Raw genomic sequence first — 115343 nt, 5'->3', positions numbered from 1 at the left:
TATCAGGATAGACCGCATCGATTACACTGGTGCTGACGCTAAAACAGGCTCTCTTTCCTATTCATTCGATATAAACGATGAGGCAAATAATGCTGCTACTCTTTTTGGCCGCATTTGCGTTTGGACTGCCGGTGCCGATCAGGGAATATATTCTCCTGTATTTCATCTGAAATAATTTATATTGTAGCCGGAAAGGTATTCAAATGCCTTTCCGGCTCCTCTTTTATTATGTATGAACCGGGAAGCCGCAAGATTTCGTGCTTTTTCCCTCCGGAGCTTTTTTACTCCCTGTAAATTTGAGCCCTAAAGCCTTATCACTTTATCGGCTACATATTCAAAATCTTTCAGGTGCGTAGCCATCAGAATGGAAATATTGGGATGTCGGTGTCTGATATTCCGGAAAATGGCAATCGCGTTCTCGGAGCTTATACCGGCCGTGGGTTCATCTACGACCAACAGTTGCGGTTTTTTGAGCAAAGCCTGTGCCAGCAGCAATTTTTTTCGTTGTCCGCCGCTCAATATCTCGCCGTTTTCACCCAGCCAGCTAGCCAGTCCATCGGGAAGCGACAAACGCCAACTTTCCAGATCGACGGTTTCCAATACCTGTTCAATCGCTTCATCGGGGTAACCCTCAAAATTTTCACGCAGTGTTCCGGTAAGTAAATAAGCTTTCTGGGTAACATAAATGCATTCGGGAACAGGCAGGCGCGGCAATTCCGTATCATCGTTCCACGTTAGTGAGCCGCTCAGGCGATATTCGGGGTGAAAAAGACTGTTGAGGAGTGTGGTTTTTCCTTTCCCTGTTTCACCGAAGATCGCAATCCATTCACCTTTTCTTATCTCTAACGACACTTCGCTGGTACGCACGGATGTTTCAGGTATTTTTGCACTGAAATTCTTTAAGTTCAGACTTTCCATGCCGGAATGAATTTCCACCGTTTCCACAGGCTGTTCTCCTTGTTTGATAATTGTGTCCACATCTTTGATCTGGCGTGCAACCGCACTTTTTTCAGATTTTCCCGAAAAAAGCATTTCTGCCAATTCGGCCTGCGCCATGATACCGAAGAAAATTCCGATAGCTACCGGTGCATCTATATCGTAATTGTGTGAATCCCAGAGTAAGGATGCGGCAATGTAACTAAATCCCAGTCCGGCAATCAGTTGCAGCCAGAACGAATTGATTTGCAGTTTCTCTTCCAACTGTTCGAGTTGTAACAATCTATGTTCGTATTGTGCGATAGCCTTCCCTTCCATCCCGTATTTCGAGATTTCTATCCGGCCCCTGAAGCTCTCAATGAGAGCCTGATTGTTACCCTCGCGATGCACTTTCAGTTCCCCGTAAAGTTTTCTGTTTTTCCTGAAAATTAATTGAGGGACAATAAATAGAAGAATAGCGGATGAAACCAGAAATTCTATGGCTATGGTATGTGAGAATACGGCAAGGAAGAAAAAGTAGATGCTGAGTGAGAGTATGAGCGCGGTAAACGGCAGTATCCACAGAAGAATATGGTTCAGTATCTGGTCTATACCGTGTGTGCTGTTTTCGAGCAGCGCCGAATTGTTGTTGACCTGTTTCCTGAAATAGGGAAATTTGGCTACCGACTGGAATATTTTCAATTGCAGGCTTTGCTGGGCGTCTAGTGTGGTTTTGTGGTTTTCTAACCGCTCGAAATACCTCATAGCCGTCCGGAACAGTGCCGATAAACGGATAATAGCTGACGGAACCAGATATGAGAATGTAGTGTTTGCAGTAATGAATACTACGCTACAAATAGCCAGAAACCATCCGGAGATAGCAGGAAGGGCTATGAATGCCACCGTCCAGAGGAGCAACAGGAAAAAGCCCCGCAACCATTTTCCCGCTAAGGGCTGTAATATATATTTTACTATAAATTTATTCATAATTCATTTGTTCTCCCCAGTTTAAATTCACGATTGTATCAGCGACAGCATCGAACATTTTCTCATGTGATGCTACAATGAGCAGCTGATTTTCTGACAACTTTACAATTTGCGAAAGAATAACTTCTGCCGTATCGGCGTCCAGATTTGCCGTAGGCTCATCCAGAATGGCTATTGGCTTAGGATGCAGCATCATGCGTGCAAGCGTAACCAACTGTTTTTCCCCGCCTGATAGCTGTTTACCGTTGTGGCTTAACGCGGTTTGCCAACCATCTTCTTTCTTGGCAAGAATTTTGTCTAAAAATTCAGGATAACGGTTATTTCCACCCGCTTCCTTATCGAGGAAAACATTGTATTGCAACGTTCCGTCGAAGATGAAAGGAAACTGATTCATATACGACGAGTTCACTTTCAACCATTGTTTCGACCATGCATTGTCTTTCCCGTTTACCGAAACTGTACCGTCTTGTGCAGGCAGGCTTCCGGCACATATTTTCAGTAGTGTAGATTTCCCCGAACCCGAAATACCTTTCACCAGTACCAGCCCTTTCGCAGGTAATTTCAGATGGATGTTATGCAGAACTTTTACCGGAGAATCGGGATAAGCAAAGTTCAGGTCATTGATCTCAAAAGAGCCAAACTCTTCCTTCACATCAGCCGGAGGCATATCTGTATCTTCGTTCAGTAGGGGTATCAGCAATTTTGCCGATGCCAGAGCTTTGTTCCGGTCGTGATAGGCGCTCACGAATTTTCGCAGGTAAAAGAAGAAATATGGCGAAATAGTGAGCAAAAATAATGCGGTACGAAAATCGTAACCTTTTCCGTAATTGGGTCCTGTCATAATACCAAGTAGGCTCATCCCCAAATAGATAGCAATGATAGCGATACAGATTGTAACAAAAAACTCCAGTACTGCCGATGACAGAATGGCTACGCGCATCACATTGGTAGTCGCTTTGTTCAACTCCTTGCTTTTCCCTGACAGGAAACGGTATTGCGGTTTGAAGTTGTCTAAATTGACAATTTCGGCGATAGTCTGGAGACGGTTGTAAAAAACTGCTGAATATTTCAGGAAAAGATTGATGTGTTTTTTATGAAGAGCTTCCGCACCCACGCCGATAACGATCATTTGCAGTGGGATGACCACTAATGAAACCAAAAGCACGATACCAACCCACTTTTCCATCCAGAAACTGACTGCCAGAAGCATCCCGCTCACCAGAAGCGACGCCATCGCGTAAGGGATGAAAAAAGCGTAAAAGGGTTTTAGGTCTTCGCTTATCCGGGTAACGAATAAGGTACTCGATACGGAGTCGGATTGATTATTGTTAAGCAATATCGGATAAAGTTTTTTCCTGACCCTGGAAACGATGATATTTCCGGCCTTATAATTAAACAACGATGCGAAATGGGCAAAAATATATCTGCCTGTGAGAAATACCAGCGCCAACAGCAGGGTGTTAGGCCGAAGCTGTCCGTCGTTCAGCCACAAAGCGGCGAATTCCGACAGGTACCAGCAAAAAACAACAAAACATCCCGCGCTTAAAACCGTAAATAACGAAGCTGAAATATATGCCCCTTTCGCCTCGGCTATTTTTTTACCCAGCCAGCGGGAGGCATTTTCCTGATTTGAGATCATTGATTGTCTATGATTTTGATTTCCATTACATGAAAATGTGTGGATATTAAATGAACTAAGTGGTTTTACTCTATTGATAACAAAGATAATTATTTATTTAAAATAATCATTGCCGTAACAGGGGAAACGCGTCAGAAATTGGCTGTTATAATTATTAGTTAAATTAACTTTTATTAATTTCTTAATGTTAAAAACTGACATATCTGACACTTTTTTTTCTGTCTTTATCTCGCGATTTTTGTATTTGTTAACTATATATAATTAAAAGGTAACTTTTCAGTTATCAGTAAACAGTTATCAGTTAACAATGCCTTTCTCGTAACTACCCGAAAGGCGAAGTAACTTGTAACTATTAAAAGGTAACAAAGGTAACACGGAAAACAATTAAGAATTAAGAATGAAAAATTAAGAACCAACGGTCAGCGGAGCTAATTCTTTTCCTTGCAGATTCTTATATCCTCTTTGTCATGTTGAACGAAGTGAAACATCTCCTAAATCGAAGGAGATCCTTCGTTTCACTCAGGATGACAGCAGAAAATAACGCCCGCTTCGCTCTGCCGAACGTTGTTTCTGAATGCAATGAAGAATCCCGACCCTCCAAAAACGAGATGTTTGCCTCGCCTTCGCTTCGGCGATTTGCAATTCACTCCGTTCAACATGACAACCAACGGTCACAGGAGCGTAGTGTATGTAAACAGAAAGCAAAAATTACTTTTGACACACTCTCTCCCAAAAGGTAACAAAGGTAACAGATATATCAGTTAACAGTAAACAGCCATCAGTAAACAGTATCGTGGTCTGTCATGCTGAGGGAAACGAAGCATCCCGTCAGAGAGTAGTTAACAACCTTTCTCTCGTATCTTTCTCCAAAAAGGTAACAAAGGTAACAGTATTTACAGTCATCAGTCAACAACTCGTAAGATGTAGAACTTTGCGCCTTTGCGTCTTTGCGTGAAACAAAACAAAACGCCAGCCAACTTGTAACTCGTAACTGCCCGAAGGGTGAAGTAACTCGTAACTGCTTTAATCAATATTTCAAAGAACTAATATCTACATATATAGATAAACTTTTTCAAAAATATTTAATTTCGCGTGTTTGCCTTATTGATGCAAATATGTAATCAATTTAGCAATCGTGTAAATGCCCTTGTACTAAAAGGCAATGCGGGTATATAAGGCATAGAAGAGGCCGGGATACTCCAGTGAAGGAGATGGCAGACGGTGTCTCAGATCCGGGAGTTAAATACAGGGCTTTACAAAGCAATAAATCCCTAAGCCGAAAGACTTGGGGATCTATAAATTCAGGTTTAATTGTTAACCGGATCTGTTAGAGCTTCTTTAATCCGCTCAACTGTTTTTTATCTGTTACAGGAACAATACTTATCGCGTAACCTCCTCCCGGCGCGGAGTATTGTTTCAGCCGGGATTTATTTGTAATGATAGCTCTTCTTATCTCATAAGCCTGGGGATTGGTTTTGTAATGGGCGTCCTTTGCATCAGAATAAATAGTTGCGACATACTGTTTTCCTTCATCGAGAAAATCAAAAACGATGTTAGAAGAAAATCCATTTTCCCCTGCCACGTTTCCTACAAACCAATTGCCTGTTCCTTTGGCTTTACGGGCGACTGTTACATACTCTCCCGGTTCTGCTTCGAGGTACCTGCTGTCGTCCCAGTCCAGTGCCACATCCTTTATGAACCGGAAGGCGTCGGTAAAACGTCCGTAGTGTTCCGGAAAGTCGGCCGCCATCTGCAAGGGGCTATACATCGTTACATACAGTGCCAGCTGATTGGCCAGAGTACTGTTTACATGTGACTTATTGTTTGGATTGATTTTTTCGATGTCCATTTCGAAGATCCCCGGTGTATAATCCATAGGGCCGCCGATAAGGCGGGTAAAGGGAAGTACTGTCACATGGCTAGGCTTGCTGCCGCCAAAAGCCTGATATTCTGTACCCCGGGCCGACTCGTTGCCTATCAGGTTAGGCCATGTACGGGAAAGTCCTGTAGGCCGGGTCGCTTCATGTGCGTTTACCATGATTTTATGTTCTGCGGCTTTCTCTATAGCATATTGGTAATGATTGTTTAACCATTGGCTGTAGTGATACTCTCCTCGTGGGATTATATTACCTACATAGCCGGACTTCACCGATGTGTACCCGTTTTCGTTCATAAATTTATATGCAGCATCCAGATGGCGTTCATAGTTACGGATTGAAGCTGAAGTTTCATGATGCATCATCATCTTCACGCCCTTGCTTTTGGCATAATCACGTATTCCTTTCAGGTCGAAATCGGGGTAGGGGGTAAGAAAGTCGAAAACATAGTCTTTAGAATTTCCGAACCAGTCTTCCCAGCCTACATTCCAGCCTTCGACCAATACGGCGTCGAACCCATTTTCAGCCGCAAAATCAATATATTTCTTTACATTTTCGGTAGTTGCGCCATGTTTTCCGTGAGGCTTTACCTTCGAATAATCAGTTATCCCCAGCTGTACACCCGGCAGATCGTAGGTATATGACCATTCACTTTTTCCGGTAATCATTTCCCACCATACACCTACGTACTTAACAGGCTTGATCCATGACGTGTCCTTTATTTTACAGGGCTCATTCAGATTGAGGGTGATATTGGAAGCCAAAATATCCCTTGCGTCGTCGCTTACTATGATTGTGCGCCAGGGGGTATTGCACGGAGCCTGCATATGGCCTTTTGTGCCGCCGGCATCCGGAGTTAACCACGATTCGAATACAAAATTCCTGTCATCCAGATTCAGGTGCATACAGGCATAATTTATTAGTGCCGCCTCATGCAGATTAATGTAGATACCGTCATCTGTTTTCATCTGTAATGCAGTCTGTACACCTGTAGGGGAAAAAGGAGTCTGTGACGCGTTAGGAGTAATAGCTCCCTTCATCAATCCCCTTATTTCCGACAGCCGGGATGTTGTAAAATCATATTCCTGCGTGTCGTAATCTCCGGGTATCCAGTACGCTGTGTGGTCTCCGGTCATGGCAAACTGGGTACGTTCTTCCTTGATGACAAAGTAAATCAGGTTCTTTTGTTGCGGAAATTCGTATCTGAAACCTAATCCTTCATTAAATAAACGGAAGCGTACTACCATCTGCCTGTCTGTCCCTTTTTGGTTGAGAGTGACCGCCAGCTCGTTATAATGGTTACGGATGTCTTTGGTTTCACCCCATACGGGCTGCCATGTTTCGTCAAAAGCAGCTGTTTCCGTGCCGGCTAACTCGAAATTATCGTATAATGATGTCTTCGGGTCTTTGTTTTCGGATTTTATATCCATTTCGGCTCCGAATTCTACTTTGGTAGTACTCCCTGTTAATTCAAGCCCTAATTTACTCGGTTTGATAACAGCTTTACCTTTGTAATCAAGTTGATAAGTAGGTATTCCCCCATCCTGTATGGAAAATCTCATAACCAAATTCCCGTCCGGAGACCTTAATTCCTGAGCAAAAGCTATTCCCGCTATTAAGCAAACGCCCAATAGTATAAGTGTTTTCTTCATATTTATCTTATTTGATTGATATATTTACGGATTTTCGTTTATCAGGTATCTTCACCCAGCATTCTTTTGTTACCTCATTCCAGGACCATTCCGGAGACGCGAAATCTTTTTCCAGTTTCTCCAGAATTATTTTTTCATCTACATTACTGGTAACATTACCATCCACAGAAACCGTACCGGGCTTTTTATCCAGATGGTACCTGAGAACAATATTCCTTTTTTCGGATTGTTTAAAGCCTTTGTCCTCAGGCTCGACAGTTGTCGAAAAACTATCGGCAAAAGTAGTACAGGCAAAATTTGTCTTTGAATAAACATCTTTCAGATAGTCGAGATTCTCACCTTCATCTTCGTATAGTTCAAATTTTGCGGTTTCGTCTTCATAATTTGGAAAAATATGGATAAATAAAGGATAATCCTTCTTCTCGTGTATGTATTGCATAACAGGCATCATCGGGATAACAGAGCCTTTTTTTACGAAGATCGGAATTGTATTTAGCGGCGCGCGGTATGCGACAGTCTGGCCACCCAGATAAACAGTCTTTTTATCATTAAAGTCTATCCATTCCCCGTCGGGCAGGTAAACCCGTTTTACCCGTTCTCCTTTTTTCAATACGGGAGCTACCAGCATTTCTTCTCCAAAAATGAACTGGTTATCAATTTTAACGGCTTCCGCATCGTTAGGATATTCCATAAACAGCCCCCTTGTTATCGGCAACCCTGTATCATGCGCCTTGCGGGAATAGGTGTACAAATATGGGAATAGCTGGTACTTCAGTTCTATTGCGGCTTTGCTGTTTTTCTCTACTACATCGCCGAACATCCAGGGTTCTACCGCGTTATCCCCTTCGTGGTGGGCACGGCTTAAAGGACAAAATACACCAAATTGCATCCAACGGGTATATAATTCACCCATGGCATTGTAGTCGGTAATATCTCCGCAATAGCCCGATATATCGGTTGTCCAGAAAGGGATGCCACCTAATCCGGCAGACACCCCTACTGCCACCTGATTTTCGAGCTGGGACCAGCCTTCCAGTACATCGTTGCCGTTCCCGCTATCGTTGGTCCAGCCGAATGTATAGCGTTGAAGGCCCGCATAGGCCGAGCGTGTCATCTGGAAAATGCGACGGTTCGGGTTACGTTTTTCGAATTGCTCTTTTACCATCTTATCCCATGTGAGGCCATATACATTATGTATTTCGCTGTGCATGCCGATGTGATGTTTCATATTCAGGCGGTCTGTATCTTCTTCGTTGCTCCATGCAGGTTCACCCATATCTGTCCAAAAGCCGCTGATGCCATCGTCTATCGGTTTTTGCTGATAAGTGCCCCACCAGTCGGCAACTCCGGGAATAGTGAAATCGACAACACCGCAGTTTCCTCCCCATGGCCAAGGCATATCATACGATTTGCCATTGCGGATATCTTTTACAAAGTAGCCCGATTTATCGGCCTCCTCCCATTGCTTCTTATTCGCCTGCGAAACGACAGGGTCTTGCGAGACAATCATCTTAAAGCCCTGTTCTTTTAATGTTTTCAGCATTCCTTTAGGATCGGTATAGTTTCCCCGACGCCATTCGAAATCCTGCAGATACTGTGTCCAGCCTATATCCTGATAAATAATATCGCAGGGTATCCTGCGCTTGCGGAATTCAGCGGCTACTTCCAGCGCCTGCGCTTCTTTTGTATAAAGACCGCGGGACTGGGCGAAGCCTAATGCCCATTTGGGCGGCATGATCGGTTTACCGGTCAGGTCAATGTATTGTTCCTGTATATCTTTGTAGTCTTTCCCGAAAATGAAATAATAGATGAACGCTCCGTCCGGGGCCTCGAATGAATAATATTCGTCTGATTCGGTACCAAACTTAAACTCGGTCTTATATGTATTGTCGAGGAATATACCATAATGATAACTGCTCATAAAGAAAGGGATACTCTTTGCCAGAGGGTCTTCCGTAACACTGTAGCAGGGCCGGTCACTGTTCCACATCTTGTAAGAGCGTCCGCGACGGTTCAACGGGCCTGTTTTTTCTCCCAAGCCAAAGAATTGTTCATCGTTACGCAATACTTTGAAGGCTTTTACGGCTTTTGCATCAGCCATATGCCCTTTGTCCTTAAAATCGCTGAAAACCAGCTTTTGCCATTTGTCGAATATCTGTAACTGCATCGGGTTCTTATTTACCCTGATACGGAGCTTCGATGTAAAGATCTCATAGCATGACGGTTCGTCATTCACATCTATTTTACCTATATCTTCAAGATTCTCATTTACTACGGCAAATGATTCGTTGTTCCGTATAAATTTCCCCGATTGGTCGAACCAGACTTTTACCACAGAACTGCTGTTTATTGTCAAAGACAGTTTTGAACCGTCTTTGCCATTGAAAATGACCTGATTCCCGTTTTTCGTATAGGAAATACATTCCCCGGCAACCAATGTTACCGAAGAAAGTACTAAACCTGTAATAAATAACCAAACCTTTCTTATCATAACCTTCTAACCTTTTCCTGATTAATATTCCAATACTATCATATCCCAATACTTGAGCGTAGGGATCGTTATTAAGACTTCGTTTCCGGATTGGGAAAATTCCAGATTACTGGCAACTCCGCCATTGATGTCCGGTGAAGCTAGCCATACTTTTGACACTGTTTTAGATGCCCCTATTTTTACCTGTATATCGGTGACTAAAGCCGGCTCTTTTTGAGTCCCGTTTGTATCACGCCATTCCATAGAGCTTGCATTGGTGAAATTAATCAGATGAATTACTTCTCTTTCCGCAAATTTTTTGCCTGATACGGCTACATTACCTTGCGATGCCGGCCAGCTCCCGAAGGAAATTTTTGCGTTGGCGGACTGGATATTGACGGATGAAAAATCACCTCCGTCACGCAACAGATTCTGATAACCGACAAGGAAATCGTAATAATGTGTAAGGGCTCTTTTTGTTTCCGACTTCATCTGCAGATTGGAATTGGGGAAATATTCGTTTGCCAGATAGTGTTCTCCCAGTTCCAGATGAGCCCCGCCAAATGAAAATATTACGGCATTGGCCAACAATATCCCCGGAGTATTGATATAGCCGGTATTGCCTGACCTGGCATAGTTCATATATGCGGCCAGAATTGTAGCCTTTGTATTTTCGCTATAATTGTTATTGTCCAGAATTACCTGTGATAGTTGTTCGAACGTTTTGGATTCATCCCATATTTCGGTATAAAGGAAATCAACATCGGATTTGGCGATGCCTTTCTGCTGTCCGTATTGGGAGACCGCGTTCATAACTAATCGTTTATCAGGATTAGCCTGTTTCATTGCCGATATGAACGGCATATACATCTCGTCAAGTTTTACAATATCTCCATTGTAATCATAAACGGTTCCTCTGTTTCCCAACTGGTCGATATGATAACCATCAAAGTCGAACACCTGGTAAATATCTTTATTCCTGCCCGCCATGTAATTCTGCCACTCCGTATTACCCGGATCTGTCAAGTAAATACTGCTGCGAAAAGGTGCATCGAGGTGATGATTGTCTTTTTCGGAATGATCCTGGTCTTTAAATATATACCATTCTTCTTTTACTCCGTCTGTTGCGGCATTACTTAAGGCCCCGAAAGCAAGATTATAGAACATGGCTTTCATCCCTTTATTATGAGCCGCCTCGATATATCCTTTAACGGTGGATAAATAGCATATTCGCCCGATGAGATCCGGCCAGGAAGCTGAAGGATTTTCAACAGTTCCGGCAAGGGGGCGCTGATGATCATGCATCCAGTCATAAAACTGGATGCCATTCATATGGTAACGGTTGAGCGTTTCTATATTATTTTGTATCTCACTTCCGGAAATTTTGCCGTATGAAGACAAAAATCCATAGCGGGGAAACTTCTTCCAGTCTGACGATACGTCCACAGCGATACTCTGGTATATCTTCTCCTTGCCGTCTATAACTTCATAAATGTCGACCATATATCCTTTGTAATCATCGGATGGGGGAGTCCAGCTCCACGAAGTAGACGATAAGGCATCTTCAGAAATCACTTTTCCCAGGTGCGAGTATCTGATTTTTACATTTCCCGGAGGCTTCTCCTTCAAAGTGAAAAGAATGGATTCGCCCGGTTTATAACAGGCTTTATCCGTATTCAGATCTGCTTTGAAATAAGTTTCACCATATATTACGGGATCATTATTTGTGTCATAATAGTCTTCACAACTATATAGAAAAACCGATAAATAAAATAGAACGAATGCATATGTTTTTTTCATGTCTTAACATCTTAAAGTAGTGAGGGTGTGTCAAAAGTAAAAATACACTATCAAAGTGTTACTCTCTTTGTCATTGGCTCCGCTTCACACTGCCGAACGTTGTTTCTGAATGAAATGAAGAATCCCGGCTCTCCGGAAACAAGATGTTTCACTCTGTTCAACATGACAAAAAGGAACCTAAAAATACTTTTGATACACCCCGACCATAAATTTTATTATTGTTTTTTGATTATAACAGTTTCTTTCAACTGGTTCAGTTCAATTGTATATGTTCCGCCCGCGGATATTCTCCACTTATAGTCTGCACCTGCTCCCGGATAGTTGTAAACTATGTTTTCTACCTCTCCGGTCGGATTCTTATCTGCTTCACCGGCAATGAACCACGCGCCGTTCCAGTCACTCTGTTTATCCAGTGTGAATTTTAATTCTCCGGTATTTAAAGTCCCTGTCCATGTAAATATATACGGATCGGATGAGACCGTCATAGGCGCGGCATTAGCTATATCCCAACCACTGGAAGTTGCGTCTCCTATCATATAAATCATGGCAAAAGGCGTAAAAGGTACAATATCTATTTTCATATCGCGGGTATCGAGCCTTATCTTATAAACACCGCCGGAAATATTCCATTTATAATCGGGATCGCCTGCCCATTTATCCACATCGAGTTTAGTCCCTGCCGACTGCTGGTCTGTTACAGGACGCAGGAATACGGCATCCCAGCTTCCGGCAACTGTCCCTATCTTAAAATCACCGCCGGCGGATAAATCATCATTGTAATGGAATACGAACGGATCGAGCGGGTCAACGGTCATCGGTTTGAATGACCAGCCGCTGGGATTACCGACAAACCACAGTTCGGTAAATTCAGGGCCTTCTCCCCTTGTAATGCTGACAGTCATTGATATCAGGTTTACTTTGATAGTATATGTACCACCTTCTGTAATTACAAATTTATCGTCCTGATCATTATCTGTCTCCCGAAGCACTAGTTTGGTCTCATTTTCACCCTTATTGTACGAAGGCAGGAATTCTCCCAAAGTAGTTATAAACTTGAGTTCCCCGGTAGAGAGTGCACCTGTCCAGGAGAAGGCTTTAGGTGTATTTGTAACGGGTTTCATCTCGGTGGCATCACCGGCATTCCATCCGTTCGGCGCCGCCCCGCCTATTATATACAATGTTTTGGTAATAGGCTTATGGGTTTTAATATTTATAGCCTGTACCGGCGAAATCTGGGATTCAATATTTTCTGAAGCTACTTTTGCTATAACACGATATTGGAATGTGGCTCCGGCAGATGGCGCCATGCCGAATTTTTCGATAAGCAGGTCATTCAGCTCTTCATTTTTATATGATTTTTCGTAAATATTACGGCCTATTTCCAGTGATATTCCATCTTCAAAATCACCGTCCTGCCTGTCCAGTTGGAAAACATAATCTATAGCCAGCCCCGTTCCATTGTTTGTGCCGGATGTCCATGCGAACTTTATGGCTTCTGAAGACGGATTCAAAGCATCCAGTTCTACTGACTCCTTTGACGCGCTGACAACCAATGGCTGGCCGCCTTTATTATATTCAGTATTATCCTCATCGGTACAAGACCAGGCGAGCAATAACATTGTTAATAGTCCTATTATTTTGAATGGTTTCATGATAATCAATGTTTTAAGAATTAATATCCCGGATTTTGTTTTAAGTTTGGATTTGTATCTATCTCTTTCTGAGGAATAGGAAACAACAAATGTTTTTGTGAGGCGTTTATTTTGCCTACAGAATGCAGGAAGTCGAGAGCATACCGTCCATTGTCCCACCGTATCATGTCGAACCAGCGATGCCCTTCAAATGCTAATTCGATGCGGCGTTCATGTCTGATCTTATCCCGCATCTCATCTTGTGTCAGTCCTTCTACATCACTACGGTTAGCCAGCCCTGCTCTCTTTCTTACCTGATAAAGCGGTTCTTCCGCGTCGGAAGTTTGCCCGAGTTCGTTCAGAGCCTCGGCTTTCATCAGTAGCACATCGGCATAGCGCAATACAATAACGCTTGCTGAATTTGTATTGTAATCGGCTGACACCGAAAGAGGCACTAAGAACTTACGGACATTATATCCTGTATTTGACATATTCGATTTATATGTATTTCCGTCGAAAGATAGACAGCCTTCGTAAAGGATCGTTTTATCTTTTCGCAAATCGCCGTCCTCATACTGGTCTGTAAATTCCTGAGTAGGCTGATTCCATCCGTAAGCGCCGCCTACCCATCCCGAGTTTCTGGGACCCATGTATGTACTCAGCCAGCAAGCCTGGTTTTCATCATCCCAGAAACCAGCTTTTGTCAGTCCGTAGTATTGTACTTCGAAGAGAGATTCGGCTGTATTTTTATTTTTAGCCTCGCCTCCGAAACATCCACTATAATCAGGATTCAGTGTATAACCGAGGCTTTCCACTAAATTACACATTTCCAGACTTTCCTTATATTTTCCTAATGTCAGATAAACCTTTGCCAGCATACCCGCCGCCGCGCCTTTAGATGCACGGCCTATGTCGCTTCCCGAATATTCCTCCCGTACAGGCAGGAGTTCGATCGCTTCTTTCAGGTCGGGGATGATTACTTCATTGTAGATGGTCATTTTGTCTGTCCGGGCAGGTTTGAGGTTATCGCCCGGCTTAGGTGTGCTGGTTGCCAATGGCACATCGCCAAACAATTGTACGAGGATGAAATAATAATGTGCCCTTAAGAATTTCGCTTCTCCGATACATCTGTTTCTCAATGTCTGGTCTATATCCAGGGAAGGGATATTCTCCAGTACCGTATTACAATACAGAATCCCGGGATTTGGACCGCGCCATATATCCAGAGCCGCGGCATTATCGGTAGTGGTTACAAAATTGGCCAGGTCGACAGTCTCGATCCCGTCAGTACCGCCTCCGGCTCCTACTTCACTATTGCCGGCAACAATATCCAGTGTCCATATACGCATATTATACAGTTTGGGACGCTGTAGAGGCTGATATGCCCCATTCACGAGGGCAATAGCGGATTCTTTATCGGTCAGAGCTTCCGCACTCGGGTCTTCATAAGGGTCCTTGTCTAAAAAATCTGAACAGGAAACCAGTAAGGACGCTAATATAATAAAGCCTGTATATATTATTTTTTTCATGATTTTTTCTTTTTTGATATTAGAATTTGACATTCACTCCGAAACTGATTGTACGTGTAAGCGGATATGTACTCAGGTCTACACCATTGGCTCCGACTTCGGGATCAAATCCTGAATATTTGGTGAAAGTGTAAAGATTCTGGCACGACATATATAAACGTACTGTTTGCAGATAAGCTTTCTTCGAAATAACTTGCGGCAGTGTGTATCCTAATGTCAGGTTTTTAATTCTTAAATAGGAACCGTCTTCCACAAAACGGTTTGAATGGCGGGCATTTTTATTCGGGTCGCTGTATACAGCCCGGGGAACCGAATTGCTTGTGCCTTCGCCTGTCCACCGGTCGAGGACTTTTGCTGTCTGATTCTGAGGTACGGCCATTCCTTCCTGCCAGATGCGGTTAGCATTGTAAATATCGTTTCCGGCAACCCCTTGCAGGAATATCTGCAAATCGAAATCCTTATAGGCAAAGCTATTGTTCATGGAAAACGACCATTCAGGAGTGGGATTACCTATATATGTGCGGTCGTTATCATTTATTACTCCGTTACTATCTAAGTCCATGAAGCGTATATCGCCCGGAGCTGTTCCTCCCGGAACCTGAATCGATGCGTTATTGACCTCATTCCAGTTCTGAAATAAGCCGTTGGTTACATAGCCGTAAAATGAATTGATCGGATTACCTTCTGCATTTACCAATACTTTCGTCATATTAATATCGTTGCCTGTAAACAAAGGAACACCATCATTCATGCTGATTACCTTATTTTTATTGAAAGAAACATTCAGGTCTGTGTTCCATTCCAGTTCTCCTCTGAGGTTTTGGGACGATACAGTCAGTTCCCATCCCACATTGCGGACATTTCCGGCATTTACGCTTGGCACATCGGGTGGCACATCGTTATAGCCTGTTGTAATAGGTACTGCCATCGGGACAAGCATATCGGTCGTGTTTTTAATATATCCATCGAGCGAAAGATTGACGCGTTGGTTGATTAACGAAAGGTCGATACCGGCATTCCATTGTTTTACGGTTTCCCATTTTACATCCGGATTAGGCATTACACGTGGATAAAGTGTAGAAACCGGAATGCCGTTGAATACATATTGTCCTGTTTTCAGCTTCGTAAAATAGGCATAATTATCTATCCCCCACTGATTCCCTGTAACACCGTATCCTGCCCTGAGTTTAACATCGCTTACCCATTTGTTTTTACTGTAAAAGGACTCTTCCGATATGCGCCATGCCGCTGCCACAGAAGGGAATGTACCCCAGCGATTGTCTTTTGAAAAACGGGATGAACCATCACGGCGGACTGTCAGTGTGAGTAAATATTTGTCTGCATAATTATAGTTTGCCCTGCCCATGAACGATAGTAATGACCAGTCGTTTTTGGTTCCGCCTACAGTCGGCTGATTCAATCCGTTGGATAACTGGTTATTTTTATCACTCAGAAAGCCCTGTATGCTTGCGCTCATTTTGTTATAGACATTGTTCTGGGCGCTTGAACCTATCATAACATTCAAATGATGTTTCTCGTTGAACGTGTCGATATAGGTAAGTGTATTGTCCCACAGATAAGTGAAACTCTTATTCGATTCTTCATACCGGTACGATTCGGGCTGAGGTATCGGTTTCCAGTCATATTTAGGGCTGAAGTTTCCCTGATCCCAGAACTTGAAATCAATACCGCCTAAAGTCTTGAATGTTACTTTGTTCAATATGTTTATTTCAGCGAAAATATTTCCAAGCAGATTATATCCTTTGGTACTCTGGCTATTGACTTTCGCGTTTCCTACCGGATTTTTGATGTCTCCATACCAATAGGCAGGATTGCCGGGGCCGGAGTATGTGCCGTCTTCATTGAAAACCGCCTGTGTAGGCTGGGCTGCCATCGCATCACGAATGCTGTAACTACCCTGTTTTTTATTATCGTGACTTAATGTTGCATTGTTTCCAAACTTAAGCCAGGGCTTAACTTTCGACTCGCCATTGAATTGGATTGTATAGCGTTTGTAGGATGTATCGGTCACAATACCTTCCTGATCCAGGATTCCCGCAGATACATAATAGTTGCTGTTGTCCGTACCTCCGGAATATGATACCGAATAGTTTTGGATCAGGCTTGTCCTGAATAATTCGTCGATCCAGTCTGTACCTTTTCCCAATGCTGTAGGATCGGCAAAGTCTGGCCTTTGCATCAGGCTTTCCGAGCCATTATAGTTTGCTATCATATCATTGTGGAATGATGCAAACCGGCTGGCATTCAGCATGTCGGGTATGCTTGTCGCATCCTGTATCCCCCAGTTGGCGCTAAAAGATACGATGCCATCTCCGGATTTTCCTTTTTTGGTGGTGATAAGGACTACTCCGTTTGCACCTCTCGATCCGTAGATAGCGGTTGCAGAAGCATCCTTCAATACGTCTACGGTTTGTACATCGTCCATATTGAGCGCATTTAGAGAAAGGTCGGTAGGTACTCCGTCGATTACCAATAATGGTTCACTGTTATTAATGGTACTGATTCCCCTTATACGGATAGATACATTACTACCCGGCGCACCGGAATTTATGATCTGCACACCGGAAGCTCTTCCTTGGAGAGCTTCTCCGATATTGGCGACAGGTTTGTCCTGCATCGTCTTTGAATCGATTGAGGAAACAGCCCCCGTCAGATCCTTTTTTCTCATTACCCCATATCCTACAACTACGACCTCATCCAGCATTTCTGCATTTTCTTTCAGAATGATTTGCAGGTCGGATTTGCCGGCAACCGGAATTTCCTGTGATAAAAAGCCTATATAGGATATTGTTAGAATGTCACTTTCATTTACATCTATAGAGAATTTACCGTCTATGTCCGTTATTGTTCCATTGGTAGTGCCTTTTACCGAAACAGATGCGCCGATGATACTTTCTCTTTTTTCATCAAAAACAGTTCCCGTAATATTTTTCCTGTTCTGTGCCGATAAATTAAGAGCGAAGATCAAAGAGAGCATAAACAGGGCTATCCTGTTGAAATAGGCCCATTTCCTTTTTTGATTTTTTTTCATGGTCTATACAATTAATGATATTAGTTTTTCTTATTTGATTTATGGTTAATATTATCTTTTAGGTAACAAAACTTAAAAGAGTATAACCTCTCAAATACAAAAATATGAGGAGTAAATGCTAGAAGAAAATTTGCATTGATAAAATATAGAAGACAAAAAGATACAATCAGTTGTATTATAGTTTATTAACTGATATTTGTGCCTGCGAAAATATAGATAGGGTATGCTTCAGTTCTTCTTAATAGCACCTATTTTCATGACCATAGATTCAAATCCTTCGCGGGGGACGGCGGCTTTATTCCGGACCCTGGTACGATAATTATAAATCGTATTCGCAGAATAATGGAGGAAGTTTGCTATTTTGGAACTGTCGGTTATGCCCAACCGTATCAATGCAAATATACGGAGTTCTACATTTAATAATTCATTCGGTTTTAGTGCAAATTGCTCGTCTTCTACTAATAGTGAATTAAATTCTTCAACAAAGTTGGGATACAGGTGCAAAAATATATTATCGAAATTTTCATAAAGTTCCTTTAATTCGTCATCTATCATTTGTCTCGACTTCAACATCTTGTATAATTCATCGAGTTTCTTTTCCACAGCCTTTTTATTAAGGGTATTCTGGTATTTCTCCAATTTGTTGATATAAGTCGAGCACAGGTCGAGAAAATGTCCTATATATACTTCTTTTATCTGATTGGCTTCCGAAAGTTGAGTATTAACTTCCGAGAGTTCCCTGTTGACAATATTGAGCTGGTTAACAGTAGATTGTAAGTCATTATTCAACTCGTTCAGTTTTACATTGGTCCTATATAGTTCTTTACGTATACGGGCAACTCTTTTCATTTGCCTGTATACATATATAACTGCTATTATCAGAAATATGGACAATACGCTGACAAGAATGAGGAATAATTGCAGTTCGGCCTTTTGCTTGTTTATATTTTCCCTGTATGCAGAGTCTATAATGGGGAATATCTGGGAAACTTCGTATGTTCTTAACCGTGCATTACAAAACATAGCGTCCTCCATCGATGATTTTATGCAGTCATAAGCTCTTTCCACTTCGCCTGTCTCATATAAAATGGAGGCGAGCGCCTGCATCGACGCATTTTCTTTGATTGCGTTTTTTATATCACATGTGGCGGATATGGCATAATAGTGTTTTTGTAAGCCGATATTTCCTTCTTTCTTGTAAACATTTGCAAGGGCATAAGCGAGTACCGCCTTTTCATGTGTGTCCGATTCTGTGTGGGCAAGGAGTTCCTGTAGTATTTGCCTGGCTTCATTCAGCTGGTAGTTATCATAAAGTTTTTCAGCATATACTATTTTGTAATGGTTCGATTTTTTATCCAGGACATTGAGCAGGGAATCCCTGTATAATTTACTTTTTTCCGCATATATGAGAGTGTAGGGGTTATTGTTTGAGTAATAGTTATATAACTGCTTGTAACAATCATAATATTTGATAAGTAGCCAATCCGGGAGATCTTTACTGTTTATCGATTCCAGAATATTTATGGCATCAATATACATTCCGGCAATGATATACAATGAAGTTAAATCCAGTCTGGATTCATATATCCACTCTGTATGTTTTAAATCTTCAGCGATTAAATTATTTTGTTTTACATAATAAATAGCTGAATCTGAGATATAGGTTTTGTATTCATTATATAAGTCGAGATTAATGCCGTATTTCTGATCTGCCGTTATATTGGGCACTTTGAGCATTTTTTTTATCTCGGATATCTTATTTTCTTTTTCAGACATGTATATGTCTTTCTGTTCTATTAACTTATGGATATTATGGAGAGTTGTATCCTGTGATATCTTTGAAGAAACATCATTAATGAATAATATCAATAAAATAAGGAAAAATATCTTCTTCATAAACTGCAACCTCTCTTTACAAAATTATAAATATTAGAAAGTTAGTAAAATTAGAATAAAAAGGAGAGATGGGATTATTTCTTCTGAATATTTTTGTTTTTTTACATCGAACCGGAGCCGTGCCTTATGGGAATATTATCAGATTACATTGTTTTCAGAACTATTGATATCACCGGATAGAAAATTAACCGGAATAGTTTGAGCCTGCTAGATTTTAAATAGTAATTTTGCCGCAAATTTCAAACTATGAATAATAAGGCCAAAGGATATATATTGGGGGCGATTGCCGCAGCCACTTACGGCATGAATCCCTTATTTGCCTTACCATTGTACCAGGCAGGAATGGACGCTGATTCTGTGCTGTTTTTCCGTTATCTTTTTGCCCTGCCTATATTAGGGTTTATGATAAAGGTCAGAGGACGTGATTTTAAATTGAAACCTAAAGAAATATTCCCGTTAGTTCTTGCCGGCCTGCTTGTTGCCCTTTCTTCCCTGACATTGTTTCAAAGTTATAATTATATGGATGCCGGGATAGCATCGACGTTATTGTTTGTCTATCCGGTTATTGTAGCACTGATCATGGTAATCGGATTTAAAGAGAAACTGACATTCAAAACCATATTATGTATCTTAATGGTATTGCTCGGTATAGGGTTGCTCTACAGAGGCGGCGATGGTTCCACTCTCAGTCTTACCGGAACTGTCTTAATGATGGTTTCGGCTCTTTCATACGCTGTTTATATTGTAGGTGTCAACAAATCAGTACTTAAAGGCACTGCTACCCTGAAACTGACTTTCTATGCATTGCTTTTTGGTCTATCGCTATTTCTGGTACGTGTGGATTTCGGGAAAAGCCTGTATATAGTGGATGATTGGTATTTATGGGGCAATTTGCTTGCATTGGCTGTCTTTACCACCACTATATCTTTTTTGTGTACAACAAGTGCCATTCAATACATCGGTTCCACACCTACGGCTATTCTGGGAGCGTTAGAGCCGGTAACAGCCGTGTTTTTCGGCGTAATTGTCTTCGGGGAGCTGTTGACACCAAGGCTTGCCTTGGGAATGCTGATAATTATCCTGGCTGTAACTTTCATTATCGCCAGAACCAATATAAAGACATATATGGTTCGTTTCAGAAAGATGTTCCCGAGTCTTCCAATAAGAAAACGGAAGGGTAATTATTAAAGATTGTTCCAGTAATCCTTTGACAATGAACGAAAAATAAGACGGCGGATTATCCGATGAAATTTCGATTAATCCGGCTTAAGTCTTTAAAAGAATGGGGATAATCATTTCCCATGGTCTTCTTGTATTCAACTACGAAAGCCTGATACTTAATACGGGCTTCTTCGTCCATTTTTAAACGTTGCAAAGCCTTGATCTGATAAGCTAAAGCCTGATCGTTCAGTGGGTCCATATTGAAAATGATCTCCGCGAAATTGATTGTGGTCTGATAGGCTTCAGTTTCAAAGCTTTTTTCCATTTCCAGTAATAGCCCGGGTTCCAGTTTGTGCTCTACACTTGTCTTGAATGAATCGAACAAAGATTGATCCGAAGATTTCAGAAATTTACCTCTGGCCAGTAATTTCACCAATTCCTGCTTGCTTCCTTCGGTGTCATTTGCCGAAATAATCTGCATACAGCGGGTGTAGTCACAATAGAATTCTTCTGATTGCTCTATTCTGAAACAGCCTTTATTATAAACCAGTTCAATGCCGTCAAGTTCGCTCAGGGCTTTTCGCAAATGATTAATGGTAACACCTCTGGAATTCTTTACCTTATCTTCGGGCTTATCAGGCCATAGCAAATTACTCAGGCGCTGTGATGTGATGCCGCCCTCCATACTGTATTGCAGAATAAGGCAGAACACTTGTTTCAGCCGCACTGAAAACATATAGGTTATATCCTTACCAGATCTGTCCAGTACGGTAAAGTCTCCGAAAAGATAAACCGAGTTAGGGCGGGCAGTTTCCAGTGCATTCTTGTTCAGCCTGTGTTTCATATTATGCACTTTTCTGGAAGATTTTCGCATAAAGAACAGGACCGTAACGGTTATAATAACCACACAGGAAATAATTATTATCAGTATTGCACTTTCTTCGGCGGAACGCTGATAGCTGACCAGGTCCTCGGCCGTTATGGGAGGAAATGCAAGGGAGTAAACCTTCAGGTCGGAAACAATATCATCATCAAATTCCTGAACAATGGCATACAGACTGTTGAGCTGTTTGTCATAATACAGATTGGCATTTGTGGTAATACGGTCCGAATGTATGGGAATAGAATTGCCCAGGATTTTATAACTCCCGTCTTTCAACGAAAACTGATAAAGCCGGAGATATGAGTCGGAAAAGTGTTCCGGATAACATAACGTATAAAAGCAGGAATCGTTGAGTATGACCATTCCCCTTACAGGAACTACATTGTCTTCATTCCACGGTATTTCCCAGCGTTTTATGATCTGTTTTGTTGTGAGGTTTATCTCATGCAGGTCATAAAAATATTTCCGTCCTACAACTTGTTCTCCGGATTCATTCCCCATACCTCCGAATATATATATGGAATTTGTTTTCTCCAGATATCCGAGTGATGAAAAATATCTTGGGAAAATGACGTCTCCTTTAAAGTCTCCGAGAATCTGCCATTCCTTAGAGTTAAAATCGAAAGAATAAAAATTCTGATTATAATGCATATTACCGAATCCCCCGAATATTGTGTACCGGGATGTGGAAGGATCAAAATAAGAACCATGATGATGTAACTGGGACAGAAGTTCATCTGTAGACTCGGTTTCCCAATTATCAAAGTCGGTCAGATCGATACTCGCCATAGTTACCTCCTCCGGTACTCTGTCATTATAAACCTCGTAGGCATATAGCCTGTGATTCTTTGTATTAATGAAATTAGTTCCTAAAGCTAGCTGTACAGGACATTTATTACTAAAAGCCCTCATTCCTGTTTTCCCTGATCTGACATTATAGATATAGACCGAATCCTGGTTAAAATAATATATTTCCTTCTTTTCAGGATTATAATTTGCCCCGGCTACAGTTTTAGATTTGAATGAGGCTAAAAATGTCCAGTGGTAGGAATCGTTGATCAGCCATCTTGGGTTGGAAACTTCTCCTAAAGCCTTGCCATTCGAATCATGAACGATATCGCCCTCACTCTCTTTCAGAGGAAAGGAATACTTTTCCTGATTTCCTACAGACAGATCCTTAATCCCAAACGAGGGCACATCGATAATATGATCGCTCTTACCAAAGATAATGACCGGAGAATACTTATCGGGAAGATTTGCATTTCCTGCTCCGAATGTATGATCGTGGATGGTGAGCTTTATAGAGTCGTTTTTCAGGTCGAATGATATTCTCATTTTGAACCAGTGAACATTGAGGAGTTCATCCATGTCTATTTCCGCTGTAAACAGATTGCTTTTACCTTCTTCATTGAAGCTGAAGGTATGGGTTTGTCCCTGTCCGTCGTAAAACAGATTATAGATTGTATTACTTTTCTCATTTTTGATCCGGATAATATATCCTATTGGTGTGTCAGGATAAAGTGACAGATTACACTCAATATTAAAATATTGGGAGAATTCGACAGATTTATTGCTAAAGACATTATAAGATGTACGCTTGTCTATAGGCATTTCTCCTCCGTTAAATTTCAACCCTTGTGAAAATGATTCAGACGAAACTAAAAATCCCCAAATGAGAAATATATAACACAGATATTTGCAAAAAGAAGTTTTTGCGACTGTTATTATTTTTATCATGGCTATGTAATAACTGAAATCAGAAAATGATTTTGGCCGTAAAGATATTAAAAATCCTTTAAATCAAAAAAATGCCAGAATAAACGCCCGAAAACTAACCGTTGTAATAAGAAGTTGATCTTTTTCATTTACAGTCAACAGTCAACAGTTAGCAGTAAACAGTATCGTGGTCTGTCATGCTGAAAGACATGAAACATCTCGTCAGCGAGTAGTAAACAACCTGTCTCTCGTATCTTTCTCTAAAAAGGTAACAAAAGTAACAGTTTTTGCATGTTACACTGAGAACCACTGAGAAGGCACTTAGTTTCACTGAGGCTTTTGTTAAAAGGTAACATCTTTCAGTAAACAGTTAGCAGTCAACAGTGGCTGACGCATTAGTACTTTATACTTACCACATAAAACTTAATACTTGTTAAAACTTGACAAAGTTGACAACTTTTCTGCTTTTTCATCTGTCTTCTTCCCAATCTTTAAATATTATTATAATCTTTCAAAGAGCTACAAGCTAACAGTTCCTACCTATAGATAAACTTTTTTCAAAAAGATTAAATTTTCCCTTAGTGCATGACAAGAAAATAAGAAATAAAACCGTGGTTTTACTTTAACTGCCTTTATTTCAAAGGCGGGGAACCTGGTCCGGTGGAGACGGCGTAGAGCAAAAAGCTGATTGGGCTTATCCGCTATTTGAAAATTTAGCCGGTTTTGAGGCGTAGTGAGACCCAGCCTTGAATTTTTATGGCTTTTGTCATATACTTCGTTTATCCTTAAAGAACGAGACCAGGTTTCAATAAATAGAGAATAAAATAGGCAGGTTAATGATTTTTTTACGGTTAATAACCCTCTTTTAACCCAAAATTTAACCCTTTAACTATATATTTGATATAGAATACTATGTAGCTGACTTTGGCTGATTATAAACTGAAAAATTAAAATACATTTTATCTGATACTTTACTTTTTAATCAACTCCTTTATATTAAGTGAATAACATGAAACTAGAGAAAATTTTGAGAGTTTTTATGTTCATTGTCTTGCAGGGCTCTATCATAAGTTCCTGTTTAGCAATGACAGCTGCATGTAGTGATAATACTGAAGCCGATAATGACGGAGGCGGCAATAATTCCGGAATTATCCGGTCAGACAACCTTGCGGAGCAAAATATACTCCGGTCGATGCAGCTGGTAGACAGTGCAGTGTCTTATCACTTTAAAGGGGAAGGCATGGCAATGTCGAGATATTATAATCCTTATACAAATTCGAATGTAAATAAGGATGGAGCTGATGAAAAAGGCAGTGTATGGATGTATACAAGCTCTATCGAGGCCGTGAATGCAATTTTGCATGGACTGAAAGCCCATAAGGAGAACGGCCGGGCAGAACTGTACGACAAGCATTTTAACCGTTATACAGCCTTGTTGGCTAAACTATATGATAATATAGCATATTACAGGGGCACGTTCCGTCTGACCTCATATACTCAAACGAAAGACTGGTCCGTATATGGAGTAGACAGGGGGAATGCTAAGGGAACGGCACAGGTGGAAGGTATCCATAATGTATATGACGATCAGCAGTGGTTAATGAGGGAACTGATCGAAGCTTATAGGCTGACGGGTAGCAATACTTACCTGACAGAAGCGGAATATCTGGCGGATTATGTGCTGGATGGATGGGACTGTGTTCTCGATACCAATGGAAAAGAGTACGGAGGTATTCCATGGGGGCCGGGCTATGTAACAAAGCATTCATGTAGCAATGGGCCTGCAGTAAGTCCGCTGGTATGGTTGCACGAACTGTATAAAGGTAAGAACGATGAGATTTCTTATAGATATATAGCAACCGATGGCAGCCGTAAAACCGCTACCTTAAAGAAAAGTGACTATTACCTGAAATTTGCGGGCGCTGTTTATGCATGGCAAAAGACCAACCTGTTACGCGGGGATGGAGTGTATTACGATATGATGGGCGGTTGTGACCCTGGTTGTAATGTAGCATATGAAACCGTAAATGGCGTGACATACCGCAAGCATACCAACCTGCGCGATCGTGTGGGAACTGCCTATTCATACAATTGCGGCTCCATGCTTTCCGGTGCAGCCGACTTGTATCGTGCAACAGGAGAAAATACATATGTGGAAGATGCTAAAAAATTATCGGATGCCAGCTTCAGGTATTTTGCTAAACTGGGAGTAAATAAGCCCGGGTATTATACATATGATATAATAGGCTTCAACAACTGGTTCAATGGAGTGCTGATGCGTGCATATGTCGATGTATATCCTTCATACAATAATGCGTCTGCATATATCGATAGTTTCCAGAAGAACCTGGATTACGGATACGAAAACTTCTTCTATAAAGGATTTCTTCCTCCTGATTTATTAGCAGGGTGGACTCGTGAAAATGGCAATAACAGGGTGGAAGGTATGTTTACCTTTGCTTTTGCTGCCGAATACGCTACCCTGGCACGATACGAATTGGAAAAAAATAACTAATTCAGAAAATATTGTAGTAATTTTATTGATTACTTACTTTTAAAAGTAAAGAATATTTCCTTTCCCCTCTTTTTTGAGGTTTGTATTGATTCGGAATAACAATTAAGAATAAATTTGGATATAGCTATGAAAAAAAGTGTATTGATCTTATTCCTTTTTGGGCTTACCCTTCTGCCGAAAGCCCAGATCAAAGACAATGTTAAGACTACATTCCAGACTTCACGGGAGTGGAGGCCTACAATAGATAACAGGGCTGATGCCGTTATGGTATATGGAGTAGGAGGAAACCCATCCGATAAATCAAAGAGAATACCTTTCGAAGAACGTGTGCGGTTATGGCGTGACAGGGGTTATACAGTCCACTTCATGACAGGGATAGCATGGGGTGAATATCAGGAATACTTTACCGGCCGGTGGGATGGGAAAATGCATCTGGACGAAGGACAGGTACAACAAAACGGGGATACGATATGGCACGGACATATGGTACCTTATATTGTTCCCACCGAAAATTATTTGAAATACATAAAAGAAAAACATGTGAAACGGGTCATTGATGCCGGTATTGACGCCATCTTTATGGAAGAACCGGAGTTCTGGGCTCGCGCGGGTTATAGTGAAGCCTTTAAGCGGGAATGGAAAAAATTCTATGGCTTTGACTGGAAGCCACAGCATGAGTCTCCCGAAAATACCTATTTGTCCAGTAAACTGAAATACCAATTATATTATAATGCCTTAAAAGAAGTATTTACATATGCTAAGGAATACGGTAAAAGCAAAGGGATGGATGTAAAGTGCTATGTACCTACACATTCGCTTGTCAATTATTCGCAATGGATGATCGTCAGTCCCGAAGCCAGTTTGGCCTCCCTGTCGTGTGTCGACGGCTATATAGCGCAGGTATGGACGGGGACGTCACGCGAACCAAACTATTATAATGGTAAGGCAAAAGAAAGGGTGTTTGAAACGGCTTTTCTCGAATACGGGTCAATGGAATCCATGACAGCCCCCACGGGACGTAAAATGTTTTTCCTGACCGACCCTATCGAAGACTGGCCAAGAGACTGGGCAGACTATAAAAAGAATTACCAGGCAACATTTACGGCACAATTGCTATATCCCAATATAGCTGATTATGAGATAATGCCTTGGCCCGAGCGTATTTATGAAGGTCTTTACAGGACAAGTCCGGATAGTGACCAGCGGGAAAGGATACCAAGACATTATTCTACCCAGATGCAGGTGATGGTAAACTCTTTGAATCATATGCCTTTGTCGGACAACAAGGTAACAGGATCAGCCGGGATAAGTGTATTGATGGCTAATTCACTGATGTTTCAACGATTTCCTACACATGTGGGGTATGAAGACCCGCAGCTGTCGAACTTCTACGGGCAGGCTTTACCTTTTCTGAAGCGGGGAGTACCTGTAAAAACGGTACATATTGAAAATTTAGACTATAAAGAAGCCCTGGCCGATACAAAGGTATTGCTTATGACTTATTCGAATATGAAACCTTTGTCGCCGGAAGCCCATACACATATCGCTCAATGGGTGAAAGCGGGTGGCGTATTGGTATATAGCGGACTCGACAGCGATCCGTTCCAGACTGTACTGGAATGGTGGAATACAGGGGGCAATAATTATGCAGCTCCTTCCGGCCATTTATTTGAACAGATGAACATAGCGGCATCGCCTAAAGAAGGGGAATACAGCTATGGGAAAGGCTCTGTATATATTATCAGGACAGATCCGAAAAATTTCGTACTGGAAAATGGTAACGATAAGCAACTGATTGATGTTGTGAGAAGAATGTATGAACAGAAGGCGAAAGCGGGCAAATTGCTTTTCAAAAATAATTTTTATCTTCAAAGAGGTGTTTATGACCTGGTTGCTGTTCTGGACGAAAGTACCGGTAACGAACCATATGTGATAAAAGGCACTCTTATCGACCTGTTCGATCCTAAACTGCCTGTATATAAATCGAAAATGATACAGTCCGGAGAGCAGGCATTCTACTTGAATATAGACAGGGTTCCGGATAAACAAAAACCGCAGGTACTTGCTGCTGCGTGCAGGGTTTATGAAGAAAAGGCTGATAAGAATTCTTATTCGTTTGTAGCAAAAAGTCCAGTTAATACGACAAATGTATCGCGGATTTTACTGCCCCGGAATCCGGTGAGCGTGCAGGTCGATGGTAAAGAAGAATTCGTTGCCGGCGCTTGGGATCAGCAGTCCAGAACTTATTTGCTGGAATTTGAGAATGATCCCGAAGGCGTATCTGTAAATATTAAATGGTGACTTAAATACAAAAAGGGAATTAAATAAAGCAAGCTGTTTTGTTCCCGGATTGCAGGGGATTTCCGATCCCCTGCCTTTTATTATTAGGGTTTGCCGCCCGGAGTTATCCACAAAGTCCAATGGACAGGAAGGTATAGCCTGTCAGATTAATATTGTTAGAACCATATGCCTGGATTTTATAGAAATATTGGAATAGAAAAAATAGGATTTACACAAAAAGTCCTATTTTTGCTTTATCATTATGACTACCTCAATAGATATATCCAATAGAGAATTCAAAAACGCTCTTGACCTGATTGAACGAAGTAATCAATCCGTTTTTCTCACAGGAAGAGCAGGCACAGGAAAATCCACTTTTCTGAGACATCTCTGCCAAACAACGAAGAAAAAATATGTTGTATTGGCTCCCACCGGTATTGCTGCGATAAACGCGGAAGGATCGACCTTACATTCGTTTTTTAAATTGCCATTTAGGCCGATGGCTCCCGATGATGGAGATCTGAGCCTTGTTGGTGGCCGTATCTTTGAGTTTTTTAAGTACCGGAAAGAACATCGGAAGATTATACAGGAAGTGGAGCTTATAGTCATTGATGAAATATCTATGGTCAGGGCTGATACGATAGACTGTATAGACAGGATTCTCCGGGTCTATTCAAATAATATGCGCATTCCCTTCGGCGGCAAGCAGCTTGTATTTGTAGGTGACGTATTCCAGCTTGAACCGGTGGTCACTTCCGATACAAGGGAGATAATCGGCAAGTTCTACCAGAATGCTTTTTTCTTTACCGCGAATGTTTTCCGCGAAATACACCTTATTCCCATAGAGTTTACAAAGATATATCGCCAGACGGATGAAAAGTTTATCTCAATACTGAATAACATAAGAAGCGGAAAATCGAGCAGCAATGACCTTATCCTTCTCAATGATCGGGTGAATCAGAGCTTCAGTCCAAGAGAGGAAGATATGTATATAACTCTGGCCACCAAGCGGGATAATGTCGATTATATCAATGAAAAGAAGATGGCTGAGCTCGATACCTTCGAATTTGTCAGCTATGGCATCAAAGAGGGGGACTTTCCGGAATCGTCGCTTCCCACGGCTCAGGAATTGGTATTAAAGGAGCGGGCACAGGTTATGTTTATCCGTAATGATATGCAATGGCCCCGCCGCTGGGTTAACGGTACTATCGGTATAGTATCGGGAATAGATGAGGAAGGGCATGTATATGTTCTCAAAGACGACGGCATAGAGGTGAAAGTGGAGTTGGAGACATGGCGGAATTACAGGTACAGATATAATGAGAAGGAGAAAAAGATTGAGGAAGAAATCATCGGTACATATACACAACTGCCCTTGAAAGCAGCATGGGCGATAACAATCCATAAAAGCCAGGGACTTACCTTCAATAATGTAATTGTAGACTTTAGCGGGGGCGTTTTTGCCGGAGGGCAGGCTTATGTGGCTTTAAGCCGGTGTACCTCGCTGGACGGGCTGATCCTTAAAAAGAGTATAAGTAAAGCAGACGTATTTGTCCGGTCCGAAATTGTTGAATTCAGCAAGCAGTTCAATAATCAGCAATTAATAAACAAGGCCCTTAAAGAATCGGATGCCAATTATCTATACAGGGAGGCGATAGAGCAATTCGATGAAGGAAATTTTGATGATTTCTTAAACCATTTCTTCAAGGCGATCCATGCCCGCTATGATATTGAAAAACCGTTGCAACAAAGATATATCCGAAAAAAGCTGAATATAATAAATACACTTAAAGAAAAAAATATAGCATTAAAGAACAGGCTGCATGAACAGACCGAAGTATTAAAGAATTTAGCGAAGGAATATTATCAGATGGGCAATGAGTGCATTGTATCATACAAGGACTATCGTGCTGCTCTGGCAAACTTTAATAAAGCTCTGGATTTAGACCCTGCCTATCTGGATGCCTGGATTAGAAAAGGAATTACTTATTACGATCAGGAGGATTATTATGAATCTATGAAGTGTTTTAACAGGGCTGTAGAATTAAGCCCTTTATCATTCAAAGCATTATATAACAGAGGTAAGAACAGGCTAAAAACAGATGAAGCGGAACTGGCATTAACCGATCTGATCCAAGCCTCCCACCAGAAACCCCGTCATGCTGCCTGCCATGAATATTTAGCCGAGGCTTATGCGGCTATCGGGAATATTGAATTGTCCGATAAACATTCCCAGATTGCACAACAACTGAGAGGGGCCAAAAATAAGGATGAATAATATATGCAGTGTGTTTAGTAATGAAACTTATATTTACTGATCTTTATTTTCATTTAAATGCTTGTTCACGAAATCCTTAGGCAACATGTTGTAGCTTTTTTGAAAGACTTTGGTAAAATAAGATGGAGAGTTGAACCCGATACTGTAGGCAACCTCATTTATTCTCATGTCGGTTTCTATCAGTAATTTACAGGCTTTTCTCAAACGATAATTACGCAGGTAGTCGCCCGGAGTTACACCGCTTATAGTTTTCAGTTTACGTTGCAAATTGGAACGGCTGATATTGAGTATTCCGGTCAATGATTCCACTGAAAAGTTTTCCTCCGATATATGTTTTTCTATTTCTTCATTTAGTTTATTGAGAAATACCTCGTCATTTTTATTGGAAACGAGGATCGAATAGGATGTTAATGGAGAACGGTTGAACGCCTCCAGCATTGATTTGCGGTTTTCAAGCAAGCTTAGAATTTGGGCTTTGAGAAAAGATGTAGAGAATGGCTTCTCAATGAATACATCAGCTCCGGATAGCAGTCCTTCTATTTTAACTGCATTTTCTGTTTTGGCAGACAGTAATATCAGAGGAATATGACTATAGCTAATATCTGACTTTAGCTTTTTGGTAAAAGAAATCCCATCTATACCGGGCATCATTATATCCGATATGATGATATCGTAATTCTTTTCTTCGAGTAGTAATAACGCTTTTGAGGCATCGGGTGCAGAATCGACTGTATAATCGTTCAGTAAGGTCTTTTTTATAAATGAGGCCATTTCAGCGTTGTCTTCAACAATCAGGATGGAGTATTGATAGCCGGTCTCCGGTTGAAGTGTACTTTCTGTCTGGAGAGATATCGGTTGGCCTGGTAAAACTGATGTTGTTTCATTAAATGATGGCTCTATATCTGAGAACTGGAAAATGAATAGTGTTCCACCACTTGCCCCGTCCGCTACATGAATTGTTCCCCCCAGAATATCAGTCAGGTTCTTTACTAATGATAGTCCCAGGCCGGTGCCTATATTACGGTCTTCTGTCTGAACCTGGAAAAACGGATCGAATATCAGCGATTTATGACTGTCGGATATTCCTCTTCCATTATCCTCGACTGTTATGGTATACGACTTATCATTGTTACAGGCTAAAGATAATATGATTTGGTTTTTTGTGTATTTCAAAGCATTTGTCAATAAGTTGCCAATTATCTTTGTCAGCGCATCAACATCGGAGTTTATCCTTATTTCCTTATCCTGAGGTAAATTTAATACAAAGTCTATTTGTTTTCGCTGGGCTGTCTTTTTGAAACGCTCATACAATTCGTAAACAAATTCTTTTAGATTAATGTCTTCCGGATTTATGACGTAGACAGTTGAATCCATTTTTCTGAAATCGAGCAGTTGATTGATAAGTACGGTTAACCGGTTGCAGTTTTTCTCAATGATCAGAAGGTTTTGCTTTGTCTCGCTATTATTTTCATTTATATTAATGACTTCCTCCAGAGGGGCTGTAATAAGACTCAACGGAGTCCTCACCTCATGCGCTATAGTAGTGAAGAAATCTATTTTCGATTTAAAGGCCAAAGTTTCCTGTTCTGTTTTGTATGCCTCCAGCTGTTGTATTCGTTTTTTTCTGTCTTTTGCCCAGTAATGGGACATGATAACATAGACCAATGATATTAATATAAGGAAGTATAAAGTCTTGGCCGGTAATGAGAGCCAAAACGGGGGTAATATTTCTATCTCTATTTTAGCTCCGGCATCGTTCCATAAACCATCGTTGTTTGTAGCTTTTATCCAGAAGCAATATTTTCCATAAGGCAGGTTGACGTACGTCACGCTCTTGTTGTTCCCGGTATAGTTCCAGTCAGAATCGGCACCTTCCAGTTTGTAGGCATATTGATTCTTTGTCTGGGTAACATAGCTTAGGCTGACATACGATATAGTAAACGACGACTTATTGTATGGCAATTTTATTTTCTGTCCCTTATTAAGTTTTATCTGTATTTCGTTTTCAGTTTCCGGGTCGGAATTTCCGAATAGACTTATACCTGTGATTTCTACCGGTGGGACTACTATATTTTTATTTGCGTTGAGGTCTTGCGGATAAAACGAGTTAAAACCGTTTATGCCTCCGAAATAAAATTTTCCGTTCTTTGACTTATAACTCGATTTATAATTAAACTGATTGCTTTGTAATCCATCTTCTTTATTATATAGAATCGAATTCTGAGGAGCAGATAAGTTAAAGCATGCCAGACCTTTATTACAACTGATCCATAAATTGCCGAAAGGGTCATCGAGTATACCGTAAACTACATTGTTGGGCAAACCATCCGATTCTGAAATATTTACGAAATTGTCTTTTTTTGAATCATAGATAAAAATACCTTTTCCTTCACTTGAGAAAAGAATTCGCCTCTGGCTGTCTATGTATATACTGGTTAATTTACTGTTTATGATGGGATTGTCTCCGCTTAATATGCGGTCATAATACACCCATTTGTCGGATTTAGCATCCAGTTTTATAACACCGGTTCCATATGTTGCCAACCATAAATTACCCGAATAGTCTTCTTTTATATCATAAATAAAACCGACAATCGATTCTATGGGTGTAAAACTATTGGTAGCCTTATTATATTTATTTAACCCTACCGGAGTACCGGCATAGATGTCACCATTACTGGTTTTATACAACGAGAAAACGCAATTGTCGTTCAGTGTGTTGTTGTTTCCGCTTTTACTGTTATAGTTAGTCAGAGATTTCGTTTTAGTATTATATACATCTATTCCCCTGGAAAATGTCCCGATCCATAAATTATCTCCATCCAGGAGCAAGGCATGTGTGTTGTGGTAAGATGTTGTTATTGGCTGACTGATGTTTTTTGTTGTGGAATTGAAGTAATTTATTCCTCCGTCTTCTGTTGCGATCCATAGATTTCCAAGCTGATCTTCACAGAACTGGCTGATCGCTTTCCCTGATAAGGTTCCGGCACGGCGATCCGGATAATAGGTTTCAATGTTTAATTGGGACGGATTCAGATAATTTACTCCGCCAAAATAAGTTCCTATCCATATTCCGTTCTCTTTATCTCTATAGATGGAATAGACATTCTGGTCGCTGAGGCTATGCTGTAGTTGCGGCATATCTATTCTTTGGGCTTTCTTCGTATCCAGATCGAATAGATATAATCCGTCATCCGAACCAATGTATAAAGATTTATCATCGTATTGAAAAATAGACCTGATATGTGTTACATACTGAAATATATCGTTCCTGTTAAGGTACGATATATGACTGTTCGATTGTTTGTCGTATAAGCAAAGACCGTTAGACCAGGTTCCCAGCCACAAATTGCCTTTATTATCCTCCATTATGGATAGGGTTTCGTGTGAGAAGTCCTCGGAGAACCCAAACATGGATTCTACGGGATCGAGTTTGTTTGTTTCTTTATTGTACCTGAGTAAGCCTAAGCGGGTTCCTACCCAAATATTTCCTGAGAGGTCGCCGTATATTGTCCAACTCGCGTTGTTGTCCAGGCTATTTTTTGATAGTTCTATTTTTGATAGTTTATTTTGTTTCGGATTATATTTAAATATGCCCTGACTCATAGATGCTATCCAGATGTTTCCGGTTTGATCCTGATAAAGAGCATTGACGGCAGAAGCCAGATAATCTTTTTTATTATTTGTTGTATTCTCTACCTTTCTGAATACTTCTTCCACAGGATCCATTATATATAATCCGGCATCAGTGCCGATATAAAGCTTCCGGTCTTTCCCTTCTATCAGGCTCCGTATAAAGTTGTTCCCTATCGAATTTGGTTTCTCCGCGCTACGGCGGAAAACACGGAAGTTACTTCCATCGTACCTGTTTAATCCGTCCTTTGTTCCGAACCACATAAACCCTTTCGAATCCTGTAGTATACAATAAACTGCATTTTCGGACAGTCCTTCGTCAACCTGTATTTTTTTGAAATGAAAATCCGATTCTTTTTGGGAGAACGAAAACAAATTAGTAAAAGCAGATAATAATAAGATGGTATATTTAATTAGGTTCATCTGTCGGCAAGCGTTTTTGATAAGTAAAATTACTTTATATATGAATCGGTTAAATCGGGTCGAAAGCATATTTATGATAAAAAGTAATCAATATATGATAATTTTCGGTCAAACATATCATGTTGACTAATTTTTACGCTTTTTATTTCAAAAAGTATCCTGGAGCATATTCTTCCTCTGCTATTTTTGTAAACGAGTTTTGCTTCTACCCGAATTCATTGTTACAAATATTAAAGAGCGTCTAAAAAATCTATTATCAAATGAAAATACTCAATATCCTGCTAACTGTATTATTCAGTTTTGTATTAGCATCCTGCCAGAATAACGGAAAAGTCAAGTTAGAGAAGACCGGTCCCATTGCCTTGGGAGACCCGTTTATAATGCTTCACGGGAATGTTTATTACGCATATGGCACAAATGCTAAAGATGGAATAGAAGTATATACTTCCGGGGACCTGACACATTGGGAGAAAGCGGATGCTTTGGCTCTGCATCAGAAAGATTCCTGGGGCGAACGCTGGTTTTGGGCACCTGAAGTATATTATATAAAAGAGAAAAATAAATTTTTCATGTACTATTCGGCAGACGAGCACATATGTGTGGCTGTCTCAGACTCACCTCTCGGCCCGTTTGTCCAGGATGAAAAACAGCCAATGATCGCAGATGAAAAATGTATAGATAATTCATTGTTTATTGACGATGACGGGAAGCCTTACTTGTATTTCGACCGCTTTAACGATGGATTGAATATATGGGTGGCAGAGTTGGAGGATGATCTTAAAACTATCAGGCACTCTACTTTAGCAAAATGTATCAATGTATCCCAGGCATGGGAAGAAGTCCATCCCCGGGTCAATGAAGGTGCTTTTGTTACCAAATATAATGGCGTGTATTATATGACCTATTCGGGAAACAGTTACGAAAGTCCTTTTTATGGTGTGGGTTATGCTACGGCGAACTCACCTATGGGACCTTGGACAAAATACGATAAAAACCCTATTTTGCAAAAGCCTGATAGACTTGTTGGCGTGGGGCATAGTGCCATGTTTAAAGACAAAAATGGACAGCTGAAGATCGTGTTTCATGCACACAACAATCAGGAGAAAATTCATCCGAGACATATGTATATTGCCAGTGTCCGGTTTACAAATGGAACGGTACCGGTTATGCAGATAGCCGATGATATCCTGAAACCGGTGGTCATGAGCGTTAAGTGATAAATTGGTCTATATTAAGAAATGTAAATAAACAGAAAATGATACTTTTTAATCAACAGGGTCGGTTTGACCGGAATTTCTCCTTTAATGCACAAGCTATCCCGTTTATTTGATTCATGATTCTTTTACTTTGAACCTCCATTATTAAAATACCAGCAAAAAACCTTATAATCCTAACGAATTAAGATATATAGCATATGCCCTATATAATACCCGGAGGAAGGTTTTCTGCGTTTGATAGCAATCAACCTAAATTAAAAAATGAAAAATCAATAATCAATAATTAACTACCAATATTTATGCCTATGGAAAGATAATGAAGAGACAGTAGATTCGAGGATTTATCCGGTTAGTCTTACTGATAATTTGAGGATTAATAAAAAATGATAAACCTATTATTCCTAACAACCCCCAATATTTATATCTATGAAATATATCAATTGTATATAATTAAACCATAAATCTGTATTGTATGATTTCAAAAATTAGATTTTGTATGCTGATTTTATACAGCATGTTTTTATGCATTCATATGAATGCACAGACAAGTAATAAAAATATTACAGGAACGGTGTTGGATACCCAACGGGAGCCTGTGATCGGAGCCACAGTCGCGGTAAAAGGCACTACTTTGGGAACTATGACGGATCTTGATGGCAAGTTTAAACTGAGTGTCCCGTCGAAAGGTACACTTGTTGTATCTTATATCGGTTATACTACCCAGGAAGTAACAATAACAGAAAATTCTCACTATGAAATAGTAATAAGTGAGGGAGCTCTTAATCTGGAAGAAGTCGTTGTGGTAGGATATGGTACCATGAGAAAAAAGGACCTGACAGGTTCTGTTATCCAGGTGCGTCCCGATGCCCTGGCAAATGAAAATCCGAAGACCGTTCAGGACATCTTGCGTGGTACGCCCGGTTTGCAGGTAGGTTACAGCGCAACTGCTAAAGGTGGTGGCAACATGGAAATACGCGGACAGCGTTCTGTCTATAGCGACGGCGCTCACAATAACCCTTTGCTCATTCTCGACGGAATGCAATTTTACGGGGAACTTTCCGAAATCAATCCTGATGATATAGCCCAGATCGACATTCTTAAAGATGCTTCGGCTGCAGCTGTTTATGGAGCCAAAGCGGCTGCTGGTGTTATTCTTATCACTACCAAAAAGGGAAAACAGGGTAAACCCGTTATAAACCTTACCACCAGCATCGGACTTACACAACAGAGCGACTATCGCGCAAGGTTCAGCCCGGAAGACTATTTGCAACACCGTCAGGATTGGTTCGAACAGAGAACTTATGGTGTGAATCCGGAAACCGGTGTTTATGAAGCATATCAGGCAAGAAAAACAGACGGTAGCCTACAATTTCCGACCGGATATTTTGCAAGGGTGGACGGTCTTGGCCGCTATGGCGTATCTCAGGATACATGGCGTGGTTATACAGTTAACGGAACTGGTGATTCTGATCTGAGTGTCTGGGCCAAGCGTTTGGAATTTAAAGGGAATGCTCTCGATAATCTTCTTGCGGGAAGGACTGTCGATTGGGCAGATAAGACCTACCGCACAGGATTCAACCAAGACTACAATGCCAGCATAAGCGGTGCCGGAGAAAATTTAAACTATTATTTTTCATTGGGTTACCTGAAAAATCAAGGGGCGGCAAAAAGTGATGAATATGAAGCTATACGCGCCAATATGAAACTGGATGCTAACGTCACCAAATGGCTTCAGATAGGCGCTAACGTAAACTTTCAGAACCGTTCGGACGGTGAAGTCGGTATAGACCTGGATTATCAGCTGCGCAACAGCCCTTATGCCGATTATGCGGATGAGAACGGCAACCCTGTACAATATCCTTTGGATGGAAGTTATGCTCAAAGGGGGTATAACTACGATTTCCAGAAGCAATACCTGGAACTGGAAAAGGGTTACACAACATTGAATACTATACTCAATGCCAAAATAACACTGCCATACAATGTTACTTACACTTTCAATGCTTCGCCACGCTACCAGTTTTTCTACGACCGTTATTTTATGTCGGCCGAATTGCCGGGTTCCGATCCCGCATCACGTGGAGTAAACCGTGAACAGGCAAAGCGTTTCGATTGGTCGCATAACAATACCATTGCATGGGATTACACTTTCAATAGAAAGCATCACACAATGCTAACGCTTGTGCAGGAAGCCGAGATACTGCAATCATGGAAGGATCGCATTGAAGCCCGCAATATCCAGCCATCAGATGCATTAGGTTTCCACAATACCAAAAATGGCACTAAAGAAAACAGTACGTTCGATTCTTATGATACATACCAAACGGCAGACGCATTGTTAGCCCGTTTATTTTATTCATACGACGACCGCTATATGGTTACCGGGACTATTCGCCGGGATGGATATTCCGGATTCGGGGCATCCAATAAATATGCGACTTTCCCTTCCGCAGGAACTGCATGGACGTTTACAAACGAAGAATTCTTCAAATGGGGCCATATAATGAATAACGGTAAATTGCGCGTATCTTACGGAAAGAATGGAAACAGAGGTTTGTCAGACCCTTATCAGGCTCTCTCCAACCTTTATGCAGGAGCCGGTAAAATGTATGGCTATATCGATTCGAAGGGGGAGTTGAACCTGTACCGTTACTTAATGGCGGAACGGATGGCAAATCCTAAGCTGCAATGGGAAAAAACCGCGTCTTGGAACTTTGGACTTGATTTTGGATTCCTCAACGACCGCATATCGGGTACTCTCGAATATTATAACATGAAAACCCATGATATGATTATGAGACAAAGTCTGCTGACCTTTACGGCATTTAATAATATTACTACCAACTTGGGGCAGGTGGATAACCGTGGAGTTGAAATTTCATTAAATACGCTGAATATCGATACCAAGGATTTTAAATGGACTACCAAATTCGGGTTTTCATACAACAAAAACGAGATAAAGCACTTGTACTACCAGTATGAAGACGTGCTGGACGCCAATGGCAATGTAACAGGCCGCAAAGAAATGGATGACCTGACAAACGGTTGGTTTATCGGAAAACCTGTCAGCCAGATATGGAACTATCGTGTTACCGGAATATGGCAGAAAGATGAAGTAGAAGAAGCTGCAAGACACGGACAGGTTCCGGGTGACCCTAAAGTGGAAAACAGCTACACCGCTGATGATATAGTAAATGCTGATGGCTCTGTTAAGCCAGTGTATAATGACAAGGACAGACAATTCCTGGGACAAACATCGCCTCCTATCCATTGGTCTGTGCGTAACGAGTTTACATTGTGGAGAGACCTTACTGTCTCGTTCAATATCTATTCTTATATGGGACATAAGAGTCTGGCAGGTTACTATCTTAATTTTGATGACGATGGAGGACGTATGACTTATGCTTTGCAGAATGTGCCTGCAAAAGAATACTGGGGTATAGACAACCCTTCGAATCAGTATGGACGGATCAATGCCCAGGGACCTAGTAAGATAGGAGGGCCTGCCAGTCCGGGTAAATTATACGATCGTTCGTTTATTCGTCTTGAGAATATTTCCGTAGGATATTCATTACCTAAAAAATGGGTTTCAAAATTCGATATGCAGAATGTTAAAGTTTATGCTTCTGTTCGCAACGTTGCCACATGGGCAAAAGACTGGGAATATGGTGACCCTGAAGTAGATCCGGCTTTCGATCCAGGTAATGGAAAATATGGAGGATTGGCTACACGTATTTATACGCTGGGATTAAATTTAACCTTTTAACCTCTAATAGTAACAGATATGAAAAAGATAATAAAAAAAATGAACTATATATGCCTCAGCTTGCTGATGGGAGGCGCAGTCTTATTTAGCGGATGTTCGGAGGATTTTCTGAGCCCCGAACCGTTATCCATTTATGAACCCGGAGCCACGTTCACTACCGAATCGGGCCTGATGGCGGCAATGGCCATATGTGACCGCCATCTCAGAGGATATTACTCGACCGACCATAACGAAATGCTTACCCTGGGAACGGAATATATATTCTCCGACCTGATGGTTGGCTCTGCCACCGACAAGAGTGGAATGCTTGACAATATAGCAAGTATGCTTACACCGACAAGCGATCAATCGACCCAGAACAACCTGGACAGGACAAACAGCATGTGGTATTTCTATGAGGAAACTTATAAAGGGGTTATGTACGCCAATACCATTATCCAATATGTGGATGGAGTTGAAGGAATGAATGAAGCCTCCAAAAACGCTTTCAAAGGCAGGGCATACTTCCATCGTGCATTCCGTTATTATGCTTTGGTTTTTCAATATGGAGATGTGCCGCTTACAGCCAAAGTGGTAGAAGTGCCTAAGCAAAACTACCGCAGGACCAAACGCGATGCCATTTTGCAAATGCTTGTCAAGGACTTGGAATTTGCCGTGCAATGGGTGCCTGACCAGAAAGATATGTCCGTGATAGGTATGATAAATAAAGGAGCCTGCCGCATGTTGCTGGCAAAATGTTATCTGGCATTGGGCGAGTATGCCAAAGCCAAAGACCAGACAGATATTCTGATCAACCAATCGGGCTATTCGCTAATGACTGAAAATTTCGGAACATTCAACGACGGCGGGGAACCTGCCACCTGGCCTATTACCCGTAATGTAATCTGGGATATGCACCGTGCCGAAAATAAACTTATTTCCGCGAACAAAGAGGTTATTATGGGGATGCCAAATCGTGGGGCAGAAGCTGAATCTTTTGTTAAAATGTTAACAATGCGTATCCTATATCCTTTTGTTTTTGACGGAAAGCTAGAGACAAAAGATAGCAAACAGGCATTGATGAACATAAGACGCAATAGCGCTGATTATAATTCCAAGTATGATTATATGCGTGCATTCGGACGAGGCATCGCTACATTCCGTCCTTCTTACTTCCAGACTCATACAGTATGGGAGGTAAACGGCAAAATGGACGCCACCGACTTGCGTCACAGTTCGGCCACCGGCAACTGGATACGGATGGAAGATTACCGCGTAAATAATAAAGCGTCCTCAGAGTTTGGAAAACCGGTTAAACTTTTTCATGATACTGTCATTGAGGGAAAACCTGTAAGAAAACTGCTGTGTAGCGATACTATCCGCCGCTGGTTCGATGTACCTCATTACAAATTCTATTTGGATGACCCTGTGAATGAAGCTAATATAAGTGGCTCTGACGGAAACAGGGGCGCTACAAATGGAGGTATAGCCGACTGGTATCTTTACCGTTTGGCGGAGGCGTATCTGATAAGGGCGGAGGCTAAGTTTTATCTGGGCGATGCCACAGCAAAGGATGATGTGAATGAAGTGAGAAAGAGAGCAAAATGTACCGAACTTTACTCTACCGTCACTATCGGGGACATTATGGATGAGCGTGCCCGCGAATTGTACTGGGAAGAATGGCGTAATGTAGAGTTGACCCGTGTGTCGCTATGCCTTGCCCGTAGCGGTAAACCTGACGAATGGGGAAATACTTATAATTTGAATACCTTCGACAAACAGAGCGGTACGGATGCTACTGGCGGAAGCTACTGGTATCAGCGTGTTACAAAGAAAGGTATGTATAATAAAGGCCCTATAAGCGTTAATGCAACCAAAGGTTCCATCAACTATATGATGGATAAAAAGAATATTTACTGGCCGATTCCTAATAAGGAGATCAGGGCGAACAACAAAGGTGACCTGGGGCAAAATTACGGCTATGATGGCTATAATCCTGATACTCCGGTATGGGATAACTGGGAAGATGCTGTAGCTGATGAATATAAAACAGAGTAAATTTTAGTCTTTATGTTTGAATACTATTGACCGGCAAAATTACAGTCCAGCCGGTCAATGGTATTCGTTAATTTAATAAAAAAAAAGAATTTTATGTGTAAAAAAATATTTGTGTTATTACTTGTTTTCTCTACTCAGTTCGTGTTTGCACAGACTGATATGCTGAAAGATTTTCCCAAAGGATATACACCCGAAGAAGTCGGAAAGCGTTTGGCATACCGTTTTGTAGATTCAAAGCATGCACTTCATGCGGGGAAATGGATTAGTTATCCGGAAACGTTTTATTGGAATGGGTCTCTTAAATTCGCAGCGATAACTAAAGACGAAAAGCTTCTGAAGCTTCTGCAAAATAAGTTTAATCTCTTAATGGAATCTGAAAAAGAACTGTTACCCATTAAGAATCATGTTGATTTAAATATGTTCGGAAGCCTGCCTTTGGAACTATATCAGATAACGAAAGAAAAGAAGTATAAGGATTTGGGTATGCCATATGCTGATACCCAGTGGCAGGTTCCCGCGAACGCGAAACCTGAGGAAAAGGCATGGGCAGAAAAAGGATACACATGGCAGACACGCCTGTGGATCGACGATATGTATATGATTACCATCGTGCAGACTCAGGCGTATAAAGTAACCGGAGACAAGAAATATATCGACAGGGCAGCAAAAGAAATGGTGATGTATCTGGATGAATTGCAGCGTCCGAACGGACTTTTCTACCATGCACCGGATGTTCCGTTTTTCTGGGGACGTGGCAATGGATGGATGGCTGCGGGTATGGCGGAATTGCTTCGTTATTTGCCCGAAGACAATGCAGACCGTCCACGTATTATGGAAGGCTACCGAACAATGATGAAAAGTTTGAAAAATTATCAAAGGCCAAGCGGTATGTGGAATCAATTGATAGACGAACCGGACTCATGGGCGGAAACATCAGGGTCGGCCATGTTTACTTATGCATTCATTATCGGTGTTAAGAATGGCTGGCTGGACGCCAATGAGTATGCTCCCGCTGCCCGCAAAGCTTGGATGGTTTTAACTCACTATATAGATGAGAAAGGCGGTGTAAGCGAGGTTTGTGTAGGGACAAATAAAAAGAACGACAAACAGTATTATTATGACCGTCCGCGCCGTACCGGAGATTATCATGGTCAGGCCCCCTATCTTTGGTGTGCTGTCGCTCTTTTAGAAAAGTAACTGATCTTGATTGTTGATCTCTTTCGTATCCGAACAGCGAAGGATTTATGATCGATCGTGGAAATTATAAGCGAATATAAAATATAATCAGGGGGCTGTCATTACCCGGTAAGCAAAACAACAGGAATTCATTATAATTCTGATATATATTATTAAATTCTATCTATTACTTAAAATATTAAATACATGAAAAAATTATTATTGCTGATATCAGTCTCTTTATTTACTATTAGCCTGCTGGCTCAGAATGAAAAACCCAATGTACTGACCGAAACAGAAATACGGGAAGGATGGAAATTGCTATGGGACGGAAAAACCACCGATGGCTGGAGAGGTGCTAAACTCGATGCTTTTCCTCAAAAAGGATGGAGCATAAAAGATGGTGTACTCCGGGTTCATAAGAGTGGCGGTGCTGAGGCTGCTAATGGAGGAGATATCGTTACCGTGAGAAAGTATAAGAATTTTATACTGAAAGTAGACTTCAAGATCACAAAAGGAGCAAACAGCGGTGTAAAGTATTTTGTTGACTCTGACCTGAATAAAGGTGAGGGGTCTGCTATTGGCTGTGAATTCCAGATATTGGATGATGAAAACCATCCGGATGCCAAGTTAGGTGTAAAAGGTAACAGGACACTGGGTTCTTTGTATGACCTTATACCATCGCAAAGAGGCGGTTCATTTAAGTTTGATATAAATGATTTTAATACGGCAACAGTAATTGTAAAAGGCAATAAAGTAGAACATTGGCTGAACGGAGTGAAGGTTGTAGAATATGAGCGTAATAACCAGATGTTTAACGCCCTTGTTGCTTATAGCAAATATAAAAACTGGCCGAATTTCGGAAATCTTACCGAAGGCAATATCTTATTGCAGGATCATGGCGATGAGGTATTCTTTAAGAATATAAAAATTAAAGAACTGGAATAAGAAGTTAAAAAGCGAGACGTATTCAATGTGAATCAGCAGTTAAGGACAAGTGTAGATTTTTCATATAATTTTATCTATATAATAAGCCAATAGCCTTTAGCTGTTAGCTGATAGTTCTTTGAAAGATTGATTAAAGCAGTTACAAGTTTGCCTCGCCTTCGCTTCGGCGAATGTTATTTCTGCGCCCTGCGGGCAGTTACAAGTTACAAGTAGACAAGATACGAGATACAAGATACGAGTTGTTAACTGCTGACTGTTTACTGTTAACTGATATATCTGTTACCTTTGTTACCTTTTAACAGTTAGGGGTTACAAGATACTCTATTTTGTTTCACGCAAAGACGCAAAGGCGCAAAGTTTTACATCTTACGAGTTGTTGACTGATGACTGTAAATACTGTTACCTTTGTTACCTTTTGGGAGAAAGATACGAGAGACAGGTTGTTAACTACTCTCTGACGGGATGCTTCGTTTCCCTCAGCATGACAGACCACGATACTGTTTACTGATGACTGTTTACTGTTAACTGATATATCTGTTACCTTTGTTACCTTTTTTAGTTGACAGTTGAAAGCGGGTGGTAATAAGGCTATGAAATAGTTGTTGTTGGCTAATAACTGCTAACTGTTGACCAATAAGTGCTAATCACTGGCTGATATATCTGTTACTTTTGTTACCTTTTAACAAGTCGTTAACTGTTAATTGTTTGCTGTTTACTGTTTTAACCGCTGATTCACGTTACAAATAAATTTTACTAAAATATGAAGAAGAAAGTATTATTGTTTATTACTGCTGTGGCATCTGTTCTTTGCGTAAATGCGAACTCCATAGACAAACAGCTGTCAAGTAATATTTCGATAAAGGTTCCCGGCAATAAATCAGTAACATATAAGCTGACGGCCGATAAGGATGGTAATTTGGAGTCAGAATCGGATTTGCCTTTGCAGATAAGCAGGAAACTAACATCAGATGGCGGTATTGTCCGTATCACAGTTAGTATTAAAGCAAAAGAAAAGGCTTATTACAATTTCAGTCAGGCCTATCTGCTGCCTGAAATGAAGCATAGCGATTGCCAGTTCTATATGCCGGGATTCTGGTATCACCGCAATATGCGTTCTCCTAAGGAAGCCCCGTCTTTCCATACGAGCGATAGCTGGCAGGTAAGAGAGGACCGGCTGAGCACTCCTCTTACAGGAATATATAATGAAAAATCAGGCGATTACTATACTATACTAAGGATCGATGAGTTTGCGGACGAGACTATTGCTCAACATGCTTCGGGTGAGGTCATCTTGTCTGGGAAAACATCAATTGGTTATACTGGTTTCCGGAATATTGACGAGAATTCGACTTTGGTATTTGGCTTTCCTTACCACGAAGCACCAAAGGCATATGTCCGCAAACTAACATTGATCCCACCTGTGCAGGCTTTCGAAAAACTCGAAAAAGGTGAGACACGCGATCTTGTATGGGAAGTCAGAAAGGGGAATGTAAAAGATTACTCTGCTTTTGTTTCTGATGTATGGACGTATTCATACGACAGATTTAAGCCTCAGACAGTTGAAACCGGGTATAATGCGGAGTCGGCAAAAAAGGTAATGACCAATTTCTTTACAGAAAGTTTCGTGGATAAGTATGATCTGAAATATTTTTCCGGTGTACATTTGCGTACCGATGATTGCAAGAGCACAGGCTCTGCCGAAGTTGGGTTTGTGGGACGTGTCCTGATTAATGCATTCAATGCATTGGAATATGGGGAACAAAATAATCGTCCCGATTTAGTACGGAAGGCCAATGCAGTACTTGATAGTTATTTGACAAACGGGTTTACTCCCAACGGCTTCTTCCGCGAATTTGTTGACTATTCTCATAATGCCGAGCCTAATGTTTACAGTATTCGCCGCCAGTCGGAAGGGGTGTTCTCCATCCTGAACTATCTTCAATACGAGAAGAAAAAGGGACGCTCGCACCCTGAGTGGGAGAGCAGGATTAAAAACATACTTGGAAATTTCCTTAAACTACAAGGGGCAGACGGAAGCTTCCCGCGTAAGTTTAATGATAATTTTAATATTACAGATGCTTCGGGAGGCAGTACACCATCCGCAACACTGCCGCTGACTATGGCTTATAGCTATTTTAAGGATAAAAACTATCTGGAGAGTGCACGAAAAACCGCGGTTTATCTCGAAAAAGAACTGATTTCCAAATCGGATTATTTTTCATCCACACTCGATGCTAATTGCGAGGACAAAGAAGCATCCCTTTACGCGTCTACGGCGATGTATTACCTTTCTTTTGTAACCAAGGGTAAAGAGCGTGAGCATTATATCGACCTGTGCAAAGAGTCGGCGTATTTCTGTCTTTCGTGGTATTATATGTGGGACGTACCGTTTGCCCAGGGACAAATGCTGGGTGATGTAGGCTTTAAGTCGAGAGGCTGGGGTAATGTATCGGTTGAAAATAATCATATCGATGTATTTATCTTCGAATTTGCCACTATACTCGATTGGCTGGCAGTGGAAAGGAAAGAGCCTCGATTCTCTGAATTTTCATCTGTAATAAAAAGCTCGATGCTCCAACTGATGCCTGTGGAAGGACATATGTTCGATATAGGTAAAGTCGGCTATTATCCCGAAGTTGTACAACACACTCATTGGGATTACGGGAAGAACGGCAAAGGTTTTTACAATGATATTTTTGCTCCCGGCTGGACTGTCGCTTCTCTTTGGCAGATGCTGAGTCCCGACAGGGTTTCGAATTATTTCGACAAGAAGTAATAGTATATGAAGGATATCAGGAGGTACTTATCTATTTGTTTATTTACCTCCTTTTCCGATACTATAATCGTAATGGAAGAAAGTCCCGTATTGTAGAACAAGGCTCATATGAGGAACTAATCTCTAAAAATGATTTATTACAGGCTATGGACAATACAGGAAAAAACATTAGGGCGGAAATTGTAGCTGGAAATATTTTTCCTCTGAAAAATCTGTTGTAATGGAGGGAACTTCAGTATTATCAACACTATAAAGTTCCCTCTATGATCATCTGTAAGAAAAGAGTATTATTTACTTTTTATAATTATTCAGGCCTGTTTGCAGAAATTCGACATATTTGTCTATACTTTCATCATAAGCATATGATTTGTTAAGAGGCTTTCCGTCATTATCGAGCAGTATATAAAATGGTTGAGCATTTGCGCCAAATTTTATCCGTTGTAGATAACTCCACTTGTCTCCAATAGATTTAAGTGTAATTTCTTTTCCGTTTTCGGTAATTGATATCGGTTGTCGCAATGGGCGTTTATCATCAACAAATAATGTAATAAGTATATAGTCATTATCGATGATCTTGCTTACTCTACTGTCGGTCCAAACCGCTAATTCCATTTTTCTGCAGTTTACACACCCATATCCGGTAAAATCAATCATGACAGGCTTCCCGTTCTTTTTTGCATACTCCATACCTATATCGAAGTCATCGAATTTTGCATGTACTTCTTTTGTATACAGATTGAAATCCTGAGTATTCATCGGCGGAGAGAAAGCACTGATCGCTTTTAACGGGGCTCCCCATAATCCGGGTATCATATATATTGCAAAAGCAATAGAAAACAAGCCGAGAAAGAAACGCGGGATACTGACTTTAGTACCGTCATCATCGTGGGGAAATTTGAGCTTGCCGAGCATATATATCCCTAACAGGCCGAATATAACGATCCATAGCGAGAGGAATGTTTCCCTGTCAAGGATTCCCCAACCATACGCAAGATCTGCAACGGATAGGAATTTAAGGGCGAATGCAAGTTCTATAAATCCTAAAAAGACTTTTACCACATTCATCCATCCACCGGACTTCGGTGCTGATTTAAGAAAGGACGGAAATAAAGCAAAGAATGTAAAGGGCAAAGCCAAAGCTACTGCAAATCCTAGCATCCCAATGGCCGGTGCCACAATACTCCCGGTCGTAGATACTTCTACTAACAGAAACCCTATAATAGGCCCGGTACAGGAAAATGAAACCAAAGCCAGAGTAAATGCCATAAGGAAAATACCTATAAGTCCTCCGGTTTTCTCAGCTTTGCTGTCTACTGCGGTACTCCAAGAGGAAGGCAGTGTGATTTCGAAAGCTCCGAAGAATGACGCAGCAAATATAACCAGCATAAGGAAAAACAATATATTGAATATTGCATTTGTCGATAGCGCATTAAGCGCACTGGCCCCAAATATCAGAGTTATGGCCAAGCCCAGAAGAACGTATATCACAATTATAGATACACCATAGGTTACAGCATCCCTGATACCTCTCTTCCTGTCCTTATTCTTTTTCAGGAAGAAACTCACGGTCATAGGTATTATCGGCCATACACAAGGAGTGAATAATGCAAGCAGCCCTCCTGAAAAGCCGGTAATAAATATATACATCCAGGGTATATCACCTTTTCCAAATGTTTCGCCAAAGTTATCCAACTCTTTGATGACAGGAGCCCAATAGTCTGAACCTACCTCCGATAGGCCGGATACACCGGAAACACCAGTCTGACTGTTCCCGGTTGCAACCTCAACATTCCCGTTTGTATAATTGAAAGAAACATCTGCCGGCGGCAAACAGCTTTCCTCATTGCATGCTGCATATTCGAGATACCCTTTTATTTGATATACGGGGGCCGTAATCTTTATTTTTTGAACAAATACTACGTTTTTCTCAAAATAACGAAGATTAATTTCGAAGACTTTATCGAATGCTTTAATTTCTGAGCCTCTGAATGTAAGTTTCCCATCTGTTTCAGCTCCTTTAATTTCTTCTATCGTAATGGATGAGGAAATTGGCCCTCCGGATGGTAATCCGGTAGAATAAACATGCCAGCCATCATCGATCGTTCCTGTGAAAATTATTTCCGCTTCTGAATCTGAAGTAATTTTCAGTTCGGCCGAAAATTTTACAGGTTCCTGAATCTGAGCTATGGAACCGATAGTAAAAAAAGAAAATAATAATGCAAAGAATATTCTTTTCATAGGCTACTTATCGTTTACTTAAACAACTCTGCAAGTTTTTGCTCTAACTCTTCACCTCTTATTTTTTCTGCGATAATGATGCCTTTGTCATCGATTAAAAACATTGCCGGGATGGCTTTCACATTAAGGGCATCACTAGCGCCTTTCGTATCCAGATAATTAGGCCATACCAGTTTTTCTTCCTTAAGGGCTTTTTCCCAGTCGGCTTCTTTTTTATCTATTGAAATGCTAACGATCTCAAATCCTTTCGATGAATATTTTTCATATAATTTCTTCAGGTTAGGTATTTCCTTGCGGCACGGAGCACACCATGACGCCCAAAAATCGACAAGAGTATATTTCTTACCTTTGCTTATTTCTCCCACAGTTGTTCCTTTATTGTCTTTGCCTACGAGGTTAAATGCAGGCAGCGCCTTTCCTACAAATCCTTCAGGAAATAATTCTGCTTTTAGGATTTTCCCATAATGGCTGTTTTTTGCTTCCTGAGAAAACTCTTCATACCAAGGATTTTGTTCTTCGGTAAAATAACTCATAACATCCAGCATCAGCATCGGACCCCACCATGAATCTTTATTATCCATGATAATACCCTTCATCGTTTTTTCTACAGTTTCAAAGAAGTTTTTTTCATCTGCAGCCAGTTTCTTTGCCGCATCAGTTTGGTTTAATGAGTCCAACAGAGCCTTATTTTTGGCTGCACGCGCCTGACCGATAGCTTCCGATATTTCCTTATTATTATCATGGTAAGCAGTGTATAAAGAGTCCAACATTTTTCTCGGAGATATTTTTTGCAGATAAAGGTCATGTGATTTGCTCCCTTTTACTATTATACCGTCGAAATTATAATTAATAATATCGCCCTGTTCATTCTTTTTTACATCTCCGGTTAATTTGATTTTCCCATTTTCAACCATAAGTTTTGCCAAGCCCCGGCTTTCAGCTATATGTATATAAAATATCCGGGGTTCATCGGTGGCTCCTGTAAATGTAAACTTCCCATCTGTAACGACAGACTCTGCAACAGGTTTTTCATCCTTATGGGTAGCTCCCGGAATTAATTCAACTTTAGCCCCATCCGGTGTGCCTTGAAGGTTTCCCTCAATGGTGTATGATGTAGCTGGTTTTTCAGTACAAGAAATCATTATTGTACTTGCTATTAAAAAAGCCGATAAATTCTTTAAAATTTTCATGACGATTATGTTTTTTATTATTATTTACTTACGTTTTGTATAATTGTACCATTCCCCGGATTCTTAATTGCTCCCATAGGGAAAGGCATTGTCCACATGTGAGATGCCGGTGACAGTGAAATTGTTTGTCCGTCTGCCATTTTGCTCAGTGTACGGGCATATTTACTCTCAGTATTATATCGGCGTGCATCGGCAAAAGGAATAATAGTCAATATTAATTCATTGTCTTTCGTACGACGGATATATTCTATAGCTTCCTCCTCTCTAGAAGCTGTAAGTGGCACATATTTTTCGGATAAAATACGTTTTTCCCGGACCCTGTTGAGCTCATTCATTGCTTCGCTGTACTTCCCGTTGCGGGCAAGGCATTCCGCCTTAATAAGATAAACTTCTGTAGTAGTGATGCCTCCTGCGTTGAAAAATCCACGGGTAGTACTTACGCAATATGTTTCTGTCCCTACAGTTCTGACTTTCCAGCGAGCAGCAGCTCTGGCATCCCCATCTTCAAATTTAGCTTTGCGTTCGACAGAAATAGGATTTTCTGTTGAAGAATAGGATGAAGCTCCATGCCTGAAATAATAATTTTCAATATAGTAATGCCCTGTTGGTGAAGCTGTCGTGGTGTATGAATCAGGAATTTCTATCTGTGTTTTATTTTCTGAATAATACGTTGTCCAATCATACAATTGGCTATTTTCGGCTAAAGCCAGATTTGCATATTCCAGGGCTTTCGTATAATTGCTCATCTGTAGATACACACGTGCATAAAATGCATAAGCCGCACCTAAGTTTGGATGTAAAGGGGTTGGTGATTCAGATTTCAGGAAAGGCAAGGCTTCCTGCATGTCATTTAGGATAAAATCGTATATTCCTTTTACGGTCAGTTGTTGATACGAAGCGCCGATATTAGCATTTGTTATAAGGGGTACTGCGTTTTTAGTGGCAGCATTATTTTCCTGATAAGTTTCAGCATAGAAATTTGCCAGATAAAAATAATTTATAGCACGTAGTACTTTTGCATAGGCAATCACTTCATTACGTTCAGCATCTGTGCTTTCTGTCGCAGTTGGTGCATGTCCTATAATCAGGTTACATGTAGAGATAGAGGCATAAGTGGCGTAATACATTGTTTCATCCGAATTATTCAGCTCTATGCGGTTTGCATTTTCATCCCACATATAATTTGCCTTGGTTAAAGGATAGTAATTCAAATTAGCAATTGTCTGATATCTGTCATTCAGTAGATTAATAGCATTGGATGCATCCAGCCTGTGGGCTCCATACTCATCTCTTAGCAAAGCCTCAAAATCGGAAAGGGTAGTAGGAATTCTTTCACCCTTCGGCAGAATATCGAGGTAATCGTTACATGCTGTAAATGACAAGGTAAGAACAAATACAAATAATAATTTTATGGGAAATATATTGGTTTTCATATATCAATTGTATTTAATTATTTAAAAGTTTAAATATAACCCCCATACATAGTTAGGGCTATTGTATCCGCCTAGCAGGTATTTGGCCTCATGGCTTTTAGTGAGAGTGAACAGGTTCTCTATATTGAACTGTAAACGTGCGTTTCGCAGGAATGCCTTCTTGCAAATATGTGCAGGAACGCTATATGACAGGGAAATATTACTCAATCTGAGATTGGCTGCATCAATTACATTTATATCCGCATTGGCATATATACTATACAGATCACTACTATAGAAAGGGCTTTCTGCAAAAATAATGCGAGGTATATTTGTATGAGCTTCATCTCCGGAGGTACGCCAACGGTTTACAATATCTTTGTTGGTTGCGGTAATATTGGTTATATAAGAATAAGCTGCGCTGGAATATGAAGTACCTAATGTTGGCAAGAAGGTATTACGCATTTTGTGTCCTGTTTCATATATCAACATAAACGATAAATCAAAATCCTTATAACGTATATTACTGCTAAACGAACCACTATGAACCGGTACTGTAGTACCTGCATATACAATCGCATCAAGACTGGTAGGCACAGAGGATACAACATCTCCCTTTTCATTATATACCTGAGGTAGCCCGTCGGCGCTGAGTCCGGCCCATTTATAGGCATATATAGCCTGGTATGGATTTCCTATGCGGGGATAAGCTGTCGGATAGTCTATCTGAAGATAGTAAACGGGTGCTTCAACATTCACATATGTTACTTTATTCTTATTGTATCCGTAAATTAAAGTAGAGTTTAAAGTAAAATCTTTAGTGCGGATAATATCTCCGGATAAGGTTATTTCCACACCTCTGTTTCTCATTTCACCATTATTGATCTGATACGTGGAATAGCCGAATCCTTCAGTTGGTACCCCCATTGTGCTCGAAAGCAGGTCTTTACCGTATTTATTATAATATTCTATAGTCCCGCTTAATCTGTTTTTAAACAAGGCGAAATCTATACCGAAATTTGTTGTGGTTGTTTTTTCCCATGATAATGAAGGATTGGGACGAGAAGATATAGATCCCTGAGTTCCTCCCACATTTGCATTTGTTGAGTAATAAGCAACCATATACGGGGCTTTGTCTTTCGCGATATTGCCACCAATCCCATAGGAAGTTCTCAGTTTAAGGCGGTCTATCCATCCAATGGTCATAAATGATTCTTTATCTATATTCCAGCCCAAGCCGGTAGACCAGATAGGCTTGTTTTGATATTTGGAGGCTGTTCCCCAAAGATTGGACCTGTCCCAACGCAAACTTCCTGTAAATAAATATTTATCATCGTAGGAATAAGCTGCATTTCCATAATAAGAAACAAATCTGTTTGTCACTTCACTCCTGGAAGCAATGTCTGAAGAATAGAATGTTCCTCCCCAGAAAGGACTTACTCCTTTAGCTAATGTTGCTGCATCGATAAGAGTATATGATAGAATATCAGGATCATAGTTAAATAATGTATTGTTGGATATTTCATATTTATTTTCGCGGATCTCATTTCCGATCAAAGCGGTTACCTGATGTTTCTGGCCGAAAATTTTATCAAAATTGAGTTGCTGGCGCAATGTGTATGCTTTAGAATAAAAATCAACCGTGTTATAAATATTACCATATGGAATGTTAAATACTGTTGTATTGTTTGTCCGCGAAGCCATATTATTCACCCTTGACCGTACAGCGTAAGAATCTTTGGTTGATAGTTTAGAATACTGGTCAGAACCATATTCATATTGGAACATGCTACTGAAATTGAGCCATTCTGCAAATGCTATGTTTAATCTGCCATAAGTCCTGTTTTGAAAACTGTTGGTTTTCGCTCTATTCAGACCCAGTTCGTTAAGCGGAGTTATATCCATATTATACAAACCATAATCGCTTATCAGCGCATAATTATCTTTAGTCAACCGTGACGAAGCTAATGACGTATAATTACTGCCATCTGTATTTTTTAGTACATCATAAGGCATATACTTGTATCCCGGAGATAAGGCATCATAAGATTGTTTATTTTGCTTCTGGTAGTAATTATAAGTTCCGATGTCTAGTTTCAGCCATTTGGTTACCTCAAGGTTATTTGTAATGTTAACACCTATTGACTGATCGTCGGTGTAACGGTCTGCCTGCTTGTTATCGCGATATGTAATGGAGGTCTTGAACATATTATTATCTGTTGTTTTTCCTACCGACAGATTATATTGCTGATAAAATGGATTTCGTTTAGCATATTTCTCTACATCATTATAATAGCTGTAACCTTGCGCAGAGAGAGTGTTTAATTTCTGTTCAAGCTCAGTTTCGGATATCTTTCCGGCATAATAATTAAGAATATATGTTATCCCCTGGGTCGGATATATATGGGAATCAAGCATACGCTGAGCATAAGCCGGGGCATCGGTACCTTGTAATGATTTATTGTTTGAAGCCCATTCCCTTTCTATATCGATAATGTCACCTGAATTGGTTAATCCGTCTTTATAATAAGAATATGGAGAAAAGGTGAACGTACTGGAGAAAGATACCTGCACTTTCCCTTTTGATGCTTTTTTTGTGATAATAACAACGACTCCATTTGCTGCTCTGGCTCCATAAATCGATGTTGCAGCGGCATCTTTCAATACTGTAATACTTTCTATATCTTCCATATTAAGTTCGGGAAGGCCTTCTGTTGCTTTGCCGGTATATGCATCATACCTGACATTTTCTATAGGGAAACCGTCTACCACATATAATGGTTGTGTTGTTCCATACATTGAAGTTGTACCCCTCAGTAATCCTCCGGTAAAACCGGCAACCTGCCCTTCAAGGAGTGTATTGAGGTCGCTCAGCCGTTGTTTGTCAAGTGTTCCTGATGTTACCTTAGAGAAAGATCCGGTAGCCCGTTCTTTCGATATAGTCTGATAACCGGTAACAACTACTTCATCCAGACCCGTTATCGATGATCGCATCTCGACATTCAGAACCCTCCTTCCTCCTATAATATAATTCCGGGGAATATATCCTAAATACGAGAATATAAGAGAATCTGATTCCGACCTGGCATTTATAGTATAATGTCCATCTGTATCCGTTGTTGCGCCACCTGTAATTTTTCCATCTTTTTTTACTGAGATGACCGCTCCTATTATCGGGAGTTGGTCTTCATCAGTAACAATTCCGGAAACTGTAAATTCAGATTTCGTGTTGTTTTGTGCATCAGCTTTATCTATATTAAATAAGATAAAGATCATAAAAATACTAAAAGCTACAATTTTCTTCATATTAGACCTTATTTCAAATAATACATGCGAGAAGGTAAAATAAAAGAAAACAATTGTTAAAACAACTGAAAATGATGCGTCAATATTGGCAATTGTTGTTTTTGTAAAACTTTTAGTGATAAAATGATATAATTATCGTTGATTAGAGAGCATTCGGTTATTGTCTTTTTCGTTCTTGCTTTTCCAGCTGATGTACTTTTTCCCTATATAGAGATGGGGTCATACCAACCGAAGACTGAAACGCCGTATAGAAAGTAGTCGTAGAATTAAACCCAATATCGGAAGAAAGAGCTTTAAGCGGAATATCATTATTGGGGTCGGACAAGACATGAACAGCATCCTCTATACGAAAGGTATTAATGAAGTGAGTAAATGACAAACCGGAATATTTGTTTATGACCTGCGATAAATAAGTTCTGTTTGTATTTAATAGTGCAGCCAGCTTTTCTTTTGTCAAATCATTCTGTTTGTATATATGTTCATTTCTCATAAGGTTGGTCAAATCTCCGTATAGCTTTACTTCTTTTTCCTCACTCATCGATGATACGGAATATTTTTCTGTACCGGTTTCCTTTCCTATCCTATTCCTGAATTCGTCTATTTGCTGCCTCAGGTTCGCTTCACGTTTTATGGCTTCCTTATTTCTTTTTACTATTTGAAGGTATAATTTGTTTTTTTTATAATAAGAAATGTAGGTTCCTCCTAGTATAAGAAAGATCAGGATAAAAGCGAAAAGGAGTAGCTGGAATCTTTTTTCCTTCTGTAGCAAACTCAACTTACTCTGTTTTATTTCATTTTCATGCTTTTCAGTATCATACTTTATTCTTAGTTCGCTTAAGGAACGTTCTTTCTCTGCATTGTATATGCTATCTGAAAAGGATTGGAAAATTTTATAATATTTCAATGCATTATTGTAATCGTGATCTAATTCATAAGATATGGATATATACTCATATAATTCCGGTACATGAATCGTATTTTTGTTCTTGATCGAAAGATCTAATCCAAGTTCGAGTAATGCAACAGATTCTTTATATTGTTTTTGTTTTATAAAAACTTTTGACAAGCTAAGGTATGTGTTGGCTACTGAAGATATTTGCGATTGGTCTTTAAATTTCAAAGCCTTGTTATAAGCTTCTATTGCAGACTTATTATCACCCGACTTGAATAATATATTTCCGTATAAGTTATATAAATTCGTTTTGTCGTGGAAATTATTTTTTTCAGTAATAAATTCAGCTTCTTTAATATACTTCAGTGCTTCGTCATAGTTTTCCAACAAGAAGAACATATAAGCCGAATTGGTAGACCCGCAATAAATAAGGTAGGCATCACCTTTTTCGTGTCCCAAAGTATAGCATTCCAACGCATATTTGAGGCCTTGCGTATCTTTTTTCAGATAGTATATTCCGGATATGTTGCATAGTAATATTGAATATAAACGTTCGTGAGAACTTCGTTTTGCGGCTTCGATGCCTTGAAAGAAATAATTAACAGACCTGTAATAATCCATTTCTATATTAGATGCATACAGCCCTAATCCGTTATATACAGATGCTAATGCAGAATCGTTGGATAATTTTGTAGCCAGTTCCAGAGACTTATCAATATAATACTTGGATTTCCGTTCTTCTCCATTCATCACCATAGCCTGACCCAGATATATATAGGAGTACATCTTAGCAGTTTCATCATTGGTTAGTTGAGCTACACTATCCAAAAGCAGTGCATAATGTATAGTTTGATTGTAATCGCCGCTGTTAATCAATAGTTCACTTATTTTCTTCAATGACCTTTTATCCGTTATGTCTTTCTCTAATTCTGTCTTTAGTTTTACAATAACTTTATTTACGGCCTCTCCCTGTTGTGAAAAGACATATAAGAAACCGCACAATAAAAATATTATGATTATAAAAACACGTTTCGAGACAAAAACATTACACATAGAGAGGGAAGAAGAGTTTAGTGTGATTGCAACCTAGAAAGAATACTGATATAATTATTTTGTGTAAATAAAGCTAAAAAAAAATATATCCACAAGTTAATACAGATTCAAAAATACAATAAATGTCAAAAAACGATAGTGTGAAGAGTGTTGTATGAGCTCTTAGTTTTTGCATTCTACAGAGTAGTTTTCTTGTTAAACTGTTTATTATAAGATTGTTGTGCTGTCTGATGCCAGATATCTATAACTCTATCGGCTATGAGGAAATCATTTCAGATGGTGTTGTTGAACCGGAATATGAATCTCTCTGAATTTATAACAATTAATGGTTATTTGTAATCAGATGCAGGCTTAAGATAGTTTGAATCTTTAAATATTTTCCTAAAACACAAAGGATCTCTTTTCCTGATTTCGGTATATTTAGTATATTCATATTATTTATGAGATTTGTAATTTTTCTAGTGATATCAACAGAATGTTTACTAATCTTCTCAAAATATAATTCTTATAATATAAAAAAATATGCTACTCTTACTCTCTGTTTTGTAAGATATACCTAATGCATGGTATAAAAATACCATCATCATGGTATTTTATATAATGATGGTGAAGCCTAATTTTGTTTCATGAAAATCAAATAACAAAAAGATTTTAAATTTCTAAAAAATAGCAAAATGAAAAGATTTATCAAACGACAGAAAGATAAAAGTTATGATTCCTCCGGAATACATGATTTTCTGACGATTACTTCTACTTCTATCTTTTTTACTCCCTCTACTATCTCCGGCATGCGAATGTCCATGTGTTGTTGCTTCTGAGCCTTTATTATAGCTTCCGCTATATCTTACCTCTTTTTTATTTTCAGAAATAAAATCTCCCTATATTCCCCCTGGGCAGGGTTCTATAATAATATTACCTGAATAAAGGTATATAATTCTATATAACAATATATAAAACAATAACATAGAAGAAATATGAAAACAATGAAGTTTCTCAAATCGATATTGGTTGTCCTTTTTATCTCCTCTCCGGTATTTGCTCAAAATGATATAAACGAAACCATATATATCAAAAGCTCGCGTTTTGCATCACCGCTGATTGAAAAATGGATAGATGAATACACAAAGGTGAATCCTCAGGCGCAGATCAAGCTGGCGGATAATAGTATAAAGGCTGAAAATATTGCCTTAAAAGTAGTGGTATCCAATAATAGCAAGAATGGGTTGCAGATTGGCGAACAAATCCTGTTTTTCGGACGATATGCCATCTTACCTGTTATAGGGAAGAACAATCCGTTACTCGCTGAGTTTTCTAAGAAAAAGTTAAATGATAAAAGGATTAAAGATTTATTCTTTGAAAAGGATATACTTAGCGAAGACACAAATCCGGCGAAACCGGATTATGATATAACTGTATATTCGGGAAATAACAACGAATCAGTAGCACATAGCTTTGCGTCATATTTCGGATATACTTCTTCAAGCCTGAAAGGTAAAAAGATTTCGGGCGATGATGCGTTTCTCATAAATGCCATACAGAAAGATAGAACGGGTGTCACATTCAATGCTTTGGGCAATATATTCGACATTAATACCCGTGCGTTGAAAGACAATATCACTATTCTTCCGTTGGATGTGAAAAAAGAATACCGCAACTATTTTACGGAATCGGTCAATATAGACAACATGATTGAGTTATTGGAGTCGGAGCCTATCGATTTGATCCCTGTAGATAACATTGGCTTTGCATACTCCCCCGGAAACAAAACGGTGAAAGAATTCCTTGTATGGGTTTTGACAGAAGGCAAAACATTCAACCATGATTATGGTATTCTGACCCCGGATGAGAAAGTACTTACATACCAGGTAAAAGAATTGGAAAAAGTATTATATACAATGAATCTGAAATAATCGTTTAATATATGAAAAAGTGCTTCCCTTTCCAATTGCAGCCGGATAAAGAAGCACTTAATATTCTAAAAAGGCATTAGAACATGACAAATATACAATTATATAAGGGTAAAAATTTACTCTTACAGGAGAAAAAATATCTCTATCTATCCCTGTTTTTCCTGCTTTTCTTTTCTTTCCCGGCAAAGGGGCAAACAGTAATTAGAGGAAAAGTATTGGATGAGCGCAGCGGAATTCCCGTATCGGGAGCTCTGGTAAAAGTGAAGTCGACCAATAATGCCGTTCAGGCAGATTATGATGGTAAATTCCAGTTGTCGGAGAATAAGCTGTTCCCGATTACACTTCTTGTTTCATTTCTGGGATTCAAAACGCAGGAAATAGATGTCTATGAATCCGGTGAAGAAATTACAATCTTGCTTTCGGAAAATCAGAATGTACTGGATGAAGTTGTAGTTGTCGGTTACGGGACAGCTAAAAAATCCAGCTACACCGGGGCTGTTGCCGTTATCGGTAATAAAGATATAGGAAAATTGCAGGTAACGAATATCAGCAAGGCTTTACAAGGAGCTATTCCCGGGCTTCAATCCGTATCGTCGGCCGGACAGCCCGGAAGCGATGCTGCCATCTTTTTGCGGGGAGTAGGATCTGTTAATGCATCCAGTACTCCTTTGTATGTAGTGGATGGGGCACCATTTGCAGGTAGCATAAGTGCCATTAATGCAAATGATATACAGTCGATATCTGTACTGAAAGATGCTACGGCGAGTGCGTTATATGGTTCCCGTGGGGCAAATGGTGTTATTATCATTAGTACCAAACAAGGTGCATCTAACCAGAAGCCGACGGTTGCATTCTCATCCTCTATCGGATTTACCTCAAGGGCGATTAAAGATTACAAAACGCTTACAACTAAAGAATACTATGAACTGCAATGGGAGGCTATTCGCAATAACCAGTTGGATCAGGGCAAGTCGGCGGAAAACGCTGCTTTGTATGCATCGGCCGAACTGGTAGGATCACTAAAGATAAATCCATTCGGTTCACAATATCCGCAGCCGGTAGGCACTGATGGAAAAATCTTGGCCGGAGCAGAGCCATTATGGAATGACAGTTGGGCTGACGCCTTGTCCCGTACCGGTATACGCCAACAATATGATTTGAGTGTGAACGGCGGGAGCGATAATTCAAAATACTTCGTTTCGGGAGGCTATCTGAATGAAAAAGGTTTTATAATAGGTTCCGATTTCGAACGGTTCAACACCCGTGCGAATGTAACTTCTACAGTAAACAAATGGTTGGAGACCGGCTTCGGAATCTCTGCTTCTACCAGTAAACAGAGCGCTCCACCGCAAACAGACAGCAGTCAGGGTAACTTTGCCAATTTCCAACGTTTAGTAGCGGATATATACCCGATCTATGAACGGAATGCAGATGGGTCGTATGTCCTTGATACGAATGGTGACAAAATCTATGACTATGGTAATTACCGTCCGAGCTCGGCAGCGACAGGAAACAATCTTTTAGGCAGTTCCAAATATAATAAATATGACAACAAACAAGATATAGTTTCAGTCAGGGCAAATGCAACTATTACATTTCTGGAAGGTTTGAAGTGGAAGAATAGCGTCAATGCTGATTACAATGCACGTACCAGTCATTCATACACCAATCCTGCCTATGGCTCCGGTATCAGTAACGGGGGTTCTGTAAGCAAAGGTTCCAGCAGGGCTGTCGGCTATACGGTGAATAGTTTTCTGGATTATACTTTCAATGTCAAAGACAGGCACTTTATAAATATACTTGCGGGTCCCGAAGTATATGTTTATAATGTATCCTCTTTGTCGGGAAGTCGTAGTAACTTCGGTTTTCTCGATAAGGAAGAACCGGCAGCAGCTTCATTATTGAACAGTTTTACCGGAGCAGCGGATAACTATAAATTAGCGAGTTATTTAGGTAAAATAGATTATGATTATCTGCATCGTTACTATTTATCGGCCAGCTTTCGTCGCGATGGTTCATCCCGGTTCAGCAAAGATTCGCGCTGGGGTAACTTCTGGTCGGTCGGTGCTTCGTGGAATGCAAAATCAGAAGATTTTCTGGCTCCTGTAAAATGGATAGACAATCTGACCGTCCGTACAAGTTATGGAGCGCAAGGGAATGATAATCTCGGTACTTATTACGCCTATCAGGATTTATACTCTATTTACAATAGTTTAGGACAAGCGGGATTGATCAGTTCGAGACTTCCAACCCCGGATTTGAAATGGGAAACAAACCTTAACCTCAATTTCGGTATTGATTTTGCAGCGTTTGATAACAGGCTGGTGGCATCGGTAGATATATATGAACGCAAATCAAAGGATCTTTTATTTAGCCGGCCGCTTGCTCCATCGCAGGGATTCGGGCAAATAGATGCAAATATAGGAGCATTACGAAACAGAGGGATCGAAGGGCAAATACAGGTTGTACCTGTACGAAACAAAGATCTCAGATGGGATGTGAGCCTTAATTTCGGACATTATAAGAATAAAATAACAGAACTTCCTCAAAAAGAGATTATCGCCGGTGCTATCGGGCAGCTTGGATCTACAAAGAAAATGATTGTCGGAGGCTCTGTCTATGATTTCTTTATCCGCGAATGGGCAGGTATAAATCCCGAAAATGGCGATGCTTTATGGTACAAGAATGAATATGTAACGGATGCGAACGGGAATAAGGTGATATCGGGACGCACTACCACGAATGTGTATGCAGATGCCGATCAATATTTTCAGGGAAGTTCATTACCAGATGTATATGGAGGTATAACAAATACATTTACGTACAAACAATTTGAGCTGTCTTTCCTGCTGTCGTACAGCATTGGAGGGAAAGTCCTCGATCTCGACGAAGTGATGATTGCCCATACAGGCAACAATCAGGGCCGGACATGGACACAAGAAGCTTTGACCAGATGGACGCCTGAGAACCGCAATACCAATTACCCCCGTCTTACGACTACAACTACAAACTGGAACTCGATTTCCTCACGCTTCTTATATGATGCTACATATGCGCGTCTGAAAAATCTGAATCTTACTTATAATCTTCCTGCATCCGTATTGTCACATGCAAAGCTGAAACAGGTGAAACTGAGAGCTAATGCTGAGAATCTTCTGACATTTTTCGGGCATGGAGGAATGGACCCGGAACAGGCCGTAGATGGTGTTACATTTTACCGTTATCCTGCTCAAAAGTCGTTATCGTTCGGAATAGACATAATATTTTAACGCATACAATAATAACCAATAAATAAAAGGACGATTATGAAATCAAAATTGATTATATATATATTGTTTGTTTCATCGGTACTATTTGTTTCCTGCAGCGACAGTTTTTTTGAAACCTCGCCATCGGGCGACCTGACCGGAAGTGAAACATATTCCACGACATCTAATATAAATGCAGTAGTCAACGGGACTTTGCGTTATCTGATGGAGAATGCCACATCGCAGGATAATCCGGGGTATGGCGCAATATTACTCACACAGGAGGTAATGGGTGAAGATGCTATAGCCCGTGACGGAGTTTACGGATACAGGGATTCTTATCCTTATCGTGATCCGTATGATAATACGACACGCCGCGCTCTTTTCTTCTGGACATTGCAATATAAAATAATTGATAATGCAAACAATATCATTGCAAAAGTAGATGCAGCACAAGGTACGGATGAAGAAAAGAAGTATTTGAAGGGACAAGCTTATGCGCTGCGTGCTTTCGTTTACCTGAACCTCGTCCGTCAGTATCAGTTCACATACTTGAAGGATAAGAACGCTAAAGCAGTCCCTATATATACAGAGCCGACCGTGCCAAGTTCCGTTCCTAATCCGAAAGCTACGGTAGAGCAAGTTTATGAACGTGTGATTTCCGATCTCACAGAAGCGGAAAAATTACTCACCGGATTCAGGCGTTCTGTAAAAAACCGTCCCGATATTAATGTAGTAAAAGGTCTTTTTGCAAGAACCTATCTCACTACAGGGCAATGGGAGCTGGCTGCAAAATATGCGGCTGAAGCCCGGAGCGGCTATCCGGTAATGGAAGCGAGCCAATATACACAGGGCTTCAATGATGTAAGTAATGTGGAATGGATATGGGGACATCCTCAAACAGCTGATCAGAATTTGGGAGGAGCCTCGTATTTCGCGTATCTCGATGTGACGCCGGCTACCGGTTACCGGAGTATTATGCCTGATCCGAATTTCAGGAAATTATTCAGCCTCCAGGATGTACGATTCTCATTGTTTGAACTTGTTACAAAAGAGACCGACCCGATGTACCGCTGGTATAAATACAAGAAATTTATCAATAAATCAGATCAGTCCGGTCATATTCCGTTAATGCGTTCATCAGAAATGGTACTTATAGAAGCTGAAGGAAAAGCCCGTAACCATGATCTTACGGGAGCTGCAACGGCATTGAGCGAATTACGCGTGAAAAGGAACCTGGAAGAGATTTCCGCATCGGATTATACGGAGAGTCAATTGATAGACGAAATTCTGGTCGAACGTCGCCGCGAACTTTGGGGAGAAGGATTTCGTCTACCCGATATTCTACGCTTGCAGATAGCCCCCGATAGAAGAGAATCAACAGAAACATATGCTCTGCCGGGAGGGAACGTAATAGCTATAAAGGGCCATTATGTATGGACATTTCCTGATAAAACGGCATTAGTTCCGAATAGTCCGTACTATCTGTTTCCTGTTCCGGTAAATGAAATTAATAATAATCCCAACTTAAATAACTGAAAATGAAGAAGTATATCCTATTAATATTAATATCTCTGGTCACATTCTCCTGTGGAACCGGAGAGCCTGAGGGACTATCCTTAAACGGTAGTGTAGAAGGGGTTTCGGAGGGAAAAGTATATTTGCAGAAGTTTGAAAATAAAATGTATCGCGTAATAGATTCTGCTGATGTTGTAGACGGACAATTCAGTTTTTCGAAAAATGTGCAATTGCCGGAAATATATGGATTGACATTAGATACGGCCAAAGGCTCATTGCTTCTGTTCCTTGACAAAGATCCTGTTGTTGTAAAACTGGATTCATCATCCTATTACCGTAATAGCGTAGTCACAGGTTCCGCGCTGCAGGACTTGTTTGTAGCTTATAAAAAAGAGAGAGGGGTTAAGATAGATGAATTTATTAAAGCGAATCCTAAATCGCTGGTTTCGGCATATGCTCTGTATCGGGATTTTTCGTACAGATTATCTCCCGATGAGATCAAGACGAATATCCAGTTGCTTGATTCCTCATTGTGGAAAACTCCTTATGTGCAGGTACTCGAAGAGTTGACGAAAACACTGGAGTCAGTTTCTGTCGGAAAACAGGCTCCGGACTTTACAGCTAAAGATACTGACGGAAATCCGGTAAAGCTGTCCGATCGTCTGGGAAAAGGATATCTTCTCATCGATTTCTGGGCATCCTGGTGTGGCCCTTGCCGGAGAGAAAATCCAAATGTTGTGAAAGTGTATAATGAGTATAAAGGAAAAGGCTTTGATGTTTTTGCGGTCTCACTGGATAAAAGTAAAGAAGCCTGGGTGGCAGCTATAAAAAAAGATAACCTGACATGGACGCATGTTTCAGACCTTCTGTATTGGGATAGTGAGCCTGCTAAATTATACGGGGTAAGGGCGATTCCATCCAATCTGCTTGTAGATAAGGATGGGGTGATAGTCGCTAAAAATATAAGAGGTGAAGAATTAGGAAAGACATTAAATGATTTGCTGAACTAATCAGTATAAAGGAACACTATGAAGACCATCATTATCAGTTTTTTTCTTTATTTATTGGCGGTAACAGGTATTAAAGCGGAAAAAATCACATATTTTTTCGATCCGTCCGTTCAGTTCGACAGCAAAATACCTTCTCCCGAAGAATTTCTCGGATATGAAATAGGCAGCCGTATTACGGAACATTATAAGATAAATGCTTATTTTGAGAAACTCGCTTCCCTTTCCGACCGTGTTTCGCTGGTGGAGATAGGCCGGACATACGAAAACCGTAAACTATATGTGCTGATTGTTTCTTCTCCTGAGAATATCCGGAATATAGACAAGTACAAAGAGACACGTCAGCAAGCCCGAAAAGGGGAGAAGCCGGATACTCCGTTAATTGTTTTTCTGGGAAGTACCGTTCATGGGAATGAGACTTCGGGTTCGGAGGCTGCTCTATTGTCTGCATATTACTATGTGGCCGCTCAAAACGATTTTGTAAAAGAACAGCTCGAAAATGGAATTTACTTTATTGATCCGGTGCGCAATCCTGACGGACAGGAACGTTTTGTATCATGGGTAAATTCGAATACAAGTATAACCGATTATAATACATCGCAGTATGACAGGGAACACACTGAAGGATGGCCGCGCGGAAGAGGGAACCACTATTGGTTCGACCTGAACCGCGACTGGGTTAATATTGTCCATCCCGAAAGCAAAGCCCGGGTTGCACATTATCAGGATTGGTTACCGCATGTACAGGCCGATCATCATGAGATGGGTACAAATAGCACATTCTTTTTCGAACCCACCGATCCGGACGGAAATGAGAGCCGCTTTGTTCCGCAAACCACTTATAAGTTGAACCGTTTATTTGCTGATTATTACTCAAAGGCTTTGGATAAAATCGGTTCGTTTTACTATACGAAAGAGTCTTACGATAATAAGAATCCAACCTTTGGGTCTACATACCCTGATTATAACGGGGCTGTGGGTATTTTATTCGAACAAGGTTCTTCGAGAGGCATACATCAGGAGTCTGAGAATGGGATCGTTACATTTGCTTTTACTGTACGCAACCAACTGGTGTCGAGTATTGCTACAGTTGATGCCGCTAATGCTAACAAAAACAGCTTATTCGACCTGCAGAAAGAATTTTTCGATGTGTCGCGTACAGGAAAAGACAGTTCCAAGTCATTTATAGTAGGAGATGGTTATGATATTTCGCGCCTGCATAAGTTTGTTCAGCTGTTACTTGACCACCGCCTCGAAGTATATGAAAATCAGGAGGACATAACGGTGGATAAGGTAAAATACGAAAAAGGGAAATCATACATTGTTCCACTCGGGCAACCCAACAGTGCGTTGGTCAATATTATATTTGATGAAACCAAAGATTATACCGATCCGTCCAAACTGGGTTACGGCGCGGGATTTTCGGTTGCTTACTCATCCGGACTGTCGCATGCTTCCATAACAAAAGCTGTTCGCGGAGCCAGGGTTGAGAAACTGGAGAGATCTGCAAATACATCATTCTCTACATCACAGTATGCTTACATTGTAGATTACAGGGATTCGCATAGCCAGCATCTGCTTTTCCAATTATTAGCAAAAAACATTCTTGTAAAGACGTCATTCAGCCCTTTTTCTGTACAAACCGGGAACGGACCTAAAGACTTCTCTTATGGAAGCCTGCTTATTCCTGTCAGCAACCAGACTATAAGCCCGGATGAATTATATGCCACATTACAGAAATTGGCGGTCGCCTCAGATGTGGAGATAATACCCGTCTCTACAGGCTATAGTGTAAAAGGGGTGGATTTGGGTAGCAGCGCTTTCCGCACAGTGGAACGGCCGAAGGTGCTGGTTGTCACCGGGGGCAGTATATCTTCTACCGAGGCCGGAGAAGTCTGGCATCTCTTCGACCAGAAACTGAATTATCAGTTAATCCGTGCTGATTACAACGTATTTCCCAGAATTCCATTGAACAGCTTTAACCGGATTGTGTTGGCAGGAGGTGATTATTCATTTCTCGGGAAACAGGGAATTCAGGATTTGCAAAACTGGGTGCGCAACGGAGGAACATTGATTACAATCAACTCTGCTTCGAGATGGGCTGTAAATAGTGGAATAAGTGCAGCACAATTACAGAAATTGAAGACCGATTCTCTCCAGCAAAAACAATCAGAACAACAATTTTCACAGGAAAGAGACAGAATTCCGACATCGGTATTCGAAACAAAGATAAACCTGAAGCATCCTTTAGCGTTTGGGTTAACGAATGTGTCTTTACCTGTTACTCGTGAGAGTAGCCTCTTTCTGGCTCCGTCGAAGAATCCGTCAGCTACGGTATCAGTTTATTCAGATACCCCGCTCCTGAATGGATATATCTCCGCTTCACAGTTAAGCAATCTGAAAGGATCGGCTTCGATAATAGCAGAAAGACAAGGCTCCGGAAATATTGTATTATTCGCTGAAGACCCGCTTTTCAGAGGTATTTGGGATGCCACTACCCGCACCTTTGTTAACGCTGTTGTTTTCGGAAATAATATAAATGCATACAATAGCTTCAGATAAAACAGATCAGACCTGTATTGATATAAAACGAAAGAAATAAAATGAAAAAAGTATTGTTGGTAATAGCACTGACAACATTAGCTGTCACTGTATCTGCCCAGAAAATTAAAAAGAATACCCCATTAAACAATGTGTCCGTTAACTATCTGGACAAGTCTTTCTCTGTGTATGATAAACTACAGAAAACGATATGGCGTAATCCTGAACTGGGTTTTCTCGAAACGGAAAGTTCAGCTTTGCTACAAAACCATCTCAAAGAGAATGAATTTACAGTTCAGGCCGGAGTTGCCGGCATGCCTACCGCATTTGTCGCCACTTACGGATCAGGGTATCCTGTGATAGCTGTACTGGCCGAATTCGATGCTTTGCCCGGGTTATCGCAGGATACAGTCCCTTATCGTAAACCTTTGGTTGAAGGAGGGAGCGGCCACGGTTGCGGTCACAATACATTCGGAGTAGGAGCAGTCGCAGGGGCTGTCGCTATAAAACAATGGCTTGATTCAGAAAAACACACAGGTACAATCAAAGTATTCGGTACACCTGCCGAAGAAGGAGGAGGCGGTAAAGTTTACATGGTACGGGACGGATTGTTTAATGACGTAGATGTCGTCCTTGACTGGCATCCTTCTACCGGGAATGGTGTTACAACCGATACGGGAACAGCCATACAAATGATAGACTACAGCTTCTTTGGAGTAGCCGCTCATGCCGCGGCAAGTCCTGATAAGGGCCGGTCTGCCTTAGACGGCGTAGAAGCACTCAATTATATGGTCAATCTTTTGCGCGAACATGTGCCGATGTCATCCCGGATACATTACGTTATAGCCGATGGAGGCGAAGCCCCGAATGTAGTACCCGATTATGCCAGAGTGTCCTATTACATACGGAGTCCGAAAAGGGAGATTCTCAAAGACCTTGTGGAATGGATAGGGCAGGCAGCCGAAGGTGCAGCCTTAGGGACACAGACAAAAGTTAAGTCTGAAATTGTATCCGGTTTTTATGAGCGTCTGAATAACCGCAAACTGTCGGAACTGGTACAGCGTAAACTCGAGATAGTGGGTGGCGTGCATTATGACGCACGTGAAAAGGCCTTTGCCGAGGAAATAGTAAAGGGACTGAATAAAGATATCAGCATACTGAAAGATGCAGAATCGGTGAAGCCTCTGGAAGACGAAAAACCTTCGCTGGGAGGTGGCTCGTCGGATGTGGGTGATGTTAGCTGGGTAGTTCCTACCGTAAGTTTCAATACGGCGACCTTTGTACCGGGAAGTGCGGGGCATAGCTGGCAAAATGTAGCGGCGGGAGGTTCTACAATAGGAACAAAATCGCTGATAAATACAGCTAAAGTGTTCAGCCTTTCGGCTATAGAATTATACACAAATCCCGGATTGGTAAAGGAGATAAGAGCCGAATTCGATACCCGCAGGGGAAATGGCTTCAGGTACGCACCGTTATTGGGAGACCGGAAGCCGGCACTCGATTACAGAGTGAAGAAATGATGTAATCTCTGATGTTTTAAAAGAATAAATGAGAGTTCCGGTATGCCCATAATATAACCAGCGACGGAACTCTTACGCCTGCCTTATCAACTTACACCGATAAAAAGAATCTTAGTCCGGATTTACCGGAATAAGCACCTCTATATGAGAATGAGGTTATTCAAGTATTAACTAATATAAAAAGACTCTATGAAAAATTTTATTACCATTAAGGCCTTCTCCATACCCGGAGGGGAACATGAGGAACAAAGGAATTTGTCCCGGTTTTATTCTCTACATGTATTATCATCCATCGATCAATGCCCGGCTTCTTGTTTTCACATGCGAATGTGTTGTTAACCTATATTTAACTATTCCGAAAATAAACCCATCGGTTTATTTCCCCTGATTGATATCCGCATATATTCCGGGGTAGTCCGAACTGTACTATAAAGGTTCTGAACTCCTGAACTAATAAATGCGCAAGATATTATCCTTCAATTAAGCAATCTATAAACAAACACTTCTTGTAGCCTTCTATACCTGGCTACAATGGATATTCATTAAAAAATTATGGCAAAAACAATTAGCTCTTTTAGCGATAAGAGAGACAGGTATCGTGTAAATAAGTATTATTACATTATCATATTCTTTCTATTGCTGTCAGGTAGTATGATAGGGCAAACAGTAATAAAAGGTACAGTTGTAGACGAAAAAAACGGGGAGCCTCTGGTGGGAGCCTCTGTCGCATTGGTTTCTACCACACAGGGTAGTCTCACTGATATAGACGGGTCCTTTTCTCTCCCTGTTTCGGGTCAGCTGCCTGTTACCATCAGGGTGGCTCTTGTGGGTTTCAAATCGCAGGAACTGGATGTATATGAAAATAACGGGCCGATCATTATTCCCTTAACGGAAGATTTAAATTATCTGAACGAAGTAATCGTGGTTGGATATGGTACCCAGAAGCGTAAAGAACTTACCGGGGCCATTTCTTCGGTTTCAAAAGATGCGTTATCGCAATTATCTACTTCATTCGATGGATTACTGGGTGGGGCTGTTTCCGGCTTGAATGTATCCCAAAGCTCCGGTCAGCCGGGAACTACTTCCAACATTCGCATACGCGGAGGAAACTCTATAAACGGAGGGAATGAGCCTTTGTATGTGATAGACGGGGTTATAATATATAACGACAATTCGTCGGCCAATATCGGGATAAGCCGTGCTGCCGGGGCATTGAATCCGTTAGCTGCATTGAATCCCGGTGATATTGAATCCATAGAGGTGCTGAAAGATGTGTCCGCTTCGGCCATCTATGGTTCGCGTGGAGCAAACGGAGTAATTATTATTACTACCAAAAGTGGGAAAAAAGGGAAGACGAATATTGAATATCAATATTCTATCGGCTGGCAGCAAGCCCGTAAAAAGCTCGATCTGATGAACGCTCGGGAATGGGGCGAACTTTATCTGGAAATCGCATCTGCCGAAAATATCAGTGAAACCGGTCTTACCGCTGATAAAGTAGCACAATTGGGTGAAGGTACAAACTGGCAGGATGCAGCCCTGCGCACAGCGACAACCCAGAATCATCAGCTTTCGATAAGCGGCGGAGATGATAAGACAAGGTTTCTCTTATCTGGTAATTACAGCGATCAGGATGGTATCTTGCTGAACACGGGCTTTAAGCGTTATAGCGGACGGTTCAACTTTGAAAGGGATTTATTCTCGAATCTGACTGTAGGTTTGAATGTTACAGCCAGTAAAATGGATCAAAGCGGATTGAGCAGCTATAACGGACTGTATGTGAACGGTGTTTCAAACTCGCTCGATTATGTATTGAGGATACCGCAGGTAGTTTCTATATATAATCAGGATGGAAGCTATAATTACAATAACCTTTTCGAAAAAGGGGATTTACGATTTGGCGACCGTACCGTAAATGCAATATCGGATCTGGTTAATACTACATCGCAGACAAAAAATAATACTGTCATCGGAAACTTTTTCGCTAAATATACTATCATCCCCTCGTTGGTGGCTAAGGTCAGCGCAGGAACCAATCTGAGTAATACGACCCTCAATTTTTTCGCGCCTTCCAGCGCTGCGGCAGGTTTTCTGGCTAAAGGGTATGGAAGTATCGGAAACAAGCGGTTTGATTCGTGGCAATATGAATATACGCTCAATTACACAAAGAAGCTGAATAAAGACCATTATGTGGATATATTGGCCGGTTATACGACCCAGACCACCGATATAGAATACGCGATAGCATCGGCCAGTAATTTCGCTAACGAACAATTGTCTTACCATAACCTGCAGGGAGGCGCCACTCTCTTATCTCCAAGTTCTGGCGGTTCGGAATCTATCCTCAATTCGGTACTGGGAAGGGTCAACTATTCTTTCCTCGGCAGGTACAATCTTACCGGAACATTCAGGGCGGATGGTTCTTCCCGGTTTGCAAAAAATCATAAATGGGGTTATTTTCCGTCCATCGGTTTGTCATGGAACGTCAGCGAAGAACCTTTCCTGAAAAATAATAAGGTCATCAATGATCTTAAACTGAGGGGAAGTTTCGGGGTTGTCGGCAATCAGGAGATAGGCGACTACCGATATGAAGCGACATACTCTACAAAGGTATATTCTTTCAATAATCAGCTCGTTACGGCTTACGGCAGGGCTAATGCTGAAAACCCCGACCTGAAATGGGAAGAAACATCGCAATATAATCTGGGTTTTGATCTGAATCTGCTTAACCGCAGATTAGGCATTATAGCCGATATTTATTATAAAAAGACAAGCGACCTGCTGCTGGATGTGCCTGTGGAAATAACAACAGGATTCAGTACCATGCTTATGAATGTGGGCAATGTTACGAATAAAGGGGTGGAACTTGCATTGACAGGCAGCATTATAGATCAGAAAGACCTGCAATGGAATCTGTCTGCCAATATTGCTAAAAATGTGAATGAAGTCACCAATATCGGTAATCTGGATTATTTCCTGTCCGGCAATACGATCATAAAGAAAGGGGAATCTTTAGGCTCTTTCTATGGTGTTGTCTTCGATGGAATAGTACAAACCGGAACAGATATTTCGAAAGTGCCTGCGCCGAGCTGGAAAACGAGTGTTGAGCCCGGTGATGTAAAATATGTCGATCAAAACAACGACGGCAAAGTTACTCAGGATGAGGACAGAGTTGTCTTAGGTTCTATTCAACCTGATTTCACTTACGGATTTTCGACCACACTGAGATATAAATCATTGAGCTTATTTGCAGCTTTTCAGGGTAGTAAAGGTAATCAGCTATACAATCAACTCCGGCAGGAGCTGGAATCACCATCCACCAGCTACAATGTATTAGCTACACTCCGTGACAGGTGGACGCCGCAGAATCCGTCCAACACAATTGCTAAAGCCTCTGTCACATCGGCCACATGGCTCGATAGCCGCTATATCGAAGATGCCTCTTTCTTACGTCTGAAAAATATAACTCTGAGTTATGTCCTTCCTGTGAAAATAACAAAGGCTCCTCAGACAAAATTCAGAATTTTTGCAACGGGGCAAAACTTATTGACCTTTACCAAATATAAAGGATACGACCCTGAAGTTTCCAGCGGTATAGATTCCGGAGCATACCCCACAGCGAAGACAATATCTTTTGGCGTGAATATATCTTATTAAACAGCTTACTATAAAATAATTAAATCAGAAAGAGATGAAGAAGTTATTATATACCTTAATATTATCGGTGACAATTCTTTCATGCAGCGATAGTCTTGATGTGACGCCCATAGGCAAACTGATGGGCGGAAACTTTCCCGTAACGGATGAGGACGCCATAGCCCTTACCAACGGGATTTATACGCCGAATGTCGGCATAAGCACTTCGCTGGCGTACATGATAGATCTGACCACCGAAACTACTGTTTCGGGGGAGAATCCGAACAGTGGCGGAGGATTATTAGGCTTGATACAGTGGGAGCCGACCAATAGTTATGTGACATCGGTGTGGACTGCTTTTTATGTAGGCATTACAAGCGCAAACGATGCCATAGATAAATTGTCGGAATCCAAAACCGTTTCAGAATCCATTAAGAAACGCTCTATCGGCGAAGCCAGGTTCCTGCGGGCATATTACTATTATTATGCAGTACAGTTTTGGGGAGAAGTGCCGCTTGTCTTACATAATGTTGATGGAAAAAATACGACCCGCGCGTCGATAGATGAGGTGTATGCACAGATTGAAGACGACCTGAAAAGTGCTGCGGATAATCTGCCGGACGTAAGCAGTTATGCAGACAGCGATAAAGGCAGGGCGAGCAAAGGCGCCGCTTATGCATTATTATCAAAAGTATATCTGGTATGGGCACAAACATCTGAAAGCGGGGGCGACACAGCCCGCAAAGATAGATTCCGGAAATCTGTAGACGCAGCCAATAGTGTAACAGGATACAAACTGGAAGAAGATTTTCTGGACAACTGGAATGTAAATAATAAGAACGGGAAAGAAAGTATTTTTTCAACTCAGCATGCTTCCGGTACTGCTACCGACGGTAGCGGAGGAAACCATTTGGCCCATTGTGCTTTTTCGAGTGGTTTCAGTAATTCTACTCCTCACGTACTTATTTCGGATAATAAATATTATGACGCTTTTGACGATCGTGACCAGAGAAAAAGCGGAACATACGCCAAAGAATTGTATAATCCTGCTACAAATTCAGTCTTTACATTCACCCGTCCCCGCTATCGTAAATATATCGACGCCAGCGACCCGTTGGGATCGGCCAGTAACCGCAATATCAACAGGTCTATCATACGCTATGCCGATATTTTGCTGGTAAAAGCCGAAGCAATCAATGAACTGAATAACGGACCGACAACAGATGCTTATGACGCAATAAACCAGGTGCGGAGAAGAGCTTTCGAACATTTCCCTCTAAATCAGACATCTCCGGACGATTTGCCGGCAGGGCTTGATTACAACGGCTTCAGAAAAGCGGTTCAGCAGGAAAGGATGTTTGAACTTACCTATGAGCAAAGCCATTGGCTCGATCTGGTAAGATGGAGAATTTACGTCAGGACCTTAAAGGAATCGGGATTAGACGAGAGTTACAAGAAAAGTTCCGTAAGCCTCAAAAACTACCGTTTTCCTATACCTCAATCCCAACGGAATATAAATCCTGAAGGTTTATGGCAGAACTGGGGATACGACGGTTATAACGAATCGAAGACCGGTGCAAATCCTTATGCCGGATTCGAATAAATAAATTATATAATAGAAACCCATTAAAAAGAGCAATATGAAAATCTATTCACAGGATACAAAAAAACGGATAAGTATATTGGCTATTATTATACTTTCCGTATTTGGAACAACATCAGTTGATGCACAGACCGATAATGCTAATACAGGCCCCAGTTCTGTATTTGTAAAAGATGCGGTTAAAAAGACATTTGAACAGAATGCCAGTCCATTGCGTAACTATCTTTTCAGCAGGCGGGAAGCACTCATTAAATTGCAAAGCCTGCCAAGTGAGGAATTACAGGCTGTGACATTAGAAGCCCGTACCACGGCAGAGCAGAGGTCGGGCTTACGGAGAATGCGTATCCGCGGCTTCCAGATCATAAGCGATAGCGGGACAGACTTTGCGGGTTACAATGTAGGGCCGGGTTCACCTGAATCGCAGGTTGCGATCATAGCCAGTGACTTGGCAGATAGCTACCTTAACCAGGCAGCTCTGAGAAATATACCTGTCGATTCATTAAGAATCGAAATTATAAATCGCCCGGATGCCGCTCCTACAAATAAAGTAAATTATCCCCGTAACTTCCTCTATACTGCATATATAAAATCATCGGCGGATGATAAGCAACTGGAAGAATTACGGAAGGGCGCGGAAGCAAATTCTCCGATATTCAATTTTATCCTAAAGCCGCAGGTAGTGACCGGAGAAATTGATTATACCCGGACTCCCGATAAGCTGGTGATACCGGAAGGAGGGCAGCCCGGACTCCGTGAATATCTGAAATATAAGCGTGCTGCGTACTTACATCTTCAGGAAGAAGGTAAGAAACGGGAAGAAGAGAGAAAGAAGAATCCATCGCTGGCGAATAAAGAGAACCGTAATAGTCTGGTGGTTACAGTAAACAATAATGGTGTCCGTCAGCTTCAGATCCGCCAGTTCCGTATATTGCACGACAATCCTGCATATCTGGGAGGAAGCGATCTCGGACCTACCTCTCAGGAACATCAGTTAGGCGTGTTGACAAGCTGCCTTACTCATATTTTCCTGATTCAGGCTGCTGCCCGCCAGATTCCGCTCGATTCGCTGGAAGTGAATGTAAAAGCCACCTCCGATATTCGTGCCGGGCGCAGTGGTTTTGAGAATGTCCCCGGCTATCCGTATGGGATTCATTATACTGTGCATGTGAAATCTCCGGCAACATACGAACAAATAAAAGTGTTGCGGGATGCCGTAGAAGCAGTTTGTCCGATATACAATTTATTGAAGGATGAACAAACAATAGAAGGCCGTATAGTTAAAATAGGTAATTAGGTAAATCCAGATTGTGGATTTGTTGGAAGTGCTTCTTGCAGGCACTTCCAATTTTTATAATTAATTCGAAAAATATGAAGAGAATTTATACCATTGTATTGCTGACTGTCTTTCTTTTTCCTATTTATGCAGGTTACGGATATTCGGCCTATGGCAAAGAACCGGTCGGCATCGACTTTTTTACGAAAGTTAGGAGCATCTCTAATCTGAAAGAAAATAAAGGAGATATATTCTTTATCCTTCGTCAGCCGGATTTAGAGGGAGACACATACCGGAGTGACTTATATCAGCTGGTGGATGGAAGGGAGTTAAGATTGACATCTTCAGAAAATGTCTCCGATTACTTTTTTCTTGATGATACTATTATTTTCAAAAGTATACGCGATGAAAAGGACAAAGAAAGACTAAAGAAAGGAGAGCGGCTTACAATATTTCAGAAATTGACCAAAGGTTATCAGGAAGCAACAGAATGGCTGCGGTTGCCTTATGCTGTAAAAGATATCCGGCTAATAGACGGAAACCGTTTCTTTTTTACAGCTTCTTATCGGTTGGTTCCGAAAGAAGAATCCCGGACGGAGGTGCTGAAAGACATAAAAGAAAACGGAAGGTATCGTATCTTCGATGAATTACCCTTTTGGTCGAATGGTCAGGGTGATATCAGTGGAACCCGTACCCACCTTTATTATTATGATAAAGGAAAAATCACCGACCTTTCAGATTCTCTGGAAACGGTTTCCGACATAGAACTTAGTCCCGATAAGAAGCATCTGGTTTATATCCGTAAAACATACCGGAGGAAGGCTTCACAAGATAACAGTCTGGTATCATTGAATACCGGAACATTGGAGAAAAAAGAATGGAATTTGTTCAATAAAGCCGTTTACTCCCAAATCCAGTTTGCGGACAATAATGAATTTGTTGTTCTGGTCAATCGCAGCTTAGAACGCAATAAACAGGAGAATCCTGAATTTTATCGTCTGAATTTGTCATCAGGGAATATTAAAGGAATATATGACGGCGATTTGTATGCGATAGGCAATAGTATCGGCTCTGATATCAAGTCGGGGGGCCGTAGCAAAATTACATTTGATAAAGATGGGTTTAATTTTGTTTCAACTGTGATAGATCAGGCTCCACTTATCCACATAAATAACAAAGACACCTCTATATCCGTTCGTTCGCCGGAAAATATCTCTATAAACGATTATGTGCCATATAAGGATGGCTTTCTGGTTGTAGCCATGGCAGAGCAACAGGGTGAAGAAGTGTATTTTCTCAACAGTAAAGGAGAGATTTCCCTTTTTACTTCCATTAATACGGCCCTGTTTGAGAATCATAATGTTGTGAAACCTATAGAAATAAAATTCAGAAATGAAGATGGACGGGAACTAAACGGCTATATTCTGCCTCCGGCCAATTATAAGAAGAACGAAAAATATCCGGCTATACTAAATATACATGGAGGCCCGAAAGCAACTTATGGGACAGTATTCTTTCACGAGATGCAGTATTGGGCAAATCAGGGTTATGCCGTTCTATATACCAATCCCACAGGCAGTAATGGGAGGGGAAACGCATTTACTGATCTGCGTGGTAAATTCGGCTCTGTAGATTATAACGATCTCATGGCTTTTGTGGATGCAGCGATAGAACAGGTTCCGTTTATTGACAGAGAACGTTTGGGGGTTACCGGGGGATCTTACGGCGGATATATGACCAACTGGATAATCGGACATACCAATAGATTTAAAGCGGCGGCTTCGCAACGGAGCATCTCTTCATGGATTTCCTTCAGCAACACGAGTGATATCGGACATACTTTTACCGAATCATACATCGGTCATAATCTATGGACAAACAGTGAGCTACTATGGGAACAGTCTCCCCTGAAATATGCAAATAAGGTAAATACACCAACGTTGTTCCTCCATAGCGATCAGGACTACAGATGCTGGTTGGTTGAAGGTGTGCAGATGTATTATGCCCTTCAATATTTTGAAGTCCCGAGCCGCCTGATAATATTCAACAATGAAAACCATGAATTATCCCGGTCAGGGAAACCTACAAACCGGATCAAACGCCTGGACGAAATTACCCGGTGGTTTCAGAAATATTTATAGACAGAGATTTTTGTTCTCATTTGGAAAATACCACTAACATGGTATTTTTCTTTTTTTATAAAGGATATAACTTCGCTGGTATTAAAGTCATCCGGAAAATATAGTACGGAGTAACATAAAAGAGAAGAATATGTCTAAAGAATCTGATTTTTTACTGAATGCGGGAGAGCAAACCAAAGCAATTCATGGAGGGGAATTTCCCGATCCTGTGACTAAAGCTTCTTCCCCGAATCTAATAATGTCCACAACTTTTATTACAGATGCCGACGCCGGATTTTCCGTTGAAGGTCTTGACGAAAATGATTCATGGCTTTATTCCCGTTGGGGTAATCCTACCGTTCATCAACTGGAGGAAAAACTGGCTATTTGCGAGGGAGCCGAAACGGCTGTTGCCTTTGCAAGCGGGATGGGTGCTATCGTCGCATTACTTTTCCATTTACTGAAGGCCGGAGACCATGCGATTGTAAGTGATGTAGCCTATGCAGCCCTTGCTGAATTGACGAATGAAATGATTCCCGGGTTAGACATTGAAATCACAAAAGTGAATACCTCCGACCTGAAGTCTCTGAAAGAGGCTGTCAAATCAAATACCCGCCTGATATATATAGAGACTCCCTGCAATCCCCTGCTACGCCTTACAGATATCGCCGCCGTGGCGGAAATTGCACGGGAAGCGGGTGCGAAGTTGGCTGTAGATTCAACATTCGCAACACCTGCTGCTACGAAACCTTTGGCGCTGGGAGCCGATTTTGTGATCCATTCACTTACCAAGTATTTAGGCGGACATGGTGATGCTTTGGGCGGAGTCATTCTGGGTAGTAAAGAAAATCTGGTTCCTTTACGGAAAAAGACAGCCATCCGTTTTGGCGGAGTATTGAGCCCGTTTAACGCATGGCTGATATTAAGAGGCTTAGCTACATTTCCTCTTCGTATGCGGGTTCATCAGGAGAATGCTCTCAAAATTGCAGCATATCTGGAAAAACATCCGAAAGTTAAGCGTGTATTTTATCCGGGTTTGCCATCACATCCTCAGTATGAACTGGCAAAGAGGCAAATGAAAAATTTCTCGGGAATTATTACTTTCCAGATAGATAACGGAAGGTCACAGGCCCGCAAATTTGTGGAGAGACTACAAATAATTCATTATGCAGTCTCGCTCGGTCATCATCGTTCTTTGATCTTTTATCTGGATAGCAATGAATTATTAAAAACTTCGTTTAAATTCTCAACTCCTCAGCAACTGGAATCATGGAATGATTTTGCAGGAGACGGACTTTTTAGATTATCTGTAGGTCTGGAAGATGCCGGGGACTTAATTAGCGATCTGAAAAGGGCGCTTGCCTGAAAAATGTTATCAAGGCGAATCAGATATTAAAAACTTTATCTATGTATATAGCTGATTAGCTGTCAGCTGATAGTTCTTTGAAAGATTGGAATGGCCCCTCCAACCTCCCCAAAGGGAGGCTACACAGAGGGTAAAAAGTAATAGCTAGAAAAAGTGTAACCTTTGTTACCTTAAAAGTTGTCTGAAAAAATTTCAAAAAAATTAAAATGCCGTAATTAAAATTAATAAACATATATACAAATAGTTATATACACATATGCCGAACTAGCATAACTCTATTTTTTTAATCATATCTTCGTTTTCTTGTTACTTTTGTTACCTATCTGTTACTTGAAAATTGAAATAATTGTTACTATATCTATTTTATGTAAAATATGCTGTTACTTTTAATTATTCTATTACTATATATCAAATAATTAAATATATATAAATCAAAAGGTAAAATAGTATTTATTTCCCTTTAATAGACCATGCGTTATTATCATATTTTCTAAAGGTTTCTGGACAAACCTGTACAAAGTAGACAGTGGAAACATTCGGTGGGTACCACAGGTGCGGGAGTATGGAACGTTTGATTTTTTATATAAGAAAGGCTCCTGAAACGGAGCCTTCTTTGTGTTACGGATTGTGAAACCTGATAGATGGGAGGACGGGAGTATGTCAGTCTTTGACGCAACGCACCGAACAATTGTGCGGAAGCATAGGTTATCACAACAGCAACAGCCCTGCCGCACCTGTCTGCACGGTGGATGCGCCGTTGGCAGTGTAGAGTTGCCTGCCGCTGACAGCATAAACAGTGTTACCACTGACACTCCCAATTTGCCGACCATCCATAGCATAGATATTATTGCCACACACAGTGCCAACCTGCCGACCGCTCATCTCATAGACATTGCTACCGCTGACGTAACCGACCTGACTGCCGCTCGTGGTGTAAAAGTTATTACCGCTGATATAGCCGGCTTGACCGCCGTTCATAAAATAAACTGTAATCATTATGATTGATAGTTTTTTATTATTTCTTCCTTTTTCTTCTCGTATTCGGAGCGTAGAGCGGATTTTTTATTTTCAAATTCTTGCAATTTTGGCTTGTTTTTTGAATCCAAAATAGCACAAATGATAACAGCAATGATAAAACCAATGATAAGACCGACTACGCCACCAAGTATCGCGTAACCTACACCTCCCTTAACTATTAGAGCAAGTATAATACCGAGAACTCCACCGGCACATAAAACCCGCCAAGAAGAATCGTCTTCTTCCTTTTTTAATTCTGCTTTTAATTCTGCTATGTCATTGTCAAGCGATTTAAGTTTTGTGTTTAATTCCTTGTCAAGTTCATCTATTATTCTCACTTCTTCTGCACGCCTTTTGCATTTTTCAGCAAGTGTAGCGCAATCTTTATACCCGCTTATAGCACTGAATTTATTTGCCAAAACGAAGTATGTTGAACTATATTTTGCAGACTGCATTTCTTTAACCAACAAATTATAATGCACTTCTTTTGCACGCTCTTTACATTTTTCGGCAAGCGCGGCACAATCTTTATACCCGCTTATGTCGCTGAATTTATTTGCCAAAGCGGTGTATTCCTCTTCGGATTTTGCAGACCAGTTCATTTGTTTGCATAACGAATTATAATACGCTTCAACTTTCTTTTCTGCTGATAGAGAGGGAGTATTACCAAGTTTTTCTTTCAACGAATCGTGTTCTTTTACAAGATTATCGTGTTCTTTTACAAGGTCATCACGGTGGTGTTGCATCTTGTGGATTTCAGGCAATAATTTCTTCATTGCCATATCAGCCATTTCGTATTGCAAAGTTCCATAAGCGGCACCTTTCCTTATCCGAGAATAATTATCATAACTCTCCTGCCAGTCCTTTATTTTTTTTACAAGGTCGTCAATTTCGGACTCTGATTCTTTGATTTCAGAATCTAATGATTCCAACTCTTTACACATATCGTTGTATCCCGCAACGAGTTTGTCCATAAGTTGATTTTCTGACATATTTTTTCTCCTTTCTTTTTATTTATTTACACGTTGTTTACATTTGTCGGCAAGCGTGGCGCAATCTTTGTGCTCGCTTATGTCGCTGAATTTATTTGCCAAAGCGGAGTATTCTTCCGCAGATTTTGCAGCGTTTAGTCTTTCAACTAACCATTCATAATACGCTTCCGCTTTCTTTTCTATCGGTTGAGTGAGAAGATTCTCCAGTAAATCACATTCTCCGTTAAGCACATTATAACGGGAAACATTTTGCTCGTGCTGACTGCGCAAAGTATTCAACTCTTCTACGGAACTTGCCAAATTTTGCTCTGAAAGGTTTCCATAGAAAGAAGCCATATCCTCTTCATCACTGCCATCTTCCGCATTCAATATCTCATTATCGTAAGAAGTAACAACATCCTGCAAATGATTAACGTTTGAGGACTGTGAGTTAAATTCTGCAACTAACTTTTGGTCTTTTGTTGCAAGTTCATTGATTTGTGATTCTAATCCGCTGATTTTCTTTTTATACATATCAATAAACCCCAAAAAGAGCTGCGCATTAGTGCTTAAGGGCAAATCTTCCTGCGGAATATCAAAATTCTCGTCGGAGGCACGTATTATTGTCGGTTTTCCATTATTCATATCCGAACCTGTCCTAATCCACCATTGTCGCTGTGCGCCTTGGGTTATAATGCCCTCGCCTGTCCATCCGGTTTTTGCGCCAATTTGAGCGGCAAAAGCATCACTCTCTATATTAACGGAATAACCGCGCGACTCTCCGTTGCGCCACTCGCCCTCCGTTTCAGACCATCCTTCCAACACCTTTTTCCCCCACCCGTCGGGCTTCATATCAAGGCACTCGCCTTCATAATATGAGCCTTCGGGCATCTTACAGCTACTGTACTCTATTCTGCATTTTCCCCTGCCATAGATAGTACCTTCACACAAACCTACGCCGGGTTGATACACTTTGCCTTCGTCGCCAGACGAGCCGTTTTCAAACACGCTTTCGATATACATACCGTCAGCCCACGAGCGTTTGCACCATCCGTGCGGACGACCGTTAAGGAATGTTCCCTCGAAGGTTTCGCCGTCGTCGAATTTTACAACGCCTTTGCCGACCGGCTTGCCATCAATGATTTCACCTTCGTACTTCCCGCCGTTAGGCAGGGTGAGTTTGCCGTTTGTTATGTTTGAGTTCATAAATTTTCCTACTTTCTTTTGTTCGTATGATTAGTTTCCTGCCGAATGTAGTGTACTCGTTACACTCCGGCAAGAAACTAAACTCTGTGATTTATAAATTTTTCAGTTCTTGTATGTATTTCCTCTTGAGCAAATACCTTATAAGCAGAGTAACAGGTCCTCCAAAGAGAAATATAAAGAATAAAATCCATCTAATGAATTTAGAAAAATCATTCTTCGCGTCATCCCACCACTCCCCATGTTTCCAATAATGTTCCGCAGCACAACCGAGACCAGAACCTAGCCAGATTCCGCTAAAAATATCGGTGCCACCAGAGGAGATATACCCAAAGAAAACAGCTACAATAACGGCAAAAACAATAGCGAAAATAAATAACCGCCTTATACTTTTTACTTGAAATATTATGTATGCTGTTTCAATTAAAACATTATTACCAGGGTCATCCTGATACAGTTTTTTCAATACATCAAGAGCATCATTATAGTTGCCTTTCTTTGCATCAGCAACAGCGCGTTCATAACTTTCTGTATCTTTCGAATAATTCATAATTTATTCTCCTTTCTTTATTTGTTTTTATAATTTGTACCTCTCATTTTCGCTTCGAAGTTCCCGCAGGTTTTAAAATTGCTGCTCGACTTGCATTTGTAGTCGCGTGTACCTGACGTGGGCGTACAACGAAAATCATTCGGCAACAACAGGACGTATAGGCATCGCGATACCAACGTATCCGAAACCTTTTACTACTGCCTTTTTTTTGTAAAATTGGAGAAAGTTTACCATTAATAAATTCTTTTTCTTACTGCTCCAGTAGTCACCAAACGTATTTGCGATGGTATTCTTACCTTTCTGTAAAGCACCTGCAGCAGGCAAGAAAATGATATTTCCTGACGTTTTGTCTGTGAATTTGTACCCATACTGATGATTTTGAATTAGCCATTCACCAGTTACTTTTTCAGTGTCAAGCAAACTTTTCAGTTCGTCTGCTGTTGGAACACGGAAACCGTTTGGGCTGGGATCTTTACCTTCGTCCCATATTTTCGCTGAAGAGCCTCCTGTTGCTACATATCCCCCTTTTCCTGATGGATGAATTGCTTCTTTAATATTCCATTGATAGAACATACCAGGACTCTCAGGAGTTGCCGCAAATGTTCCGGGTTCATCAACATTGCGGGTAGCCCATTTTACACCATTAATCTCAACATATTCATTTGATTGGGCATCTGTCGCTGTTTGCTGTGAAGCGTTTGTTGATTGTAGAGGGTTTGTTTGCTGTTGATTGGGTGCAACAACAGCCTGCTCTTCTTTTTTGAAAAACACATCTTTCTCCCCGTTTGCATAGCAAATTCTAAAAATCTCTGATTTCTTTAATGTGTAAGCTGGTCCGTTCTTATTGCTCCATTTCTTGTACTCAATATCAGTGTCGCCAACTTTTTGCACTGATGCATTAATGTCATCACCGTTTAGCAATGTGATAACATCCGGCTTCGCCACTTGGGACTTCACACTTTGATTTTGAGCCGATACATTTGCCGTTGAAAACAAAAATAACATTGCTGTCAACAACATGAAACACACCCTACTCCTCACGTTTTTCGGATTGACGCGGTTTTTTGAAATGGGTTCTCGCTCCATTGCGCTGTGCGCTACTACTTCTTTGAATTCCTGATACATAAAACTAATTTTAAACAATTTATATTGAGTGAATTGTAATATTTCCGACTTTTGGCAACCACACAAAAAAGGCGAGAGAACTATTATTTAATCAGAGACTCTTAGCAGCCTTTTTCTGTAGATAATAAACAATACCCACGTCCATTATATAACGTGTCCACTGAGGAAGATATATAACAACGACGTGAGCATTTTCTCTTTGCAACTGAAATTGTCAAGATTTCAGACTCTGGTACGTAGTTGTTTTTATTTTTTTTACATCAGAATTTACAGGTAATGCCCGCCGAGATAGCAATAGGAGAATAGCCGTCGCCGAAGAACATTTTCTTCAGTTGGGCGCCGATCGTAACAGTCTCGTTTAGCTTGTAGTCTATGCCCCCGCCCAAATTGATACCAATCTTGGTTCCATCAAGCCACTTTTCTTTAGCACCGTACTCATCCCAGAAATCCTCCATACCCATATCCTCCATGTCTTCCTCCAATATGTCCATATACTTGTCCATCCACTCGTCCAAGTAGTCCCCGGAAATGTTAAGACCCTTCGCTTTACCCTCCACTATTGCTTTCAAATCGGGCTTACCGCCTCCGATTACACCGATGCCTGCCAACGGATAAAGGGTAACTTTCTCACTGACGGGGAACAGATAGTGTCCGTTCACTTCCAGAGTATAGGCACTCTTCACCAGCTCTTCTTTCTTCCCGAAGTAATATGTTCCAGCCACTTCCAGACGAATAGGCTCGGTCACTTGATACTGAAACTTTGCGCCTATACCGAACTTCTTCAAATCACCGGAAAGGGAACTGATGTGTCCGCCTATTTCCTTGTCTCCGACTTCCTGTGCCGAAGCTGCCAGCGCCACGAAAGCGCATACACATAAAAACAAAATCTTTTTCATCTTGATATAAGAATTAAATAATAGGGAAGTCCCGAAAATAAAAGTTATGTTTAGCCGCACCCGTCGGGAGGGACCTCCCGTGAATGTCCCACCGCATGCGGCTATATTTCCGTTGTCCTATTTCTTCGTGAATACGGTGCCGGCCAAAGGTATGCCCATACCCACCTGCACCGTAGTTCTCTCATCAAATGTCAGTTTGTTGCCGCTGACGGTGAAATTAAGCGGTTCGCTGCTTCCCCAATCGAGCAGACCATTCTTGCCGTCATACTCGTAAGTGAAGTCGGCTGGCTGAGTTACATCGGTAATGATGTCATTTGCAGACATCACTACTTTCATCGTAGCGTCCGTTTCGGAAGTGAACTCCAATTGGAGATAAAATAAAGAAGTGCCCGTTTTTACGTAAACATACTGCCAGATGGTTTCAGCAAGGCTACCGCTGTCGTTGTCATCATCTTTCGAGCAAGAGATTGAACTCACGGCAGCCATTGCTATCATCAAAGTACAAAGTGCTTTGCTCAAAAAACTGTGCGCTTTTGCGCGATTGAAATTTAACTTTTGCATATTTCTGAATTTTAATTTAAGTTAGTTATACATTATTGCTTTTTGTAACTATCCCTCGGTCCTCCGTCAGCATCGAAAGTTATCAAATGGGTGTTATCTACCTTGTATTTGCCCATCCACGCTATCATGCCTGACTTATCCGAATATTTAAGTCTTCCTTTTGTTACTGACCATGTGATTGGGTATCCATCAGCACTTCCTTCGCCGTCGCTCCATAGTTGAAGTTGCTGAGGTCCGCGATTATAAGGTTTACGACCATCTTCCATTACAATATTGTAGGCACGTTTCCAGAAACCGACAAGTTTTTCGTCATGGTATTCTTCTATTTCTTTTGTTTCTTGTTGCCTTGCTAAACCCTGTTCGTTGGATTTTTTGCGGGAGTCGCACGAAGCAAAACTCACGATAACCATTGCTATCATTACCGAGCAAAATCTTTTGCTCATAAAACTGTGTGTGTTTGCCCTGCAAACTTGATTTTCCATTTTCCTGATTTTTTGAATTTATTTTGTTTTTAATGTTTTTTTCGCTTCTTTACTGCCTTCTTTACCTCCGGATGCGAGTCGATAACCGTATTTTTTTGCGCCGTTCTGTCAAAATTCCGGTACGCCTCTTTAAGCGCAAGTGCGGCACTAAAGTCACGGCTGACAGTTTTTACCGAGTCGTTTAAGGAATGGGCGAACAGCCATTCGTAGGTTTTTTCCCAGTAAAAAAAACGGGCAAGGCGGGAATGATTTACGCCTTTCAACTGGTCGAAACGCAACAGGGTGGTGTCGCCGCAAGCCTTCATCGCATCTACAACTTTATGCGATTGAGCAACTGTAACCGCGCGGTCTGCCGTGCCGTGAATAATCCACAGGGGAACTTTTGTCAAGCCGCAATAGGAAGACAGCAACGAGCCGCCGCCACACAATGCCATTGCCGCCGCAACTTTTTCGGGATATGTTCCAACGAAATTGATTGTGCCATAGCCGCCTGCGCTCATTCCGACAACATAAACGCGGGCGGTGTCTATCGCGTAACGTGCTGTTGCCCATTCAAGCAAATCCAGGATTTTTGACGGCTGCCACGCGTCTTTCTGTTTTTGCGGCGCGAGTACGAAAGCGTCAATCGGTCTGCCCATTCTGATTGCGTCAACAGTTCCGTAGTGCAAAACCTGCGACAGACTGTTTCCACTCAAACTTTGTCCGTGAAGAAAGATAATGAGCGGTTTTCGGGTTGTTGCAGAATCGCCGTTTGCAGGCTCGTAAAACCAGAAATTGTAACTGCCTTTTACAATGTCGCGGCACGCTGTAAGCGTTTGAGCCCGCGATAAAAAAGGCATAACACAGAATATGGCGATCAAAAGTTTTTTCATACTTTTAATCTGTTATTCTTAATGCTGTATATCATCACGCTGTTGCCGCCGTTGCCGGATTTTCCCTGCGCGGTAACAATCAGCGTTTTGCCGTCTTCGCTAATGTCCATTCCCACCGGATAACTGTCGGCGGCGCATTCGGCAATCACTTTCATATCGGCGGTGCGCACAACTGCAATCTTGCTTTTATTATTTACCGCTGCGAAAACGTATTTTCCGTTAGGACTGACAACAACAGTCCGCGCTCCCTCGCCCACATACACACTTTTCCACGCGGTAAAAAGTTTGCCTGTATTTTTGGCGGCGTGTGTCAGAAAATCGTCAAGCGAGGCTTGCTGAACAAAGCCCGTTTTGTTGATGCTGCAATAAATATAGCCGTGTTTGATAACCAGATGCCGCAGATTCTGTTTCATACCCGCCAACGTGCCAATATATTTTTGTTTGACAGCATCAATTACCGCAATACCGTTTCCACCCATTTTTCCAATCAAAACAAAGTTGTTGTCGGGCGAAAAAACCGTTCCGCGCAGGCAATGCCCGCAATTATTGTCGCGGTCTATTTTCACGGCATCGTTTTCGTCAAATTTAAAGAACAAACGGCGGTCAATGGTAATGTTTTTCAGATACTTCCACGCTTTGGGGTCGCGTGACGAAACGTCTATCAGCGCCATTGTATTGTCGCCCCAGTGCGTTACGGCAATGGTGCGGCTGTCGGGAGAGCAGGCAATCATTTTTGGCAGCGGCGCGGTGGGCATCACGCGCACAATGGTATCGGCATCGGTGTCGATAACGCACAACGCCGAAGGGTCGATAGCATTCTGGTCGTAACTGCGGCGGTAGTAAGTAACCCACAGGTATTTGCCGTTGTGCGAAAAGCAACTTTCCACGGGCTTGCCCGCGAACACGTTCAGGCTGCTTTTTCGTGTTTTAAATTTGTAATCGAAGTAGGCGGTTTCGCTGAAAAGGTGCTGATTCCTGCGGTCAAACATATGGTTGACAACGGCAAGCGGCTTAAAATCGGACAGGCGGTAAACGGAAGTCTGGCAGCCTTCGAGCGAATGTACATAAAACTTGTCTTTCGTGTCAAGGATATTGACCGACTTCGGCGAATTGACAGTCACATCGTAGCGGTCGGCAGGCGATTTTGTCTTCTGCTGACGCTGCTGGAAGCGTTGCACAAGCGTTAAACTCACTTCCGAATTCGCGGGCGTGGAAGTTGTGCCTATCGCGGTCAGTCTGCTTTGAGTGTTTTTCTCGCTTGCTTTTGCTTGTCCGCTGCCTGCAATCAACAAAATTGCGAGCAAAACAGGAATAAAAACCGGAATGTTTCTCATTTAAAGTATTGTGTTTAATGAATTAAAACTTACTCTTTCTTGAACTTAAAAGATTTTTTACTTGTCGCGCCATCGGCAGACCATTCTTGGGTAACATAAAACACATATCCCGAATTTATGTCTTTCACCCTATGGACGATTGCCGACTCGGATTCTGAGACTAATTCCGGCTTTGTCAATGACAGGACGGTGTTCTCGTAATCTTCGATAAAATGTTTCGTGCGTTTTGTATAAGACAGGTCGCCCAAGCAATCCATCAGTTCCTCGCTGATGCCATAAGTATCCTGAAAATACTTTTTATAGTTATCTATTTGCGAAACAAAATAAACAGGACTTCCACCAATATGAAAGATTTTACCATCTCCCACCGTAGACCATCCCCCTGTTGCGAAATATAAGAGTCCATTTTTGAAGTAATAATGATTGTCTTTGCCAATGAAAGTCAAAGTTTTGCCATACTTTTCAGAAATCGCTAATGGATTATCGTAAGGCTCAATAACTACCAAATTCCCTTTTGCTATTTCTTCATCGAAAATTTCGATTGCTCTTTTTGCCAAGCCGTAAGGGTCGGTCGTGTGAGCAAAAGATTGTGGCAAGCCATAATCGTATGTATACTTCTCTATGGCGACTGCCGCCCTGAAATTGTCCTCAAACTCCTGTACGTTTAACTTTTTGCGGGAATCGCACGAGGCAAAACTCGCAATAGCAGTTGCTATCATCAAAAAGCAAAACGCTTTGCTCATAAATCGGTATACTTTGGAGCCAACTGCGTTTTTTGGAATAGTCTCCCGCCCTATTGCGCTGCAAGTTGTTGCACTTGCTGATGTTTTGATAATTGATTTGAACATAATAATATAGTTAAATTATAAATTTCAATATTCCTGCCGTTGCTGTCATATCATTTTGCTTTCAGAAATATTATAATATTAGTTTTTGTCTATAAAATAATATTATATCTTTGTAATCTGCCTATTTAAGAACCATGAGAAGGACTTTTCAAATCCGGTTTTCTACCGGTTATTTCCATGTTTCCCTCCATTAAAAAGTTAATTCCTACTCCTGCGTTTTTCGGCCTGACGCGGTTTTTTGATATAGTCTCCCGCCACACTGTGCTGTGCGCTACTGTTCCTTTGAATTTCTGATTCATAAACTGATTTTTAAATAGTTGACAGTAAGTTAGTTAAAGGTATTCTTGGCTTTTGGTAACCACACAAAAAAGGCGTGGGAACTATCATTTATTACCGAATTGAGGCTCTCGACTGCCCGCTACTTAGTAATAAACAATAGCCCACGCCCATTGTGATATAGCGCACCCCCTTGTATGAGGGAGTAGTATATAACAAAGACGTGAGCGTTCTTGTTTATCATCCCAAGTAGCTGAAATTGTCGAGATTCCAATTCGGGATAATATCTTAAACGCTTCTGTTATCAATATGTCCTTCCGGCAAAACACTGACGCATCAGCCAGCCGGAATTGATGCAAAAATAAGTAAAAAGATTAAATAACAGCAAGATTGGTAAAAAAAATGATAGAAGCAGGGAGATACCGGCAGGGAGATAATACGAAATAATTACTGCGCCCCTATACCATAGGCTATAATTTTTTAGTTTCTATTATTATCTTTTTGGTTGGCTGCAATTTATGCGCAGTTTTTGGCTGTGTATGTGTTTACTGTCGTTTTAATTATCCATATGATGTTTATCTTACTACTGAGTGCGGAGGCAATTTAAGTATGTTTATACCTTAAACTTTTATACGGTAGATGAGCACAATATCTATGAGCAAAAAATAGTCAGGATAAACCACAGCGAGTCGCCGTATAGATTTTATGATGAGTATATAGTTTCGATTATGTTTTTTTAATTTATAAATTCTATAAAATATAGTTTATTATAGATAATATACATGGTATATAATTATTTCAATTATCTTTTTTTATCTCTCGACTATTGCCTGTATAATGATGTTACAGAAAGGAAAAGAAAGGTAGTTTGTAATATCGGAAAAGAAATGTATCTTTACATACTTAATCTTTCCAAGCGAATGTTGTTTTCTGTATTTTTGTTACCCAGTTGTTACTCACTGAATTTAAAAAATAGGCTTATGTGCTCATTATTAATTGACTACAAGAACCATTTACCTTTGTTACCTTTTAGCGGATTAAAAGCTAATTAAGATGGATAACCTCACACCCGTTGCTCTAGTAGTCCGTATCTTCAGAGAGCGGACTATGGGTAGCCGGATGTATTTCGGTTTCGTCCTGTTTTAATTGCTCTTTAAAGAATGCCTTAACTGTCTCCCACGGATAGTAGGGGCCGGTATGGCTCTCTAAAGGTAAATTTACTTCATTTTCATTTAAAAGAAGTTTTACCAGTATCTCATTCTTCTTATTACGGAAGAAGATAAGTTGCAGATTAGCTCCCATAGGAGAAACCCGGTAATCCTGCCAGGCCAGATGGAATTTCTCCATATCGGTTTCCTGATTACTGCATCCTTCTACCTGCATCAGTGTAAGCAGGCGGATGAGGTGCGTATCATGTCCGAAACGAAGATCGGCCGCAGGAGTTCCTTCTTTTATAGCGGTTTCCGCACTTTCCACTATATTGCGTAGTAAAGGTATGGCGCAACGGGGCATCAAACCACCATTAAGCGGAGCACCGGCATTGCAGACATACATGCGGGCATTTACTGTTTTCCAAATCCCGGCTAATTCTTCATACCGGAAGATGTCATAGAAAGTAACATCTATGTCTACATTCTGCATATCGGCTGCAATCCAGTAGATTCCACGCATAAGGGCATCCTGATTTGTTATTGCATCGGGATTTACAAACAGTGAAGCCATCAGGCGTTCCGGACGAACATTTTTCTTCTCAAAATCGCGGAAGTCACGTCTCCATGGGGCTTTTCCAGAAGAAAACTTTTCTCCTTCCGGTGAGGTGTAGGCGATATAATCCATATATCGCTGGTAAGCTCTCCGGTCTACGTGCAATGCAGGGTTCAGTTCTTTCAGATGTTCTGTGAAATAACTCATACTCATGGCACAGCGCAGCGAGGTGGACGAACGGGCGTCAATAAATGCATCTCCACGGAATACCTGAGGGAAATTATGGTACATTCGTCCGGCTATTTCATGTTGCTGGCGTTCGCCCAGAGGGGTGATATTGCCGCTCTTGCCCCGGGCGTCTTCCCATACTTGTTGCAGGCGTTTACGGACATCTATGCCGAGCGGAGTCAATTCGGAACGCTGATAAAGCGAGTCAAAAACGTGCAGGACTTCTATATAACGTTCGTCCGCTGTCATCCAGCGGGAACCATGACGGCCATAATGACTGATGTAGAAAGGTTCGTATCCTTCCGGTGCAGGAGTGTAGACCTCGGGAGGAGCAGGATAAGCGTAATAAATACTTCCGGTTTGTTCCGGCGTCGGTTGAGAGTAGACCGAAAGTCCGCTTAGTAAAAGTATAGTGAATATAATATATTGTCTCATAAGCCTTATCTTAAGGTCGCAGACCTGTTTATTACTTTGGTAAGTGAAAATGCAAGAGTAAGTTATAATTCGATAGCGTACCATTGAATACTGTTTCCTACTTAATTGGTGATTTTTAAATTGCGGACATTCTTTTGCCAGATGCCTTCAGCCGCATGATCCGGGCGAATGTCACCCCACGTAATATTGCAGTCATCAAGTCTGATATCAGATGCCGTATCTATGTAGAAACTGTAAGTCTTATCACGGATGAAGCCTTCACCGTCGCACGGACGCTTGTCGTAGATGCCGCCTTCGTATGCAGTACGTTTCTGTAATAGCAGGTCTACATCCTTGAAATAGATATGATTGACTTTGTCGGGAGTATCCCCGCCTATAAAAATACCGTTCTCACTGGTACATTTGATATTCGAGAAACAGATACGGCTTACTTCTCCGCATCGGCCTTCGGTAGCTCCTTTCGGGAAACGCCAGCCGGCATCTTTGTGATTGCCTATGGCACGCGGGTAAGATGTGATGTAAATCGGTTCGGCTTTTCCCCACCATACATCGGAGAAGAACATGCAGTCCACGATCATATTTGAGAATATCACATTGGTGACGGTTCCTTCGTCGCGGTTCTGGATGCCTATGCCACGGTTGCTGTTCTTGATAATGCAGTTATTGAACAACACATTATTGATCTTATCCATATTCTCCGACCCTATCTTGATGGCGCACGAACGGGAGACCATGGTGCAGTTTGTTACAACAATGTCCTCGCAGGAGCCGTATTCTTCGAACTCCCGCCGGTTTTTCAGGCATATGCAATCATCACCGGACTCGATATGGCAGTTGGCAATGCGTACGTTTTTGGAATGGTCTATATCAATGCCGTCACCGTTGCGTATTTTCAGGTCATTCAGTATCGTGATGCCGTCGATGGAAGCATCGTTGCAGCCGATAAGGTGAACAGTCCAATAGGCACTGTTGCGGATGGTAATATCTCTTATCACGGTTCTCTCCACATTGATGAGAGTCAATACATGTGGGCGGGGATCAAAGTCGGTCACGGGCTTCAATTCATAAGAGTCTTCCAACTCTTTTCCCATAAATGCGACGCCGTTCCCGTCGATCGTGCCGCTTCCGGTAATGGAGACCTCTTTCAGATCTTTCCCGTGTATCCACATCATGCCTTCGCCCCGGTTGTCGCGGAAAGCGCTTTGTGTATATACCGTCTCGTCAGAATTGGCGAGCAGGCGGGAATTGGATTCCAGCCGGAGTTCGACATATGAAGCCAGCTCAAAAGGACTGCACATAAAAGTATGTCCTGCGGGGATAAGTACTGTGCCGCCACCCGATTGGGAACATGCATTAATCGCTGCCTGTATTGCTGCGGCATCATCGGTCTTTCCGTCCCCCTTAGCACCATAATCTATAATGTTATAGGTGCTCTCGCCTGTCTTCTGGCTATTACAGGCACCTAACAGGGAGATGGCGCATAAGGTAAACAAAAGTGCTTTAATTTTCATAAATATAGCTTTTCTGATTAATTACTTGTCTATGGTTAGTCTTTTGCAGCCTCCATCATATCAGGCGGACAATCCTTCGGTTTGGTTCCCCATTCCCGGTTCGGCTCGTTCCCCATAACAAATTCAATAGCTCCGCCATTCATTATATCCTGATGGGTAATGTAATTACGTGTATAAGGTTTTCCGTTCAGCGTTGCCGATTGTATGTAGATGTTCTCTTCGGATGTATCCGGAGCCTTTACAGTAAAGGTCTTTCCATTTTCCAGATGCAGGGTAAGACTGGGGAATGAAGGGCTGGCAAGCATATAATATGGCGTACCGGGGCAGACAGGATAAAATCCCATAGCTGCGAACATGTACCATGCCGACATCTGTCCGGCATCATCATTACCCGAAAGTCCGCCCGGTGTATTCATATATTCCGTTGCCATAATGTGGCGTACGGCACGTTGGGTCTTCCACGGTTCTCCTGCATAGTTAAACATAAAGGCAATCTGATGGCATGGCTCGTTACCGTGCCAATAGCGCTGTTCGCTGAACATGGAATCCAACTTCGCTATATAGTTTGTTTTACCACCCATACACTCCATCAGTCCGTATGGGTCGTGAGGAGCATACCATGTATAGTGACAAGGGGCTCCTTCGGTAATGAACCGGGCAAAGTCGAAAGCATTGTATTCATTCAGGAAAGTGCCGTTGGCATGACGTCCCTGAGCGTATCCGGTGCGGGGATCAATGACGTTCCGGTAATTAGCCGCACGTGATATCAATTCCTGGTAATCTTTCGTTTTGCCCAGAGATTTAGCCATCTGTGCGAGGACAAAATCGTCATAGGCATATTCTAAAGTCCTTGAAGCCTGCTCATTGGTGTGAAAAGCATCCGGCACGGCATCTTCAAGGGGAATGTAACCATATTTGAGATAAGATGTCAGTGCACGGCGTCCCATGCCGTTTCTATATTCATCCGGATCGGAAGGAGTCTCAAAAGCATTCTTTCTCATCCCTTCATATGCCTTTTCAATATCGAAATTGCGGATACCTTTGCTATAAGCGTCGCCGATAGCGGCAATAGAATGGTCGCCTATCATAGCGGCAGTATAGCTGTTCCAGCAGGGAAAGATAGGTAGCCAGCCACCTTGTTCGTATTTATGTACAAGCGATTGCATCATATTTCCGCCTTTGGTAGGAAAGAGGATGTTAATCAGAGGATGTAGTGCACGGTATGTGTCCCACATGCTGTAATCCTCATAGTACGTTTCCCCCCCGGGTAACTGACGTATCGGAAGGCCTTTGGCAAAAGACGGATAACGTCCGTCCACATCGTTAAATGTGCGTGGGAGGAAAGAGGCCCGGTAGAAGGCGCCGTAAAACTGCTCTTTATCCACAAGGTTTTCGGTTTCCACCTGTATTGTGGAAAGATGTTGCTCCCATATCCGGTTTAGCTCTGTCCTTGTCAGGTCAAAGTTCCAATGAGGAATTTCAGCCTCCAGATTACGGATGGCACCTTCCCGGCTGACAAAAGATGAAGCGGCCTTTATCAGGACTTCTTCTCCTTCTTCCACATCAAATTCCGCGTATATGCCTATCTGCTTAGCATTTCCTATTTGTCTGGTATGCGAAAACAAGGAGTCGCCCTTGTATGTCCCATAGCTTGTTATTTTCTTCTTGAACCGGATAATAAAGTGGCCACTGTATCCGGCAGGTTCTCCCCAGCCCTGATAAATGCGGTGAACAGGATTATACCCATAAATCAGGTTGTTGAGCGTATCGATGGAGATGTATCCCTGACCTTCATCGCTGTTAGGATTGACTATCAAATATCCTTTCCCTGCTTTCTTATAAGTAAAACGGTAAATAGCCGAACGGGAACGGGCTGTCATCTCGGTATAAATATTCTCATCGGGTAGGAGAGCGGCATAATAAGACGGGGTCGCTTTCTCTGTCTGGTGGGAAAAACGGGTTGTCCGGGATTCGGGTTGACAGCGCAGAGTCCCGTAAAGAGGCATAAGCGTCATTGAACCATAATCCTGAGTACAGCCGCCTACAATCCAGTGAGAGTTACGGAACCCTTGCAATAATGTGTCTGCATAATAATAAGGAGCTATACATTTCTGTTCTGTATCGCGTGTTTGAGGAGTCCAGAAATTCATGCCATTCGGTTCGAGTACCGCAGGGAGTGTCTGTCCGTATTCCTCCGTATTCTTTCCGAATTTACCCGCTGTATGAGTTGTGCTCGCAGCAGTGCCGACACGGGTATCGATGTATTTTATCCGCGAATCTTCGATAGTATCGCGGTAGCCGCCGAAGCACGACATTATAGACTGTAGCAATATAATAGCAAGCAGTGCGAAACAATATGTGTAAATGGTTTGTCTCATTTGTATCTTATTAATATCCTATTCCGGAAATGACTGGTGAAGTAATTGCTTGTCAAAATTTTTGAATCAGCAATAATTCTGTTTATTGACTGACCGGAAGCAGGAAAAATGAGAAAACAGAACTTGGGCTTCATCTTCATAGTATCCATTATTTAGGGTGATATGCAAAAATAGCGGCTTATCCTCTATGAAAAGAGGAAAATAAGAAAGATTGGGAAGAAAATAGTAAAGTGGAGAATTTACACTTTTCGTTTTAGTCGGTTCAAACTTTATTCATACTCCTATTTAACACAAATAAGAGGTGCATACAGATATGGCGAATAGTAAAAAAACACTTATCTCTTATTAAGTTTAGAACTTGGTAAATATCCGAAAAACTCCTTGAAGCATTTAGTGAAATACTTGGGATCATTGAAGCCTACGGAATAAGCTATTTCGGAGACATTTATATCTCCCGGTCCTTCCTGTAGCATTCTTTGTGCTACATTCAGCCGGTAATTCTTCATAAACTGTCCGATGGGTTGACCTGTCAGATCCTGCATTTTATTGTTTACCAATGTCTTGCTATATCCCATATCACGGACAAAACGTTCCAGATTATATTCCGGCTCTGCATAATTTTCTTTCATCAGATTGACGGCGTTTGCAATGAATGCCTTGTCCCTGGATTCTTCCTGTATGTGCAGTTCCTATACGTTGCTGCTTGCCGAGAACATCATTTTGTACTTATTTCTCAAATTTAAAATGTTACGGATGCGGAGCCGGAGCACTTCCTCGTCAAAAGGCTTACAGAGGTATTCATCTACACCAATTTCAAAACTTCTTTTCTCCTGAAGTTCTGAGTGAACAGCAGTAAGGATGAGAATAGGGATATGCGAGGTCGCCAGATTTTCTTTAATATGGCGTGATAGTTCCATTCCATCCATTACAGGCATCATAAGATCACAGACAATCAGATCAATCGTATGCTTCTGTACAATTTGCAGGGCTTCTTTCCCATCTTCGGCTTCAAACAGACGATAATCACCCTCAAGTAGCATACGGATATACAAACGCATATCCTTATTGTCTTCTACTATAAGAACCGTTTCTTTCTTTGTTCCATCAGCCGGTTGTAATATATTCCGCAGGCGATTGTCTTCCTTAATTTTCATGTCTTCTCCGGCAGTCAGTTCTACATCTCCGGCAGGAATTAATGGCATCAATATGCGGAATGAGGCTCCCTTGTCAGGATTATTACGTGCCCATATTTCTCCGCCATGCAGTTCTACTATTTTCCAGCAAAGGAAAAGCCCGATGCCTGTGCCGCTTTGTCCATAAACAGGGTATTTCAATACTTTTTTGGATTGATAAAAGCGGTCAAATATTTTTTCCATGTCTTCTGTCACAATGCCATGTCCTGTATCGCGTACATTTATATAAAGAGCTTTTTCCCTGTCGTGTCTTTTGACTGATGCCATAAATATGCTGATATGCCCATTGTCCGGTGTAAATTTAATGGCATTCGAAATCAGATTTACCATCACCTTACGCATATATGCTGCATCGATGATCAGGAAAGGATTATCCAGGCGGAAATAGGTCTGTATATCTATATGTCTTTCTTTAGCAAAGACCCTGAAAGGCAGAAGCAATTCGGACAGGAAGTCTACAACGTTCTCCGGACGCCTATCCAATACGACCTTGTCCATTTCCAGTTTTCGGAAGTCCATCAGTTCATTAACCAGCGAGAGCAAATAGCGGGAGTTTCGTTCGGCAATCTGCAATTGCATTTTTACAGTTTCGTTCTTCGTTTCTTTCAGGGCATGTTCGATAGGGCCATGGATAAGCGTGACGGGTGTACGGAACTCGTGGGTAATATTGGTGAAGAAGGATATTTTTTCTTCCGTTATTTCCTTTATGTGTTGTGCCATGGCTTCCAGCTGTTTGTTCTGGACTGCCAGTTCCTGTGTGCGTTGCTTGACTTTACTCTCCAGTCGTACTTTCTGTTCACGGTAAGTACGGATTTTTCTCTTATACAATAAATAGATGAACAGACAGGTTATCCCAATAAGTAGCAGATAGAACCAGCCGGACTTATAGAAATAAGGAGTGATATCAACTTCTATTTCAGTGATCTTATCCGACCAGCGTCCCAATTCATCCGTTGCACGCACCTGCAATGTATAGTTTCCGGAAGGTACGGACGTATATCGTGCCAGATGCTCTCCGGGCTGTGTTTCGTTCCATTCTTCTTCATATCCTTTCAGCCGGTATGCGAATCGGATACGGCTACTGTTCCCATAATCCTGTGTAGTAAAGCCGATGGAGAAGCGATTGTCTTTTTCATGTAGAAAGATTTTAGAAGCAAATGTTATGTTCTTCTCAAGGTAATTACCGCCGGATGGATAAATAGTGTTTCCTCCGATTGCCAGAGATGACAATTTTACTTGTGAATCTGTATGTAATAAAGTTTCACTCTCCGGATGGATGATGACCAGGCCGTCTGTAGTAGCCAGATATATAAAATCATGTATTGCTGAATAATGAATGCCATTCCAATAGAACTGAGTGGCAGGTAATCCGTCGGCTTGCGTGTAATTACTGAATGTCATCGACTGGATTTTCAACCGTGAAATTCCATCATTGGTTGCCAGCCATAAATTTCCCTGTCCGTCTTCTGCCATACCAATGATCGTATTGTTGGGCAGCCCGTGCCTTGTCGTATAATTCTTGAAGATGAAATGATTGTTCTTGTCATTTGTCAATTGATACAATCCGCTTCCATTGCCTCCCAGCCAGATTGTGCCGTTTTTGTCTTCCATTATACTGTTTATCTTTTCCAGTTGTGTCGACTCCGGGCTGTCCAGCTTATACTTCAGGTATTTATAATCGAATCGTTTATTGGATTTGGCAAAAGATGGCAGGTCGACGATAAAGACCCCTTGGGTTGTTCCTATCCACAAACGTTTCTTCCGGTCGATTAAAAGTGCGTGTATAGCCTCAAATTCGTTATCGGACTGATCGAATAATATTCTTGTGAAAGTGTTTTTTCGTTTATCGTAAAAATGTACTCCACGGGTGGACCCAAACCAGATCCCATGATTAATTTTATCTTCACAGGCACTATTAATGAAATCGCCTTCCAATTCAGGTATGATCTCACGGGTATAGCGTTTGAAGGTACGATTATTTCGGATATTCAGGTCCAGACCATTTATTCCGACCCCCCAGGTATATGCCCATAGATAGTTGTCAGAGTCTATCAGGATTCCATTGATCGTATTATTGCTGATGGAGGTGATATCATTAGGTGAAAAAAGATAGTGGGTGCATGCCTTATTTTCCTTACTCCATTTCATCAACCCACGTTCCACCATCCCGATCCAGAGATTACCCTCCTTATCTTCATCCACTGCATTTACAGGAGTAGGAGTATCCATATTGACAGAAGATGTTCCGCATGACCATAACTCGGTATGCAGACGTTTCGGAGAAAGCACATTGACTCCTCCTGTTTCGGTGCCCAGCCAGATTATCTTCCCATCCGTTAGCAGGCAGTTAATCGCATTACAGTTGACCGTAGCGCCGTTTTGTTCACTGGTCTGACGGATGAATGAGAAAGTATCCGTATCTCTGTGATAGACATTCAGCCCGTTAAGAGTAGATACAATAAGATGTTCTTTGTCGGTCAGTTTGATGTCCGTTATATATGCCTGACTCAACATGCCTGAGCGATGAGTAGAGTAACGGTATCTTTTCAGGCTGTGTTCCGTATGATTATACTTGAATACTCCCCGGTTCGAACCTATCCACAGATATTCGCCATCAGCCTGCATGCATGAAATGCGCCAGTCTTCACTAAAAGAGGTCAGACTATCGGATAGGATCTTCGCCTTCAGGAGGTTATCGGGTTGTTTCTCGATGCGGCAGACCTGGTTATCAATCCCTGCACAGATGGCCCAGCCTATATCAAGGATCGCGTGAACAGGCGAAGCGGAAGCGTTCTTCAGGCAATAATAGGTTTTGATATTTCCTTTCTCATCCAATTCTATACACCATAGGTCTTTGTTACCGGAAAACCATAAATTGCCTCGTTTGTCTTTGTATACCGTACTGACATATTCATTTATTAACCGTTGTAACGGGCTGTCCGGGGGTAGATTAAGTTCGAAGGAAGAATAAGTATTGAGGTCAATAATATCAATTCCTCCTTCGGAAGCAATCCAGAGCCGTTTATAATTGTCTTCACATATTTTGTGTACAAAGTCGTTCTTCAAATGTATAGGTGCAGTTTGCATGTCGTAATTCAGAAATTCATAACCATCATACCTTCCTATCCCATGATGTGTAGCAACCCAGATATATCCTTCCGAATCCTTGAAAATATCACTCACGAAGCTATAAGGCAATCCTTTGCTTTCTGTAATGAATTTGAAGTTGTATTGGTCGAAAAAGCGGTCTGTGTTCTGAGAAAAAAGCACCACTACTTGTATCAGCCAAAAGGTGGCCAGTGAGATATGTCGTTTCATGATAATTCCCGTCTTTAGTATCCGTTAGGTGCGATTAGTGCCCGAAAAGGTACGACTTTATTTTTAATATCGGGAACCTCTCCGGATATTCAAAATGTTAACTTCACTATTTTCCTCTTCTTTTGCATCATTTTCCCCCTGCGTCTTCTTTTGTTGACTTAAATTTGCCGTAATTAAAATCTGGAATACTATGGAAGCAAAGACATTTTCGTTTCTCCCTCCGATTGACACTTATTATGGAGGACAGTAAGATTGCTGTATCCCTTTTACACTGCTTTATATAAAGAGTAATGTAAAATCTGTTTGTCTTTTTCTTCAATAAATAGCTGATCAAATAACCGTGATTCGTATTGTAACTTTTGAGAAGATACCTGTAAGCAGGTAAATTATATTTCTACAATTGGTACAGTACTTATAAATACATAGGAAAATAAGAACTGAATTTCTAACTAAAACTTTATTTTATGCTGAATGTGCAAATAAAAAGAAAAAGAACATTTACACGAGGAATGCTCTTTGTTGTGCTCTTGCTAAGTAGTACCTTGGCATTTGCCCAGAACAAGGTGACCGGTATAGTGACCGATAAGACAGGTGAACCGCTGGCAGGCGCCAATGTACTAGTGGCAGGTACTACAATCGGTTATATTACTGACGTAGACGGTAAATATACAATAGAAGCGGAAAGAGGGCAAACCCTCATATTTTCCTTCATTGGCTTTACCAAACAAGAAGTAAAAGTCAGCCAGAATGTGATCAACATTACTTTGGAAGAAGACGCCAAAACTCTCGATGAAGTGGTGGTGGTTGGTTATGGTGTTATGACGCGTAAAGATGTGACCAGTTCCATCACTACGGTAAGCGCTGACAAGCTGAATGTAGGTGTTTATTCAGATCCTTCCCAGTTGTTGCAAGGTAAAGTTCCCGGGCTGACGATTACCCAAAGCAGTAACCCGAATGCTACTCCTTCTATCACATTACGTGGCGCTTCCACCTTACGTACAGGGGCAGCGATGGAACCTTACTATGTAATTGATGGTATCCCTGGAATGTCTTTATCTCTGATCTCGCCGGACGATATTGAAAGTATAGACGTTCTTCGTGATGCTACGGCAACCGCGATCTATGGCTCGAAAGCGGCTAATGGTGTTATTATAGTGACTACCAAGAAAGGTAAGGCCGGACATACAAATATCAGTTACAGTGCATATGTAGCAGTGGATAATGTGATGAAGAATTATGATGTGATGAATGCCGCGCAACTTCGCAGTTATGCACAATCGGGAGGTATCGAGCTGGTTAACGATTTAGGCGCCGATACCAAATGGCAGGATGAAGTACAACGCACAGGTGTCAGCCACAACCATAATGTCTCTATCAGTGGAGGTACGGAACAGACTTCTTACAATACCAGTATCAATTATATGGAACGTCAGGGGGTGATTAAAGGTACAGATATGGATCGCCTGATTGGGCGTGCGTTTATTCAGTCCAAAGGCTTGAAGGACCGTCTGACCCTGTCATTCAATGTCAATGCCAGTGTAACGAACAATCACACCGTCCCGATGGATACTCAGGGAAAGAGCGTATTGGATGCCATGTATTATTATTCTCCGTTGGTGCCCGTTCGCAATGATAACGGCAGTTGGTACGAAAATAGCGGTATCTCTCAGAACTATAATCCGGTGGCTTTGATCAATGAAAATATCTATGACACGGAAAGCAAACGTATTCAGGGAAACGGTAAGGCTTCGTTGAAACTCATAGATGGCTTGGTCTATAATTTAAGTCTGGCCTATCAGAACGAACAAAATATCTATAGTAATTATAACTCTACCAAGTCATTGATTGCTAACGGTATGGAGGGTAAGGCCGAACGCTCTTCCGTAACCAATAAAAAGAAAGTTTTTGAAACATACCTGAACTACGACAAAACATTCAAAGATGTTCATAAATTTGGTTTAATGGGCGGTTACTCTTGGGAAGAATCCAATGATAACGATGGTTTCCAATTGACAACTTATAATTATTATAACGATGATTTGACTTACCACAATATGGGTATGGCAAATAAGATAGATAAGAATGGTCTTGGAGGCTGGGCGCTTTCTACTCTGCGCATGATTTCATTCTACGGCCGTGTCAATTACTCTTACGCCAGCAAATATTTATTCCAGGCAACTGTTCGTCGTGACGGCTCATCTGCTTTCGGTAATAACAACCGATGGGCGACTTTTCCTTCCGTTTCTTTGGCATGGCGTCTTTCAGAAGAAGGATTCATCAGGAACCTGAATATATTTGACGATTTAAAATTGCGTATGGGTTATGGTGTAAGTGGTAATTCATTAGGTTTTGATGTATTTACTGCTACCCAGATTTACGGTGCGACAGGCTGGTACGACCATTTGACCTCGACGGGTGAATCAGAGCAGATCCATATACTTGGTGCTACCCGCAATGCTAATCCGGACTTGAAATGGGAACGTACAGGCATGTTCAATGTAGGTTTAGACTTTGGTTTCTTCAATAACCGTCTGGGTGGTACTATCGAGTACTATGATAAGCGTACAAAAGATCTTATTGCCGATTATGCAGTTTCCACGACCAAGTACCAATATAACTGGCTGACTACTAACGTTGGTGAAATCAGTAATAAAGGTATTGAGTTAACGATCAATGCAATGCCCGTGAAAACAAATGACTTTAGCTGGGAAACGTCATTGAATCTTTCCCACAATAAAAATAAGGTCGTTAAATTATCCAATAGCATGTATTCTGTCGACTATTTCGACAAAGCGAATGTTGATGCCGGAGGTTTTGCGACTGCAACCAACCAACGTGTGATGGAAGGCTTTCCTATCGGCCAGTTCTACCTTTGGAAATGGGCGGGAGTTAAAGATGGAGTTTCAAATTTTTATGTATATAGTGAAAGCAGCCTGACTGAAATCTATAAAGATCAGGGAGGTTTTGAAGGTAAAGTAACGAAACAGGAGGACGGACGCTATATCGATAATGAAACCGGAGAGTATGTGACTACCAGCAAGCCTTTATACGATGACCGTGCTAAAGCAGGTTCGGCACAACCGAAACTGAATGCAGGATGGAGCAATACGTTCACTTATAAAAACTGGACAATGACCGCATTCTTTCAGGGTGTATTCGGTAACAAAATACTGAATGCTTCGCGCGCTTACCTGAGCAATATCGGTAACGTGACGGCCGGGAAAAATGTATTGGCTTCTATCGCAGATGAGAATCCGGTAACTGATAACAACTCTCATGCTCCATCTGATCGCTATTTGGAAAATGGTAGCTATGTACGCCTGTCATCCCTTACCCTGGGATATAACTTTGGCCGTATGAATGATTATATCAAAGGACTTCGCGTTTATGCCACCTGCAACAATGTATTTACTATTACAGGTTACAAAGGTCTTGATCCGGAGGTGAATCTGGGTGGTATAGAACCGGGTATCGACAATCGTCAGACTTACCCGCGTACGCGTACCTTTATGTTCGGAGTTAATGTCAATTTCTAAAATACTATGAATATGAAAGTTAAATATATAAAATCATTCATGACAGTTGCTCTGCTGGTTTTAGCAGCAAGCTGTACGGATCTCGATGTAGATATTAAATCACAGTATACAGAATTTCCTGATTCGGAGATTGCTGCGGAAGCAAAAGCGGCCAATGCTTATTTTGCTATGCGCGGCCCGTTGGGACGTGATTATAATCACGCTCAGACTTTGTCTTCAGACGAAACTATGTCTTTTTCTTTTAATGGTTCTGATTATTACGACAATGGCCGTTATAATCACATGGCTTTGCATAACTGGACGCCGGATGATGCTACAATCGGTTATTGGGAAAATTTCACCCAGGGCATTACAACCTGTAATGGACTGATTGCAGAAATGGGAGGGGATGAGGCTGCTGTAACCGCGCCTATCCGTGCTGTCCGTGCCTATTATCTCTGGGTATTGATGGATAGCTATGGTGATGTACCTTTGCTGAATCGTATATTGGCGGAAGACGAAGCGATAGACCGCTCACCCCGTGCTGATATAGCTCAGTTCATAGAATCGGAATTGTTGGCTGTTATCGATCTGTTGTCTACGAATGTTGATATCTCTACGTATGGAAAGCCTACCCGCTGGATGGCCGATGCCCTGTTGGCAAAGCTCTATCTGAACTGGGCCGTTTATACTTGCGGCGATGTGGCTACCTATACTCCCGCAATGGCGAATAATAAGCTAAGTGATGTGGTGAAATTCTGTGACGACATTATTACTTCCGGTAAATTTGACCTGACAGATAGCTATATGTCTAAATTTAATTCGGAAAACGGGGCACATATCAAAGACTTCATTTATGCCATGCCTTTCGATCGCGAAACTCAGCAAGGTATGACATACGCCCGCTTTTGGACACACCGTAATGGAAACAAGGAATTCTATGGCGTGGATTTGCCGAGTAGTGTAGGCGGTTGTTTTGCGATTAACTCCGAATTTGTAGACAAATTTAATCTGGCGGGAGATGATCGTAACGAACAGATTATCGGCGGACCATTATATGTGCGTTCTGCGAGCACTTACAAAGCAACTTCTACACCCTGGGTGGTTGACGGAAAGCAGGTGACATTGACGAAAAATATCACATTGAATAAATTGGATGAAACTATGCCGGTGGACAATACAGCTCATGGAGGCCGTTCGCAGGGTTATCGTTCCATCAAATTCTATATGGACCTGAAAACGACAGCTTCTCAGAGTCGTAACCAAAGTAATGATGTACCTATTTTCCGCTTTGCAGATGTCTTGTTAATGAAAGCAGAAGCTGTTTTACGTGGAGCTACCGCTACTAACGGGGATACGCCCATGTCTCTGATGAATCAGATCCGGGATTATGTTCATGCTCCGAAAGTTACCCGGAATCCGACACTGGATGAGCTTTTGGATGAACGTGCCCGTGAATTTGCCGATGAGAACTGGCGCCGTAATGATCTGATCCGTTTCGGTAAGTTTGAAAATGACTGGGGTTATAAGCATATTATCAATCCGAGTGCCAAAACGGAACTTTATCGCCGTATCTTCCCTGTTCCAAAATATATTCTGAATACTAATACCAATTGGTCACAAAATAAAGGATATTAAGATGCTTTTCTTCCGGGACTCCGGCTTAGTTGATAGTCGGTTCGTATAATAAGGCTAATAAGCGGCTATCGATGAGGCGGAACAGAATTTAAAAACAGGAAATCGTCCGGGTTAATTTGTATTGACGCGGACGATCCTCTATAGACCTGATATCGGCTGATTATTGGTATTAACTACAATCAATTACTTCAATCATATTTATGTGGTAAAACTTAAATAAGATAAGGTCTAAATATAGATTTCATAACAAGGTTGCATTTTCAATAATATATGATTGCTTTTAAATTCTAGTTGCTTAGAATTATATATTTTATCGAAATGTTATAACTTTGTGTCCGTAAATTTACTTAAATATTTATGGAAGAAATAGTATATAAGCACACCTTACCGCTTCAAATTCGTTTCAATGATGTTGACAAATTCGGGCATGTAAATAATGCTGTATATCTAAACTTTTATGACACGGCCAAAACGGATTATTTTAGTTCGGTCTGCCCGAATGTTGACTGGGAAAAAGAAGCGATTATTGTTGTATATCTGGAGGTTATGTTTAAAAGCCAAATTTTCAGTACAGACAATATAGCAGTTCGTACTGCTGTAACGGCTATCGGAACCAAGAGCTTCGACCTACGCCAGATTCTAATCGATACAGAAACTGAAGAGGTAAAATGTGTCTGCAATTCTACAATGGTAACTTATGACCTGGCAAGTAAAAATACAATGCCTTTGAAAGATGAGTGGGTGAAGGCTATTTGTGAGTTTGAGGAAAAGGATGTGAGGAAGAGAAAATAATGCGGTACAATTACTTTTGCTGCTGCTTTACTTTATCATAGAACCTTTCTCCGTTTTGTATCATTATCATTGTCTTGGCAATACGTTCTGCTTTTGTTTGCTCTGTTTTTGCCGAATATATCCAATCTATAAACGCTTTTTTCCCGCCATCACTGTATGTTTCGAATTTTTCGAAGATACCCTCTTCATACTTCATACATAAAATTAACTCTTCGGGAATTTCGGCAGGTATATTATCTTCATATAGAACAATATGTACAATGTCGCCGCTTTGCTTTTTGATTTTTCTTCTTAATTCCGAATTGACGGCTAAAAATAAATGCCCGTTACCAAGAGGTAATAAACGGACATTGGAAAATTTATAATTATCTATCTTTCCCATTACTTTCATCATTCCGAAAGCCGTCTTGGGCATCGGGATTTCGGTTATTTCAGCGTAGGTCCATCCTCCCTTTCCTTCAAATTTCTGTAATATATAATCCTTATTTACTAAAGGTTTTTCTACCATAATTTTATCTCTGTTCTATATTAATTAGCCGGCTATCACTGACAAGCGGCTAAGTATATTGAGTGCCTTATTTATAACAGGACATTCCTTAATATATTTATAAATAGACTTTCCATTAATGCGAGTCCCATGCTTTACCGGCACAATTAAGTTGCAACTAAGTTACAAAAATAAATTTGTCAAAGTGTATGTGGTTGATTAATAGTGTTTTTTTGCTTGTGCTTAATTGACTCTATTCCCTGTTACTATCCCTGTGAAAAAGAAAACGCTGCAATCGGCTTGATCACAACGTCTTACAAAGTTTTTAAAAGTGACCCCGGAGGGGCTCGAACCCTCGACCCATTGATTAAGAGTCAATTGCTCTACCAACTGAGCTACGGAGTCTTTTTTGTAGGTGCAAAAGTATAATAATTATTCTTTTTAAGGAAATTAATCTCTAAAAAAATAGATATGGATGGTAATTTTTAGTTTGTAGTTGAATGTAAATTTTCTCTTACTCCGGTTAATACTATTATTATGCATCCGCCATATTTATCCTGATTTTGTCAAAATATATAGGTATTTGAATGAAATTACATACCTGTTTATGCCCTTAAACGGTATTTTTGTATCATGTAATAATATGAAATTACCTTAAAATATAAAACCGGGGAAAAACCATGAAATACATTTCCATATTACTCAATACACTATTTTTATTAATTTGCCTGACATCTCAGGCTCAGAATAAAACAATAAGCATAGAAGGACAGTGGCGGTTTCAGGTAGACAGGTCTGATATAGGGGAGAAAGAAAAATGGTTTAGTAAAAAACTAAACGATAATATCCATCTGCCCGGTTCCATGACCGAAAATTACAAAGGGGACGATGTCACGCTCACTACGCAATGGACAGCCAGTATATACGACAGTTCGTTTTTCTTCAATCCGAGGTTAGAAAAGTTCCGTAAACCGGACAATCTTAAACTTCCGTTTTGGCTCACTCCTGTAAAATACTATGTCGGTGCGGCGTGGTATCAGAAAGATGTGATTATTCCGGCAGATTGGAAGGGAGAACGGATCGTCTTATTTTTGGAGCGTCCGCATACAGAATCCCGCCTTTGGATCAATGAAAAAGAAGTAGGTACGGATAATTCTCTTTCTGTTCCTCATGTTTTTGACATCAGTGGCTTCCTCAAAGCAGGAAGTAATACTATTACTTTACGCATTGATAATCGTACAAAAGATATTGATGTAGGTAAAGATTCACACAGTATAACCGACCAGACACAAGGAAACTGGAACGGAATAGTCGGCAAACTGGAACTGCAATCCACTTCAGTTACATATATAGAGGATGTACAGCTATATCCCGACCTGAAGAATAAAAAAGCACTGGTAAGACTCACCATTGCAGGCCGGGCATCGGGGCAGATAACACTTAAGGCGCAAAGCTACAATGGAGAGAAAGTACATACGGTAGAGCCGGTTCTGCAAAATTATACGGCTAAAAGTCAGTCTACAAAGGTAGAACTGGAATTATTTATGGGTGATGAAATGCTTACCTGGAATGAGTTTCATCCCAACCTGTATAAATTATCAGTATCATTGAAGACGTCGAAAGGAACAGATACAAAAGAAGTCCGCTTTGGTATGCGTGAGTTTATGATAGAGGGGAAATACTTTTATGTAAATGGTCAGAAAACCATGCTTCGCGGAACTGTCGAAAATTGTGTTTTTCCCCTTACAGGCTATGCTCCTATGGATGTGGATTCTTGGGAAAGGATTTTCCGTATTTGCCGTAGTTTCGGGCTTAATCATATGCGTTTCCATTCATTTTGTCCCCCTGAAGCAGCAATGGAAGCAGCTGATTTAGTCGGCTTTTATTTGCAACCTGAAGGACCCAGCTGGCCTAATCATGGTTCGTCTTTAGGCGACGGCCGTCCTGTAGATGATTATCTGTGGAAAGAGGCTGAACGTATAGTGAAGCAATATGGCAATTATCCCTCATTCTGCATGTTTGCTATTGGCAATGAACCCCGGGGGCGTTGGGTGCCATGGGTAAGTAAATTTGTCGATTATTGGAAAGAAGCGGATACGAGACGTGTTTATACAGGTGCTTCGGTGGGGAATAGCTGGGCTTGGCAGCCTCACAATCAGTTCCATGTGAAAGCGGGAGCCAGAGGGCTTGCATGGGATAATCAACCGGAATCGGAATCGGATTATTTGTCACGTATAGACACGGTAAAACAGCCCTATGTATCGCACGAAACAGGGCAATGGTGTGTATTTCCCGACTTTTCGGAGATAAAGAAATATACAGGGGTAATGCGTGCCCGTAATTTTGAATTATTCCGTGAAGATTTGGCCGACAGGCACATGGGAGATTTGGCCTATGATTTTCTGATGGCTTCGGGCAAATTACAGGCATTATGCTATAAACATGAAATAGAAAAGACATTGCGTACACCCGAATATGCAGGATTTCAGTTATTAAGCCTGAATGATTACTCGGGGCAGGGTACCGCTCTGGTTGGTGTATTAAATGCTTTCTGGGAAGAAAAAGGATATATTGATGCCGACGAATTCCGTAAGTTTTGTGCGCCTACCGTCTTATTGTCCCGCATGGATAAATTTACATTTAAAAATGACGAGACAATGACCGCCCGTATCGAGGTCGCTCATTTTGGAGAAAATGTATTGAGACAACAATCGGTCAAATGGCGTATAACGGATACTTACGGGAAAATACTGGCAAAAGGACAACTTTCGCCTAAAGATATTCAGATAGGCAACTGTCAGCAGTTGGGCACAGTCTCTTTTGCGCTTCAATCAATCGATAAAGCACAAAAACTAAATCTTGAAATATCGTTCGATTGTACGGATATTTCCAATAACTGGGATTTCTGGGTATATCCGGCACAGTTACCGGAAGCGGATACTTCGGATATATACATAACCAACCGGATAGACGGACAAACAAAAAGCGTATTGGACAAGGGAGGCAAAGTCCTCCTGCTTTTAGCCGGAAAAGTAGAACAGGGCAAAGACGTCGTACAATATATGACCCCTTCGTTCTGGAATACTTCATGGTTTAAAATGCGCCCGCCACATACAGAAGGCTCATTGATAAATAATTATCATCCTGTATTTAAAGATTTTCCTACAGACTTCTATACCGGATTGCAGTGGTGGGAGCTAGTGCAAAAAGGGCAGGTGATGGAGATGAATAATTTTCCTGCCGGTTTTCAGCCGATCATTCAGCCTATCGATACCTGGTTTATCAACCGTAAATTAGGTACATTGTTTGAAGCCAATGTGGGGAATGGCAAGATGATGGTATGCAGCGCCGATATTACAACTGAACCAGATAGACGTATTGTGGCAAGACAGCTGTATTACTCGATAATAAACTATATGAACACAATTCATTTTGTACCCGAAAAGTCAGTGCAACTGTCTGTAATAGAGTATTTGGTGAGGAATGAAGGAGAGCGTATCAATACACATACGACAGATGCTCCGGATGAGTTGAAAAATATTATAAGATAATAACATGAAAAAACTATTATTAGCAGTTATACTACTGATAACATTCATCAACTGTACTCAGGATAAAGGCATAACGGACTGGCCCGAAGTAACAAAAGAAGCAAAGCCGTGGACCCGCTGGTGGTGGATGGGGAGCGATGTCGATTCTGTGAATCTGACTTATAATCTGGAGGAGATGGGCAGGGCCGGAATCGGGGGGGTGGAAATCACCCCTATCTATGGAGTTAAGGGCCGTGAAAGTCATTATATCGATTATCTGACTCCAAAATGGATGCAAATGTTAGCTTTTACCGAATCGGAAGCCAGCCGTTTGGGGATGGCGGTAGATATGAATATGGGCACGGGATGGCCGTTCGGAGGGCCTGAAATTACAATTGAAGATGCTGCAACCAAAGCGATTTTTCAGCAATATGAACTAAAAGGAGGACAGGAACTTAAAGAATCTGTTCAGGTAAAGGATGATAAGCAAAAAGAAGTTGCTTATCTGAGCAAACTGATCGCTTATTCTTCAAAAGGAGAAAAACTGGATATAACAGATAAAGTAGGCTCTGACGGAAAACTGATATGGATAGCGCCTGCCGGCGATAATTACAACCTGGTCGCTCTGTTTATAGGAAAAACATTCCAGCAGGTAAAACGTGCCGCGCCCGGCGGACAGGGTTATGTCCTTAACCATTTCGATGCAGATGCGGTACAACGCTATTTCGGCAAGTTTGACAAGGCTTTCTCCGATAATAAAATATCATTTCCGCATAGCTTCTTCAACGATTCGTACGAAGTATATGGCGGGGATTGGACACCGGATCTACTTGATCAGTTCGAGCGCAGGCGTGGATATAAACTACAGGACTATTTTCCCGAATTACTGGGGGATGGAGCGACAGGTATTTCGGCACGTGTCATTTGCGATTATCGTGAAACTGTCGGCGACATATTGCGGGAAAACTTTACTCAGGCATGGACTACATGGGCGCATTTACATAATACGACTACAAAGAATCAGGCTCATGGGTCACCTGCGAACTTGCTGGATTTATATGCCGCGGTAGATATTCCCGAATGTGAATCTTTCGGTATAACAGATTTTGATATTCCTTATCTGCGTAAAGATTCTATACGGAAAGAGAACGATGGAGATCCTACCACACTGAAATATGCGTCTTCGGCTGCACATATAACAGGTAAAAAATACACTTCATCCGAAACATTTACCTGGCTGACAGAGCATTTCCGCACATCCTTATCGCAATGTAAGCCGGAGATCGACCAGATGTTTACATCAGGTGTAAACCATGTGTACTTTCATGGTTCTACTTATTCACCTGAAGATGCAGCTTGGCCGGGCTGGAAATTTTACGCTTCGGTGGATATGTCCCCGACAAATTCCATCTGGCGTGATGCCCCTGCGTTTTTTAGTTATATCACAAGAATACAGTCGTTTTTACAGGAAGGAGCTCCGGATAACGACTTCTTATTGTATTTGCCAATGTATGATATTTGGGAAGGGCAACGCGGAAAATATTTTACCACCTTTGCCATACATGGAATGCGCGACCGTCTTCCTGATTTTTGCGGGGCTGTGGAACAAATAATGGCTAATGGCTATGATCTGGACTATATTTCGGATCGTTTTATACAAACAACCACCATAGAAAACGGATTGTTGAAGACTGAAGGTGGAACCACTTATAAAGCCCTTATACTTCCGGCAGCAAAACTGATCCCGCTTGAAACATTGGCCCGGATTCAGAAACTGGCGGAACAAGGCGCTACGGTTATTTTCGCCGAACAGTATCCTTCCGATGTTCCGGGATTATCTAATCTGGAAGAGAGGAGAGCAAAGTTTACTTCGGTAATGAAATTATTTCCGGATATAGATTCATTCGGTAAAGTTTCTGTGAATGTATCCGGTAAAGGGAAAATTATTACCGGAAATGACTATGGGGAAATATTACCGGCATGCGGGGCAGACAAAGAAATATTTGTGTCTGAACTTGGCGGGCAACTCATTCGCCGCAAGAATGCTACCGGATACCACTATTTCTTTACTATGCTGAAAAATAAACGTGTAGATGACTGGGTGACTTTGGGTGTAGATGCAGAAAGTGCTATGTTCTTTGATCCGATGACGGGCCAAAAGGGCAAGGCGGCTATAAGAAAGCGGAATGGAAAAACAGAAGTTTACATGCAGTTGCAACCGGGGGAATCCATTATCCTGAAAACATTTACTAACACCAAAATAACAACGGATAGTTGGAATTATTACCAACCGGCAGGAAATCAAACGGAACTGAAAGACGGATGGGAGATGAACTTCGTAGAAAGTGAGCCGGCCATTGATGAAACTTTCAAATTACATACGTTAGGCTCATGGACCGAACTTGGCAATAACAATCTTAAAAGGAATATGGGCACTGCCCGCTACACGATGAAATTTAATTTTAAGAAGCCTGCGAATGAAGAATACCGTTTGTGCCTGGGTGATGTCCGTGAAAGTGCAAGGGTGCGTGTTAACGGGAAGGATGCAGGTACGCTGTTCGCCGTGCCATTCGAAACAAATATCGGACAGTTGCTTGTCAACGGCGAGAATACACTGGAGATCGAAGTTACCAACCTGCCTGCCAACCGTATTGCCGATTTTGATAAGCGGGGTATCGAATGGCGCATATTCCGGGAAATCAACTTTGTGAGCATCACTTATAAAGATGTGCGTTTCGATACGTGGAACCCTGTTCCGTCGGGACTATTAGGCCCTGTAACAATAAAAGAATTAAGAAAAATACAACCATGAAGAAGACGTTTTTATTGACCTTCCTTTTGCTTTTAGGACTTGGCCTCACAGCCCAAAATCCGGACAGGTTTAATCCGAAAGACCTTACGATAGTAGGAACTTATTATTATCCGGAACATTGGGACGAATCGCAATGGGAGCGCGACCTGAAACAAATAAAGGAGCTCGGCTTCGATTTTGTGCATTATGCCGAATTTGCATGGGCGCAGCTTGAACCGGAAGAAGGTGTGTATGATTTTGCATGGCTCGACAGGGCGGTGGATATTGCCGGCAGAAACGGCTTGAAAGTGATTATGTGTACATCCACGGCTACCCCTCCCGTATGGCTTGTACGCCGGTATCCTGATGTGCTGATAGAACATGAGGACGGTACGAAGATGGATCACGGCGCACGCCAGCACCCCTCGGTTTCAAATAACTTCTATCGGGAATATTCGATGAAGATGATAGAGAAACTGGCGCAGCATTATGGGGATGACAAACGTATAATGGGTTGGCAGCTCGACAACGAACCACGTCCGGCACAGGATTACGGGAAGGACGCGCAGCAACGGTTCCGCGATTATGTGAAGGCTAAATATAAGACAATAGACGCCGTAAATAAGGCCTGGGGCACAGCATTCTGGAGCCAGGTATATTCTGGTTTTTCGGAGATAAACATTCCCCGTTTATCACAGATGTTTATGAATTCCCATCAAATACTCGACTACCATCGTTTTACAACAGACGAAATGGCTGGTTTTCTGGATGAGCAGGCGGTGCTTATACGTAAATATGCGAATCCTCAACAATGGATTACTACTAACTACATTCCCGAATATAGTGACGGACATCTGAGGAAAAGCAATGAGCTGGACTTCCACTCCTATACCCGCTATATGGTGTTCGGTGAAGATTATGGTATCGGGCGCAAAGGTTATCGTTTAGGGCCGGTGGAAAGAATAGCAAAGGCGAATGACTTTTTCCGCACTATAGACGGGGTGTATGGCGTGATGGAACTGCAACCCGGACAAGTGAACTGGGGCAGGATAAATTCGCAACCGTTGCCCGGAGCAGTCAGGCTGTGGTTGTGGCATGTATTTGCGGGAGGGAGCAAATTTACTTGTACTTACCGCTACCGTCAGCCGATATACGGAACGGAACTTTATCACTATGGTATTGTTGGCCCGGATGGTGTGACACCTACAAAAAGCGGACTAGAATATTCCCGGTTTATAAAGGAGATCGCACAACTGCGCAGGGAATATAAGGGTAGTACAAAAAATCCGGACAGTTATGAGAAACGCCGTACCGCTATTCTTTATAACCATGAGAATACATGGGAAATACAGCGTAACAGGCAGACAACCGAATGGGATACTGAAAAGCATATAGACAAGTATTATAATGCATTGAAAAACTTCGGGGCGCCTGTCGATTTTATAGATGAACGAAACGACTTTTCGGAATATAATGTAATGATCGCTCCCGCATATGAGATGCTGGACAGGGAATTGGTGCAACGTTGGCGGAACTATGTGGAGCAAGGTGGAAATCTGGTTTTAACGAGCCGCACTGGTCATAAATCACGCAACGGACAATTGTTTGAGGCTCCTTTTGGCGAACCTATCTATTCTTTGATAGGAGCAAAGATTGATTTTTACGATTTGCTGCAACCCCGGACTCCCGACCGGATAGCATTCGACGGCCGGAAATATGACTGGACAAGCTGGGGCGAAATATTGGTTCCCGAAGCAAATACTGACACATGGGCTACATATGAGGGCGATTTTTATGAAGGAAGTCCTGCAATAGTATTTCATCGTTTGGGTAAAGGCACGGTTACTTATGTAGGGGTGGATTCTCAAAAGGGGGAGATGGAAAAGGCTGTTTTGAAAAAACTGTATGGCGTTTTGAATATTCCATTAGCGGATTTGCCTGCGGGATTGCATATCGAATATCGTGACGGCTTTGGAATCGCAGTGAATTACGCGGACAAAATATATTCGCTGCCTTTGCCCGCAACCACAAAATATGTGATTGGCGGTAAGGATATTCCTGCGGCGGGAGTCTCTGTATGGAAGGAATGATGATGAGGCTTGCTCTGAATATAAACCGGCAATATGAAAAAATATCTATAATTGAATAACTTTATACAACAATAATTCGGTTAAAGAACAAAAAAGGACAGAGAAAGAATGAAGACATTAATTAACCTTATTTTATTACCGGTACTTCTTTTCTCTTGTGGAGGAAAGCAAAGAACGGCAGAAGCCGAGGATGCAAAATCTGTGTATTTATTCTCGTATTTCAAGGGAAATGGAGACGGCCTGCATTTGGCATATAGCAAAGACGGGATGAAATGGGAAGCATTGAATAACGATTCCATTTACCTGAAACCTGAAATTGGAAAAGACAAGCTGATGCGTGACCCCAGTATCGTTCGGGACGAAGAAGGTACCTTCCACATGGTATGGACTTCGGGTTGGTGGGATCAGGGTATTGGCTATGCATCGTCCAAAGATTTGAAAACATGGTCGCGACAGACGAATATTCCGGTTATGGAAAAGTTTGAAGGAACGAAGAACACATGGGCGCCGGAACTATTCTATGATAAGAAAGACAGGACTTTCTATATCTTCTGGGCCTCGACTATACCGGGTGTGTTTCCGGATTTACCTACTTCTGAAAGTGAAAAGGGATTAAATCACAGGCAATATTATGTAACGACTAAAGATTTCAAAACCTTCAGCGATACCAAACTGTTCTTTGAACCGGGGTTCAGTGTGATTGACGGTGCCATATTGGATAGGGAAGGGCTTTACTATCTTTTTATAAAGAATGAAAATTCAAGTCCGGCGGAGAAGAATATCCGTGTAGTATCCAATGATAAGCCTTACGGCTTTCCTGTTACGGTGTCAGAACCTATTACAGGAGACTATTGGGCCGAAGGACCTGCGCCGTTATCAGTTGGAGAATATGTTTATGTGTATTTTGATAAATACAGGGATCATAAATATGGAGCGGTAAGGTCGAAGGATATGAAAGTATGGGAGGATGTTTCCGATTCTATTGTTTTCCCTGTGGGCGTGCGGCATGGTACGGCTTTTACTGTTTCTGAAGATATATTGAATGGTTTGTTGGAATAGTTATTTTATAGATAATAATAACTCACAATTTCTTTATTATTACATAAAACTTTATCTATAGGTAGGAGCTGTTAGCCTTTAGCTTATAGCTGTTCTTTGAAGTATTGATTAAAGCAGTTACGAGTAAAAGAGACACGAGATACAAGTAGACGAGATACGAGTCACGAGCTGTAAACTAATGCCTGCTTACCGTTTACTGTTAACTGAAAAGTTAACCCGCTGGCGCGGACTTCCAGTCCGTGTCTTGTTGACATGCAACACACAGACGGGACGTCTGCGCGAGCGGAGGGAACGAAAAATTTGGAAATGGACAGAGTATATGACAAACCACGATACTGTTTACTGATGATTGTTTACTGTTCACTGAAAAAACTGTTACCTTTGTTACCTTTAAAAGTTATCTCCAAAATTCTCCAAGAAAACAAACGAAAACAAAAGTGATATGTATG

Annotated in this window: 60 protein-coding genes, 1 tRNA gene and 2 pseudogenes (1 of these 63 running past the window's edge); 29 read left to right on the top strand and 34 right to left on the bottom strand. The window is 41.3% G+C overall.

Annotation, left to right across the window (positions count from 1 at the left end; translation table 11 throughout):
• Window positions 1-175: the 3' end of a DUF3823 domain-containing protein gene (locus tag ACFO6W_RS11670; RefSeq protein ID WP_379996584.1), read on the top strand. The gene continues 503 nt to the left of window position 1, outside the view; 175 of the gene's 678 nt are visible here — the last part of the coding sequence; its start codon lies off the left edge, out of view; its stop codon occupies window positions 173-175.
• 128 nt (window positions 176-303) lie between these two features.
• Here ACFO6W_RS11670 and ACFO6W_RS11665 read toward each other — a convergent pair whose 3' ends face one another.
• The 9 genes from ACFO6W_RS11665 to ACFO6W_RS11625 form a co-directional block, all read right to left on the bottom strand.
• Window positions 304-1902 carry an ATP-binding cassette domain-containing protein gene (locus tag ACFO6W_RS11665; RefSeq protein WP_379996582.1) on the bottom strand — a complete coding sequence of 533 codons (1599 nt, stop codon included), beginning with the start codon at window positions 1900-1902 and terminating at the stop codon, window positions 304-306.
• On the bottom strand, window positions 1895-3541 hold the full coding sequence (locus ACFO6W_RS11660) for an ATP-binding cassette domain-containing protein (RefSeq protein ID WP_379996580.1): 1647 nt from the start codon (window positions 3539-3541) through the stop codon (window positions 1895-1897). Before ACFO6W_RS11660 ends, ACFO6W_RS11665 begins: the two co-directional genes overlap by 8 nt.
• Before the next feature lie 1327 nt (window positions 3542-4868).
• A complete protein-coding gene (locus ACFO6W_RS11655; protein WP_379996578.1) occupies window positions 4869-7070 on the bottom strand; it encodes a glycoside hydrolase family 97 protein in 2202 nt (733 codons plus the stop codon).
• Between the two features lie 7 nt (window positions 7071-7077).
• Window positions 7078-9561, bottom strand: a complete 2484-nt coding sequence (locus ACFO6W_RS11650) for a glycoside hydrolase family 31 protein (protein ID WP_379996576.1) — start codon at window positions 9559-9561, stop codon at window positions 7078-7080.
• 21 nt (window positions 9562-9582) lie between these two features.
• Window positions 9583-11340 carry an endo-dextranase gene (locus tag ACFO6W_RS11645; protein ID WP_379996574.1) on the bottom strand — a complete coding sequence of 586 codons (1758 nt, stop codon included), beginning with the start codon at window positions 11338-11340 and terminating at the stop codon, window positions 9583-9585.
• Between the two features lie 215 nt (window positions 11341-11555).
• Window positions 11556-12992, bottom strand: a complete 1437-nt coding sequence (locus ACFO6W_RS11640; protein ID WP_379996572.1) for a SusE domain-containing protein — start codon at window positions 12990-12992, stop codon at window positions 11556-11558.
• A gap of 20 nt (window positions 12993-13012) precedes the next feature.
• Complete coding sequence (locus tag ACFO6W_RS11635; RefSeq protein ID WP_379996570.1) at window positions 13013-14500, bottom strand: RagB/SusD family nutrient uptake outer membrane protein; 1488 nt, start codon at window positions 14498-14500, stop codon at window positions 13013-13015.
• A 19-nt stretch (window positions 14501-14519) separates the two neighbouring features.
• Window positions 14520-17552 (bottom strand): SusC/RagA family TonB-linked outer membrane protein, encoded by a 3033-nt coding sequence (locus tag ACFO6W_RS11630; protein WP_379996568.1) that lies wholly within the window; start codon window positions 17550-17552, stop codon window positions 14520-14522.
• A 228-nt stretch (window positions 17553-17780) separates the two neighbouring features.
• Window positions 17781-19448, bottom strand: coding sequence for a DUF6377 domain-containing protein (locus ACFO6W_RS11625; protein WP_379996566.1), 1668 nt, complete (start codon window positions 19446-19448; stop codon window positions 17781-17783).
• A 246-nt stretch (window positions 19449-19694) separates the two neighbouring features.
• Here ACFO6W_RS11625 and ACFO6W_RS11620 point away from each other — a divergent pair, with 246 nt between their 5' ends.
• A complete protein-coding gene (locus ACFO6W_RS11620) occupies window positions 19695-20636 on the top strand; it encodes a DMT family transporter (RefSeq protein WP_379996564.1) in 942 nt (313 codons plus the stop codon).
• A gap of 49 nt (window positions 20637-20685) precedes the next feature.
• Here ACFO6W_RS11620 and ACFO6W_RS11615 read toward each other — a convergent pair whose 3' ends face one another.
• A complete protein-coding gene (locus ACFO6W_RS11615) occupies window positions 20686-23103 on the bottom strand; it encodes a DNA-binding transcriptional activator (protein ID WP_379996562.1) in 2418 nt (805 codons plus the stop codon).
• Window positions 23104-24247: 1144 nt separating this feature from the next.
• Between ACFO6W_RS11615 and ACFO6W_RS11610 the strand changes: the two genes are divergently transcribed.
• The 3 genes from ACFO6W_RS11610 to ACFO6W_RS11600 all read left to right on the top strand — a co-directional run bounded on the left by ACFO6W_RS11610 (window position 24248) and on the right by ACFO6W_RS11600 (window position 30281).
• Complete coding sequence (locus tag ACFO6W_RS11610) at window positions 24248-25723, top strand: glycoside hydrolase family 76 protein (protein WP_379996592.1); 1476 nt, start codon at window positions 24248-24250, stop codon at window positions 25721-25723.
• Between the two features lie 126 nt (window positions 25724-25849).
• Window positions 25850-28024 carry a hypothetical protein gene (locus ACFO6W_RS11605; protein WP_379996560.1) on the top strand — a complete coding sequence of 725 codons (2175 nt, stop codon included), beginning with the start codon at window positions 25850-25852 and terminating at the stop codon, window positions 28022-28024.
• 241 nt (window positions 28025-28265) lie between these two features.
• Window positions 28266-30281: an AAA family ATPase gene (locus ACFO6W_RS11600; protein ID WP_379996558.1), complete on the top strand. Its 2016-nt coding sequence runs from the start codon at window positions 28266-28268 to the stop codon at window positions 30279-30281.
• A gap of 33 nt (window positions 30282-30314) precedes the next feature.
• Here the strand turns inward: ACFO6W_RS11600 and ACFO6W_RS11595 are convergent, their stop codons facing one another.
• A complete protein-coding gene (locus ACFO6W_RS11595) occupies window positions 30315-34337 on the bottom strand; it encodes a two-component regulator propeller domain-containing protein (protein ID WP_379996556.1) in 4023 nt (1340 codons plus the stop codon).
• A gap of 260 nt (window positions 34338-34597) precedes the next feature.
• Here ACFO6W_RS11595 and ACFO6W_RS11590 point away from each other — a divergent pair, with 260 nt between their 5' ends.
• The 6 genes and pseudogenes from ACFO6W_RS11590 (at window position 34598) to ACFO6W_RS11565 (ending at window position 46257) form a co-directional block, all read left to right on the top strand.
• Complete coding sequence (locus ACFO6W_RS11590; protein WP_379996554.1) at window positions 34598-35554, top strand: glycoside hydrolase family 43 protein; 957 nt, start codon at window positions 34598-34600, stop codon at window positions 35552-35554.
• 532 nt (window positions 35555-36086) lie between these two features.
• Window positions 36087-39320, top strand: a complete 3234-nt coding sequence (locus tag ACFO6W_RS11585; RefSeq protein WP_379996552.1) for a SusC/RagA family TonB-linked outer membrane protein — start codon at window positions 36087-36089, stop codon at window positions 39318-39320.
• Between the two features lie 18 nt (window positions 39321-39338).
• Window positions 39339-41357: a RagB/SusD family nutrient uptake outer membrane protein gene (locus ACFO6W_RS11580; protein ID WP_379996550.1), complete on the top strand. Its 2019-nt coding sequence runs from the start codon at window positions 39339-39341 to the stop codon at window positions 41355-41357.
• 93 nt (window positions 41358-41450) lie between these two features.
• A complete protein-coding gene (locus tag ACFO6W_RS11575; RefSeq protein WP_379996548.1) occupies window positions 41451-42554 on the top strand; it encodes a glycoside hydrolase family 88/105 protein in 1104 nt (367 codons plus the stop codon).
• Window positions 42555-42830: 276 nt separating this feature from the next.
• Window positions 42831-43481, top strand: a pseudogene (locus ACFO6W_RS11570) (3-keto-disaccharide hydrolase); the annotation flags it as partial.
• Between the two features lie 760 nt (window positions 43482-44241).
• Window positions 44242-46257, top strand: coding sequence for a hypothetical protein (locus tag ACFO6W_RS11565; protein WP_379996546.1), 2016 nt, complete (start codon window positions 44242-44244; stop codon window positions 46255-46257).
• 291 nt (window positions 46258-46548) lie between these two features.
• Here the strand turns inward: ACFO6W_RS11565 and ACFO6W_RS11560 are convergent, their stop codons facing one another.
• The 5 genes from ACFO6W_RS11560 to ACFO6W_RS11540 all read right to left on the bottom strand — a co-directional run bounded on the left by ACFO6W_RS11560 (window position 46549) and on the right by ACFO6W_RS11540 (window position 56192).
• Window positions 46549-48495, bottom strand: coding sequence for a protein-disulfide reductase DsbD family protein (locus ACFO6W_RS11560; protein WP_379996544.1), 1947 nt, complete (start codon window positions 48493-48495; stop codon window positions 46549-46551).
• A 14-nt stretch (window positions 48496-48509) separates the two neighbouring features.
• Window positions 48510-49685, bottom strand: coding sequence for a redoxin family protein (locus ACFO6W_RS11555; RefSeq protein WP_379996542.1), 1176 nt, complete (start codon window positions 49683-49685; stop codon window positions 48510-48512).
• 20 nt (window positions 49686-49705) lie between these two features.
• Window positions 49706-51118, bottom strand: coding sequence for a RagB/SusD family nutrient uptake outer membrane protein (locus ACFO6W_RS11550; protein ID WP_379996540.1), 1413 nt, complete (start codon window positions 51116-51118; stop codon window positions 49706-49708).
• Window positions 51119-51139: 21 nt separating this feature from the next.
• A complete protein-coding gene (locus ACFO6W_RS11545; RefSeq protein WP_379996538.1) occupies window positions 51140-54403 on the bottom strand; it encodes a SusC/RagA family TonB-linked outer membrane protein in 3264 nt (1087 codons plus the stop codon).
• 157 nt (window positions 54404-54560) lie between these two features.
• Window positions 54561-56192 carry a helix-turn-helix domain-containing protein gene (locus ACFO6W_RS11540; RefSeq protein ID WP_379996536.1) on the bottom strand — a complete coding sequence of 544 codons (1632 nt, stop codon included), beginning with the start codon at window positions 56190-56192 and terminating at the stop codon, window positions 54561-54563.
• Window positions 56193-57322: 1130 nt separating this feature from the next.
• On the opposite strand from ACFO6W_RS11540, the gene ACFO6W_RS11535 reads away from it, so the two are divergent.
• The 11 genes from ACFO6W_RS11535 (at window position 57323) to ACFO6W_RS11485 (ending at window position 78090) form a co-directional block, all read left to right on the top strand.
• Entirely contained in the window at window positions 57323-58258 is a 936-nt protein-coding gene (locus ACFO6W_RS11535) for a hypothetical protein (RefSeq protein ID WP_379996534.1), read from the top strand.
• Between the two features lie 83 nt (window positions 58259-58341).
• Window positions 58342-61527, top strand: a complete 3186-nt coding sequence (locus ACFO6W_RS11530) for a SusC/RagA family TonB-linked outer membrane protein (protein ID WP_379996531.1) — start codon at window positions 58342-58344, stop codon at window positions 61525-61527.
• Between the two features lie 36 nt (window positions 61528-61563).
• Window positions 61564-63045 carry a RagB/SusD family nutrient uptake outer membrane protein gene (locus tag ACFO6W_RS11525; protein ID WP_379996528.1) on the top strand — a complete coding sequence of 494 codons (1482 nt, stop codon included), beginning with the start codon at window positions 61564-61566 and terminating at the stop codon, window positions 63043-63045.
• Between the two features lie 2 nt (window positions 63046-63047).
• Window positions 63048-64034, top strand: a complete 987-nt coding sequence (locus tag ACFO6W_RS11520) for a redoxin domain-containing protein (RefSeq protein WP_379996526.1) — start codon at window positions 63048-63050, stop codon at window positions 64032-64034.
• Between the two features lie 18 nt (window positions 64035-64052).
• A complete protein-coding gene (locus tag ACFO6W_RS11515) occupies window positions 64053-66593 on the top strand; it encodes a M14 family zinc carboxypeptidase (RefSeq protein WP_379996524.1) in 2541 nt (846 codons plus the stop codon).
• Between the two features lie 41 nt (window positions 66594-66634).
• A complete protein-coding gene (locus tag ACFO6W_RS11510) occupies window positions 66635-68092 on the top strand; it encodes an amidohydrolase (protein WP_379996522.1) in 1458 nt (485 codons plus the stop codon).
• A 552-nt stretch (window positions 68093-68644) separates the two neighbouring features.
• Complete coding sequence (locus ACFO6W_RS11505; protein WP_379996520.1) at window positions 68645-71749, top strand: SusC/RagA family TonB-linked outer membrane protein; 3105 nt, start codon at window positions 68645-68647, stop codon at window positions 71747-71749.
• 34 nt (window positions 71750-71783) lie between these two features.
• Window positions 71784-73331, top strand: a complete 1548-nt coding sequence (locus ACFO6W_RS11500) for a RagB/SusD family nutrient uptake outer membrane protein (protein ID WP_379996518.1) — start codon at window positions 71784-71786, stop codon at window positions 73329-73331.
• A gap of 37 nt (window positions 73332-73368) precedes the next feature.
• Window positions 73369-74625, top strand: a complete 1257-nt coding sequence (locus ACFO6W_RS11495; RefSeq protein ID WP_379996516.1) for an OsmC family protein — start codon at window positions 73369-73371, stop codon at window positions 74623-74625.
• Window positions 74626-74699: 74 nt separating this feature from the next.
• A complete protein-coding gene (locus tag ACFO6W_RS11490) occupies window positions 74700-76745 on the top strand; it encodes an alpha/beta hydrolase family protein (RefSeq protein ID WP_379996515.1) in 2046 nt (681 codons plus the stop codon).
• A gap of 130 nt (window positions 76746-76875) precedes the next feature.
• Window positions 76876-78090, top strand: coding sequence for a trans-sulfuration enzyme family protein (locus tag ACFO6W_RS11485; RefSeq protein WP_379996513.1), 1215 nt, complete (start codon window positions 76876-76878; stop codon window positions 78088-78090).
• Window positions 78091-78798: 708 nt separating this feature from the next.
• On the opposite strand, the gene ACFO6W_RS11480 is transcribed toward ACFO6W_RS11485, so the two are convergent.
• The 16 genes and pseudogenes from ACFO6W_RS11480 to ACFO6W_RS11405 all read right to left on the bottom strand — a co-directional run bounded on the left by ACFO6W_RS11480 (window position 78799) and on the right by ACFO6W_RS11405 (window position 98992).
• Window positions 78799-79068 (bottom strand): 5-fold beta-flower protein, encoded by a 270-nt coding sequence (locus ACFO6W_RS11480; protein ID WP_379996590.1) that lies wholly within the window; start codon window positions 79066-79068, stop codon window positions 78799-78801.
• Between the two features lie 17 nt (window positions 79069-79085).
• Window positions 79086-80099, bottom strand: coding sequence for a hypothetical protein (locus tag ACFO6W_RS11475; protein ID WP_379996511.1), 1014 nt, complete (start codon window positions 80097-80099; stop codon window positions 79086-79088).
• Window positions 80100-80117: 18 nt separating this feature from the next.
• Window positions 80118-81284 carry an MORN repeat-containing protein gene (locus ACFO6W_RS11470; protein WP_379996509.1) on the bottom strand — a complete coding sequence of 389 codons (1167 nt, stop codon included), beginning with the start codon at window positions 81282-81284 and terminating at the stop codon, window positions 80118-80120.
• 91 nt (window positions 81285-81375) lie between these two features.
• Complete coding sequence (locus ACFO6W_RS11465) at window positions 81376-81831, bottom strand: hypothetical protein (protein WP_379996507.1); 456 nt, start codon at window positions 81829-81831, stop codon at window positions 81376-81378.
• A gap of 135 nt (window positions 81832-81966) precedes the next feature.
• Window positions 81967-82956, bottom strand: coding sequence for a hypothetical protein (locus tag ACFO6W_RS11460; protein WP_379996505.1), 990 nt, complete (start codon window positions 82954-82956; stop codon window positions 81967-81969).
• 260 nt (window positions 82957-83216) lie between these two features.
• Entirely contained in the window at window positions 83217-83852 is a 636-nt protein-coding gene (locus tag ACFO6W_RS11455) for an outer membrane beta-barrel protein (RefSeq protein ID WP_379996503.1), read from the bottom strand.
• Between the two features lie 117 nt (window positions 83853-83969).
• On the bottom strand, window positions 83970-84371 hold the full coding sequence (locus ACFO6W_RS11450) for a hypothetical protein (RefSeq protein ID WP_379996500.1): 402 nt from the start codon (window positions 84369-84371) through the stop codon (window positions 83970-83972).
• Window positions 84372-84445: 74 nt separating this feature from the next.
• Entirely contained in the window at window positions 84446-84856 is a 411-nt protein-coding gene (locus tag ACFO6W_RS11445; RefSeq protein WP_379996497.1) for a hypothetical protein, read from the bottom strand.
• Between the two features lie 68 nt (window positions 84857-84924).
• Window positions 84925-85767: a carboxylesterase family protein gene (locus ACFO6W_RS11440; RefSeq protein ID WP_379996495.1), complete on the bottom strand. Its 843-nt coding sequence runs from the start codon at window positions 85765-85767 to the stop codon at window positions 84925-84927.
• On the bottom strand, window positions 85764-86960 hold the full coding sequence (locus tag ACFO6W_RS11435) for a YncE family protein (protein ID WP_379996492.1): 1197 nt from the start codon (window positions 86958-86960) through the stop codon (window positions 85764-85766). Before ACFO6W_RS11435 ends, ACFO6W_RS11440 begins: the two co-directional genes overlap by 4 nt.
• Before the next feature lie 170 nt (window positions 86961-87130).
• On the bottom strand, window positions 87131-87844 hold the full coding sequence (locus ACFO6W_RS11430) for a hypothetical protein (RefSeq protein WP_379996489.1): 714 nt from the start codon (window positions 87842-87844) through the stop codon (window positions 87131-87133).
• A gap of 230 nt (window positions 87845-88074) precedes the next feature.
• Window positions 88075-88248 (bottom strand): hypothetical protein, encoded by a 174-nt coding sequence (locus tag ACFO6W_RS11425; protein WP_379996487.1) that lies wholly within the window; start codon window positions 88246-88248, stop codon window positions 88075-88077.
• A 1054-nt stretch (window positions 88249-89302) separates the two neighbouring features.
• Entirely contained in the window at window positions 89303-90592 is a 1290-nt protein-coding gene (locus ACFO6W_RS11420; RefSeq protein ID WP_379996485.1) for a histidine-type phosphatase, read from the bottom strand.
• Between the two features lie 101 nt (window positions 90593-90693).
• Entirely contained in the window at window positions 90694-92103 is a 1410-nt protein-coding gene (locus ACFO6W_RS11415; RefSeq protein WP_379996483.1) for a glycoside hydrolase family 28 protein, read from the bottom strand.
• Between the two features lie 35 nt (window positions 92104-92138).
• Window positions 92139-94481, bottom strand: coding sequence for a GH92 family glycosyl hydrolase (locus tag ACFO6W_RS11410; RefSeq protein ID WP_379996481.1), 2343 nt, complete (start codon window positions 94479-94481; stop codon window positions 92139-92141).
• 335 nt (window positions 94482-94816) lie between these two features.
• Window positions 94817-98992: pseudogene (locus ACFO6W_RS11405) on the bottom strand (two-component regulator propeller domain-containing protein).
• 464 nt (window positions 98993-99456) lie between these two features.
• Here ACFO6W_RS11405 and ACFO6W_RS11400 point away from each other — a divergent pair.
• The 3 genes from ACFO6W_RS11400 (at window position 99457) to ACFO6W_RS11390 (ending at window position 104937) form a co-directional block, all read left to right on the top strand.
• Window positions 99457-102528 (top strand): SusC/RagA family TonB-linked outer membrane protein, encoded by a 3072-nt coding sequence (locus ACFO6W_RS11400; protein ID WP_379996479.1) that lies wholly within the window; start codon window positions 99457-99459, stop codon window positions 102526-102528.
• A 12-nt stretch (window positions 102529-102540) separates the two neighbouring features.
• Window positions 102541-104145, top strand: a complete 1605-nt coding sequence (locus tag ACFO6W_RS11395) for a RagB/SusD family nutrient uptake outer membrane protein (protein WP_379996476.1) — start codon at window positions 102541-102543, stop codon at window positions 104143-104145.
• Window positions 104146-104502: 357 nt separating this feature from the next.
• The gene (locus ACFO6W_RS11390; RefSeq protein WP_379996474.1) at window positions 104503-104937 is read left to right on the top strand and encodes an acyl-CoA thioesterase; all 435 of its coding nucleotides are present in this window, start codon (window positions 104503-104505) and stop codon (window positions 104935-104937) included.
• Window positions 104938-104947: 10 nt separating this feature from the next.
• Here ACFO6W_RS11390 and ACFO6W_RS11385 read toward each other — a convergent pair whose 3' ends face one another.
• Together ACFO6W_RS11385 and ACFO6W_RS11380 are read right to left on the bottom strand one after the other, a co-directional pair.
• A complete protein-coding gene (locus tag ACFO6W_RS11385) occupies window positions 104948-105445 on the bottom strand; it encodes a YdeI/OmpD-associated family protein (RefSeq protein WP_379996472.1) in 498 nt (165 codons plus the stop codon).
• 311 nt (window positions 105446-105756) lie between these two features.
• Window positions 105757-105829, bottom strand: a tRNA-Lys gene (locus tag ACFO6W_RS11380).
• 275 nt (window positions 105830-106104) lie between these two features.
• Between ACFO6W_RS11380 and ACFO6W_RS11375 the strand changes: the two genes are divergently transcribed.
• The 4 genes from ACFO6W_RS11375 (at window position 106105) to ACFO6W_RS11360 (ending at window position 114894) form a co-directional block, all read left to right on the top strand.
• Window positions 106105-108975 (top strand): exo-beta-1,4-galactosidase, encoded by a 2871-nt coding sequence (locus tag ACFO6W_RS11375; protein ID WP_379996470.1) that lies wholly within the window; start codon window positions 106105-106107, stop codon window positions 108973-108975.
• Between the two features lie 4 nt (window positions 108976-108979).
• The gene (locus ACFO6W_RS11370; protein ID WP_379996468.1) at window positions 108980-111766 is read left to right on the top strand and encodes an alpha-L-rhamnosidase; all 2787 of its coding nucleotides are present in this window, start codon (window positions 108980-108982) and stop codon (window positions 111764-111766) included.
• Window positions 111763-113835 carry a beta-galactosidase gene (locus tag ACFO6W_RS11365; RefSeq protein ID WP_379996466.1) on the top strand — a complete coding sequence of 691 codons (2073 nt, stop codon included), beginning with the start codon at window positions 111763-111765 and terminating at the stop codon, window positions 113833-113835. Before ACFO6W_RS11370 ends, ACFO6W_RS11365 begins: the two co-directional genes overlap by 4 nt.
• Before the next feature lie 108 nt (window positions 113836-113943).
• The gene (locus tag ACFO6W_RS11360) at window positions 113944-114894 is read left to right on the top strand and encodes a glycoside hydrolase family 43 protein (protein WP_379996464.1); all 951 of its coding nucleotides are present in this window, start codon (window positions 113944-113946) and stop codon (window positions 114892-114894) included.
• Window positions 114895-115343 lie beyond the last annotated feature (449 nt).

The sequence above is a fragment of the Dysgonomonas termitidis genome, assembly GCF_042654545.1.
Classification (GTDB): Bacteria; Bacteroidota; Bacteroidia; order Bacteroidales; family Dysgonomonadaceae; genus Dysgonomonas; species Dysgonomonas termitidis.
The sequence above is the reverse complement of the archived record's forward strand: the minus strand, read 5'-3'. Positions and strand labels throughout refer to the sequence as shown.

Coding starts and splice junctions, on each gene's coding strand:
- ACFO6W_RS11455 (WP_379996503.1), bottom strand. CDS start 83,852: ATGAAAAAGATTTTGTTTTTATGTGTATGCGCTTTCGTGGCGCTGGCA.
- ACFO6W_RS11600 (WP_379996558.1), top strand. CDS start 28,266: ATGACTACCTCAATAGATATATCCAATAGAGAATTCAAAAACGCTCTT.
- ACFO6W_RS11440 (WP_379996495.1), bottom strand. CDS start 85,767: ATGAAAAAACTTTTGATCGCCATATTCTGTGTTATGCCTTTTTTATCG.
- ACFO6W_RS11375 (WP_379996470.1), top strand. CDS start 106,105: ATGAAATACATTTCCATATTACTCAATACACTATTTTTATTAATTTGC.
- ACFO6W_RS11645 (WP_379996574.1), bottom strand. CDS start 11,340: ATGAAAAAAACATATGCATTCGTTCTATTTTATTTATCGGTTTTTCTA.
- ACFO6W_RS11360 (WP_379996464.1), top strand. CDS start 113,944: ATGAAGACATTAATTAACCTTATTTTATTACCGGTACTTCTTTTCTCT.
- ACFO6W_RS11550 (WP_379996540.1), bottom strand. CDS start 51,118: ATGAAAACCAATATATTTCCCATAAAATTATTATTTGTATTTGTTCTT.
- ACFO6W_RS11505 (WP_379996520.1), top strand. CDS start 68,645: ATGGCAAAAACAATTAGCTCTTTTAGCGATAAGAGAGACAGGTATCGT.
- ACFO6W_RS11655 (WP_379996578.1), bottom strand. CDS start 7,070: ATGAAGAAAACACTTATACTATTGGGCGTTTGCTTAATAGCGGGAATA.
- ACFO6W_RS11385 (WP_379996472.1), bottom strand. CDS start 105,445: ATGGTAGAAAAACCTTTAGTAAATAAGGATTATATATTACAGAAATTT.
- ACFO6W_RS11630 (WP_379996568.1), bottom strand. CDS start 17,552: ATGAAAAAAAATCAAAAAAGGAAATGGGCCTATTTCAACAGGATAGCC.
- ACFO6W_RS11625 (WP_379996566.1), bottom strand. CDS start 19,448: ATGAAGAAGATATTTTTCCTTATTTTATTGATATTATTCATTAATGAT.
- ACFO6W_RS11525 (WP_379996528.1), top strand. CDS start 61,564: ATGAAATCAAAATTGATTATATATATATTGTTTGTTTCATCGGTACTA.
- ACFO6W_RS11490 (WP_379996515.1), top strand. CDS start 74,700: ATGAAGAGAATTTATACCATTGTATTGCTGACTGTCTTTCTTTTTCCT.
- ACFO6W_RS11665 (WP_379996582.1), bottom strand. CDS start 1,902: ATGAATAAATTTATAGTAAAATATATATTACAGCCCTTAGCGGGAAAA.
- ACFO6W_RS11460 (WP_379996505.1), bottom strand. CDS start 82,956: ATGTATCAGGAATTCAAAGAAGTAGTAGCGCACAGCGCAATGGAGCGA.
- ACFO6W_RS11395 (WP_379996476.1), top strand. CDS start 102,541: ATGAAAGTTAAATATATAAAATCATTCATGACAGTTGCTCTGCTGGTT.
- ACFO6W_RS11495 (WP_379996516.1), top strand. CDS start 73,369: ATGAAAATCTATTCACAGGATACAAAAAAACGGATAAGTATATTGGCT.
- ACFO6W_RS11445 (WP_379996497.1), bottom strand. CDS start 84,856: ATGAGCAAAAGATTTTGCTCGGTAATGATAGCAATGGTTATCGTGAGT.
- ACFO6W_RS11575 (WP_379996548.1), top strand. CDS start 41,451: ATGTGTAAAAAAATATTTGTGTTATTACTTGTTTTCTCTACTCAGTTC.
- ACFO6W_RS11420 (WP_379996485.1), bottom strand. CDS start 90,592: ATGAGACAATATATTATATTCACTATACTTTTACTAAGCGGACTTTCG.
- ACFO6W_RS11365 (WP_379996466.1), top strand. CDS start 111,763: ATGAAGAAGACGTTTTTATTGACCTTCCTTTTGCTTTTAGGACTTGGC.
- ACFO6W_RS11615 (WP_379996562.1), bottom strand. CDS start 23,103: ATGCCTATAGACAAGCGTACATCTTATAATGTCTTTAGCAATAAATCT.
- ACFO6W_RS11585 (WP_379996552.1), top strand. CDS start 36,087: ATGAATGCACAGACAAGTAATAAAAATATTACAGGAACGGTGTTGGAT.
- ACFO6W_RS11485 (WP_379996513.1), top strand. CDS start 76,876: ATGTCTAAAGAATCTGATTTTTTACTGAATGCGGGAGAGCAAACCAAA.
- ACFO6W_RS11480 (WP_379996590.1), bottom strand. CDS start 79,068: ATGAACGGCGGTCAAGCCGGCTATATCAGCGGTAATAACTTTTACACC.
- ACFO6W_RS11580 (WP_379996550.1), top strand. CDS start 39,339: ATGAAAAAGATAATAAAAAAAATGAACTATATATGCCTCAGCTTGCTG.
- ACFO6W_RS11400 (WP_379996479.1), top strand. CDS start 99,457: ATGCTGAATGTGCAAATAAAAAGAAAAAGAACATTTACACGAGGAATG.
- ACFO6W_RS11415 (WP_379996483.1), bottom strand. CDS start 92,103: ATGAAAATTAAAGCACTTTTGTTTACCTTATGCGCCATCTCCCTGTTA.
- ACFO6W_RS11565 (WP_379996546.1), top strand. CDS start 44,242: ATGAAGAAGAAAGTATTATTGTTTATTACTGCTGTGGCATCTGTTCTT.
- ACFO6W_RS11545 (WP_379996538.1), bottom strand. CDS start 54,403: ATGAAGAAAATTGTAGCTTTTAGTATTTTTATGATCTTTATCTTATTT.
- ACFO6W_RS11410 (WP_379996481.1), bottom strand. CDS start 94,481: ATGAGACAAACCATTTACACATATTGTTTCGCACTGCTTGCTATTATA.
- ACFO6W_RS11390 (WP_379996474.1), top strand. CDS start 104,503: ATGGAAGAAATAGTATATAAGCACACCTTACCGCTTCAAATTCGTTTC.
- ACFO6W_RS11500 (WP_379996518.1), top strand. CDS start 71,784: ATGAAGAAGTTATTATATACCTTAATATTATCGGTGACAATTCTTTCA.
- ACFO6W_RS11425 (WP_379996487.1), bottom strand. CDS start 88,248: ATGAATCAGAAATTCAAAGGAACAGTAGCGCACAGCACAGTGTGGCGG.
- ACFO6W_RS11640 (WP_379996572.1), bottom strand. CDS start 12,992: ATGAAACCATTCAAAATAATAGGACTATTAACAATGTTATTGCTCGCC.
- ACFO6W_RS11620 (WP_379996564.1), top strand. CDS start 19,695: ATGAATAATAAGGCCAAAGGATATATATTGGGGGCGATTGCCGCAGCC.
- ACFO6W_RS11635 (WP_379996570.1), bottom strand. CDS start 14,500: ATGAAAAAAATAATATATACAGGCTTTATTATATTAGCGTCCTTACTG.
- ACFO6W_RS11510 (WP_379996522.1), top strand. CDS start 66,635: ATGAAAAAAGTATTGTTGGTAATAGCACTGACAACATTAGCTGTCACT.
- ACFO6W_RS11520 (WP_379996526.1), top strand. CDS start 63,048: ATGAAGAAGTATATCCTATTAATATTAATATCTCTGGTCACATTCTCC.
- ACFO6W_RS11465 (WP_379996507.1), bottom strand. CDS start 81,831: ATGAATTATTCGAAAGATACAGAAAGTTATGAACGCGCTGTTGCTGAT.
- ACFO6W_RS11660 (WP_379996580.1), bottom strand. CDS start 3,541: ATGATCTCAAATCAGGAAAATGCCTCCCGCTGGCTGGGTAAAAAAATA.
- ACFO6W_RS11555 (WP_379996542.1), bottom strand. CDS start 49,685: ATGAAAATTTTAAAGAATTTATCGGCTTTTTTAATAGCAAGTACAATA.
- ACFO6W_RS11470 (WP_379996509.1), bottom strand. CDS start 81,284: ATGAACTCAAACATAACAAACGGCAAACTCACCCTGCCTAACGGCGGG.
- ACFO6W_RS11530 (WP_379996531.1), top strand. CDS start 58,342: ATGACAAATATACAATTATATAAGGGTAAAAATTTACTCTTACAGGAG.
- ACFO6W_RS11535 (WP_379996534.1), top strand. CDS start 57,323: ATGAAAACAATGAAGTTTCTCAAATCGATATTGGTTGTCCTTTTTATC.
- ACFO6W_RS11370 (WP_379996468.1), top strand. CDS start 108,980: ATGAAAAAACTATTATTAGCAGTTATACTACTGATAACATTCATCAAC.
- ACFO6W_RS11605 (WP_379996560.1), top strand. CDS start 25,850: ATGAAAAAAAGTGTATTGATCTTATTCCTTTTTGGGCTTACCCTTCTG.
- ACFO6W_RS11430 (WP_379996489.1), bottom strand. CDS start 87,844: ATGAGCAAAGCGTTTTGCTTTTTGATGATAGCAACTGCTATTGCGAGT.
- ACFO6W_RS11650 (WP_379996576.1), bottom strand. CDS start 9,561: ATGATAAGAAAGGTTTGGTTATTTATTACAGGTTTAGTACTTTCTTCG.
- ACFO6W_RS11595 (WP_379996556.1), bottom strand. CDS start 34,337: ATGAACCTAATTAAATATACCATCTTATTATTATCTGCTTTTACTAAT.
- ACFO6W_RS11610 (WP_379996592.1), top strand. CDS start 24,248: ATGTTCATTGTCTTGCAGGGCTCTATCATAAGTTCCTGTTTAGCAATG.
- ACFO6W_RS11590 (WP_379996554.1), top strand. CDS start 34,598: ATGAAAATACTCAATATCCTGCTAACTGTATTATTCAGTTTTGTATTA.
- ACFO6W_RS11515 (WP_379996524.1), top strand. CDS start 64,053: ATGAAGACCATCATTATCAGTTTTTTTCTTTATTTATTGGCGGTAACA.
- ACFO6W_RS11475 (WP_379996511.1), bottom strand. CDS start 80,099: ATGTCAGAAAATCAACTTATGGACAAACTCGTTGCGGGATACAACGAT.
- ACFO6W_RS11560 (WP_379996544.1), bottom strand. CDS start 48,495: ATGAAAAGAATATTCTTTGCATTATTATTTTCTTTTTTTACTATCGGT.